A 115,343-nucleotide genomic window follows, 5' to 3' on the forward strand; every position below is an offset into this window, starting at 1 on the left:
AAGACGGTACTCCGGTATCGGGTATTGTTCGCTTCGGTGGTGATGCAGAGCACGGTTCACTGGTTGACTCTTCAGCGTCGGGAGCGGTGACCGCTGAAATGCAGCAGCAAATTGCGTTCTGGTTTGCTGCGGACATGATGCAATTACCAGTAACTAACGAAGAAGTGGTAGAATAACTCTCAGGTTATTGAACACTAAGTATTCAAAGGCCGGCAACTATGCTGGCCTTTTTCGTTTTAGGAGAGTGGTATGGACTTTGTTGCTGATATTGGAAGCTTTTTGCTAAAAGCAGCCATTATTGTGGTAGCGATTGGCTTTATTGTAGGGCTATTGGCGCAGGCGGCGCAGAAGCAGAAGAAGAGCAAAGGTGACCTGCAGGTAACCCATTTGTCTAAAGAGCTGAACGAACTCAGTGAGCAGTTAAAAATTGAACTGATGGACAAAAAAGCGCAGAAAAAAGCATTGAAAGCGTTAAAGAAAAAGAAAGCGACAGAGAATAAAGAAAAGCGGCTTTTTGTTATAGACTTTAAAGGCAGTATGGACGCTAAAGAAGTTGATAGCTTACGCCATGAAGTCAACGCCATTCTGAACCTGGCCACTGAGAAAGATGAAGTACTGGTGAGATTAGAAAGCGGTGGTGGTGTCGTCAATGGTTATGGTTTGGCTGCTGCTCAGTTACAGCGGCTGAGAGAACAAAAGCTAACGGTCAATGTTGCTATTGATAAGGTCGCAGCAAGTGGCGGTTATATGATGGCTTGCGTTGGTCACAAGCTCATGGCTGCGCCTTTTGCCTTTATTGGATCAATTGGTGTGGTGGCGCAGATACCTAATTTTCATCGGTTCCTGAAAAAGCATAATGTTGACTTTGAGCAGTTAACAGCAGGTGAATATAAACGCACCCTGACGCTATTTGGTGAAAACACCGATGAAGGACGTCGTAAGTTTAAGCAGGATTTAGAGGCCATTCATCGTCAGTTTAAGTCTTTTGTGCAGGAAAACCGTGCAGAGCTGGATATAGATAAAGTCGCAACGGGCGAAGTCTGGTCAGGCCAGGAAGCGAAAGAGCTGGGCTTGATTGACGAGGTAACTACCAGCGACGCGTGGTTAATGAAGCAACATAAAGGTTTTGATGTACTTCAGTTACAGTATGTTATTCGTAAACCGCTGAGTGAGCGTTTTGCTAAAGGTATGTCTGTCATCATTCATACACTTAAGACTTCATTAACTCGGTCAGATGTCTCACAATAAAAGGTATTCAGCCCAGCTTTGCAGTTTTATAGCTGTTTATTTAAAGGCTTTCTGCTAGGCTGTTGCAGTTTTTTAAGAATGAATAATAAAGGACGCTTATGAGCGAAAAGAAAAAACTCAGCCTGACTAGCCGCATTGTCATTGGTATGGTCGCTGGGATCATTCTCGGTACTTTTATTCGTTACGTTGCCGGCGATAACGCCTGGGTTTCATTGTATTTAACCAATGGTCTTTTTGACGTTGTAGGCCAAATATTCATTACCTCATTAAAAATGCTGGTTGTTCCGCTGGTGTTTGTATCACTGGTTGTTGGTACATGCTCGCTGAGCGACCCCAGTAAACTGGGCCGTTTAGGCGGTAAAGCTGTTGGTATGTATATGATAACCACAGCAATAGCCATTACCTTTGCAATTACCGCGGCCATTTTGATTCAACCGGGGTCGGGTATTGAACGTGCTTCTGATGCTGATTTTGAACCCAGTGAAGCGCCTTCAGTGAGTGAGGTCATTGTGAATCTGTTCCCGGACAACCCGATTAACGCGATGGCCGAAGGCAACATGCTGCAAATTATTGTGTTTGCGTTGCTGTTTGGTATATCGATGGCATTAATTGGCAAACCCGGAGAGCGTTTAAAAGGCTTTTTTGACGATCTAAACGCCGTCATTATGAAGCTGGTGGTTATTCTGATGAACGTTGCGCCTTACGGTGTTTTTGCACTCATGGCAAAACTGTTTGCAGAAATCGGTGTGGAAATGATTGGCAGTCTGGCGAAGTACTTCTTGCTGGTTCTGTTTGTTTTATTAGCTCACGGCTTGATTGTTTATCCGCTATTTATGCGCGTTCTGGCTCGGGTAAAACCCGGTATCTTCTTGCGTAAACTGCGCGACGCCCAATTATTTGGCTTCAGTACGGCCAGTAGTAATGCCACCATGCCCATTACATTAGAAACAGTTACACGCCGCTTAGGTGTCAGTAACAGCGTTGGTTCCTTCACTGTGCCTTTGGGCGCGACCATCAATATGGATGGTACGGCGATTATGCAGGGTGTGGCAACAGTCTTCATTGCTCAGGTGTATGGTCTGGACTTAGGCGTTGCTGAGTATCTGATGGTTATTATGACCGCTACATTAGCCTCAGTTGGTACGGCAGGGGTTCCAGGTGTGGGGCTTATTATGCTGGCTATGGTATTGCAGAAAGTGGCTTACCGGTTGAAGGCATTGGCCTCATCATTGGTGTTGATCGCCTGCTGGATATGACCCGAACCGCAGTTAATGTCACTGGTGACGCGATGGTCAGCTGTGTTGTTGCGCGTTCAGAAAACGACTTCGATGAAGAAGTTTACTACGACAAAGAAGCTGGTAAAAAGTTAGAAGAGCTTTAACTTTACTGGTAAAGAACCGGTGCACGCTTAAGCGTGCGCCGGCACTCCGGAATGAAAACGCAGTTCTGTGTCTTCAGACGTAATTAATTCCGCTTCCCACTCTCTGAATTGATTCACTCTTTCCGTAATATCCGTATCACTGAGTTTTTGTGCCAATTCCAGATAATCCTGATAGTGTCTTGCTTCCGAGCGTAGGAGCGATACATAGAAGCGGGTAATATCTTCATCCAAATAGGGAGCAAGCTCTGCAAAGCGTTCGCATGAACGCGCTTCTATCAACGCGCCGATAATAAGCTTATCAATTAACGCTTGTGGTTCGTATGTACGAACATGGCTTATCAGGCTGGCGGCATAGCGAGAAGCACTGAGCTTATACAGCGGAATATCACGCGCTTGCATTATCTCAAGAACCTGCTGAAAGTGATGCAGTTCTTCCCGGATAAGGCGTGACATTTTGTCGATAATTTCGTCGGCATAAGGCTGTGACTCTGCGGCTTTTAATGCTTGAGACAGCTGCTTACTTTGTTGTATTTGCTCAATTCCACCAATGCCCCGGTAGACTAGGTTTTCGTAAGGTTGTAAAGCATCAAGCAGGGCTTGTGCATGGTCTTTATTAACTGCATAACGGCGCAGCAATAAAGCTGCACTTTGCGCAGCTTTAAGCTCACAATGTAAGTGATCAAGTAAAATGACTGGCAGGTTTTCTTCTTGGGCTGCCTGCTGAATCCACTCTTGCGGTGTTGGGCAAAGTAAAAAACAACGGATAGGCTCTAACAGCTTTAAATAAGGTTCGACGAGGCTATGATTCACAGCGATCCTTCTTGACTTAAAAATACAAAATAAATTAACAAACTCGGCGTCGTTCTATAACAAAAGGCCTTGACAGAAAAGAGGTGGTGCTGAATATTAGACACATGGGGTGAATTTTTCAGCAGTACCCGCATCAAAATTATAACGTATTTAAGAATTCGGCGGTATGACCGCGTACTATGGGGAAGTGAAGTTATGATACTGAATCATATTTGGGGCCTATACGCTCATCCAGTACAAGAATGGAAGTCTATCGATAGTAAGCGGGAAAGCTTTTTTTACTCTTGTTCTCACGTTTTATTAGTTGCTATTTTACCTTGTCTGGCGGCTTATTATGCCTCGGCTCATCTGGGCTGGAGCATTGGCGCGCGGGACTCTATTTATTTAACGCAAAACAGCGCACTTATGATGGCTGTTGCTATGTACATTGGTATTCTGGGCGCAACGTTCGCGCTGGCCTACTTAATTTACTGGATGGCAAAAACCTTCGGTGCTGATCCGAGCTTTACTAAGTCGTTAGAACTGGCTGCCTACGCGGCGACGCCGGTTATTATGTCGGGTATTGCTTCTTTGTATCCGGAACTGTGGTTTGTGGCTGTCGTTTTCCTTGGCGGTGTGGCTTATTCCGTGTACCTGCTTTACTCAGGTCTTCCGGTTATTATGCACATTCCTGAGGAGCGAGGCTTTCTTTATGCAAGCTCGGTAGTAACAGCAGGCCTTATTGCTATGGTTGTACTTATGGCAACCACCGCTATTTTATGGACCAACGGCTTCGGGCCTTCTTTCGTTTCATAAAACTGGCTTCATAAAAGAAAAAAGCCCGGCTCTGGTAAAACAGAGCCGGGCTTTTTTTGTGCATTATAAGGCTTTATTTCTTTAAGTAATGTCCAGCCAGACAGGTAACCGGCGCCGCTGTCGGTTTACCGTGTTGCCAGTCACCGCCTTCAACACCACTGCCTGCGATATCAATATGAATGTAGCTAAGTGGTTTTTCGCTGTCGATACCATGGTTATCCAGCCCGGAAACACCAACCAGGAACGCCATAGGGAACTGGTGCCCACGAGGTGTTGTAGCTGACGGGCCATTGTTCGAAGAGAGTAAGTCGTCACACAGAGTGCGACCTTTCACGAAATCAAAGTCTTCGCGACGTGACCAGGAAATTTCAGTTGGGTCTCCATAAACTTCGCCGGCATCAAACAGCGCCTGAGAGAGCTTCTGACGACGTGCATGGCCATTAGGCACCAGTGCACTATAAGGACCTTTTGACAGAGCTGCGTGCCCGGTCAGGGTGGCTACGGTGTAAAGTTCGTGCTCGCCGTCACTCTTCGCTGCTTCTTCACGCAAGTGAGACAGTAGGTCGGCCATAATCAGGCGGCCTTCAGCATCGGTATTACCAATACGCACACGCTTACCACTGTGTCCGGTAATGATTTCATCTGCAACAAAGGCATCGGAACCAATACTGTTACGCACAGCACCAATTTCTGCAATTACATTCAGGTGTTCCGGCTGCAGTTCAGCTACTGTTTTCAGGAAGCCGGCAACGCCTGCTGCACCACCTTTGTCACGGCTCATACCAGCCATGTGACCGCCAACTTTCAGGTCAGCGCCACCGGTGTCGTAGACGATACCTTTTCCGGCGAACATAACAGTACGTTCTGGCTTGCTGCCATGATACTCAAGGCGTATAACGCAAGGGCGGTGGCGCTCTACTGCCATTGACGAACGTCCAACCGCGGCCAGCAGCGGATACTCGTGCTGAAGTTGTTGTGAGTCGTCTATAACCGTCACTTTAACAGCGGTGTGGGCAAACGCCTGGCGGCAGTATTCAGCAAAACGAGGCGGCGCCATGCGCTCTGGCTCTGTGCCTGCTAAGTCGCGGGCAACACGTTTACCAGCTTCTACTGCCATAGCCCAGTCTGCGTCCAGCTCACCAACTAAAATAACGCTTTTAGTCGGTTCAATAGCTTCTTCACCATGCGCTTCACGCGCTTCAAGAGGCTGATAAAGTGCCTGACAAAAGCCCAGATAAGCCGCTAAAAAGGCCTGCTTATAACGCTCGTCGTTAATATTTACGTTGTTCAGTGCGATAACAGGGTGGCGGGCACCGGCATCTTGCGCCATTTTTGCGGCGGCGTGTGCGGCATCAAATACCTGGCGAACGTCGTCAAAATCACGATTCAGAGGACCAGTAGGTGCAGCAACCAGACGTTGGCCCGGGACTCCGTCAGCTTTTAGCAGCAACGGCTGTTTGCCAACTCGCTGGTCGGTGATTTTTGCCTGTTGAATAACTTCAGCCAGAGCTGAGTCGTCAACAGAGTCAAAGTTTCCAATTAAGATAAGTGCATCCGCACCATCTTTTGAGTATGCGTCAGCTAGTGAGCTAACAATTTGCAACTGAGCAAATGCCATAGAGTAAACCTCTTAATCAGTTTGTCGGTTAAGCGCGACGCCAGCGGGTGCCTTCTGCACCGTCTTCCAGGACAATACCCATGTTGGTTAATTCGTCACGGGCTTCATCTGCTGCAGCCCAGTCTTTATCTGCACGGGCCTGATTTCGCTTAGCAATCAACGCTTCAATTTTGGCGACATCATCGTCATCGCCCTGTAAAAATTCTTCAGGTGACTGCTGTAGCAGCCCCATAACTTCTGCAAGCTCAATCAAAACATGCGCTAACTGAGCCGCTGTGTCCGGATCGCTGTCACGGTTACGGTTAATCTCACGGGCAACTTCAAACAACACGCTCATGGCTTCCGGCGCGTTTAAGTCGTCGTCCATTGCCTGCTGAAAGCTCTGCCAGTATTGACTACGCAATGCTTCGTTAGCGGCTTGCGGTTTTATGTCACGTAATGCGGTGTATAAGCGCTCCAGAGCGGAATGCGCTTGATCCAAGTTTTCCTGAGTATAGTTCAGTTGCGAGCGATAGTGGCTCGAAAGCAGAAAATAACGAACCGTTTCAGCATCGTATTGTTCCAGTACGCTGCGAATGGTAAAAAAGTTGCCCAGTGATTTTGACATTTTTTCATTGTCGACTTGCACCATACCACTGTGCATCCAGTATTTTACGTACTCAGAGTGGTTAGCACAGCAACTTTGAGCAATTTCATTTTCATGGTGAGGGAAGGCCAGATCTGAACCTCCGCCATGAATATCAAAGGTGGTACCCAAGTGCTTTTTGTTCATTGCTGAACACTCAATGTGCCAGCCGGGTCGTCCTTCGCCCCAGGGAGATGACCAACTGGGCTCTCCGGCTTTTGCGGCTTTCCATAACACAAAGTCGAGCGGGTCTTGTTTTGCTGAGTCGACATCAACTCGCGCTCCGGCCTGCAACTGCTCCAGGTCCTGACGACTGAGTTTGCCATAGTCATTAAAAGTGGATACATCAAACAGAACGTCACCGTTGCCGGCCTCATAGGCGTTGCCGTTTTCGATGAGGCTTTCAATCATCTGGATAATTTCATCCATATGGCTGGTAACGCGTGGCTCAATATCTGGGCGAACTAAATTCAGTGCGTCAAAATCCTTGTGCATCTCACCAATGAAGCGCTCGGTGACCTGATGAAAGTCTTCGCCTTTTTCAGCCGCACGCTTAATGATTTTATCGTCGAGATCAGTAATGTTGCGTACGTACTTAACATCGTAACCAAGCTTACGCAGATAGCGCACGACAATATCAAAAGCGACATAAGTTCTGGCATGGCCTATATGGCAGTAGTCGTAAGTGGTAACACCACACACATAAATACCCACGTGACCGGGTTTGATTGGCTCAAATGACTGCTTCTTGCGGGTCAGGGTATTAAAGACGGTTAATGCCATAATGTTATCTCTTACTTATCTATCGGTTAGCGATGAAAACAAGGGGCTTATGATACCACCGATGGCGAGGCTCTGGTACACTATCAGCTGGTTTAGTCAATGAAACAGGTACATTCAATGCAAGTCGTTTTACATACCAATCATGGTGATATCACTTTAGAAATGCACAACGAAACAGCGCCTAAGACTGTAGAAAACTTTTTACAGTATGCCCGCGACGGTTTTTATGACGGTACAATCTTTCACCGCATTATTAATAACTTCATGGTACAGGGCGGTGGTTTCGAACCTGGCATGAAGCAAAAAGAAACACGCGATAACATCGAAAACGAGGCTCCGACAGCAAAACCGAATGTGGTTGGTTCGGTGGCTATGGCGCGCACGCCTGATCCTCATTCAGCATCGTCTCAGTTTTTCATTAATGTGAACGACAATGCCTTTTTGAACTTTCAAAATGAAACACCTAATGGTTATGGCTATTGTGTCTTCGCTGAAGTTGTTGATGGTATGGATGTAGTGAACGCCATAAAAGACGTGAAAACCGGTTCAGCAGGTTTTCATCAGGACGTACCGGTTGAAGACGTGGTTATCGAGAAAGTCTCAGTTAACGATTAACCGATATGACCACTGGCTTTATTGCAGATTTACATTTAAGCCCCGGGCGGCCAGATATTCTGGCTGCCTTTGGTGACTTTTGTCAGCAACACCAGCACCTCGATGCGCTCTATATTCTTGGTGACTTATTCGATGCCTGGCTGGGTGACGACGATACCAGTGAATTTGCAGCAAAAGTGAAAAAACAACTGAAACAAATGACAGACAAGGGTGTGCGGCTTTACTTTATGGCCGGAAACCGTGACTTCATGGTGGGTGAACGCTTTGCCGGCGAGGTTGGCTTAACCATTCTCCCCGATGAAACGGTTATCGATTTGTACGGTGAACGAGTGTTGCTTATGCATGGCGATACACTCTGCACCTTAGATACCGGCTATTTGCGTTATCGCTCAGTTATTCAGAACCCTTTAGTTAAGAGTGTTATGCGCAACTTACCTTTGTCATGGCGTATGCGTATTGCGAACCGGTTACGGAAAAAATCCAGCAGCCAAAAGCCCGAACTAACTCCCGCACAGCTTTATAAAATGGATGCTCAGCACCCGGAAGTACTTCGTGTGATGGAGAAACACAGTGTTAATCAGTTAATTCATGGGCACACCCACCGCCCTGCGGTTCATTGTTTTACGCTTAGTGACGGCACTTGGGCAAAACGTATTGTATTGGGAGACTGGTATCAGCAAGCCAGTGTTTACCTTGTTTCTAAGTAACGTCTGCGCTTTTTTTCTTTTAACTGAGTAATATCAACCAGAACCAGTCCATCAATTGAATGGTTGAAATCCGGATCGACACCAAACTCCAGAAACTGAACCCCGCCTGGTTCGCACAGTTCCGAATATTGTTTATAGAGCGTTGGGATTGAACAACCCATATTGGCTAAGTAGCTTTTCAGCAGAACAAATTCGTTTGTGTAATTCGTACCAGTAAAGTCAGGAGCAGTGGAGTCAGTGTTTAAACGATAAGGAATGTTGGCTGTAGCCATGTCGGTTTGAGTCGGGAAGTAGGTGCTGTAAAACTTGACCAGAGCAGCCTGAGCTTCCGGAGGCAGCGCATTACTGATACTGACCGAACCAAACAGATAACGATACTTAGAGTGTTTACGTAACAATGCACCGATACCGACCCAAAGATAGTCCAGGCTGCGTTTACCCCAGTATTGCGGTTGTACAAATGAACGACCCAATTCAAGACTTTGTGGCAGAAGTTCTTTCATTGTTGCCGTAAACTCGTAAAAACCCTGGCTGTAGAGCCCGGAATGTCCACGGGTTTCAATAATTTTTCTACTGTCACCTAAACGGTACGAGCCGGCAATTTCAAGATCATCCGGATCCCACAGAATTAAATGCATGTACCAGGTATCGTACTCATCAAGATCGCGCTTGCGCCAGGTGCCTTCACCAACTGTGCGAAAAGCGACTTCCCGCAGACGCCCGATTTCTCGCAAAATAGGTGAACTGCCGTCAAACTCATACAAATAAATCTTCTTACCGCAAGGTGTCTGCCCCAATTGCTCACAGGCTTCTATTGCCGCTTTGAGAGGCTGACGAGGTTCCGGCCGGGCAATGGCTGTTTGAGTAGGAAATATTGCTTTTTTGGACGTTCCTAAACGGTATAGATGCTTTTTAAACAGTTTAACCTGTTGGTTAATGCTGAGCCCCTGTTGAATAAAGGCTTCAGCCGGTATTTTCTGGCCAATGTGACATTTCACTTGTTTTTGCTGTTGGCGGAACATTTCTTTAACCAACAGCATTGTGGCTAACGGCTTATAAAGCATCGAAGCGGTATAGAACCATGCTGAGTTGTGAGCATCGAGCCTTATCGGCAATATATCGCTCTGAGTTGCTTTGGCTATTTTCAAAAAGCCGCTTTGCCAGTGTGTGTCACGCACACCATTAGGGCGTAATCGCGAAACCTCACCTGCGGGAAAAAGAATAACGCAGCCTTCGTTATGGAGGTGACTGTGTATGCTCCGAATGTCTTTACGGTTAGGCTTTCCTGCAAAAACGTTAACCGGCAATAATAACGAATTAAGAGGCTCGAGTGCAGAAAGCCATTCGTTGGCGACTATTTTCACATCGCTACGTACTTCACTGACTAACTTTAGCAAGGCCAATCCATCGAGAGAGCCAATGGGGTGGTTAGCAATAATGACTAAACGTCCATTGACAGGAATGTTGTCAATTGCCTGTGATGAATAAGCGTAAGTGAAATTAAAATAATCCAGAGCATGTTCAACAAAGTCGATGCCTTCCAGCGCAGGAGAACTTCTTCCAAACTCTTGAATGTCCTCTTCGTGTAACAGGTTTCTCAAAAACCAGGCAGTTGGCCTTTCCAGCCAGGGTTTACCTTTAATATTGGGAAGCTTGTCGCTAACAACTTTATCAACAGATAACATAAGTGCTCCGGCTGTGCAGTTATCGATATCAAAAGTTTAAGCAGCATTAATGACAGTTTAATGACGTTAAGACACTAAAAAGGGGCCTTGCGGCCCCTGAGTCTTTAACTAAGGTTTCTCTATAAGCTTAGTCGTTAAATTGCTTACCGAAAAACGACTCTTCCAGCCACTGTGGACGTTGATCAGCGTTCGCAATCTCTTTACCAATAGCAAAGTTAATGTTGGTAAAACGCGCTCCTGCTTCGTAGTTTATATCCAGGTTCAGTCCGTCGCTCGGCTTGTGATAATGCTCGGCGAAAAACTTACCCCAGACCTCACCACCGTCTTCACCTTCAGTACGAGAATTAAAGCCCGTCATCAGGAATACGGCCGGGATGCCTTTTTTAACCAGAGTGTAGTGATCTGAACGGGTAAAAATAGCCTGTTCCGGCATTGGATCCGGGCTTTGTTCAGTATCAAACTGCTTTGCAGCCTTGCTGACCGTTTCACCCAAAGTGGAATGTGAAGCGCCAAAAGCAATGATATCGGCAAAATCATAAAGCAGTACCGGCATATCCAGGTTAACGTTAGCGACAATACTGTTTAACGGAACAGTCGGGTTATTGGCGAAGTAGTCGGCACCCAATAATCCTTTTTCTTCTGCCGTAACAGATAAGAACATAATTGAGCGATCAAATTCCTGCCCTGACTCAACGAATAAACGAGCGGTTTCTAACATAACTGAAACGCCGCTGGCATTATCCATCGCACCATTGTTGATGTTGTCCTCGCGGCTCATATCTTTGATAACACCAATATGATCGGAGTGTGCTGTGTAGACAACGTACTCATCTTTCAGTGTGTCATGAGAGCCGGGTAATACGGCAGCAACGTTAGGGCTGGTAATTTCTTCGTGGCGAGACTCGCGTGCCAGAGTCACTGTACCTTCTAACTCAAACCCTTTTGGCGAGAAGTCGGGGTCCTCTTCGATTTGCTCAAAAATTTTACTCAGTTCAGTTGGTGCATTAGCAAATAACTGCGCTGCAGGTTCATCGTCAAGGTAGGCGGAGCCCATCAGTTGTTGCTCTTCGCCTTTGGGAAGACCGTTTGGACCAAGCCAGGTCATACGAGGTGTTTTTGTGTAATAAACACTGGTTTCATACTTACGCGTTTTTTCTCTTACAGGCGTATGCAGGGTAATGATTCCAACTGCACCTTTATCACGAGCAATATCGGTTTTTATGTTAGCTAAGTGAGCGCCTTCTTCGCTTGGCAGAAAACCGGGGCGACCAGTCAGCATAACCACAATTTTACCGTCAACGTTAAGGCCGTCGTAGTCGTTTAAACCAAATTCAGGCGCTTCCATGCCATATCCAACGAAGACCAGAGGTGCTGAGATCTCATCTTTTTCGCTGTAATGGCTGGGGCCGGTAATAAACTGTTTCGGAAATTCAAATTCAACCACTTCACCATTGCTTTCAAAGCTCATGCTGGCGCTGTTTTCTTTTAGGGTACTTTTGCGAAACGGAATACGCTGGTAGAAGCTGCCATCATCTCCAGCAGGTTCCAGACCGAGTTTTTTAAACTCAGAAACAATGTAGTTCGACGCAATTTCGTGCCCTTCGCTGCCAGTTTGACGGCCTTTTAAGTCATCATCGGCAAGAAATTCTAAATGAGCACGTAGATTTGTTTCGTCGGCACTAACATCAATAGTTTGTGACTTTGTCTCCGGCGCACCGCACGCTGCAACAAGCAAGCTAAGCGCTGCGGGTAAGAGAATATGGGATGGCTTCATGTTGTATCCTTTGGTTTTATTTTTATCATAATAGCTGAGCTAGTGTACCGCAGCAGCTAAAAGACGACCAGAGTAGATAGTTGAAAGAGTGTTGCAAAACGTATCAAGGTTTTGTAATGTTATATTATTACATTAACAGCGCAGCTTTACTGGAGTAGTTTATGAAATTGAATGCGTTGACCTTGGCTCTGTTAGCAACCAGTACTGTTGCTCAAGCGCAGCAGGAAGAAGAACATGAGCACCTTAATGAGTACGAGGTGATCGTTATTAATGCAAGTCCGTTGGATAAAACGGCGCTTGAATCAGCGCAGCCGGTTAACATTATTTCGGGTGATGCGCTGAAACAGCTGCACGCGCACAGTTTGGGTGAAACACTGGCATTAGAGCCCGGCATTAATAACACGCATTTTGCCAATGTCGCAGGCAGCCCTATTATTCGTGGCCTGGGTGGCCCGCGGGTGAAAATCACTCAAAATGGACTGGATACCGGAGATGTGTCGCGGGGAAGTCCTGACCATGCCGTCACAACGGAAACCAGTACGGCTAAACAAATTGAGGTGTTAAGAGGACCGGCAACACTACTGTATGGTAGTGGCGCAATTGGTGGTGTGATTAACGTTGTTGATAACCGCATCCCTTCAGAACCTGTTTATGGCTTACAGGGCAATGCGAATGCTTCGCTGTCCAATAATAATGACAATAAAGAAGGTTCTTACGATTTACAAATAGGCAACGGGAAATGGGCACTTTATACCGATGCCTTTATTCGCCGTGCAGATGATTATGAAACACCTTCTTTTATGAATGATGAAGGCGAAGTCGTTGACCACGTTGAAAACACTTTTGTCGATGCCGAAGGCGGAACCGTTGGCGGCAGTTATCAATTTGATGACGGGTTCTTCGGCGTATCCTATCAGGGGCTCTATCAGGAATATGGCATTCCCGGCCACGCTCATGGTGAAGAAGAACATGAGGATGAGCATGGCGAAGAAGAAAACCACGTTGAGGAGTCTGGCCCGTACGCTCATCTGGAACAAGAACGTATTCAGTTAGCGGGCCAGTGGCGCAATCCATTCAGTGGTTTTAATCGATTAGATTTTCGTGGCGCTTTGACGGATTATCAACATCAGGAAATTGAGGAAAACTTTGTATCCACTCAATTTGAAAACAAGCAAAAAGAAATACGACTGATTGGTCAGCATAAAGAAATCGCTGGCTGGGAAGGTGCTGTAGGTTGGCAGTGGGACATAAGCGATAAAGCGGCTTTTGGCGAAGAAGCTTTCACACCTAACACCTCTCGCCGCACTCAGGGGTTGTTCTGGGTGGTAGAACAGGAGTTTGGGGCGCACCATGTTGATCTAGGTGTTCGCCACGAGCGCACTTCGCTTTCAAGCGATGAGCAGAAGCTTGATACTTTTGATGCGACCTCTGCTTCTGCCGGTTATCTGTATCACTTCAGCGACCACACATCGGTTTCATTTAATTTAAGCCATGCAGAAAGAGCTCCGGCTGCAAATGAAGTGTTTGCCAATGGTAATCACTTTGCAACCCGGACTTATGAGCTGGGACTTGCTTATGAGTTGCATGAGGAAGAGGGGGGTGAGTATCACATTGAAGCAAGTGATACAGCGGTTAGCACCGAGACATCAAATAATATCGATGTTGGTTTCCATTACGAGAATGATAGCTTTCACGCCAACGCTAATGTGTTCTATAACCGCGTTGATGACTTTATTTATGATGATTTTACTGGCTTGAACAGTGAACAAATCCATGGTGATGAAGGTCATGATGAACATGAAGGCGAACATGAACATGAACATGAAGAAGCATTGCAAGTTGTTCAGTTCAGTCAGGTAGATGCAGAGCTTTACGGTTATGAGCTGGAGCTGGACTGGCAATTGAATGATCAATGGTCTGTGCACGGCTTTAGTGATTATACTCGTGCAAAACAGCGTGACGGTGACAATTTGCCGAGGATCCCTGCACAGCGAGTCGGTACCGAGTTGCGCTACCAGGCTGTTAGTTGGGATGGCTCACTTGGTTACACTCGTTATTTAGAGCAGGACAAAACGGCACTGAATGAAACCACGACCGATGCCTATGGTTTACTGAACGCGAGCGTTAACTTGTATCCAGACTGGCTGGCAAATTACGGTGCAACCCTTTATTTAAAAGGGGAGAATCTAACCAACCAGTTAGGCTTTGTTCATAGCTCCTTCTTGAAAGAAGATGCACCGGTAACCGGCCGCCGTTTTCAGGCAGGCGTTTCTATTAGTTTTTAAGTGTCTTAGAAAACGCTGTCGCCTGAGTTCGGCGATAGCGTTTTCGCGTCAGTTCACCGCAGCTCCCCCATTTTTATTCTGAATTTTGTTAGTATGAATAACAGTAGACTAACAACCGGATTGATAACCATGCCTTTTATACTTAATCGCCAAGTTCAGGCGGTTGCTGTTGTCCTTTTTAGTATTTTCAGCCTGTCAGTTTCAGCTAATGACTTAACTATTGAACGTATTTTTAGTGGTTCGCCTTTAGCTGGCGAAACGCCCCGAGCGCTTAAGTTTGCGCCGGGAGGAAAATACCTTTCTTACTTAAAAGGCAGTGAGGAGAACCCTCAGCGTTACGATCTTTGGTTGTACGACATTGAAGCTGAAAAACATCAGCTGTTAGTTTCAGCTGACCAGTTGGCAACAGATGAAGTTGAATTGTCTGATGAAGAAAAAGCAAGGCGTGAACGTCAGCGTGTTAGTGGCAGCGGCATCATTGAGTACAGTTGGTCAGCTGAAGGCGATGCCTTGTTGTTCCCTTATAACGGCGATGTCTTTTATCACCAGCCGGGTAAATCAGAAACCCGGAAAATGACAAAAACTGAGGCTTTTGAAACGGATGTAAAATTCTCTCCAGAGGGGAATTACATTTCTTATATTCGTGAACAGAACCTGTATTTTGTGGATATAGCCAGCGGTGAGGAGCAGGCTGTTACAACCGAGGGCGGCGGTACTATCAAGTTTGGTATGGCTGAGTTTGTTGCTCAGGAAGAAATGAAGCGAATGACAGGGTACTGGTGGTCGCCCGACGAGTCGGCCATTGCACTCACTAAAGTTGATGAAAGTCCGGTACCCTTGGCAACTCGAAGTGAGATTTACGCCGACAGAATCGAGACGATACAGCAACGTTACCCTTTTGCCGGAAGCGATAACGTCGATATTGATTTAGGTATTTATCGAATTAAAGACAGAAAAACCGATTGGTTAGAGTTGAATAGGCTGGGAGATGGCTATTTAGCCAGAGTGAAATGGGTTGGTGATAGTCAGCACTTAAGCTATCAGTGGCAAAGTCGTAATCAGCAAGAGCTGAATTTGCTCATTTATAATCGCCAGGAGAAAAGTGAGAGAGAACTTCTGACAGAAACGTCGGATAGTTGGGTGAATCTTCATAACGACTTGCACTTCTTAGAAGACAATAAGCACTTTATTTGGGCTTCAGAGCGTAGCGGTCACAAGCACCTTTATCTCTATCGTCTGGATGGCTCGCTAATTCGTCAGCTGAGTTCCGGCGATTGGCAGGTGGACGAATTGGAAGCCGTTGATGAGAGTACAGGTGCGCTTTATTATACTGCCCGCAAAGAATCTCCGCTTGAATCTCATTTGTACCGGTCGCAGTTAAATTCGAGCTCAGCGGCAAATCCCACACGTATTACTGAGCGTGAAGGAATGCATGATATTGAATTTTCCTCAGACGCTCGCTCTTACCTGGATACGTATTCATCGCCTCAGCAGCCTAAGCAGGTGAGTTTACACGGCCCAACCGGGAATCATCTGGCATGGCTGTCCGAGAATAAGATTACAGAAGACCATCCACTGTCTCCTTACTTGAGAAATTGGCGTTACCCTGAGTTTGGTGAGCTGGAAGCCTCGGATGGACAAACGCTCTATTACAAAATGACGAAACCCAGCGACTTTGATGCAGAGAAAAAATATCCCGTGCTTGTGTACGTTTATGGAGGTCCGGGCGCACAGAGAGTAACTAAGAGCTGGGGCAGTGAGTTTGTCCAGTATATGGCCCAACAGGGGTTTATTGTATTTACTCTGGACAATAGGGGTTCAGCAAACCGTGGAAAGAGTTTTGAAGCGCCTATTTATAAAAACATGGGTGGTCCGGAGATTGAAGACCAGGTTACCGGAGTGGAGTATTTGACCAACTTACCTTTTGTGGATGCAGAGCGTATTGGTATTTACGGTCATAGTTACGGGGGCTATATGTCGTTGCTTGCTATGTTTAAAGCTCCTGAGCATTTCAAAGCCGGGGTTGCTGGCGCGCCAGTAACCGACTGGCGGTTGTATGACACGCATTACACCGAACGTTTTATGGGCATGCCGGATGAAGGTAACGCTTATGAGAACTCATCGGTTTTTCCTTACAGTAAGGACCTAAAAGGTGACTTGTTGATTTATCATGGCATGGCAGATGACAATGTTCTGTTTACTCACAGCACAAAACTGTATAAGCAGTTGCAGGACAACGCTCAGTCGTTTGAAATGATGAACTACCCGGGTAAAAAGCACTCTATTAACGGGCGTAATACAAAAATCCATTTATATTCAATGATTGCCCAATTTTTTCAACAAACCATTGGCGAACAATAGGTTATAATATGTACATACCTTCCACTAACAAGGAGTGACTATGCGCTTTTTATCCCGCCGACTGGTTATGCCAAATGATTTGAACTTTGCTGGTTCGTTGTTTGGGGGCCGTATTTTAGAATGGATTGATGAGGAAGCTTATATTTTTGCCAGCTGCCAGTTAGAGGCGAAAAGCTTAGTAACGAAACATATTGGCGCTATAACTTTTGAAACCTCTGCGTTTCAGGGCGATGTTGTTGAATTCGGTCTGCAGGTTAAATCGGTAGGGCGTACGTCTTTAGCTATTACCTGTCTGGTTCGAAATAAACACACGAAGCAAAACATTTGTACTGCTGACGATATTGTTTTCGTTCACATTGATCCGGAAACACGTCAACCAACGCCGCATGGAAAAACCAAAGATCAGTTAGATGATATGCCAGAGCCGCTTTAAGCGGCCCTGGTATTTTCGTTAGATTGGCGAGCCCGGAGGTAGTGCTTCGGGTTCGTATTGTTCAGGCCATTCAGCGTCAGTTAAGAACGTCTCTAAATCACCTGCCAGCTGCCGGATTAACAACGAACCGGATTCAGCCAACTGCTTTTGCTGTTCAGCAAGTTGAGCGCGCATCGCTAAACGAGTCTCTGCCGCTAAACCGGAGCTTTTTATCGCCCGCACCTCAGCATTTATTGCTGTCGTTAACAGACGTTGCTGTAGTGGTTGATTTTGAGCATTTTCCCAGTCGTTGAAAACGGTATTAAAAACTTCTGACATAAGCTGTGCAGGTGACGGAACCCGATCGTTTTCTGCGTGTTGCTGAGTCAGCCTGTTCAGACGTTGACTGTTAAGCATTAGTTGTAGGCTATGATCAGCGGCACTTGCTGCCATACTTACGGTATCTGGTATAAGCCCGGTTTTACCATCAAAGTACTCACGCGAAGAACTCTCGCCATAGGCTGCCGGAACCAGCCATTGCTTAACATGTGAGGGCACGCGCAGATTGTCTGCCTGAATCGTTCTGAGCAGTTGCTTCAATACACTTTGTTGTCTGGATGCACTAACCGGCTGGTAGTCATCTGCCGCATCATCTGCCATGTAATAACGGTAGTTAACACCGCCTAGCCATTTTACCGCAGCCTCTACCTGGTAACGGTGTAACAGGTAGATAGGCACAAAAGTGGCTTGTAGCTGACTTAAAGGTTGGTCCGGACGCAGCATATCCTTACTGAAGTTATCCAGCACTTGCGCGCGAACGGACAACAGACGCTCTAGCTCTGTTACCGGGTCGCTGCCGTTGTCCCATAAATGAGCAAGCGGATGTGCGCCTCCCGCCGGGCGCGCGTCTTGATCAGAAATGAAGCTAAGGTTAAGCGCTTTATTCTTTTCCAGAATACGTGTTAGCTGCTCCGTTGATGAAGGCATGCCGCCAAAGTCACTGTAACCGTAGGCCAGTACTTGTTTGTCCCAAATACCTAAACCTTCCGTATAAGCGTCATTCAAACTTAACGTACCATCGGTAGTTAGGTTAACTAATGGGTGCGGGTAGTCCATAACCGATGCTCTGTTTGATGTACTTGCAGCAAAGTTATGAGCGATTCCCAGAGTGTGACCGATTTCGTGCGCGCTTAGTTGGCGAATACGCGCTAAAGCCATTTTTTGCACAGCTTCTTTCAATTCACCGGCGTCGTTAATAAAAGGGGTCAGCAAGCCTTCAGCAATTTTCATGTCCTGACGAACACGCAGAGAACCTAAGGTGACATGACCTTTAATGATCTCGCCGGTGCGTGGGTCAATCACCGACGAACCATAAGACCAGCCGCGGGTCGCTCTGTGAACCCACTGAATAACGTTATAGCGAACGTCCATTGGGTCGGCGTCGTCGGGCAATACTTTTACCTGAAAGGCGTTGTCATAACCGAGTTCTTCAAAGCCTTCAGCCCACCAGCGAGCTCCTTCAAGTAAAGCTGTTTTTACCGGCTCAGGGGCTCCCGGATCCAAGTAATAAATAATTGGCTCGCGTGCCTGGCTTTGTGACGCAATCGGGTCTTCTTTATTGAGTCGGTGACGAGGAATGTACTGCACGGTCATCGACTCACCAAGAGGGGCTGCATAATCTTTAAAACTGTGCGCCCAAAAACCACTGTTTGGGTGAAAGTTTCTGGGTTGATAAGCAGTATCGGGCAGTTTAATAAAGGAATGATGAAGGTGAAGTGAAATGGCGTCGGCGTTAGCTGCTACCTGATTGACCCATTGTCCTTTACCGTCGCCGACAAAAGTCACTTTGGCTTCGAGTTCGGTATTCTCGACAAAGGCTTTACTGCGTTCAGGGTAAACAACTGAGCGACTCACATCGGCTTTAAATTGCCCTTGTTCTGTTTGCTGTAAGCGCTTACTAACACCATGCACATCAGTCAGCAAATAGGGCGTGTAATCAATTAAAACATTTTCGTTATTACTGGCGACAATATCGAAACCATGAAGTACTGAACCGGCAAAAGCCTGCTGGACACTATTGCGTTCTGCCGGGTTACGAGTTTGCGCCCGGAACTGAGTATTGTGCTGAAGCAGTAAAGCAGTACTGCCCTCAATATGAAAAGACGCCAGTCGGGTTTCACCGAGCTGGCCTCTGTCTAAACCAATATCATTAGAGCCCAGCCCCCAGGGAAGACTGGTTTGAAGAATAAATTGTCTATCGCTTTTGGGGACTTCCAGATAAAACTTACCTTTGGCCTCGTCGTGATAGAAAGTAAAAAATCCCTGTTGCTCGTCAAACGACGACGTGAATTTTTCAATGGTTGTTTTCTCAGTGTCAGCCAGAACGCTGGCTGACACGAGCAGCGTTAGCAGTAACAAGGTTTTGGAAAGAAAGCTTTGCATTGTTATTATCCTAGTTGTTCAGCAATTTCTTCTAATATTTGCGTCGTCCATTGTTCGATACGATCATCTGATAGCTCATATTGTGAGTCTTCATCTAGTGATAAACCGACGAACTGGGTGTTATCTGCGGTTAATGCTTTGGAAGCAGCAAATTCGTAGCCCTGATTAGGCCAAAAACCAATTCGTTTACAGCCGTGATCAGCAATAGCATCGTGTAGCATGCCCAGAGCATCCTGAAACCAGTCGGTATAACCTTCCTGATCACCCATACCGTATAGCGCAACAACTTTGCCGCGCAGGTCAACATCGTTAATGTCGTCCCAGTGGCTTTCCCAGTCTTCCTGAAGCTCGCCGAAGTCCCAGGTGGAAATACCAAAAATCAGGATATCAAATTGTTCAGCTTCTTTTAGCGGTGTGTCTTTTATATCAAACAGCTGAACAATGTCTTCGCCTATGGCTTGTTGAATTTTTTCCGCGGCAATTTCGGTATAGCAGGTGGTAGAACCATAAAACAAGCCAATTTCCAGGGACATAATAAACACCTCTGTCATGCGTTGAGTCTTTGATGCGGATGCATTGTAACAAAAAGACCGTTAGAATGAGCGCCTTTGTTTCCGGGGAAAGCTTCAAATGAGGGGCAGTATGAACTTTGATCAATTAGTGGAGCGACTTGAATCGGTCTTTGATGAGGCGGTTGTTTCGGGTACTGATGATGAACTTTTCGCTTGCGGTTATTTACGTGGTCACTTTGATTTAGTGGTTGCCCAGTTAGAGATGTCCGGCGAGACAGAGCCGGATAAGGTCATGCCTGCATTGCGTGAAGCAGTTTACAAAACCCGCCATGAGTTATCCCCGGCGGATCAGGCTCATATCAACAGTGTACTGGATAAACTAGCTCTGAAAGCGACGAGCGGAGATGCGGCGTAAAGCACTTTCGGTAAGCGGCATTAGCTCTTCGGTCAATTGACAGGCAAGCATCTCGCCCAGCACAGGGGCAGAGGTAAATCCTCGAGAGCCAAGCCCCGTCAATATGTATAAGTTATCGCTGAGAGCCCCTGCAACAGGCTGATGATCGGGGCTTGTTGCTCTGACTGAGACTCTTGCCGTTTTAACGTCTAATGATTCTGCCCAAGGCTGCTGAGCATTCTCCGTCAATTGTCTTATATTCTCTTCGTTATCTTCGGCTTTGGTCGCCAGGCTGTCATTATTGCGGCTAAAGGTTGCGCCAACGCAGTGGTGCTCTTTATCAGCAGGCACTAAATAGCCCTTAAAGCATAATACAGCCTTTAATGATGAAAGCTTGCTGGTGGTTTGAACTAGGCTGACTTGTCCTCGGACAGGCTGAATAGGTAATGCCTCAATGCCTTGTGGCAGCAGCGAATTAACGTGGTGCCCGGTGGCAATCACAACTCGCTCCGCTGACAGCGACTCTCCGTTATCGAGCAAAACGTTCCAGTCTTTATTATCTGTTTGTTTTAGTGATACGGCTTTGGCTTTGACTAACTCGACGCCCGCCGCTTTAAAAAGGCTTTTAACCACGGCCTCAGGCCTTAACCAGCCGGCCTTAGGGTAAAGTAGGGCGGGTACGCCCAAGGGCACTCCGGCTTTTTCTCCTGCTTCGGCCGGCTGCAGGTAGTTCACTGACTCTTTTGCGTAGAGATTATCGGCTATACGCTGGTAACGCGTTTTCCTTTGCTCATTAAAAGCAGGCTGCATGACGCCAGTTGGAAACCAGTTTTCGCTACAAAAAGTCTGATAAAAACTTGTCGCTGTAGAAAAAGCCTGCCAGTAAAACCGGCTGAGCGGCGTGTGTTCAGCATGTAAAAGCGGATAAACAGCACCTTGAGGGTTTCCGGAAGCGCCATCAGCTATGTCAGGACTAATCACTTTAACGTCAACTCCCCGACGAGTCAGAGCAAGAGCTGTGCAGGCAGCACTTATTCCGCCCCCGATAATAGTGACGTTACGCCTGTCGCTGCGTTTGAGTTTATTTGACTCGGAGTACTGACCACAAAGCATTTCTCTTTTACGGCCAAAGCCAGGAACTTTTGATACTAAAAAGCCGGCCTGCTGCAACGCTCGTCTGACACTGCCTGCGGCAGTAAAAGTAGCAAAGGTGGTTTTACTGTAAGATGCCTGGCTCATGGCTTCGTAGAGGCTGTGCTGCCACATTTCCGGGTTTTTAGCTGGTGCAAACCCATCCAGGAACCAAGCGTCAACTTTTTGTTGCGCCTGAGGGAGCCACTGGGGCAATAACTCATTAATATCGCCAATCCATAGATCCAGAATGACCCGGCCTTGTGATAGGATAAGGCGATGACAACCAGGATCGGGTGCCGGGTAGTGTTTGAGAAATTCACTACTCACCTCTGCTACAGGCTTCAGTAACTGGTAAGCTTGATTAAGCTGGCTACGCGACAAAGGATACTTTTCAAAGCTGACAAAATGCAGCCGGGTGTCACTGGGAGCGTGCTCCAGAAAACGTTGCCAGGTGAGCAAAAAGTTAAGTCCGGTACCGAAGCCCGTTTCCGCAATGGTAAAGCAGCCATGGGCAGAGAGTGTCTGCCAACGGTCGGGTAATCCGTTTTGAGCAAGGAATACGTATTGACTCTCGTCAACGCCGTTATCGACAGAAAAGTAAATATCATCGAAAGTGGTGGAAACTGGTACACCTTGCTCGTTAAACTGGACCGATGAATTAGAATTCAAGTGGCTATCCCATGATTTATCAGTTAATGGTCGCTATAATAACAACTTTACGAACAACAGTGGACAAAGCAGACCACATTCATACACGACGTTGGTTAATATATCGACGTAGAAATGTCAGACAGGACTAAAGAATGAGAAGAGCTGTTATCACCGGACTTGGTATTGTATCAAGCATCGGTAACAATCAAGAAGAAGTGCTGGAATCATTGCGTATCGGGAAATCCGGTATTACGCGCTCAGAATCTTTTGCAGAAATGGGCTTGCGCTGTCAGGTATGGGGTGAGGTCAAGTTAGACCCTAAAGACCATATTGATCGCAAAGCGTTGCGTTTCATGGGAGATTCAGCTGCTTATGCCTACATTGCAATGGCTCAGGCCATCGAAGATGCAGGCCTGACAGAAGAGCAGGTATCGCATCCTCGTACCGGACTGGTTGTCGGTTCTGGTGGCGCATCAGGTGAACATCAGGTAGCAGCGGCCGATCTTTTACGCGAACGCGGTGTGAAAAAAGTGGGGCCTTACATGGTTCCTCGTTGCATGGCGTCAACCACCTCTGCATGCCTGGCTACACCTTTTAAGATAAAAGGTGTTAACTATTCAATAAGTTCTGCTTGTGCAACCTCTGCTCATTGTATTGGTCATGCGCTGGAACTTATCCAGTTTGGTAAGCAAGATCGTGTTTTCGCCGGTGGCGGTGAAGAACTGCACTGGACGCTGGGCATGGAGTTTGATGCGATGGGCGCGTTAAGTACTAAGTACAACGACACGCCTGAAAAAGCCTCGCGCACATACGACCAGGGACGTGATGGCTTTGTGCCTGCTGGCGGTGGCGGTATTCTGGTTATTGAAGAGCTGGAAGCGGCAAAAGCGCGCGGTGCAAAAATTTATGGCGAGATCGTTGGTTACGGAGCTACCTCAGACGGCTTCGACATGGTTGCTCCATCGGGCGAAGGTGCGGTTCGCTGCATGAAGATGGCAATGGAAACTGTGGATACTCCGGTTGATTACCTGAACACTCACGGTACCAGTACTCCAGTTGGAGATGTCAAAGAGCTGGAAGCCATTCGCGAAGTATTCCCGGAGAAAACGCCTATGATCAGCGCTACTAAAGCAATGACGGGCCATGCTCTTGGGGCTGCAGGTGTTCACGAAGCAATTTACTCATTGCTGATGATGAAACATGGCTTTGTCACGCCTTCCATCAATATTGAAGAGCTGGATGAGAAAGCCGATGGTATGAACATTATTCAGAAACCAACTGAAGCTCCATTGCGCACAGTCATGTCCAATAGCTTTGGTTTTGGTGGTACGAACGCATCGCTAGTGATGCGCCAATACTCTGAATAAGCGATTTAGCCGGTTATTGCGGTGAAAATCGTCGCTGACCAGAATATTCCCGCACTGTCTGACATATTGTCGGGTGCGGGAACCCTTTCTTACTTCTCCGAAAGAAATCCGTCACAAGAGATGCTCGCAGACGCAGATGCACTGTTAGTCCGTTCCGTCACAGCGGTTGATAAAGAGCTTCTGGAGCAGGCCCCTTACTTAAAGTTTGTTGCATCTGCCACTATCGGTACCGAGCACGTGAACCTTCCGCTGTTACAAGAGCGAGGGATTGCTTTTGCGCATGCTCCTGGCGCTAATGCACAGTCAGTTGGTGAATATGTTCTTTGCGTGGTTCTCGACTGGTTAAGTCATAAACCTGTGTATTCCGTCGATGAAATAGACGTTGCTATCGTCGGAGCCGGTCATACAGGAAGAGCGGCGGGGAAAAGACTTCAGGCTTTGGGGTTTAATGTTCATTATTATGATCCGCCGCTTTGTAAAAAGGGTGTTAAGTTTGTACATGACCACTGGCAGAGAGTGCTAACCGCAGATATTATCTCCTGTCATGTTCCCTTAACCAATGATGGCGACTTTCCCACTCGGCATCTATTTGAGAGTACGGCACTGCAGTCGCTGCATTCAGAGCAGTTACTTGTGAATGCCAGTCGGGGTGCGGTAATAGACAATAAAGCCTTATTGGATCGTGTCGTTCAGGGAGAGCGTCCTTCAATTGCATTGGATGTTTGGGAAAATGAACCCGATGTATTGGCGGATTTAGTCCCTTATATTGATATAGCGACTCCCCATATTGCCGGGCATAGCCTGGAAGGAAAAGTGGGAGGAGCGGTTATGATAGCAAACGCTTTGTTAGCGCATTTTGAAATGCCGGCTAATAAAGAGTTAGCAGATGTGTTACCTAAGATTGACTGGCCGGAACTTGATGCGGCGATGTTAACGTCTCCAGAGAGCTTTAACTCCTGGGTAAAAGAGCATTTTAACATCCACGAAGATGATAAAAATTTCCGCCTTCATGGACTAACGCGAGATGGGTTTGACAGTTTGCGACGTAATTATCGCAAAGAAAGCCCGCGCAGAGAGTTCATTAATCAGGTGGTTACATGCCATAATAGCGAGCAATACATACAGTTTTTACAGTTGGGCTTTCGCGCCCGGCAATTGCTTAAGTAAGGAGTCAGCATGTCACATGGGTTTCGCGTTGCGGTATTAGGTGCAACAGGTTTAGTGGGCCAGCAAATGATAGAAATTCTGGCTGAACGAAAATTCCCGGTGGCAGAGCTTTTTCCTTTAGCTAGCGCTCGTTCAGCTGGCGCGACCGTTGACTTTAACGGTGAAGAAATCGAAGTATTAGACGCTACCGAGTTTGACTGGTCTAACGCCGATATCGCATTTTTCTCTGCGGGAGGATCTATTTCCCGTGAGTTTGCACCGAAAGCCGCTGAGGCAGGTTGTGTTGTTATCGATAATACTTCCGAGTTTCGCTACGAACCAGATATTCCTTTAGTGGTACCGGAAGTTAACGCCTGGGCGTTAGCCGACTTCAGGAATCGTAATATTATTGCAAATCCGAACTGCTCGACCATTCAGATGATGGTCGCACTTAAACCGATTCACGACGCGGTGGGTATTGAACGTATTAACGTCAGCACCTATCAGTCAGTATCGGGTGCCGGCAAAGAGGCGATGGAAGAACTTGCAAAGCAAACAGCAGAGCTGTTAAACGGAAAGCAACCGACAGTTGCTAATTTCAGCCGTCAAATTGCTTTTAACTGCATTCCTCAAATTGATGTTTTTCAGGACAATGACTACACCAAAGAAGAAATGAAAATGGTGTGGGAAACGCAAAAGATTTTTAATGACCCCAGCATTAGAGTCAATCCAACGGCGGTCAGAGTTCCAGTATTTTTTGGGCATGCAGAAGCTATCCATATTGAGACACGCCAGCCAATTACTGCCGAACATGCAAAGCAGCTGTTAAGTGAAGCTCCGGGTGTAACTCTGATGGAGCAAAGAGAGGAGTTTCCGACACAGGTCGGTAATGCCGCTGGAAACGACGATGTGTTTGTAGGGCGGGTCAGAGAAGACATTAGCCATCCAAATGGTCTTAATTTGTGGGTTGTGTCTGATAACATCCGCAAGGGTGCAGCAACGAACAGCATACAAATTGCCGAAACTTTAATTCGTGATTACTGGTAATTTAACCGGCTGTATGTCATAAAGTTTTTTAAACTAACGCCGTTAAAGATAAGAGCAAAGCGCGGGCAGAGACGAAGGAATGAGAAAAACGATTAGAGTGCAGGTATTGAGATACTTTTCGCTGGCAGCCATTGCGTTGTCCGGCAGCATGACAGTCGCTGCAGCAGGTTGGCAGGACGGTGTTGTTATAAAAGGAGCCAAAGGGTCTGAAGCAACTGATGTTCGTTTAGGTCAGGAGCGCTATGGACCTATTACCAGATCTGATACCTTATGGGATATTGCCCGTCGCTATAAACCTCATTCCAGTGTCACACAATACCAAACGATGGTTGCTATTGTGCAGGCCAACGATGAGGCCTTTGTCAATGGCAATATGAACCGTATGCTTGACGGTTACTACCTGCGCATTCCTTCCTTGCAAGAAATTGAAATGGTTAACCCTGAAGCCGCACGTCGTCAGGTGGTGGTTGATGGTCAATTGCAAACTAAGTCTCAGGAACTTACTGAGGCAGAGCAAAGCACTCAGAGAACTCGCTCCGAACAACAGCAACTACTTGAAGAAGCTCGACAGAAAGCTGAACAGACGATTCAGGAAGTTGAACAACGTCAGGAACAAAACTTTAAAGAGCTTCAGTCTGACATTCAGCAGTCTATGCAGGCTGTTGAACGCATGTATGGTGAAAACCAGTCGCTGCAGGAACGTATCGATGCGCTAGCGGAACGCCTCGATGAACTGGCTGCCAGCGTAAGTAAAACTGATGAACTAGAAGCTCAGTTTCAACAAGTATTAGCTCAACAGAGACAAATGCTTGAGCAGCAGGCTCGGGAAGAAGCGGAACAAGAGTCTGGTTTTTCTGATTGGCTACAAAGCCCATTGAATATGTTGCTGGTATCGGTGTTGCCTGCGCTGCTTATTATTGGGTTAATTGTATTTTTCTTCTTACGGCGATCGTCAAAATCTAAAGCGACGGAAGAAGAAGAGCAGAGTTCTAACAAGGAGTTGACCGAGGAAGAAGCTGCTGCCGAGCTGGATAAAGAATTATTGGGTGATGTGCCTAAAGACAGTACTGATGGTCTGTTCGATATCGACGGTGAGGACACCTCCGATGATGATGGTGACGATCTTAGTGCTTTAGAAGCAGAATTAACCGGACAGTCTTCGGATGCAGACGAAACCGACTTTAGCGTCCGTCTCGATGATGAAGACAGTGAACCGGAACAGAAAAAGCCTGAGCCGAAAGAAACCGTCGATGAAGATTTAGATGAAGATGATCAAGCGGTATTGCCTGACGATGATGATGATGCCGGAGAGCTCTCTCAGGATGAACTGGATCGTCTGTTTGGCGAGGCCGGTGATGATGACGAACAGGCAATAGACCTCTCTGTTAATGATGAGGAAGAAGAAAAACCGGAAGCGGCTGAGCAGCCAGAAGATGCACAAGCAGACTCAGCGGTCAGTGAAGATGAACCTGATGAGGAAAAGGCTGAGCAGGACGCTACCGATGATATTGACGATATTCTTGCTGATAATGCTCCGCAAGAGACCGATACAGGTGATGAGTCGGTAACAGAGGAAGCGGCGGAGAAAAGCGACGCGGACGACGAAAGTGATGATTTATTGCCGGATGACTTTGATGATAGCGGAGTCGATGACGTTTTAGCCGATTTAGGCTTAGCTGAGAATGAGACAGAAAAAGGTGAAGAACCCACTCAGAATGAGATTGATGAATCTGAACTGGAAGCGGCAGAGCAGTCAGCAGAAGCGCTAGAGCCTGACGAGAGAACCGAGGAAGAACCGCAAGAGCAGGAAGAAGATGACCTGGAGCAATTGCTTCAGGAGTCGGATGAATTAACTCAGTCACTGGACGAGCTGGATGACTTAGAAGAGGAAGTTCCTGAGGACGATGCCGAGCTTGATGAAGCGGAAGATGAAGCCGATAAAGAGTTAGAGTCACTGTTCGGTTCGAGCGAAGAAAGTGATGAGAGTGAAGAGGTCGACTCGTTTAGCGCAAAAGACGACGAGGACTTTGTTGATATAGATTCTTTGATGGCCGAAGCTGACGAAGAGGAAGAAGATACCGATCGTTATCAGTCGTCTGCGGTTAAAGACGTATTACCCGATGATGAATCGGGTGATGCTGAAAATGCTCCTGAGGATGATGATCCCTCAGCTCAGCTGGATTTAGCCAGAGCCTATATCGAAATGGGTGAAGAAGATGAAGCTCGGGAAATTCTTCAGCAATTAGCAGAAGGTGACGATGAAGCGCTGGCGAAAGAGGCCGACGCGTTGAAACAAAAACTCGATTCGTAGGATTAAGCAGTATGCGAATGGCCTTATGCCTGGAATACGATGGCAGCCGCTATTATGGTTGGCAACGTCAACGTGAAGTTATTAGTGTCCAACAATGCGTAGAACACGCTGTCAGTAAAATAGCCGATGCGCCCATTGAAGTAACTTGCGCCGGAAGAACCGACGCGGGTGTTCATGCAACAGGGCAGGTTGTGCATTTTGATATTCCGGTCCCCCGGGCGGAGCCAGCCTGGACACTGGGCGTAAATAGTAATTTACCTGCAGGGATAGCAGTACGCTGGGCTCAAGAGGTCGATAGTGAGTTTAGCGCTCGTTTTAGTGCTACTTCGCGGCGGTATCGATACATTATTGCCAACACGCGTTTTCGTCCCGGAATCCATTCGTTTGGCGTTAGTCATTATCATCAACCACTTGACGAAAAAGCTATGCAGGCCGCTGCACCAGCCATTATTGGTGAGCATGACTTTACCACATTTCGTGCCTCACATTGTCAGTCTCACACGCCCTTTCGAAAGGTGACGGACTTAACGGTAGAGCGCCGCGGCGACTATATAATTATTGATATAAAGGCTAACGCCTTTTTACACCATATGGTCCGAAATATTGTGGGAAGCCTAATTGTAGTTGGGCAGCACGAACAGCCACCTGAGTGGCTTGCAGAGTTACTACGACAAAAAGACAGGACCAAAGCGGCGGCAACGGCGAAGCCCGGAGGGTTATATTTGGTCGAAGTTACCTATCCTGAGAGCTATAATATACCTCAGGTTCCCCCGGGACCTTTATGGTTAGGCGACTAAGGCCACTGTTATGACCTCTTTGCTTGATCCATTTGTGGTACCATGTAAGCTACATCACATTGACTAATAATAGCCTTTGGGCGGAATAGTATGAGCTGGATAGAAAGAATTCTTGCGAAGCCAAAAATTAACAAACGTCGGGGTGTTCCAGAGGGCGTCTGGAGTAAGTGTACTGCCTGCGACAACATTATTTATAAGGCGGATTTAGAGCGTAGCCTTAATGTCTGCCCGAAATGTGATCACCATATGCGGGTTACTGGCCGCAGTCGGTTGGACATTTTTTTAGATAACGACAACCGCGAAGAAATTGGCACTGATTTAGAGCCGAAAGACGTTTTACGTTTTAAAGACTCTAAAAAATACAAAGACCGTATTTCTGCAGCACAAAAAAGCACGGGCGAAAATGACGCACTCATTGCGGAAAAAGGAACCGTAAAAGGTGTTCCTTTAGTTGCTGTCGCCTTTGACTTTAACTTTATGGGCGGTTCTATGGCATCAGTTGTTGGTGCTAAGTTTGTTCAGGCTGCGGAAGTTAGCCTTAAGCACCGCATCCCGTTAGTTTGTTTTTCTGCATCGGGTGGCGCTCGTATGCAGGAAGCTCTGATGTCATTAATGCAAATGGCGAAAACATCGGCAGCGCTGGCACGTATGAGTGAAGAGGGTATTCCCTTTATTTCTGTGCTGACAGACCCGACGATGGGTGGAGTTTCTGCAAGCCTTGCTATGCTAGGCGATATTCACATTGCGGAACCTAAAGCACTTATTGGTTTTGCTGGTCCGAGAGTTATTGAGCAGACCGTCCGCCAGACGTTACCTGAGGGATTCCAGCGTGCTGAATTCCTATTAGAGCATGGAGCCATTGATATGATTGTCGATCGCCGTAACATGCGTGACACAGTCGCTCGATTGTTGGCGAAAATGCAGAACCTGCCATCTACTGAAACGTCGGAAGTCAGTGTAAGCAAATAATGACTGCCGGACCGCTATCTGCCCCTGCAGCGTCAGCGTCGCTGCAGGAATGGCTGACTTATCTTGAAAGCATCCATCCCCAAAGCATCGACATGGGACTTGAGCGTGTGGCCAGGGTTGCAGCGAGTGCCGATGTACTTGAGCCAGCGCCTTTGGTTATTACGGTCAGTGGCACTAACGGAAAAGGCTCGACGGTTTGTTACCTCGAGACTATTCTACAGACAGCTGGCTACACCACTGGCGTCTACACGTCGCCACATATCGTAGAGTATCGCGAACGGGTTCGTATTAATGGTCAGGAACTGACAAACTCTGCACATACCGAAGCTTTTGCGGTCATTGAAAAAGCGCGTAAGAACACCTCTTTAACCTATTTTGAGTTTGGTACGCTGGCTGCGTTATGGCTCATGAAAGCGAATAAACCCGATGTGGTTATTCTTGAAGTCGGCTTAGGCGGACGGCTTGACGCTGTGAATTGTGTCGATGCTGATGTTGCAGTAATTACCAGTATCGGTATCGATCACATTGCATTTCTTGGTAATAATCGAGAGCAAATAGGGCGTGAAAAAGCAGGTATAGCGAGAACGGATAAACCATTAATTTGTGGTGAAGCCAGTCCTACAGCAAGCATTGCTGAAACGGCAGCGAGCGTTGGTGCTAAGTTGTGGCAGGTCGGCAGGGACTTTCATCGTAATGAAAAGGCGGATAGCTGGAGTTACCGTAGTCAGCACACCCAGTTAAACGATTTACCTTTGCCTAAGTTACCTATTATCAATGCCTCAACTGCAATTGCCGCTATCGAGCAGTTACCCTTGCCGGTTACGTTATCGGCAATACGAGAAGGCATAGCTAAGGCCGCGCTTCCGGGAAGAATGCAAACAGACTTCCATAAAAACTGCGAGATATTGTTGGATGTTGCACATAACCCTCAGGCTGCTGCTTATGCCTGCCAGTATCTCGACAAGTTTTATCCAAAGCATAAAGTGTTTGCTGTCGTTGGTATGTTAAGTGATAAAGACCATAGTGGTGTCGCTAAAGCTTTGAATTCCAGAGTTTGCGACTGGTATTTAGGGTCTCTGTCGGAGCCTCGTGGCGAAACATCCGGGCAATTGGCGGTTAAAGCCAAACTACCTAATGAATCTTGTCACTTATTTGACTCGGTTGAGCATGCATTTTGCGAGGCTGTCCAGGCGGCGGAGCAATACCAGGCAAATAATGGTAAAGCTCTGGTTTTCGGCTTCGGCTCGTTTTACACTGTAGCGAGAATTACCGCGCATTTAAAAGGAGCTTGAGCTTTGTCCAGTCCTCTGCAGAATCGTCTTGTTGGCACTCTGATATTGGTGGCGTTAGCCGTCATTATTATTCCCGATATATTGGATGGTGAGAAGGCAGACCCGGTTGAGCCAATGGAAACCATTCCGTTGAAGCCGACCATTGAGGAAGAGCTTCAAAAACCGGAAACCTTATCGGATAAGACCGTGTCAGAGCCGGTAACCGTTAAAGAATCTCTTCCTGAAGCAGAAAAGACTGCGGATTCAGCTGAGCCCATTAACGAGAGCAGTGATGCCCAGGCTCCGCCACGTGAGCCTGCTGAGTATGCGGCTGACGGTAAAGCCTGGGTTATCCAGTTGGGGGCATTTAGTAACGAGGACAGTGTTAAACGTTTGATCTCCCAGTTACTGGAAAAAGGCTTTTCGGCATACTCGCAGAAGGCGTCTGATGGCTCAATTAGCCGTGTTTTAGTTGGTCCGGATACATCAAAGACGGAGCTTGAAAAGCAATTAGGTCCGCTGAAGGAACTCACGGGGCTGCAAGGTAAGGTAATTACTTATCGGCCATGATTTTTGCAATATATGTGAAAAGAAAATCACATTCTCAGGCACATTCTGTTAAAATCCACCGCGTCTTTTGCGCAGCAATTGTGAGTCATTATGCTCTGGATTGACTATGCCATTATAATTGTCATCGGCCTTTCAACGCTGATCAGTCTGGTAAGGGGCTTTGTTAAAGAAGCCGTGTCTCTGGCCATCTGGATTTCAGCCTTTTTTATCGCGAGTCAGTTTTATCTCGATCTGGCAGTATACTTTACCGAAATTGGCGATCCTCTTGTAAGAAATGCCGCTGCAATAGCTGCATTGTTTGTAGCGACTCTTATTCTGGGCGCAATTATTAACTACATTCTTTCTCAATTAGTTCATCACACGGGCCTATCCGGAACTGACCGGGTTCTCGGTCTGGTTTTTGGTGCGTTACGCGGTGTATTAATTGTCAGCGCTTTATTATTTTTTATTGATTCCTTTACCACATTATCTTCCAGTGAATGGTGGAAGGAGTCTCTATTAATTCCTCACTTCGGTGTATTTATTCAGTGGTTTTTCAGTTATCTGGAAAACAGCTCCAGTTTTTTAGTCCCTCAACCTGTATAAAAAGGTGAAAAGACATGTGTGGTATTGTTGGTATTGTTGGTAAGCAGGCTGTTAACCAAGCGCTTTATGACGGGTTAACTATGCTTCAACATCGTGGCCAGGACGCTGCTGGTATTATGACAGTTGATGAGCATTGCACTTTACGCTTAAGAAAGGCCAACGGCTTGGTACGCGATGTGTTCCATACACGCCACATGCACCGCTTGGCAGGTAATGTCGGTATTGGTCATGTACGCTATCCCACCGCCGGTAGCTCAAGCTCTGCCGAAGCGCAGCCATTCTATGTTAACTCGCCTTTCGGTATTGCCATGGCACACAATGGTAACCTGACCAACGCTAACGATGTTCAGGAACATTTGTTCCAAACAGCTCGTCGCCATATTAATACCACGTCTGACTCAGAGATTTTGCTTAACGTATTTGCCAACGAGTTAGATAAGAACGAAAGTTTAACACTGAACGAAGAAGACGTTTTCCGCACTATGACAGCGGTCCATCGTCAGGTTCGTGGAGCCTATGCCGTAGTCGCTATGATTCTCGGCCACGGTATGGTTGCGTTTCGCGACCCATGGGGAATTCGTCCTCTGGCACTGGGTAAACGCGACACGGAAGATGGCGAGGAATATATTGTCGCGTCTGAGAGTGTTGCAATTGACGGTACTGGTTTTAAGTATGTGCGTGATGTCGAGCCGGGCGAGGCTATTTATATTACGAATGACGGTAAACTATACTCGCGCCAGTGTGCCGACAAACCCATGCATTGCCCTTGTATTTTTGAGTACGTTTACTTTGCACGCCCCGATTCATTTATTGATGGGATTTCGGTGTATGCCTCTCGTGTCAATATGGGGCGTAAGCTGGGCGAAAAACTGAAACGGGACTACGCAGATTTAGACATTGATGTGGTTATCCCAATTCCTGAAACCAGCTGTGATATTGCACTGGAGATAGCCAATGTTATGGATTTACCGTACCGTCAGGGGTTTGTGAAGAACCGTTATATTGGTCGTACTTTTATCATGCCGGGGCAGACTCAGCGACGTAAGTCAGTACGCCGTAAATTGAATGCTATTAGCGCTGAATTCCGCGGTAAGAATGTTTTGCTGGTTGATGACTCTATTGTTCGCGGAACAACCTCTGAGCAGATTATCGAAATGGCTCGCGAGGCTGGTGCCAAAAAGGTTTATTTCGCATCAGCAGCTCCGGAAATTCGTTTCCCGAATGTTTATGGTATTGATATGCCAAGTGCCAATGAGCTTATTGGTCATGGACGTGAAGCAATAGAGATTCGCGACATGATCAAAGCAGATGGACTCATTTATCAAGATCTTGATGACTTGATAGATGCAGTTGGTGCAGAGAATCGCTCAATAAAGCGTTTTGAAACATCGGTGTTTAGCGGTGAGTATGTAACCGGAGATGTTAGCCAGGAATATCTAGATCGTCTTCATGCAGCTCGTAACGACGTTGCCAGATCTGAGCGTGACGGCTCAGAAGACGCTAACCTTGAGCTGCATAACGATAACGACTGACTCAGCCTAACAGCAAGGCTGAGTCAGTAATTGCTCAGTCTTGCTGGAAAGGGTAAACCGAGCCTAACTTAAGAATTTGAGTCAGTTCATCCAGAGCTGAACGCGATTCTTCTAATAATGCCGGATCGCGTAAATCATCAACAGCCAACTCATCGCGATAGTGCTTTTCTACCCACTGATTTAAACGACTGAATAATTTATCAGACATTAAACAATTCTGGTTAGCCCCGGCGAGTTCTTCATCGTTCAATGCAACTCGTAAACGCAGACAGGCGGGTCCGCCACCATTTCTCATGCTCTGCTTCACATCAAAAAATTCAACCCGCTTAATGGGGCTGTCACTGTTTTGAGTCAACTGTTCCAGATACGATCTGACACTGTCGTTCTCCTGACACTCTGTTGGCGCGATGATTGTCATTTGGCCATCGGGCGGTGTGATGAGCTGGGTATTGAATAAATACGTACTAACGGCGTCCTGAATACTTACCTGTTCAGTACCCACTTTAATGAAATGTAGTGGGTTATCACCGAACTTACGCTGAATTTCGGCCAATTTCGCTTCTGTATCGGCAAAAGCCTGCTCATGATAGAACAGTACGTTTTGGTTGCCGACGGCAATGACATCGTTATGGAAAACTCCTTGGTCAATTACGTCAGGGTTCTGCTGAATATAAACGGTATTATCTTCGCTCAGACCGTGCAAGCGAGCAATGGCCTGAGAGGCTTCTAAGGTCTGTCTTGCCGGAAAGCGTTTGGGCGCTGGTTTAGAACTGTCAAAGGCATAACGGCCATAGACAAAGAGTTCGACTCCGGCGTGACCATACTCGCGACACAAACGAGTGTGATTGGCCGCACCTTCATCGCCAAAGTGCTCGTTGTCGGGTAAATGTGTATGGTGCTCGAAGTAGCGGCTATTGTTGAACATCGCTTGCAGGATACGACCGCTGGTCTGTGGCTCTAATGAGCGGTGAAACTTATTGGTCAGGTTAGCCGGGGTAAAGTGTACTTTACCGTTAGCGGTGTCTGCACTTGGCGAAACGGTCGCAGCATTGGCGGTCCACATACTGGAAGCAGAGCAAACGGCCTGGAAAATAGCCGGAGCTTCGGTTGCTGCTTTATGTAACACTTCGGCATCAGTCCCGGTAAAGCCCAGGCGCCGCAAAGCAAAAATATCCGGGCGTTCCTGAGGAGCGAGTACTCCCTGCTTCATTCCCATATCGTGCAGTGCTTTCATTTTTTTCAGGCCTTGCAGGGCAGCGCTTTTAGGACTGGATGAGGCTTTAGCGTTGGCCAAAGAGGCAACATTACCGAACGACAATCCAGCGTAATTATGAGTAGGTCCGACCAAACCGTCGTAGTTGACTTCGAAGTGTTGCATGCTCACTTTTCGATACTCCCTGCACGTGTTGTGCACCTGATAATGTAAACTAAGGTGTCATTATACTGTTTTAAAACCGCCTTGAAAGCCTTTATTTTTCTGGCGTTTAAGCCCGTTCGCATAAATCTGACTGTTTATCTAACTTGTGCGAATTTTTATCAAATACTCGAGTTATGGTTGTTTCTGCTGACGATAACCGATATACCTAAAAAAGGTCGCTAATGAGCAATTGCACTTGTAATTGTTACTGTTAGCACGTATATACACGGTCATCTACAACAAGAGAACGATTATTCTATGGCAAAATCGCTCGTCATTGTCGAGTCTCCGGCAAAAGCCAAAACGATTAATAAATATTTAGGTAAGGACTTTGTCGTTAAGTCCAGTGTTGGTCATGTCCGTGATCTACCTACCCGAGCTACTGAGACAATCAAAAGCAAACCGGCAGCTGAAGTCCGGAAGATGTCCCCGGATGCAAAAGCTAAATATCAGAAAGAACGGGACTACAAGCGGTTAATTGCTCGTATGGGAGTTGACCCGGAAAATGATTGGGAAGCTCACTACGAAGTTCTGCAGGGTAAAGAAAAAGTCGTTAAAGAGTTAAAACAGTTAGCGAAAAAGTCTGAGGAAATTATCCTCGCAACGGATTTGGACCGCGAGGGAGAGGCAATTGCCTGGCACCTGCGGGAACTTATCGGTGGTGACGATTCCCGCTATAAACGCGTTGTGTTTAACGAAATTACCAAAAAAGCCATTCAGGAAGCTTTTGAGCACCCCGCAGAGTTGAATACGGACCGGGTCAATGCGCAGCAGACTCGCCGTTTTCTTGACCGTGTGGTCGGCTTTATGGTTTCTCCGTTATTGTGGAAGAAAATTGCCCGTGGGTTGTCGGCAGGCCGTGTGCAGTCAGTTGCTGTGCGTCTGGTGGTTGAACGCGAGCGCGAAATAAAAGCCTTTGTTCCGGAAGAGTATTGGGATGTTCATGCGGATTTAATGACGCCATCGGAAGACTCTCTGCGTATGCAGGTAATGAAGCAGGCGGGAAAAAACTTTCGCCCGGCTAATAAAGAAGAAACCGATGCTGCATTGGCGTTATTGAAGGGTTCAGGTTACGAAATTACCGGCCGTGAAGACAAGCCCACGTCGAGCAAACCCAGCGCACCGTTCATTACTTCAACACTTCAGCAGGCGGCCAGTACCAGGTTAGGCTTTGGTGTGAAGAAGACGATGATGATGGCTCAGCGTCTTTATGAAGCCGGTCACATTACTTATATGCGTACTGACTCAACCAATTTGAGTGCTGAAGCGGTTGATGCCTGCCGTGACTTAATAGCAAAAGACTTTGGTAAGAACTATTTGCCGGAAAGCCCGACTCGCTATGGTGCTAAAAGCAACGCACAAGAAGCCCACGAGGCTATTCGCCCGTCAGATGTGAAGGTGAAGTCAGAATCCTTATCTTCAGTTGAGCGTGATGCTCAACGTTTGTATGAGCTTATTTGGCGTCAATTCGTTGCTTGCCAGATGGTTCCGGCACGCTATGACAGTACGACCTTAACTGCCACTGCGGGTGATTTCGAATTAAAAGCGCGCGGACGGGTTATGCGCTTTGCCGGTTGGACTAAGGTGATGCCTCCGGCTAGCAGCAAGAAAGAAGGCGATGATAATCTGCCGGACGTAAAAAAAGGCGATGCATTGAAACTGGAACAACTGCTTCCAGAGCAACATTTTACCAAGCCACCGGCTCGCTATGGTGAGGCGTCTTTGGTTAAAGAGCTGGAAAAACGCGGTATTGGTCGCCCGTCGACTTACGCGTCGATTATTTCTACTATTCAGGACAGAGGCTATGTTCGGGTAGAGAGCCGTCGATTCTTTGCTGAAAAAATGGGTGAAATTGTCAATGACCGACTTGTTGAGAACTTCACCGAACTAATGAATTACAACTTTACGGCAGAAATGGAACAGGCATTGGATGATATTGCTGCCGGGAAGCGTGACTGGAAAGAAACCCTCGATAAGTTTTATGCGGACTTTAAAGAGCGGCTGGAAAAAGCTGAACTGGAACCTACTGAAGGTGGTATGCGTGAGAACAGTCTTGTTCTGACCGATATTGACTGTCCTGAATGTGGTCGAAAAATGGGGATAAGAACCGCTTCAACCGGAGTTTTTCTGGGCTGTTCAGGTTACAACCTGCCGCCAAAGGAACGCTGTACTAAAACACTGAACCTGACGCCGGGTGAAGAAGCGGTTGAGGTAACTGACGAAGAAGAACGTGAAACCGAAGCGCTTAGAGCGAAAAAGCGCTGCCCTAAATGCGGGACAGCGATGGATAGCTATCTTATTGACGAAAAGCGCAGGCTGCATGTTTGCGGTAACAATCCAACTTGCGACGGCCAATTGGTTGAAGAGGGCACGTTCCGGATTAAAGGATACGACGGTCCAACTATCGAGTGTGATAAATGCGGCTCGGAAATGCAGCTAAAAAATGGACGTTTTGGTAAGTACTTTGGTTGTACCAACAGTGACTGCAAAAATACCCGTAAGTTGTTGCGTAGCGGGGAACCTGCGCCACCTAAAGAAGATCCGGTCCCATTGCCGGAGTTACCCTGTGAAGAGTCCGATGCTTATTTTGTTTTACGGGACGGTGCGTCAGGTATTTTCTTGTCAGCTAATACTTTCCCTAAGTCACGGGAGACCCGTGCTGTTACCGTAAAAGAACTTGCTCAGTTTAAAGACCGGTTACCGGAAAAGTTCAAGTATCTGGCGGAGGCTCCGCAGGAAGACGAGGACGGTAATGATGCTATTGTTCGCTTTTCGCGCAAAAACAAAGAACAATACGTGGTGACCGAAATTAAGAAGAAACAAACTGGCTGGAAAGCATTTTTCCGAGATGGGAAGTGGCAAGTACAGGACAAGTAGTTAATGACTTACGGGCAAAGGGTCACTTTGCCAATGGTGAATCAAAACCTGCTGGACTAACATAGTTGCGTGTCTAATGAAGGACACAGCACACTGGACATGGAGGTCCCATGTTATTGTCTCGCTTGGGCATAACATTTCCCGCTGCCTTTCCGGCAGCGGGTTTTTCTTTATTTAAGCCGGGCAAAACGCTGCGAAAACAATCCGGACAAGCCGGTATCGAGCTGTTAATCGTATGGCCGGTTATTGTGGCCGCTGTTTTTACTTTCGTTCAGGCACTGATTATCTGGTGGGGGCAGCAAACTCTAACGGTTGCTAATCAGTATGCTGTGCGCGCGGGTAGCATTAATAACGGCAGTCACAATGCCATGGTTAACACGTTAGCTGCGGGAATGGCGGGGCTTAAACCGCAACTCAGTACTGACAACAAAATGGTCGCTGTAACTGAAGCTTTGGTTGAGCAGCGACTTCATTACGCACAATTTGGTCAACTAAAAGTCTTGTCGCCTACGGTTGAGGATTTTCGCGAATTTGCCGATTGGCGCTGGGACGATGAGCTAAAGACTGAGGTATTGGAGATTTCAGTTGACCACTACCACGCCCGTGCCAGTAACGAGGGTAGCGAACAATGGCACCAGGCAAGGGTATTGGTTATTGAAACCTATTGGTGCCTGCCCCTTGATATTCCTATTGCCGGCGAGTTTTTATCTGCGACTCAAACCTTACTGTCCGACTCTAAAGCAGCGCGTTACTGCGCAACGCGCAGCCGGGTGTTCAATAAACCTCTATGGGCGTTATCGAATACCGCTCAGCATTCAATGCTAAGCGGCTATCGAAAGTAAACTAGCGAATATCGTGGTAGTCAACGCAGGCTTGTAAGGTATTTTCAATGAGTGAAGCTACGGTCATTGGCCCCACACCTCCCGGAACAGGCGTTATCCAGCCGGCTTTTTCAGAGGCTGTCTGGAACTCAATATCACCGGTTAAACGACCATCAGGTAATCGATTCATACCAACATCAATAACGATAGCTCCGGGCTTAACCCATTCCCCCGGAATGAATTCATGCTTACCTACCGCTACAACTAAAATATCTGCTCTTTTAACGTGTTCAGAGAGGTCACTGGTAAACCTGTGACAAACTGTCGTTGTAGCACCTGCTAAAAGGAGCTCCAGGCTCATTGGTCGGCCAACAATGTTAGATGCACCAACGACAACCGCATTTAACCCATGCAGATCAACTTTTGTGTGCTCCAGTAAGGTCATAATGCCTTTGGGCGTGCAGGGGCGTAGAGCTGGAATGCGTTGCGATAAACGTCCGACATTAAAAGGGTGGAAGCCGTCGACATCTTTGTCAGGACGAATTCGTTCTAATATCGGAGTAGCATCAAGGCCCGCCGGTAGAGGCAGCTGAACTAAGATGCCATCGACAGCAGTGTCGTTGTTTAACTTTTCAATTAGCTCTTCAAGTTCCTGCTGGGTTGTCGTTGCCGGTAAGTCATAGTCAAAGGAGCGAAAACCGACATCTTCACAAGCTCGCCGTTTGTTTCCTACATAAACTTCGGAAGCTGCATCGCTCCCAACTAAGACAACCGCCAGGCCTGGTGCTCGCAGCCCGGAGTTAACACGTTCTTTTACTTGTTGTTTGACGGCCTGACGTACAGTGGCAGCAATGGTTTTACCATCGATAATTTGAGCTGGCATAATGACGTTCCCAAAAGTGAGAGAATTCAAGGTGATATATGGGTTCTATTGTAACTTTTTTCTGCCCTGAATGTCACCGGTTGTTGGTTTAGTCGTCAGGTTGACGTAAAAGTAGCCACTCGGCACCGATAACAGAAAAAAAGTTTGACGGGTCAGTCTTCAACAGGTAATATTCGCCCCCGTTGTCAGCCAGCATTTGCTTTTTAAAAGCTGCGTCTGATACGGCTTTCGGAGAAATTCGGCGATTAGCGCAGTTTGGTAGCGCACTTGGTTTGGGTCCAAGGGGTCGCAGGTTCAAATCCTGCATCGCCGACCATTCTCTAGACGGTAAAATGGTTCGATATGCGCCCGTAGCTCAGCTGGATAGAGCAACGGCCTTCTAAGCCGTCGGTCGCAGGTTCGAATCCTGCCGGGTGCGCCAGAACGCGCCAAAGAAATCACTCAGTGGTGGGTGTAGCTCAGTTGGTAGAGCCCCGGATTGTGATTCCGGTTGTCGTGGGTTCAAGTCCCATCATCCACCCCATTTCTTTATAGTAAAATTTCCTGTTTGTCGGCGATTAGCGCAGTTTGGTAGCGCACTTGGTTTGGGTCCAAGGGGTCGCAGGTTCAAATCCTGCATCGCCGACCATTACACTCTTTGACCTTTTTCTTTTCAGCCAGTACTGCTACATTTAAGTCATATATAAATAAAACTTTCACTGTTAACCCGTGGCTGGAGTTATTGTTATGGACTTTAAGAAAAGTTTAAAGAATCCCGCTGAAGCGTTTGATTCCCCGCAAGCTGTGTTTGATCATCCAGACCTTTCAAACGAGCAAAAGATTGAGCTGTTGCAGCAATGGCGTTACGATGAGCTTGAAACGGAAGTGGCTGACCAAGAAAATATGGGGGGCGATAAGCCGGATAAACTGGGCGAAATCAATAATCTACTTCTTGAGCTGGAAGACAAATCTTAAGTATTTTTCTCATCGAATAAAGTGAAGTTTAAAAATTGCCGCTCGGGACTCGACTCCGGGCGGTCTCCTCGCTATAATGCTGCGTCATTTTTAAAGGTCAACGCCGTTGCCGTATCTCATTTTTTATAATGATAAATTGATGCGAGTGACATTCATTGATTGAAACCGAGGTAATGAAGCAATGCAGGTTTCTGTAGAGACAACTCAAGGTTTAGAGCGTCGTGTGACTATTACAGTCCCGGCAGATGCAATTGATAGCGAAGTAACACGCTTATTAAAAGAAGAATATCGCCATCGTCGCGTGAATGGTTTCCGTAAAGGAAAAATTCCGCCAAATGTACTGCAAAAGCTGTTTGGTCGCGAAGCACGTTCACGTGCAGCTTCAAGTGTTATGCAAAGCAAATACTTTGAAGCGGTTATGCAGGAAAAGTTGAACCCTGCTGGTGCACCTGCAATTGAGCCTAAAGTCAATGAACCAGGTAAAGACCTTGAGTTCACTGCAACGTTCGAAGTGTATCCGGAAGTAGAAGTTCAAAATCTGGAAAAAGTGAAAGTTGAGAAGCCAGCTGTTGAAGTTACCGAAAAAGACGTAGACAACATGTTGGAAACGTTGCAAAAGCAGCACGCTGACTGGAAAGAAGTTAAGCGTAAGTCCAAAAAAGGTGACCGTGTCACTATGGATTTTGTTGGCTCTATCGACGGTGAAGAATTTGAAGGCGGTAAAGCCGACGATTTCGCTCTGGAATTAGGCGAAGGCCGCATGATTCCGGGCTTTGAAGATCAAATTAAAGGTATTAAAGCGGGTGAAGAAAAGACGATTGAAGTCACTTTCCCGGAAGACTACCACGCTGAAAACCTGAAAGGTAAAGAAGCGCAGTTCGTTGTAACAGCTAAAAAAGTTGAAGCACGTGACTTGCCTGAACTCAATGACGAGTTCGTTGCGTTATTTGGTGTAAAAGAAGGCGGCGTTGAAGCGTTGAAGGAAGAAGTTCGTAAGAATATGGAACGCGAACTGAAAAACGCAGTAAAAGCAAAAGTTAAAGAACAGGTGTTAAAAGGCATTGTTGAAAACAACGATGTTGAATTGCCGAAATCAATGATCGACCAGGAAATCGATCAACTGCGTAAGCAAGCTGCTCAACGTTTTGGTGGTAATGCTGATCAAATGCCTGAATTGCCGGCTGAGTTGTTTGAAGAGCAGGCAAAAGAACGCGTTAAAGTTGGCTTGTTATTGGGCGAAGTTATTCGCAGCAATGAGCTTAAAGCTGACGACGAGAAAGTTGATGAGATCATTGCGACAGCTGCTTCTGCATATGAAGACCCGCAGGAAGTTGTCGAGTACTACAAGTCAAACAACGATATGATGCAGCAAGTTCGCAACTTAGCGTTGGAAGAGCAAGCTATCGAATTTGTGTTGGAAAAAGCTTCTGTGAAAGATAAGAAAGCAAGCTTTGACGACATTATGAATCCGAAGCAGCAGTAATCTCTTGTAACGGAGTCCTTGACGGGTCCCGCTACAGCTTGGTTTAATGGCTCGTATGATTTCATACGAGCCATTTTTATTTCAGGAGCTTTATAACACATGTCGAGCGATATTCAGGATCCAATGGCACAGCTAGTCCCTATGGTTGTCGAACAGACGTCAAAAGGGGAGCGCTCTTACGACATTTATTCACGCCTGTTAAAAGAGCGTGTGATTTTCTGCTGTGGTCAGGTTGAAGACCATATGGCCAACCTTATTGTGGCTCAGCTATTATTCTTAGAATCAGATAATCCTGATAAAGACATTTACTTGTATATTAACTCGCCAGGAGGTGTAGTTACGGCAGGTATGGCTATTTACGATACAATGCGCTTTATTAAGCCAGACGTTAGCACAGTTTGTATGGGACAAGCGGCCAGCATGGGGGCTTTCCTTTTAGCCGGTGGTGCTCAGGGTAAGCGGTATTGCTTGCCGAATTCCCGGGTTATGATTCACCAGCCACTTGGCGGTTTCCAGGGGCAGGCTTCAGATTTTGAAATTCATGCGAAGCAAATTTTGGATCTGAAAGAGCGCTTAAACCGTATGTTAGCTGAGAATACAGGTCAGGATTACGAGAAAGTGGCTAGAGACACCGATCGCGATCACTTCTTATCAGCAGAAGAGTCAATCGATTACGGTCTGGTTGACGGCATTTTACGCCAGCGTGGCGAAGAGTCCTGAGCGGGCGCTTAAGTAGTAGGAGAAAAGCATGACGGATCAGTCCAAAGGTGACGGCGATAAGCCGCTGTATTGCACTTTTTGTGGCAAAAGTCAGCACGAAGTTAAGAAGCTCATTGCCGGACCGTCTGTGTTCATTTGCGATGAATGCGTCGAGTTATGTAATGACATTCTAAAAGAAGAAATTCATCAACTGTCGCCGGTGCCGGACCAGGATGAATTACCTGTGCCAAAAGCTATCCGAAAACATCTGGACGACTACGTTATCGGCCAGGATCGCGCTAAAAAAGTTTTATCAGTTGCTGTCTATAACCACTACAAGCGGTTACGTGCATCAGGAAAAGGTAAAGAAGAAGTTGAGCTGGGCAAGAGTAATATCTTGCTGATAGGTCCTACAGGCTCAGGTAAGACTTTCCTTGCTGAGACTATGGCGCGGTATCTGGATGTTCCGTTTACTATGGCGGATGCGACTACCTTGACCGAAGCAGGTTACGTTGGTGAAGATGTTGAGAACATCATTCAGAAGCTTTTACAGAAGTGCGACTATGATGTGGAAAAAGCCCAACGCGGTATTGTCTATATTGATGAAATTGACAAAATTTCACGTAAGTCAGACAACCCATCTATTACTCGCGATGTCAGTGGCGAAGGCGTTCAGCAAGCTTTATTGAAGCTTATTGAAGGTACCGTTGCTTCTGTACCTCCTCAGGGCGGACGAAAGCATCCTCAGCAAGAGTTCTTGCAGGTTGATACGTCGAAGATTCTGTTTATCTGCGGTGGTGCATTTGCTGGCTTAAACAAAGTGATTGAGCAGCGTTTGTCTACCGGAACAGGAATTGGTTTCGGCGCCGAAGTAAAAAGTAAAACGCGAAGTGAAGAAGGCGAAATTATAGCGAAAGTAGAGCCGGAAGATTTGGTTCGCTACGGTCTGATTCCGGAGTTTATTGGACGGCTACCTGTTGTTGCCACACTAGACGAGCTGGATGAAGAAGCATTGGTTGAAATTTTGCGTGAACCGAAAAATGCTTTAACCAAGCAATACTCTGCTTTGTTTGAAATGGAAGATGTTGAACTGGAGTTTCGTGAAGACGCGTTACGGGCTATTGCTAAAAAAGCCATGGCGCGTAAAACAGGAGCTCGCGGTCTGCGTTCAATTGTCGAAGGTGTTTTGCTAGGCACTATGTACGAGTTACCTTCCATTGAGGGCGTGGTGAAAGTTGTGGTTGATGAATCGGTGATAGCCGGGGAATCAGACCCTATTTTAATTTACGCGAATCAACAGAAAAACAAGCAGGCTTCGGGTGAGTAATACGAAACTGTATTAAAAGTGTTCAAAAAAGGGCCAATCTGGCCCTTTTTTTCTGTCAAGGATTGAACTTTCAGGTAAAGACCGCATATAACAAAGTAAACCTAGGTCGGGAGAGAATTTAATGAGCGAAGAACGCACCGAACAATTAACGATGCCTGTTCTGCCGTTGCGAGATGTAGTGGTTTACCCGCATATGGTGATTCCGCTATTTGTCGGTCGGGAAAAATCGATTCGATGCTTACAAGCGGCGATGGATGCGGATAAACAAGTCTTTTTAGCAGCACAGAAAGATGCGTCGGTGGATGAGCCTACCAATGATGACATTTATCCGGTGGGTACTGTCGCTACGGTTTTACAGTTATTGAAGCTGCCTGATGGCACTGTGAAAGTGTTAGTTGAAGGTAAGCAGCGTGCGCAGCTTGATGAACTTCAGGATGATGAAGAGTACTTTAAGGCCAGTATCCATTATTTGGCGGCAGAAGAGTTACCGGAAAAAGAGGAAGAAGTACTTATTCGGTCGGCTCTGAACCAGTTTGAAGGCTATGTGAAGCTGAACAAAAAGATACCGCCAGAAGTACTTACGTCGTTATCGGGTATTGAAGACGGTGACCGTCTGGCCGACACAATGGCGGCACATATGCCTTTAAAACTTGCAGAAAAGCAGGCCATTCTTGAAATTACCGATGTGCGTGAGCGCATAGAGCACCTGATGGCATTGATGGAAGGCGAAATTGATATCCTTCAGGTTGAGAAACGTATTCGCAGTCGCGTCAAAAAACAAATGGAAAAAAGCCAGCGTGAGTATTACTTGAATGAGCAAATGAAAGCCATTCAAAAAGAGCTGGGTGAAACCGAAGACGGCGTCGATGAGTTTGAGCAGTTGCAGAAAAAGATCGACGACGCCCGTATGCCCGCAGAGGCTAAGAAGAAAACAGAAGCTGAACTTCAAAAGCTGAAAATGATGTCGCCCATGTCGGCGGAGGCTACTGTTGTTCGGGGTTATATCGACTGGATGGTGTCGGTTCCGTGGAAAAAGCGTTCGCGTATCAAGAAAGATTTAGCTCATGCTGAAAAAGTGCTAGATGCTGATCATTATGGGTTAGAGAAAGTCAAAGAACGCATTATTGAATACTTAGCGGTGCAACAACGAACCACAAAAGTGAAAGGTGCAATTCTTTGCCTGGTAGGGCCTCCTGGTGTGGGTAAAACATCGCTTGGCCAGTCCATAGCGAAAGCTACGGGAAGAGAGTACGTGCGCATGGCGTTGGGTGGCGTTCGTGATGAAGCAGAGATACGCGGACACCGTCGAACCTATATTGGCTCTATGCCAGGCAAGCTGATTCAAAAAATGTCGAAAGTTGGTGTACGTAATCCACTGTTTCTTTTAGATGAAATTGACAAAATGTCGGCGGATATGCGTGGAGACCCGGCTTCAGCGTTATTAGAGGTGTTAGATCCGGAACAGAACGTTAACTTTAACGATCATTATCTTGAAGTAGATTACGATCTGTCAGATGTCATGTTTGTTGCGACCTCTAACAGTATGAATATTCCGGCGCCTCTGCTTGACCGGATGGAAGTGATTCGTCTGTCCGGTTATACCGAAGATGAAAAGCTGAACATCGCTAAACGTCACTTATTGACTAAGCAGATTGGCCGTAACGGTTTAAAAGAAAAAGAAATTACGGTTCAGGACAGTGCCATTATCGGTATTATTCGTTATTACACCCGCGAAGCAGGTGTGCGTAACCTTGAACGTGAGTTGTCACGATTGTGTCGCAAAGCGGTGAAAGAAATTCTACTGGACAGTTCAATTAAGCACGTTGAAATTACCGGCGATAATTTAAGTGACTACCTGGGCGTGCAGCGCTTTGATTATGGTAAAGCGGAAGAAGCCAACCAAGTCGGTCAGGTTACTGGCTTAGCATGGACTGAAGTGGGTGGTGACTTGCTCACTATTGAAGCCACGAATGTAGCGGGTAAAGGAAAGACAACCACGACTGGTTCGTTAGGCGATGTTATGCAGGAGTCTATTCAAACCGCACTGACCGTAGTTCGCAGTCGGGCTGATAAGCTGGGTATTGCCGATGACTTTCATGAGAAGCGCGATATTCACGTTCATGTTCCTGAAGGCGCCACGCCAAAAGATGGACCAAGTGCCGGTATCGCAATGGTTACGGCTATGGTTTCATCGTTAACCGGTAAACCGGTACGCTCTGATGTGGCAATGACCGGGGAAATTACGTTGCGGGGTGAAGTGTTGGCTATCGGTGGCTTAAAAGAAAAGCTATTGGCAGCTCATCGCGGTGGAATTAAGCATGTATTAATTCCCAAAGAAAATGAACGCGATTTAAAAGAAATAGCCGATAACGTTAAAGAAGACCTGGTAATTCAACCGGTGAAATGGATTGATGAAGTATTAGATGTCGCTTTGGTTAAAGATTAACCAGTGACTTAATACTAAAGTCATATTCCAACGCTAGAATGCGGTCTGCGGATGAGAAATCATGCCTCAGACCGCATTTTTTCGTTAAAAAGTGAGTAAAAAGGGTTTTCAATCGAAACGACTGTGGTAGCCTAGAGTTTAAAGCTGATTCAAATGTATGACATAAGAACAGCTGGATAGGAAAGCCATTTGGACATAATGGTGCTTGAACAATTAAATCAAGCTTGATATAACCGTTTTGGCCCATTTAAATCCGAATGGAACCACGGAAACTTGATAATAACAATCTAAGGGGATGATACTGTGAACAAGTCTCAGCTTATTGACAAAATCGCGGCAGGTGCAGATATTTCTAAGGCTGCTGCTGGTCGTGCTCTGGACTCAATGATCGATGCAGTAACTGATGCTCTAAAAAAAGATGACCAAGTCGCATTAGTTGGCTTCGGTACGTTTAGCGTACGTGAGCGTTCTGCTCGTACTGGTCGTAACCCTCAAACGGGTGAGACTATCCAGATCGCTGCTGCTAAAGTACCTTCTTTTAAAGCAGGTAAAGCACTGAAAGACGCAGTAAATTAATTAAAGCGCATTAGCGCTTTTTTTAAAGAATAATAATAGTAGCCCGAGGTTTATAAAACCTCGGGTTATTTTTTTGTATGAATGGTGAGTTTTAAGACGAATCACCTTATAATGTGACGTCGTTTATTCAGGTTAAATAAGGAAAGCCTTATTATGTTAGAGCGGATTCGGGAAGGCTCGCAGAGTTTTACTGCTAAGGCCATTCTTGTGTTAATCATTCTAACTTTTGCATTGGCAGGTGTTGGCGGTTATATCACCGGCGACACAGAAGATGCTGTTGCAAAAGTTAATGGAGAAGAAATTCCTCGTAGTGACTACGATCGTGCTTATGAAAACGAACGTAGCCGCTTACAAGAGCAGTTCGGCGATATGTTTTCTGCCATTACTTCCGATCCGGAATACATGCGTAGTTTGCGTAGCAGAGTTCTGGAACAGCTTATAGAACAGGAATTACTCGTACAGTACGCAGAAGACAGCGGAATGCGTGTGGGATCAGAGCAGGTTAAAGCAGCAATTCGTGATATTCCTCAGTTTCGCACCGCCGGACAGTTTGATAACGACGTCTATTTAATGGCGTTACGAAATGCGGGCTATAGTCCGGAAGCTTTTGCTAAAGTTATGCAGCAGGACATGACCCGGAATCAACTTTTGCGGGGCTTGTCTCAGTCTGAATTCGTTTTGGAACCTGAGGCTTTAGCATTTTTGCGCTTACAGAACCAAACGCGTTCTGGTGGGTTTCTGGTAGCAAATAACGAGTCTTTTGAGGGCCAGGTGGAAGTTGCTGAGTCGGATATCGAGACCTTTTATCAGCAAAACCAGGACATGTTCCGTACGGAAGAGAAGTTGAGCGTTGCTTATGTTGAGCTTTCTTTAGCGGCTATTGAGTCTGATATTGAAATAGCCGATGAAGAAGTACGTGAGTATTACGAACAACGTCAGCAGCAATACGCAACCGAAGAAGAGCGTCGCGTGTCGCATATTCTTATTGAATTCGACACAGAGAACGCTAAAGAGAAAGCTGAAGAGGCGTTGGCCGAACTGGAGCAGGGCGCCGACTTCGCTGAGGTAGCGCAAACCTACTCTGATGATACTTTCTCTGCGGAACAGGGCGGTGACCTTGATTGGGTCGAAGCTGGCATGATGGACGAAGATTTTGATGCCGCTGTTTTTGCGCTGGAAAACATTGGTGATTTATCTGAGATTGTTGAAACCAGCTTCGGTTATCACATTATTAAGCTGACTGATTTACGTGAAGGTACGGTAACACCATTCAGTGAAGTCGAAGACGAAGTTCGCCAACAGCTGTTAGCAGAAAAAGCGGAAGACCGTTATTTTGAAAAGCAGCAGAAATTGGCTGAAATTAGCTTTGAACAGCCAGATACTCTGGAGCCTGCTGCTGACGAAATTGGTGCTACAGTTCGTCGGACTGACTTATTCACTCGTGAAAGAGCGCCAACACCTTTGAGTGATGACGTCATTCTCAATAACCTGTTTTCAGAACAGTTAATTGAAGAGAAGTTAAACAGCGACGTAATTGAAACCTCTGATGATCGTTCTTTGGTTGTGCGAGTGACTGAACATCAACCGGTGCGGGTAAAAGATCTGGACGAGGTTCGCGAGCAGATTGTTGCAGAACTTCGTGTAGAGAAAGCTCAGGAATTAGCACTGCAACAGGCGGAAGAGTGGATGCAGGCCTGGCAGTCGGGCGAAGAAACCAGTGGCGAGATTGTCTGGGTAGATAGCATTACCCGGAACAATAACGAGCATCCAAGAGCTATTGTGCAAGAGCTGTTCTCGATGTCTCCGTCTGCTACTGCCGATGAAAACACCTTTACCACGGTCGCGCTTCCTAATGGCGATGCTGCAGTGGTTGCATTGACAGAATTTAACCCGGGTAATGCAAACGAAGAGCAGCTTGATGAGCTGCAAAGTCAACTGCAGAACCGCCAGGCACAAGTGATGTTACAAGCTTTCATTAATAATCTGAAAAGTGATGCAGATATTCAGCGTTTATCGACTCGATAAAGTGTAACGCTCATCGAAAATAAAAAAGCTCAGACTTGAGAAAGTCTGAGCTTTTTTTGTTTTTCGTTAGTATTATTTGCGTCCGTAAAGCTCCGGTAAGACATTATCTTCTGTCGTATCAGATAACCTCTCTAAAGAGGACTTAACGTCTTTATACAGCTTCTTGCCTTCCCGCCAGCTGCTGCTTCCTGGCTGATACAAACTCTTTTGGAGAGCAGCACAGGAGCTTTGTATTGAAAGGTACTGAGATAATTCCGTTAAACTATTAAAGGTTCGGTTAAAATACCGGTTTGCCCATTCAAGCAATGCAATTTGGGCTGCATGGGCATCGTTTTTACTGCAGGCCTGTTGAAACTCTCTCCATAGCTTATCTTTGTTGAGCTGGTGGGCCGTTTTAGACGTCTCTTCTACCGCACCTTCTGATAATGATTGGCGACGCATCAGCAGGAAAAGATTGGTAGCTAACGATGCCAGTATAATAAGTCCTAAAAGGGCAACGAACCAACTTTGCTGCCACCAAACCAGGGCGACTGAAGGCTTCGCAGGTTCAACCGGTTTTTCTTCCGCACTTTGCTTTTGCGGCGCTGCTGCGCCACTGGGTTGATTTCCCTCAGGGATTGCTTGCATACCTTCAGCCATAGCGACTGAAAACTTCAGGTCATCAGTTTCAGCTGAGGCTGCCAGCCCCGTTTTGGTATTGAACCATGGAACTTCAAGCGCCGGGATGCTCAGCGGACCCGGTTGATTCGGTACAATTGCGAAGCTGACGGTCTTTTGTGAAATAACAACACCGTTGCGCGTAAACTGGTCGGTTTCGTCGCCATCAGGGTACACTCTTACCGTATCTGGAAACTCAGGTTTTATTTCCGGCAGTTGCTCTGGCTTTACGCCAATAGCGGTTAACATGTATGAAATAGTCAGAGGTTCACCAACGGTGTAGGTTTCCTGCTCTGGTGAAACCGACTGAGAGATACTGACTAATTCACTCGGTAACCAATGCCCCTGCCAGTTAGCCGGAACAGGTTTGACGTTAACATCTATTGTTTCTGCTATTGTGCTAACGGGCTGAGTGTTGGAAAACGAAGAGAATATTGAGCGTTGTCCCTGGGTAAAGACTTCTCCATCAAAGCGTGCCCCAGTGATACTTAAGGGACCTGATTTGCTGGGCGTTATTTGATAAACCCGCTGATAAACCTTGTAGCGGCGGCCATTAACCATCTGTGTACTTTCTTCATCTCTGCCTATTTGCTGAACATCTGCATTTTCAGCTTCCGGAGGCACTAAGTTACCTTTGTTTAAGTCTGCAGCGAGAAACAGCCGGGCGACATAGGTAATAGGCTGTTGCAGATAAACTTGCTCGCTATCCACCTGAGCTTCTAAAAAAGCCGTTTCTTGTTCTTTTTCCTGACTGCTTCCGGCTTCCAGTACCTCTATGGTTATCGGCTGAGACGATACACCGCCAATGGTAATTTCCGGAATTTTGTATTCGCCCGCAGCTTGCGGAATTAATACGGTAGTAAACCGTGTTTGCTTGCTGAGTCTGCCGTTTATCATTGATGTTTGACGGCTTACAGAGGTTCTTCCGACGACAAAGTCTTTTAGTAACTTAGATGGGGAGAAGCTGTCATTTCCAACGTCACCGTCGACGGTCACTGTCAGCACAAACGACTGGTTAGCGGTGACGGGATTCCGGTCGACCGTTGCAGTAACTTCGGAAACATCGGCGCGAGCAAGCTGACTCACAAGCAATAGACTGATCAAGAAAAAAGTGTGTAGCCATACTCTTACCATTTTTTATCTTCTCCCTGCGGTTCTGAAGCTCTACGCTGACGACGACGCTGACTTTCCAACAGCATTTTGTTACGCAATAGAATACTCGGGTCATCCGGAACTCGGTTCATCCATTGCTCCAGCTGCTGTGCCTTTTCAGGATCAATTTCACCTTCTCTCACCTTTTCCTGAAGTTGTTGTGTGGACTCTTCATCATTTTCTGCCCCCTCATTTTCAGAGCTATCCTGTTGTTCTTTTTCTTCAGTCGGTTCTTCTTTTTGGTCTTTTTTCTGTTCAGGTTGGCCATCTTCCTTACCATCTTTACCAGGATCTGGCGGACCATCGTTATTATTGGACTCGTTGTTTTGCTGGTCTTGCTCGTTACCATTTTGTTCCGAGTCATTTTTTGACTCGTCGTCTTGAGAGTCGGACTTTTCTGATGATTCTCCCGAACCATCAGATGAATCAGAGTCTTGTTCTTTTAGCTGCTCGACCAGCTGCTTGTTTTCCACTGCCTCTGACCAGTCAGGTCTTTTCTCCAGAGCCTTTTCGTATGCTGCGATGGCCGCATCATATTGCTGTTGCTGAGCTAAAGCATTACCCAAGTTGTACTGGGCTTCGGGAGAAGAATGTTGAGCAAACACATCAGCAGCGGCCTCATAGTCACCATTGCGGTATAAGGCTGACCCTTGCCGTAAAGGATCTTTGCTTAGGTTGGCGGCTTGTTCATATTGCTCTTGTTGATAAAACCTTTGAGCACGTTGTTCTTGATTAAGGAAGTACTTCTCAAGGGTTGGCTCCTGCGCTGCATGAAGCTCAGGACTAAAACTCACTAGTGGTAAAAGCATAGTGAGCATAATGGGGCTGAACAGACCGCTACGACGCCAGTTTAATAACATAATAGGAAGAATAAAGAGCGCGACATAAGGCCCCATATCTCGCCATGCATCGCCTTGTTGCTGATCGTCGCTGTCTTTCCCTTCACGTGTAAGCGGAGGCTGATTGATCAGTTTCTCAATATCACGATTGTCAGCGGTGACTGACGAGAATGCACCACCAGTAATCGAGGCTAAATCCTCCAGTCGTGATGGATAAGTCTTAGCTATGATAACTTGATTATTCTCTTTTAAGAGTCTTCCGGAGCTGTCTCGTATTGCGGCGCCTTCTTCTGTGCCAACGGCCAATATTGAAACGCGGTGCTCTATTGAACGTAGGTAACTGCTTAACGGATTGAGATCACGGCTGGTGATACCGTCTGTCAGCCAATAAATATCGCCTTGTGGGTAACCGGCGTTTCTTAATAGCTCATCAGCCAACTGCAGTGCAAGCAAAGGCTCACTGCCTGCTGCCGGCATGATTTCCGGCGACAACGACGGAATCAAATTCATTAAATTCCGATTGTCGGCCGTAAGAGGACTGATGATAAAAGCATCATCGGCGTAAGCAATAAGCCCGGTATCTCCGTCAAGACCTGCTCGTACTAAGTCAATGGCTTTATACTTCATTCGGGTCAGGCGGTCAGGGGATATGTCATCGGCAAGTAGTGAAGGAGACATATCCATAATAACGACCTGGCCTGACTCAAGCTGATAGACTGGCTGTGGTAGCCTTTCCCAGGTTGGGCCAGAGAGTGCGAGTGTGGCTAAAATACCAATAATCAGAAACCGGTGAACCGGCCATAGCGATGGCTTCGATCCCGACTTTACCAATACCTTTGATAAATGCCCGGGTAACCATTGATGCCAGCCAGCTTGATGTACCTGACTATAAATAAAGCGCCAATATAATAGCCCTACAGGGATTAATGCCAGTAACCACCAGGGGCGTAATAAATGAAACTCGCTCATGAACTTTTCCCCCAGGGGCGGTAATGCATCAAAGCAATGAGCATAAATAAAAGAAAGCTTGCACCCAATGGCCAATAAAAAAGGCTGACTCTGGGTCTAAGTTGTTGTGGGTCGCCAGCAATAGGCTCCAGTTGGTCAAGTCGTTGATAGATATCCTCAAGCTCGTCAGTGCTGCGGGCCCGGAAGTATTTACCACCGGTTTGCTTAGCAATACTTTGCATCAGCGGAACGTCCAGATCTCGGCTGGGATTGACCCGTCGTTGTCCGAAAAAGCTGTCCACTACCACCTCTTCGGCTCCAACGGCAATTGGATAAATCGTAACATCGTAAGCTTGAGCAAGTTCAAGCGCCTGCTCCGGAGTCAGGTTACCGGCCGTATTCTGACCATCCGTTAGTAAAACTAATACTCTATTTGACTCGTCGTCGTCCCGAAAACGCTTAACAGACAGAGCAATAGCGTCACCGATTGCTGTGCGCTCTCCGACTAAACCCAGTACAGATTCATTCAACATTTGCTTTACGGTATTACGGTCGTAAGTCATTGGAGTCTGTAAATAGGCTGTATCGGCAAAAAGAATCAAGCCTAGTCGGTCGCCTTCACGACGCGCAATAAAGTCACTGAGTACGTGCTTAACCATGGTTAAGCGGTCGACGGAACGTCCGTCAAGCTGCATATCGGCAATTTCCATACTGCCGGATAAATCGACAGCCAGCATTATTTCGCGGCCTTCTGCACGAACCGCGAGTGGTTCGCCTAACCATTGTGGTTTAGCAACAGCTGCTATTAGCATCAGCCAACATAAACTCATAAGGGAAAGCCATAACCAGCGTCTGCCAGAACCCGGGCTGCTTTCTGCAAGACCATAAGTGCTGGGGAGTCTTATGGCTGAACGGTTCTTACGAACAGGCGGTAACCACTTCCAAACAATAAAAGGTAAGGGTAATAAAAGAAACATCCATGGCCAGTCAAATTCAAACATCACTGACTCCCGGTTGTTTGCTCAAGTCCTTACTCAGCCAAAGGCGAGCAAGTTGGTAGTAATTTTGATTGAAATCATTGTCTTCAGTACCGTAAAAGTTTTTATCGGCTTGTTGAAGCAAAGGTTCAAAAGATGCCCTTTCATTATTGGATAAGGGCGCCAGTAGAAAAACGAGCCAAGTGCGGCTGTGTTTCGTAGCGACAAGTTCGCGAGGATAATACGCCAGTGCCGCTCGTTTAAGCAGCACCGTTATTTGTTCGATATTTGCATCTTTTTGCTGTAATAACTGTTTCATTGCTGCTTTACGTACTTTGGACTTTTGCCAGCGGCGAAACAGAACGGTCGCTAGCACCAACACACCTGCCAGTAGGGTTGCTACTACAGCGATAGTTAGCCAGGAGGGGGGCCACCAGCCAGCCTGACCTGGTTCAATGATGTCATTAAGCTGCTTTAAAGACGGCTGCTGCATCAGGTCACCTCCGTCCATTGTTGCTCTAGTGGCAGGGCACTTGATACTGAGGTTAATGACAGTTTGCGCTTACGGAACGCTTCTTGAATACTTTGCCAGCGCTTGAGTGCTGCCTGGTGATAAGTTGCTCTTTGCTGGGTGTTAGCCAGGTTCACATTAATTTGCTGCTGGCCATCTGTGATAGCCAATGGATGAGATGAATAACCTTCAGGTAACTCATGCTCCATGGGGTCATAAACTGAAAAACAGCGAACCGAATTGTGTTGAGAGAGAACGCGTAAGCCATCCAGAAAGTTTTCGCTGGCACCATAAAAGTCACTAATGACATAAATGGTACTGCCGGGCTTAACTAACTGTCGTAAACGCTTTAAATTTTCTTCAAGCGCATTCGGTTTCTGTTTTTCTTTGTTTTTCCAACGCGTAAAGCTGTCGCCGTGAACTTCAAGCAGTGCATGACATAAGCGTAAAACGCCTTTTTGGCGGGCAACGGGCTTGAGCTCCTGATGCAACCAACCATTACCCACTAAGCCGCCAATGCGGTCGCCTTTATGCTGGGCTTGCCAGGCAAGAGCGGCAGCCAGGTGACAAGCTTGCACTGATTTAAAAATAAACTGACTACCGAAAAATTGAGTCAAAGGTAGGTCGACCCAAATAAATACAGGGCGCTCTTTCTCTTCCCGGTAAAGCTTAGTGTGTGCTTTACCGGTTCGGGCGGTAACTCGCCAGTCAATAGAGCGGATGTCATCACCGGGCTGGTAATGCCGTACTTCATCAAACTCCATACCTCTGCCGCGACTTTTACTGAGCAGTGGCCCAGTCTGGCTTGAGCGCGGAAGGCTTTTATGATGACGGGCGAACGCATTTATTTTACTGCGATAATACAGCAGCTCATGAATGCCGGGGCTGATTCCGTCACAATGCAATTGTTTTAGCCATTGTTCTACTTCGGCTTTTAACATTATGGTGCCGGTACAAGTTTTAAAATCGTGTCCAGAACCTGATCGTGCGACACACCGTCTGCTTCAGCTTGATAGCTTAGAATGATTCGGTGGCGCAAGGCGTTATGAAAAACGCTAATAACATCGTCAGGCGTTACGAAGTCGCGACCATCGAGCCAGGCTTTGGCTCTGGCACAACGCTCAAGAGCAATGGTGGCACGAGGGCTGGCACCATAGCCTATCCATTGAGCCAGGTTTTGGTCGTATCGCTGCGGTTGTCGTGTTGCAATAATCAGCTGGACCAGATAGTTCTCGACGGCCTCATCTAAATACAGTTGCAAAACTTCCTGGCGTGCATTGAATAAGTCTTGTTGAGTTAAAGGCACTGGCTTGTCGACATCTCCGGATAACGCTTCCCCGCGAGTTAACCGCAGTATTTGTTGTTCTGTTTCAGCATCGGGATAGTCCAGTTTCAAATGCAGCAAAAATCTGTCCAGTTGTGCTTCTGGAAGAGGGTATGTGCCTTCTTGCTCCAACGGGTTTTGCGTGGCTAAAACCATGAAGAGGTCAGACAGTGGATAACTGCGCTGGCCGACAGTAATCTGCCGTTCAGCCATCGCCTCTAATAAAGCCGATTGAACTTTGGCGGGGGCGCGGTTAATTTCATCAGCCAGAATCAGGTTATGGAACAAAGGGCCTTGTTGGAACTCAAACTGTCCAGTTTCGGGACGAAAGATATCGGTACCGGTTAAGTCGGCCGGTAAGAGGTCAGGGGTGAATTGTACACGGTGAAAGTCGCCCTCTATGCCTCTTGCTAAAGCCTGAACCGCTCTTGTTTTGGCAAGGCCGGGTGGTCCTTCAACCAGTAAGTGACCGTCGGCCAGAACGGCAATTAACAGATTTTGAGTAAAATCTGGCTGTCCAAGAACTTGTCGGTTGAGATAGTTTTGTAGCTGTTGAAACGCTGTCGCGGTCATGTTTACTCCAGGCTGTCGTTATCGGCGAAAACTGACTATGCTGTCAGTACCGCATAGCAATGACAGTAACAATGCTGCCTTTGTTCCGAATTTTCAATCTATACAGCATACTTTACCGAAAACGGTGGTTTTAATCTGCTCTATTACGGGCTAGAATTTGTAACATAATTTGTGGTCAGACCAGTATTGGTTTACGAAGTGAGGAATTATTATGACAGCAGCGCAACGCTTGCTAACCGTTAATGGTGAACGAATTGCCTTTGTAGCAGGCTTAAGAACGCCATTTGCTAAGCAGGCAACAGATTTTCATGGGGTTCCGGCCGTCGATCTTGGAAAGATGGTGGTTCAGGAACTTGTCAATAAAACCGGCATTGAAGCTGAATGGGTTGAGCAACTGGTATTTGGACAAGTGGTCCAGATGCCTGAAGCTCCGAACATTGCGCGTGAAATTGTGCTTGGTACAAGTTTACCGGTGAAGACAGACGCTTATAGTATCTCCCGAGCTTGCGCTACGAGTTTTCAATCTGCGGTAAATATTGCTGAAGCAATGGTCGTTGGACATATCCGTGGTGGTATAGCTGGTGGTGCGGACTCGTCGTCTGTATTACCTATTGGCGTGAGCAAACGTCTGGCCAGAGCTTTGGTTGATTTGAACAAAGCGAAAACTCTGGGGCAGCGGTTGTCTATCCTGAAGCGTCTGGGCTTTAAAGATTTGTTACCCGTACCACCTGCTATTGCTGAATACAGTACCGGCCTTAGTATGGGTGATACTGCGGAGCAAATGGCAAAAACGCATAATATTAGCCGCGCAGACCAAGATGAGCTAACGGTAAGGTCTCACCAAAAAGCTCATGCTGCCTGGGAGGCTGGCTGGTTAAGTGACGAAGTGATGACTGCTTACCCTGAGCCTTATAAAAAGCATTTAAGTCGCGATAATAATATTCGTGGCGAAAGTCAGGTCGATAAACTGGCTAAATTGAAACCGGTGTTTGATCGCAAGCATGGGTCAGTAACTGCCGCAAACAGCACACCTTTAACGGATGGTGCTTCAGCAGTCCTGATGATGACTGAAAGCCGGGCTAAAGAGCTTGGTTTACCAGTGTTGGGCTATTTACGCAGCTACGCTTTTGCCGCTTTGCAGGTTGAAGAAGATATGCTGATGGGACCGTCCTATTCAACACCGGTTGCGCTTGACCGTGCAGGCATGACGCTTAACGACTTGGATCTTATCGATATGCATGAAGCGTTCGCAGCGCAAACCTTGGCGAACATGAAAATGTTTGCGAGCGACAAGTTTGCGAAAGATAAGCTGGGTCGTGATAAAGCCATTGGTGAAATCGATATGGATAAATTTAACGTGCTGGGCGGCTCCATTGCTTATGGTCATCCATTTGCCGCCACCGGTACCAGAATGATCACGCAAACTTTGAATGAATTGCGCCGTCGCGGTGGAGGTGTTGGTTTAACGACAGCATGTGCCGCTGGTGGTTTAGGTGCAGCAATGATTGTGGAGACAGAATAATGAGTCAGGATAAAGCATTCACTATGGAAGTGAGGGACGACGGAGTTGCAGTAGTTACAATAGACGTCCCTGGTGAGTCAATGAATACCTTAAAAGACTCATTTGCAGAAGAAGTTGGTAGTTTGATGAATCGCTTAGAGAGCGATGATTCAGTGAAAGGCGTTGTGTTTATTAGTGGCAAGCCCGGCTCTTTTATTGCTGGCGCTGATATTAACATGATAGATGGCTGCGAAAACGCGGTCGATGCAGAGAGTCTGGCAAGAAAAGGGCAGGCTATGTTCGATCGTATTGAGCAGTTGAATGTACCTGTGGTTGCAGCAATCAACGGAGCTTGCTTAGGCGGCGGCCTCGAGTTAGCCATGGCATGTCATGTGCGAATTTGTACTGATAACAGCAAAACGGCGTTAGGTCTGCCTGAAGTCAAATTAGGCTTGCTGCCGGGCAGCGGTGGTACCCAGCGACTACCGGAACTGGTTGGTGTTCAGCAAGGACTGACCATGATACTGACCGGTAAGGAGCTGCGTGCTAAGCAGGCTAAAAAAGCTGGTCTGGTGGCGGAAGTTGTCCCACAAAGTATTCTTTTAGATGTGGCCGTAGAGCACGCGCTGAAGCGCAAGCCTAAGTCGACGAAGCCGCCGCTTAAAGGCATGAGTAAGGTATTAGAGGCCACTCGGTTTGGTCGTGACATTATCTTTAAAAAGGCTGGTGAGCAGGCTCAGAAGAAAGCTCACGGCAACTACCCGGCAATTGATAAGATCATTCAGACAGTTCGCGAAGGTGTTGAGCGCGGTCGTGAAGCCGGTTTAGACAAAGAAGCCCGTAGCTTTGGTGAGTTGGCAATGACACCGGAGTCTTATCAACTGCGTCAGATTTTCTTTGCTACAACAGAAATGAAGAAGGAAACCGGCGCAGACGGGGTTGAGCCTGATCCGGTAAAACGGGTTGGTGTCTTAGGCGGTGGTTTAATGGGTGGAGGTATTGCTTATGTCACCGCGGCTAAAGCGGGTATTCCGGCGCGCATAAAAGACATTAGCGAAGACGGAATTAGCAACGCTTTACACTACAGCTATGAGCGCCTGAACAAGAAGGTTAAGCGCCGTCATATGCGCCGTGCAGAGCTTGAAAAGACTATGTTGATGTTGAGTGGTTCACTTGACTATAGCGGGTTTGAGCGCACCGACGTGGTTATTGAAGCGGTTTTTGAAGATCTTAATCTGAAGCAAAAGATGGTTGCTGACGTGGAAGAGCACGCCGCTGAGTCGACTATTTTTGCAACCAACACCAGCTCGCTGCCTATTACCCAAATAGCCGCTACGGCGAAGCGCCCAGAGCAGGTAATTGGTCTTCACTATTTTTCTCCGGTGGATAAAATGCCATTGGCAGAAATTATTACGCACTCAGGTACATCGGATAAAACCATTGCCACTACAGTATCCCTGGCTAAAAAGCAGGGGAAAACACCTATTGTGGTAAAAGACGGTGCCGGGTTCTATGTTAACCGTATTCTGGCGCCATACATGAACGAAGCGGCGCGCCTGCTGTTAGCTGGCGAACCTATTGAGCACCTGGATAAAACCCTTGTGAAATTTGGTTTTCCGGTAGGCCCTATAACTTTACTTGATGAAGTAGGTATCGACGTTGCGGCAAAAGTGGCGCCGGTTTTGGTGAAAGAACTGGGTGATCGCTTTGAAGCGCCTGATGCTTTTGAAAAGCTGATTGATGATGACCGCAAGGGCAAGAAGAATCAAAAAGGCTTTTATCAATACGGTAAGGGTGTGAAAGGCAAACCGGTGGATACGTCAGTTTATTCTTTGTTAGATATCGACCCTAAACAAAGTAAGTCAGCTGATGAAATTATTGATATTTGCTTGCTACCGATGCTGAATGAGGCGGCTTACTGCCTGCAGGAAGAGATCATCCGCAGTCCGCGTGACGGTGATATTGGTGCAATTTTTGGCATTGGGTTCCCACCTTTCCTGGGCGGTCCTTTCCGTTATATGGACAGTCAGGGCCTTGAAACAATAGTGAACAAGCTTGAGAAGCTAGCCTCGGAAAGAGGTGAGCGATATACCCCGGCACCGTTACTTAAACAGATGGTGGAGAACGGCTGGAGTTTTTATCAGTAACGGATAGAACCAAGCTGAGATTTATACCTGAGCAGCAACGTTGTTGTGCTGCTCAATAAATTCAATTAATGCGTCAGCCGGCATAGGCTTCGCATAATAAAAGCCTTGAATGTATTCGCATTTGAGGCTTTTTAATGTCTGCAACTGAGCTTTTGTTTCAACCCCTTCTGCAACCACTTTTAACCCCAGGTTATGAGCCATAGCGATGATAGAAGCAACCATATTACGGTCTTTGTCGTTAACAGTAATGTCATCGACAAAGGCCTTGTCGACCTTAAGACTGTTCATTGGAAAACGCTTTAGGTAAGACAGTGACGAATAACCTGTTCCGAAGTCATCCAGTGCCAGTTTGACGCCCATATCGGATAAGTTTTCCATCATCGTAATTGCGCGTTCAGGGTCACTCATTACCATGCCTTCCGTGACTTCGAATTCAACATGGCGAGGGTGTAAGTCTTCTTCTCGCAAAATTTGCTCAATTTGAAGCGCCAGACTGGATTGCATGAACTGACGAGCTGACAAATTGATTGCAATACTTTTTGGTGAGCCCGGGTAAGTCATGAACTTTTTCATATCACGGCAGGACTGACGTAAAACATCCTCACCCAAAGGAATTATAAGCCCGGTTTCCTCAGCTAACGGAATAAACTCCGCTGGGTTAATCATAGAGCCGTCACTACTTTCAATGCGGGTCAGGGCCTCAAGGCCGGCAATGTGACCGGAACTGATTTCAATTTTAGGTTGGTAATACACTCGAATATTATTGGCTTTTAATGCCGCTCTCAGTTCATTCTCCAATTTCAGTCGTTTAACTGCGTTTTCGTTCATCGACTGACTGAAGAATTGGTAGCAGTTTCCGCCACGCTGCTTGGCGTGATACATGGCCATATCGGCTTTCTGTAAAAGCTCTTGTGACGTCTGGCCGTCGTGAGGGTAAAGAACAATACCAATTGAACTGCCGATGACAATTTCCTGATCCTGAATTAAATAAGGCTCTGCTACTTTAAGGTTTATTTGATTACCCAAATCGCCGATTAAATTAATATCGATACTGTCTTCAATAAGGAGGCCAAACTCATCACCGCCCAGACGGTAAAGGGTATCCTGTCTGCGGCCTATATCCATTAACCGTTCAGCAACCTGGCAGAGAAGCTCATCACCTATTTCGTGACCTAGAGAATCATTAATCTTTTTGAAATCATCCAGGTCAAAGAGTAATAAGGTATGAGAGACCTTCTTCCGAACCAGATTAGAGTGGCTGACCTGGAAATACGAGCGGTTCGGTAACCCGGTCAAAGTGTCCGTATTAGAAAGACGACGCAGTTCATTTTCTGTATGTCGCCTTTCAGAGATATCAGAGAAGCTAGCAACAATAAGGGATACCTCGCCGTTATCATCGCGAACGGCGTCCATAGTAAGCTCCATCAGGAACTCACCACCATTCGCTTTTAAGTCGGTAACTTCACCACGCCATGTTCCATCTTTTATGACGGCACGCTTTATTTGATTCACAAAACTTTCAGGGTAGCAGGGTAAAGTTAATGCTTGCCCCAAGACTTGCTCGCGCTGAAAACCACTAATACGTTCGAACGCGTTGTTGACCTCGCGCTTACGGAAGAAGCGGTCAAAAATACAAATGCCGTCAGAAATATTGGTAATTGATGACGCCAGCATATTAATGCGCTCTTCGGAGCTAACCAGATTGCTGATATCGCTTAAGGTGCCATACATGATTTTATTTTGACCGTCGCTCTGCAATCGTCCCCGGTCCATTACCCAAAGCCAACTTCCCTGGTTGTCCAGCCTGTATGTGCATTCAAATACCTCGGACTTTCCTTGCAGGTGATCATCGAGACTGTTCTGTAAGCGCTGTAGGTCCTCAGGGTGAATATTTGACTGACCGCCGGAAAAGCCAATTCGCTTCCCATCAATAGGGAAAGCAGGGCAACTTTGCCAAATATTCTGACGAACGAGTTCACCAGAATTTAAATTCCACTCCCAGCATTGATAGTTGCTGGACTGTAGCCCCTGTGCTTGCCTTTTGTATTGAGTAAGCGTTTGTTCTAATACTAACTGACGTTGACGACGGACTAACCAATAAATGACTAAGCCCATCAGAATAGCCGTTATATACGCTCCCCAGGCAATAGGGCTCTGCCAAAGCGGAGTCATTACGTTGAGTTGTTTAAAAGTGGAAGGAGACCAGTTGCTTCCGTCATAAGACGTCTGCACTTCAAACCTATGGCTACCCGAGGGAAGAGACGAAAGCTGTACAAAATCCTGACCTTGTTCGAGATACTGCCACGCAGTTTCGTCGCTGTTTAATTTGTACCGATAAGAAAGATACTCATTTGCTCTGGAAAATGGCAGGCTGAACTTATTTAAGTAGCTATTTTCATTTACTTTTTTGACATCAATATGTATCGGGTGTGGGAAAAGTGGACGGCTTTCGAGAATAAGTTGTTTACCAGAAACCTGACCAAATTCACCTATCTCTATTGCTTCTGTTTGCGTATGCAGCCACAGAGACTTGCCAAACTGAGTTAAGCTGGCGGGTTGAGAAGACAGCTTAGCAACATTCAGTTGCTCCCAATTTTTCTCCAGGATGTCATACCGGTAAACCGCTTCAGTTTCAGTGGTCAGAACATACAAGTAGTTCGCAAAAAGCTCTATCTCTGCGACTTGAATGTTTGCGTTTGGGTAATGGTGAAGCTCAGAAATTTCCTTCTCGCGTGTGTCATAAAATAAGACACCTAAATTAGTCGCCAGCCACCAGTTACCATTTTTGTCTTCGGTTGACGCCGTAACTTGCTGCATCAGTTTAGGTGAACCAATGTTCTTCGTTTTCTCTGTATGCCGGAAGGTATGTGCTAACGCAGAAGGAGCAAAGGGACTTTCTATCTGAAAAAGTCCTGAATGTCTGGATATAGAGAAGATATCTCCCCGGGCAATCTGGCTGGTCTTTGTAGTGGGAATATCATGCAACTTAGTGAGTTTCTCATTAGACAGTTTGTAAAGACCTTGCTTTGAACTGAACAATATCTCATCACTGGCTGATAAACGCATACTAATGATATCGCTTAACTCGCTGAGATAATTGGGGATTGGCTCTAAACGAAAATCGTCATTCAATATGACCAGACCAACGTTGGTTACCAACCAGAGTTGCTGCTGATAGCGCAACGCGGAGTATAGCTCGTTTCCGGGAATTTGTTCCGTTATAGGATTTTGCTTATTGAGGGAAAAGACTTCTCTGGAGAAGCCATCCCAAACGAATACACCGTCTTTTTCAGTACTTAACCAATACCAATGCTTGCCGGAATAGATGTAGTTAACCTGCTCAATGGGCTCAGCGTTATAAGTTAAGTTAAGCTGTTCAAACTTATTAGCCTGCGCATTATAGCGGTAAATAAAACGTTCTGTCGCAACGAGTAAACGACCATTTTTATCTTCCGATATCGAGCTGATATCTGACTGAGTCGCTGATTTATACCCGGGGAGTTTAAATATCTCTGGTGTAAAGGACTTTAATGACAGTCGAGCCAGTCCTTTCTCTGAGTTCAGCCAAAGAGACTCTGATTTATCAAAGAAAAGCTGTTTTATGCTAACCGAGAGCACATTCGTTGCAGGTTCATTGGTTGCTGAGTAATTATAAAATTGAGTGCCGTCAAAGCGGCTCAGCCCTTCCTCAGTTGCAATCCATAAGAACCCATTGGGGCCTTCAGCACTATCATAGATATGATTATCAGGTAAGCCGTCTGAAAAAGACCATTGTTTAACAGTAAAATCATCAGGAGTTTCTTGTGCAGAAACATTAGGGCTATAGCTTTGTAATAACAAAAAGCATAGCAAAAGCGCAGAGCGTAATGTTCTGATAAAAAAAGTAAAGATCACGAGAAACCTAATGAGTGGCTACTTAAGCAGCTCTTTATTGTTAATATATCGTTAAGATAACGAGAGAGCAGCTTACTGTCAAAGGCTATTCTACTCGCTCTGAGCTTAGGTTTGAAGTCTCAGTAGTTGCGTTTTGTCACTTAGACGCTCTCTTATTCTTTCAAGCCATTCGACTAACTGACAGTGCTCCAACGCTGATAATAACTCTTGTTGACGGTTAAACTCAGTATCTGCAAGTTGAATTGCCCCCCAGAGTCTTTGGCTGCGCACGCGTAAATTTCGATCGATAGTTCGTATTTGTTGTCTCAGTACTGATTTCGCGTGATGCCATTCTTTTAAGGTTAAATTATGAAGGTCTTCCAGTTGTTGAGCGATAACCTCTTGCATTGCCTGGTAAATTTCATCGGCACTGTATTCATGCGACTGTAAGAAGAAGAGAATACCGGGCAACCGCTGTACCGGGAAATACTGACTGCCTGCAACATAACCAAGTTGACGCTCTGTTCTTAGTTCCTGAAATACAGACTGGTGAATCAGTTGCTGTAAAAGCATGAAACTGATTTGTTCCATTGATGTGTCATCTCTTCCCTGGTAGTAAAGAAGCAGGGCAGTATCTGAATGCTCAGAAGGGACTAAGAGTTGCTGCGAAACAAAATCCCGTATGCGCTTTATGGGAGCCCGCTTAATCGAAGCACTTCTCGAACTAGGTAAATTAGACTTAATAAGCTGCCCAAGCTGTAAAGCGTTTTCTTTTTTCCAGTCGCCGTGTGCAAACGCGGTAACATGAACAGGGGAAAATAACTTAGCGATTTCAACCGTAAATTGACGAAAAGAGACCGGCTCTAGCTCACAGGCTAAATCGTGCAGCCTGAACAAACCGAATTGCAGTTGCTGGTTGAGCTCAGCAAAGAGTTTATTCAAAGGTTGGTTCTGATGGGCGGAGTGCCAGTTACTTAAAAGGCTCTGCTTAAGATCGTGCCATCTGCGTCTTGCAAAACGCGTTTTTAAAGCGCGCTCAATAAGGTGCTGCATCAAAGGAATTTGCCCTGCCGACAAGCCCGTTGTATGAATGGTAATGCCGCTTTGGGTTGGGTATATATTAAAATGTAACCCTGCGACTTCTGCATCGTAAAGGTCATCATTTAAGGCGTCTATCATTAACTCGGACCATAAGCGGGCAATGGCAAAATTAAAGGCCGAGTTGGTGACGGCCGGTAATTTTAATGAAAGATAAATATGCCCTTTAGGAACTCTGAAGTCACGATCCTGTAAGTGCCATAACTGGAGTTGAGGGCTATCTTCAATCAAGTTTGGCAGGGAACCACCGGCTTCCAGCTCTAATGGAGCAAATCGTGAGTTGAGGAAACGGTTAGGTTTGGGTAAGCCGCAGCAAAAGTTTTCGGGCGTTGATGAAAACAGCTGGTGCTGAAGCTGACTAATTGCTTCTATGGCGTACTCTGTATTATAAATAGGTGCGACTCGATCAGTCTCAACATCAGGAGCAACTAAGGTAATACGGGCATTTTGTGCCGTCATTTCTTGCAATAACCGCTTTGCGTAGACGTGATTCAATCCGTCCATACGGTAATCACCGTAGAGCGCATCTTCCTGTTTATAATGAAAAGCGTTAACGGAGAGCTGATTAGCTAATTCGCCAACCGGGGTGGGCTCCTGATAAAGAAAGCTCATTTCCGTTGTTATACGGCGCTCTTCATAGCGCCAGTCAATAACACCTTCCGCTTCTATTTTTCGAATATACGCAAAAATCCATTGCACGATATGACTGGCATTACGGCGGCCAGAGCTTGTCAGCTGTAAGTTAATATTAAAATCTTTAAAGTTACTGCCACTGATTCCGCCACCAGCAGAGAGAGAGTTAACCCAGCCTTTTGAACGTAACGCATTAAACAGGCTTCCAGGGCCTTCGTAACCTAATAAGTGAGCGATAAAACTGGTGGTCTTATGAGGGTAATCTTCGTCAATACTGGGTAAAGGCAAGGTCAGAATAAGCCGGTAGGCTACCTTGATAGGCTTTACTTTAATCCATACACCTTTCTGCTCATTAAGATAAAGAGGAGCTGTAATTGGCTCTTTGGGGCCGCTTTCCTGCTTAATATCAGAAAAGTATTGTTGCGCTAGCCGAGTTAGCTCATCAAGCGACTGCGGTCCGGCAATGACCAGACGCATTCTTTGAGCAACATAATGTTCGTTAAAAAAGGCTTTCAGTTTACTTTTTAAACTGCCGTGCTTGTCATTTTTGAGTGTATTAAGGTTACCTACGGAAAACTGGCTAAACGGATGTTCAGGGTTAGCCGTAACTTTATGAACCTGATAAAGACGACGGAGTTCATCATTTTGCTTTAAACGGAATTCAGACTCAATTGACTGAATTTCTTTATCTATCCAGTTATCGGACAGTAACGGCTCTTTCAACATTGAGGCAAAAAACTCTAACGAACGTGATAAGGCGTTAGCATTGCAATCAAAATGAAAGTTAGAAAACTCAGTACCTGTCCAGGCGTTGTGCTGCCCACCATGCAAGTTGAGAAAGTGGCCAAAAGCAGAGGGCTCAGGGAAGGCTCGGCTGCCTAAAAATAGCATGTGTTCCAGAAAGTGGGCTAACCCTTGAGTATGGTCTGGATCATCGAAGTGACCGGCGTTGACGGCGATAGAAGCCGCAGCTTTGGGGCTATCAGGACAATGAACCAACAACACCTTAAGTTGGTTGGACAGTGTCAGGTGTTGATAGTCTCGTTTGTCTCCAGAACTGCGGACAACACGGACGACCTCATCAGTGAGTGAAGAGTTCGCCATAATTCTCCCTGATATGAATTCTAAATCGAGTTATTGATCCAGTGGCTGCTCAAAGTTTTCTGGTTTATCAAAATCACCTTTAAAATCCTGCAGCTGCTTGTTGTTAAAGGTTAATACCAATTTTTTGCGGAAATCTTTGCCAGAATTTGGATCCATATTGTAGAGATATACCCAACGGTCAGAATCAAAACTGTTCTCAGCAACCGGGTTTCCTAATACGAAAATAACTTGTTCTTCGGTCATTCCTACGCGTAATTTATCGACATCTTCTTGCTCCAGATAATTTCCCTGGGGAATATCAATACGATATACCATTTTATCGAGCAACGAACAGCCACTTAAGCCAATAATGGCAACCAGCAAAACTACAAATCTTGACATGAAATACCTATTAAAATTAATCATAATTGATTGTATTGGCGTTGATGATAAACAATGACTTCATCGAACGCCAGCATAGAACGAATTTAACTGGCGAGTAACTCTTTAGCATTCGCTTTTGCCATGTCAGTCACTTTGTCGCCACCGAGTAGCCGTGCCAATTCAATAACTCGCTGCTCATTTGATAATGCTGTAACCGCCGTCTCTGTCTCCGCACCATCTGTTGTCTTACTCACCTGTAGCTGGTGGTGAGCTTTTGCAGCAACCTGAGGTAAATGAGTGACACAAATAACTTGTGACGTTTTCCCCAGCTTTTGAAGCATAGAGCCGACGATAGCTGCTGTAGGCCCGCTGACACCAACATCAACTTCATCAAACATCATGGTGGGTACCGTCTTCTGAGTCGCCGTCATGACCTGTATGGCAAGGCTTATTCTTGAAAGTTCACCACCAGAGGCGACTTTATTCAATGATTGTATTGGTTGCCCAGGGTTCGTTGTTACGAGAAAGTCGACTTGATCTGTACCTAAGCGAGTCGCCCGTGCGCTGGCATCATGCTCTACCTGAATGACGAAACGCCCGTGTGGCATATTAAGTTCATGCATAGACTGGCTGATTTTCTGGCTTAATTCTTTTGCCGCCTGTTCGCGACTATTGGAGAGCTTTTGCGCGCTATCCCGATAGGTTTTACGGGCCTGCTGTCTTTCTTCATCAAGTTGCTCTGCGTGCTCGCCGGCTTGCTCCAGACTATTTAATTCAGCGATAAGTTTTTTGTGCTGCTGACTTAACTCTGCACCGGGTATTTGATGTTTTTTAGCAAGGTTAATAGCGGTACTTAAACGTTCTTCAACTACTTGGAGCTCACCGGGGTCCAGCTCCAGGTCATCCTGATATTGCCTTAACTCCAGAGCCGCTTCTTCAATATGTACTTTGGCCTGTTGCAGTAACTGATTAATGGGGGTGAGAGCTGTATCCATTTCTGCAGCTTCCTCAAGCCTTTGGCTTGCTGACTGAACTAAGCCGGCTGCATTATTATGTTCGCCTTCATAAAGTGCGTTTAAAGCAAATACGCCAACCTCAAGCAAAACCTTACTGTTGCTCAAACGCTTGTGTTTTTGATCCAGTTCCTCAAACTCACCATCAGTTAGGGCAAACTCATTTAATTCATTGACTTGATACTCAAGAAGCTGACGCTGAGCTTCCAGTTCTTCTTTTTGTTGCTGATAATGTTGATACTGTTTTTCGACAGAAGCCCAATTTCGATAATCTTCCTGGACTTTATCCAGAAAATGCTGATGACGAGCATAACTGTCCAACAGACTTAACTGGTGATCTTCTTTTAGTAGCAGCTGGTGTTCGTGCTGCCCGTGAATGTTTACCAACAAGGGAGCCAGAGATTTTTGTTGACTCAAAGGAACAGGAGTTCCGTTTATCCAGGCTTTAGAGCGGCCATCGCGCTGAATAACCCGGCGTAATACGCAGTCTTCGTCGGCTTCAAATTCGTTGCTTATTAACCATTGGTATGCGGGGCTGTCGGCTTCAAGTGTAAAAACGGCAGAGATTTCCGCTTTCTCTTGCCCCGGGCGGACCCAGTTTGCGTCGGCTCTACTGCCCAGACATAGGCTTAGCGCATCTAAAGCTATTGATTTACCGGCACCCGTTTCGCCGGTGATGGCAGTCATGCCGTTATGAAATTCAATGTCTAAAGACTTAACGACGGCAAAGTTGCGAACAGTTAATTGCGATAACATAGCCTTCGCTCCAATACTGTTGATATGTACAGGTTATACAGTATTTATACAGTAGTCTTTGAAAAATGCAAGTTTGCGAATTAAAAAAGCCGGCTACCCCAGCCCAGCTTGTTACGCAATACATGGTAATAATTGTGGTCTATCGGATGAATCATTCTTAAAGTTTTAGCGTATTTTTTAATAATGACATCATCACCGGGATGCACCGTCATTCGGGCGTGACCATCGCAACTGATCTGAAGTAAGTCGTTATCATAAGCGGCTTTAAGACGGACTTCACTGTTGCCGTCAACAACGATTGGTCGACTACTTAAGGTGTGCGGGAACATTGGTACCAGCGTCATGGCGTCAAGGCCGGGGTGTAAAATGGGGCCACCACCGGAGAGTGAATAAGCGGTAGAACCTGTTGGTGTTGCGCAAATTAATCCATCTGAGCGTTGGCTGAAGACAAAGTGATCATCGACATAAAGTTCGAACTCTATCATGTGAGCGACTTTGTCTGAGTGCAGTACTATTTCATTAATTGCACGACCGGTGCCGGATGACTCTCCATTACTAATGACTTCCGCTGAGAGCAGAAAGCGCTCTTCAACGTGGTAGTCCCCGTTTAAAACGGCAAGTAGGGGAGTCATAACTTCATCTGGATCCAAATCGGTCAGAAAACCTAAATTGCCCCGGTTAACACCGATGACACCAACGTTATGTTCGCACAAGGCTCTGGCAGCCCCCAGCATATTGCCGTCGCCGCCAACGACAATGGCAATTTCCGCCCATTCCCCTAAGTCCTGAAGACTGAGTGTTTCAACTTGCTCTGGTAAGGCCAGCTGTTCGGCCGTGCGGGTTTCCAGGCATAGACTGAATCCGCGATGGATTAAAGCGGTAGTAATTGTTTCTAAGGTTAACTGGGTACCACGATCATTGGCTTTTCCAAGCAATCCAATTTTTTTAAAAGCACTCATTCACAGGATCCTTATGCGGTCTTGTGGTTACGCTACGATGAGCAAGAAAATTTATCAAGTGAGAGAAATCCCCTTGAAAGAAAAAAACTTGCCCCCATTAACTTGGCAACCTTAATTTAAAACTGGTTAAAGAGAGTCACTTATGACCGACAAAAACGATTCTAAACAAAAAGCTGAAGCGGCTAACGAACCGACAGTAGAGCAGCAGAAAGCTGAGCAGGAAGCCGCGCAAGCGGCGGAAGATGCGTTGCAGCAGGATGTAACTGCTGATGAGGCTGAAACAGCAGGTCAGTCGTCTGAGCAAACCGATCGCATTGCTGAGCTAGAGCTTGCGCTGAGTAAAGCTGAAGCAAAAGTGAATGATCAGCGTGACTCGGTGCTTCGCACACAGGCTGAAATGGAAAATGTTCGTCGCCGAGCTAGTCAGGATGTTGAAAAGGCACATAAGTTCGCGCTGGAAAAGTTCGCTAACGAGATACTGACTTCGGTAGATAACTTAGAGCGTGCTTTACAGCTGGCTGATAAAGAAGACGAAGCGAACAAAAATTTTGTGGAAGGTATAGAGCTGACCTACAAAAGCTTAACTTCAACGCTTGAAAAATTCGGCGTTAAAGCCATAGGTGAAGAAGGCGAAGCCTTTAATCCCGATCAGCATCAGGCTATGTCGATGCAGGAGTCGGAGGAACACCCTAACAACACGATTATGGCAGTTATGCAAAAAGGCTACGAGCTGAATGGACGCTTGTTGCGCCCAGCGATGGTGATGGTTGCGCGTAACTCGAGCTCTGGTGTCGACACTAAAGCGTAACAAAATTGAAAATTATCCCCTTGTTGGGTATTGAAATTCAGACATGGGCACCCCAGATAAAGGGTATCGAAACAAATTACATGAATTAGAAGTTGGAGACGAATCATGGGTAAAACGATTGGTATTGATTTAGGTACAACAAACTCTTGTGTTGCTGTACTGGATGGTGGCAAAGCTCGCGTAATTGAAAACGGCGAAGGCGACCGTACAACCCCGTCAGTAGTTGCATTCACTGACGATGGCGAAATTTTGGTAGGTTCACCGGCGAAACGTCAGGCAGTAACCAACCCAAACAAAACCTTGTTTGCGATTAAGCGCTTAATAGGCCGTCGCTTTCAAGACGAAGAAGTACAACGCGACATCGGTATCATGCCTTACAAAATTGTTAAGGCAGACAATGGCGATGCATGGGTAGAAATTGATGGTGATAAGAAAGCACCACCACAGATTTCTGCTGAAGTTTTGAAGAAAATGAAGAAGACCGCCGAAGAGTTTTTGGGTGAGTCGGTAACTGATGCGGTAATTACTGTACCTGCGTACTTCAACGATGCTCAGCGTCAGGCAACCAAAGACGCGGGTAAAATCGCAGGACTTAACGTAAAACGCATTATTAACGAGCCAACAGCGGCTGCATTGGCGTACGGTATGGACAAGAAGTCCGGCGACAATGTAATTGCTGTGTATGACTTAGGCGGTGGTACGTTCGATATCTCAATCATCGAAATTGATGAAGTAGAAGGCGAACACACGTTTGAAGTACTGGCGACTAATGGTGACACGCATTTAGGTGGTGAAGATTTCGATAACCGCTTAATCAACTACTTAGTTGAGCAGTTCGAAAAAGACCAGGGCATTGACCTGCGTAAAGATCCGCTGGCTATGCAGCGCTTAAAAGAAGCGGCAGAGAAAGCGAAGATTGAATTGTCATCTGCGCAGCAGACCGAAGTTAACCTGCCTTATATTACGGCAGACAACACCGGTCCTAAGCACATGGCTATTAAAGTGACTCGTGCAAAACTGGAGTCACTGGTTGAAGACTTAATTAAGAAGTCGCTTGAGCCATTGAAGCAGGCACTAGCGGATGCGGACCTTTCAGTGAGTGATATTGAAGATATCATCATGGTCGGTGGTCAGACTCGTATGCCGAAAGTACAGGCTGCAGTAACGGACTTCTTTGGTAAAGAGCCCCGCCGCGACGTGAACCCTGATGAAGCGGTTGCCGTTGGTGCTGCGGTTCAGGCGGGTGTACTGCAGGGCGACGTTAAAGACGTGCTGCTGTTAGACGTATGTCCTCTGTCGCTGGGTATTGAAACCATGGGCGGCGTAATGACGAAACTGATTGAGAAGAACACCACGATTCCAACCAAAGAATCGCAAACCTTCTCAACGGCTGAAGACAATCAGTCTGCAGTAACCATCCATGTTATACAGGGTGAACGTAAACGCGCAGGGGATAACAAATCTCTGGGTCAGTTTAACCTGGAAGGCATTCGTGCAGCAGCTCGTGGTGTACCACAAATCGAAGTCACTTTTGACATTGATGCGGACGGTATTCTGCACGTATCAGCCAAAGATAAAGACACAGGTAAAGAGCAGAAGATTACGATCAAAGCATCTTCTGGTCTGGATGAGTCTGAAGTCGATAAAATGGTTAAAGATGCCGAGGCTCACGCTGAGGAAGATAAGAAATTTGAAGAAATGGTTCAGGCACGTAACCAGGCCGATGGTTTGGTTCACGCAACCCGTAACCAGCTGAAAGAAGTTGGCGATGCCTTGTCTCAGGAAGACAAAGATGCGATTGAGAAAGCTTGTGAAGAACTTGAGCAAGCCTCTAAAGATGGTGATAAAGAAGCCATTGATGCAAAATCTCAAGCGCTGATGGAAGCGTCGCAGAAGCTGATGGAAGCGGCTCAACAGCAGCAAGCTCAGCAAGGAGCTGAAAGTGCGGCTGGCGGCGAACAGCAATCTTCCAAAGCCGATGACGATGTCGTTGATGCTGAATTTGAAGAAGTTAAAGACGACGATAAGAAGTAAGCATTAAGGCAACTTCGCAAAAGCACACGGGTGTTGCCGCAAGGTAATACCCGTGTATTTGTATCAGGCTGACATACCAGCATAGATAGAAGACGAAGAATTATGGCGACGCAAGATTTTTATCAGGTTCTGGGCGTATCAAAAGACGCTAACGAACGTGACATTAAAAAAGCCTACAAACGTATGGCGATGAAGTATCACCCCGACAGAACTAAGGGTGATAAAGAGATGGAAATAAAGTTTAAGGAAATTAAACAGGCGTACGAAGTCCTTTCCGATCCTCAAAAACGTCAGATGTATGATCAATATGGGCACGAAGCCTTCGAACAAGCACGTCAGGGCGGCGGTGGCCATGGTGCAGGTGGATTCGGCGGTGGTGCTGATTTTGCTGATATCTTTGGCGATGTATTTGGTGATATTTTTGGTGGTGGCAGACGCCAGCAGGCACGCGCTCAGCGTGGAGCAGACTTACGTTACAACCTGGATATGTCGCTGGAAGAAGCGGTTCGCGGTAAGACTGTCGAGCTGGAGATTCCAACGCTGGTTGAATGTGGTGACTGTGGCGGCAGCGGTGCTAAAAAAGGCAGTAAACCGCAGACTTGTGGACATTGTCATGGTGCCGGTCAAATTCAAATGCGCCAAGGCTTTTTCGCTGTACAGCAAACCTGTCCGCAGTGTCGGGGTAAAGGCACGATTATCAGTGATCCTTGCCGTACTTGTCATGGTCAGGGCCGTAAGGAAGAAACCAAAACCTTATCGGTTAAGATCCCATCGGGTGTCGATACCGGTGACCGCATTCGTTTAGCCAATGAAGGTGAAGCGGGTGAACATGGAGCGCCTGCCGGTGATTTATATGTTCAGGTTCATGTTCGTGAACATCCTATCTTCGCTCGTGATGGCAATAACTTATTCTGTGAGGTGCCGGTCAGTTTCACTAAAGCTGCTCTTGGCGGTGATATCGAAGTGCCGACGCTTGATGGCAAAGTGAAGCTTAAGGTTCCGAAAGAAACGCAGACAGGCAAGCATTTCAGATTGCGCGGTAAAGGCGTTAAGTCTGTGCGCACAGGTGCAGTAGGCGATTTAATCTGCAAAGTTGTGATTGAAACGCCTGTTAATTTGTCGTCCAAGCAGCGTGATATGCTTCAAGAGCTTGAAGATTCAATGGGAACGGGTGATGAAGCCGCAAAATTCCGACCCAAAGAAAAAGGCTTTTTTGACGGCGTAAAACAATTTTTTGATGACTTACGCAGTTAGATTGTCTATCACTATATAAGTGCATGACATAAAAAGACCGGAGGCAGTCAATGAATTGGAAAACCACAACGTTAAGTGCTTGTACGTTAGTTTTACTGGCGAGTTGTGCAGAATCTCCAACGGGACGTTCTCAGTTACAGCTTTATTCTAACAGTGAACTGAACAAAATGGGGGCTGCCTCTTATAAGGAAATGCGGGAAGAGGAAAAGATTAACGAGGATGCTGAAGTCAACGCTTATGTTCGTTGCATCAGTGATGCGTTAATTGAAAACTTGCCCGGTGATTACAGCCAAATGGATTGGCAGGTCACTGTGTTTGCGGAACCAACGGTGAATGCCTTTGCTCTGCCGGGTGGCTATATTGGTGTTTATGACGGTTTGATCGAAGTTGCCGAAAATCAGCATCAACTAGCCGCCGTTATTGGTCATGAAATTGGTCACGTTATTGCTGAACACAGTAATGAGCGGATTTCCAGCAACATGATGGTTGGGCTTGGGCTGCAACTGGGGGGCATACTTGCCAGTACGCAGCTTGATAGCAATGAAGCGGGTTTATTGATGGCTGCTTTAGGTGTTGGTGCTCAGGTCGGTATCCTGTTGCCTTATTCGCGTACTCATGAATCTGAGTCAGACGAATTAGGTATGGAATATATGGCAGACGCCGGCTTTAAACTGGATCAGGCTCCTGAGTTGTGGCGCAATATGCAAGCAGCATCAGGTGGTGAGTCTCCCCCTGAGTTGTTATCGACGCACCCGAACCCGCAAACCCGAATTAAAGATCTGGAAGCTTTAATTCCTTCTTTACAGGAAAGGTATGAAGCGGCTCGTGCTGCAGGAAACAAACCCGCTTGTGTACGTCCGGCTTCTGTAGACAGCGAAGACTGAAATCATTAAGGGGATTCGCAGGTTTCCCCTTAACCTCCCGAAAAGTTATAACCTAGTCCAATTTGTTCTTTTTGTTACTTCTATGAACGATTTACCCTAGCAGACATTTTTTAAAGCTGCTGGGGTTTTATGTTTAAAGCTTGGTTTGCAATTCCATTTTGGCAACGCGTTTTAGGCGCTTTTGTCTTAGGCATGTTGATAGGCGGGTTGGCACCTGAGGTGGGTGTAGCACTAAAACCACTTGGCGACCTGTTTATAAAAGCTATTAAGATGCTCGTTGCGCCACTTATTTTCTGTGCAATCGTTAGTGCAATAACTGATCTTAATGACGGCAAAAAGCTTGGACGACTGGGAGCCAAAACCGTTGGCTTGTTTATGGTTACCGCGGTTATAGCCAGCGCTATCGGTTTAACCCTGGCAAGTTTAATTGATATGAGCCCGGCAACGACGCTGACTGCCACTGAGCAGGCAGAAAAACAAATTCCGAGTGTTGCTCAGGTATTCCTCAATTTTGTGCCCAGTAATCCTTTTGCCGCTCTGACTGAAGGCAACGTTCTGCAAATTGTAGTATTTGCTGCATTGGTCGGTATTGCTATTCAGCGTTTAAAAGAACGGGGCGAGCCTTTGCGCAAGACCATTAAGTCTGGCGCAGAGGTGATGTATGAAATTACTCGCATGGTCTTACAATTGACTCCAATAGGCGTACTTGGATTAATGTCCTGGGTTATCGGTGAGTATGGTTTTAGTACTTTACTGCCGCTGGCTAAGTTTGTCGGGGTTATTTATTTGGCCTGTCTTATTCATATTATTGTTGTTTATGGTGGTCTGATCCGCACCGCTGGGGGAATGAGCCCCTGGCAGTTTTTCAAAGCGATATTCGATGCACAGATTGTCGCCTTTACTACCTGCAGTTCGTTTGGCTCATTACCTGCCGCGCACCGGGCCGTTACCGAAAGGTTGGGCGTTTCTAAAGACTATGCCAGCTTTGTGTTACCGCTGGGTGCAACGATTAATATGGATGGTTGCGGTGGTATTTATCCGGCCGTTGCGTCTATTTTTATTGCGCAGCTGTACGGAATACCATTAGAGTGGATGGACTATGGCTTGATCATGTTGACGGCAACTTTAGCGTCAGTAGGAACTGCGGGCGTACCAGGCACCGCTTTAGTGATGCTGACCGTAACGCTGAATGTTATTGGCTTACCTTTAGAAGGTATTGCTTTTATCGCAGCTATTGACCGAATAATCGATATGGCCAGGACACTGACGAATGTGACCGGCGATATGATGGTTTCCAGAGTTGTTGCACGCAGTGAGAACCTGTTGCAGGATCAGGCCCCTTTAGCAACGGAGTCAAAATAATGATCAATGTGGGCGTGCTCGGAGCTTCCGGCCGAATGGGGACTGCTGTCATTCAGGCATTAACAACTGACAGTGATGCCAAGTTAGCCGCGGCGATAGTCCGGAAAAACAGCTCAAGTTACGGAAAAAGTGCGACGGAAAATGAACCCATTCACTTTATCAGTGCTGAGGAGTTGCAACCTGACCGAATCGACGTCCTGATTGATTTTTCATTACCTGAAGCATTAATTGAGAACCTGAAGCTTGCTGAACAGTATCAACTGCCTATAGTCGTTTGCACCACAGGTTTGAACGACGAACAGAAAGAACGCCTGGCGCAAACGGCGAAAGCAGTGCCTGTATTATATGCCAGTAATACCAGCATAGGCATAGCGTTACTTGAGCAGCTGGTGGGGCTCAGCAGCGCCGCGTTACCCGATGCAGACATCGAAATTTTTGAAGCACACCATCGTCATAAAAAAGATGGCCCGTCGGGGACGGCGATTACTTTGGGACAAGCCGCAGCAAAAGGCCGGGAGCAAAGTTGGCAGGAAGTAAATGATGGTGTCCGGGCTGATGGTGTGCGTAGTGAAAAGGGGATAGGCTTTTCAGTAATGCGGGCGGCGGATATTGTGGGCGAACATCAGGTGACTCTGGCTGTTGACGGCGAACGCGTAGAAATTGGTCACAGAGTCAGTAATCGTAAGATTTTTGCGGAGGGCGCTATAAGGGCTGCTAAATGGCTTAAAGAGCAAGCTCCTGGGTTATTCAGTCTGCAAGACACACTTAACTTGCAGGATATCCTGCAACGCTTACTTCAGCGATAAATACTGCTGGACGATTTTCGTAAAATTTCGTAGAATAAGTGCAATTTGCCTGAATCAGTCCGAAGGCTGGCGTGATTTGGCAAAATGCGCGGTTCAGGACGCAAAACGGGGAAGTCAAATTATTGATTCACCCGTTTTTTTATGTACGGAGGTTGCCCTTGAGTATTCTAGCGAGTCAATCCGCTAAACGAGCGATTCTGGTGCTTGCTGATGGGACCGTGTTTCGCGGGACCGCTATTGGAGCCGAAGGCTCCGCAGTCGGCGAAGTGGTCTTTAACACGGCCATGACAGGCTACCAGGAAATTCTTACCGACCCATCTTATACCGAACAAATCGTTACTCTAACTTATCCCCATATTGGCAATACCGGCACCAACTCAGAAGATGAAGAGTCTGACAAGGTTTGGGCCAAAGGTCTTATCATTAGAGACTTGGCAATGAAAGCCAGTAACTTCCGTAGTGAGGAAACCTTGAGTGCCTATTTGCAACGTCATAATGTGGTAGGCATTGCGGACATTGATACGCGCCGTTTAACTCGCATATTGCGCGAGAAAGGTGCTCAAAATGGCTGCATCATGGTTGGTGAACTGGATGAAAACAAAGCGCAGGAATTAGCGCAGAAGTTTCCCGGATTAAAAGGCATGGACCTTGCCAAAGAAGTTTGCTGTGACAAAGCTTATGACTGGTCTGGTGGTAGTTGGCAGTTGGGCGAAGGGCACACCAAGCCTGAACAGAGTCAGTACCATGTGGTTGCATACGATTATGGGTGTAAGCACAACATTTTACGCTTGCTGGCAGACAGAAACTGTAAAATTACCGTTGTACCGGCACAGACCTCGGCTGAAGAAGTTTTAAAGCTAAACCCGGACGGTATTTTCTTGTCGAACGGGCCTGGCGACCCAGAGCCTTGTGACTACGCTATTACAGCAATCAAGACCTTACTGGATAAGGACATTCCAATATTTGGTATTTGTCTTGGACATCAATTGCTGGCCATCGCCAGTGGTGCGAGTTCAATGAAAATGAAGTTCGGCCACCATGGTGCGAACCATCCCGTACAAGATTTGAAAACGAAGCGGGTTATGATCACCAGTCAGAACCATGGCTTTGCGGTGGATGAAAAACAGTTACCAAACAACCTGGAAGTGACTCACGTGTCGTTGTTTGACGGAACACTGCAGGGGATTCATCGTAAAGATAAACCTGCGTTTAGTTTCCAGGGGCACCCGGAAGCAAGCCCTGGTCCACATGATGCCAGTGAACTGTTTGACCACTTTATTGAATTGATGCAGGCCAACGCCTGATTCGTCGAATGATATTCGATACCGTCATCCGTAGCGAAAGGACAGATAGAGCGACTTTATGCCAAAACGTACCGACATTAAAAGTATTCTGATTCTGGGCGCAGGCCCGATTGTTATTGGCCAGGCGTGTGAGTTTGATTACTCTGGAGCTCAAGCGTGTAAAGCGCTGCGCGAAGAAGGTTACCGGGTAATTCTGGTTAACTCTAACCCCGCTACCATTATGACCGATCCGGAAATGGCCGATGCCACTTATATTGAGCCCATTCACTGGGAAGTGGTCGAGAAGATTATAGAGCGTGAACGTCCTGATGCTGTTTTACCGACCATGGGTGGGCAAACGGCTTTGAATTGCGCTTTGGATCTTGACCGACACGGTGTACTTGAACGTTATAAAGTGGAAATGATTGGCGCCAATGCAGACGCTATTGATAAAGCCGAGAACCGTGACCGCTTTGACAAAGCGATGAAAGCAATTGGACTTGAGACACCTAACGCTGAAATGGCACACAGCTTAGATGAAGCCTTCGATGTACTTAGCCGATTGGGTTTCCCTTGTATTATTCGTCCGTCTTTCACTATGGGTGGTAGCGGCGGCGGTATTGCTTATAACCGCGAAGAATTTGAAGAAATATGTCGTCGTGGTCTGGACTTATCGCCAACTAATGAGTTGTTAATTGACGAATCGTTACTGGGCTGGAAAGAGTACGAAATGGAAGTTGTGCGCGACAAAAGCGACAACTGCATCATTGTTTGTACTATTGAAAACTTTGACCCTATGGGCATTCACACCGGTGACTCAATTACGGTTGCGCCTGCCCAGACGTTGACAGACAAAGAGTTCCAAATTATGCGTGACGCTGCCATGGCGGTATTGCGCGAAATTGGTGTGGAAACTGGTGGTTCAAACGTACAGTTTGGTGTTAACCCTGATACCGGTCGTATGGTTATCATTGAAATGAACCCCAGGGTATCGCGTTCTTCTGCACTGGCTTCAAAAGCTACAGGCTTCCCAATTGCTAAAGTTGCTGCCAAACTCGCCGTTGGTTACACCCTGGATGAGCTTGAAAATGAAATAACAGGCGGCAGAACGCCCGCTTCATTTGAGCCTGCACTTGACTACGTTGTGACAAAAATCCCACGTTTCAACTTTGAAAAATTTGCTAACTGTAATGACCGCCTGACCACGCAAATGAAGTCGGTTGGTGAAGTTATGGCTATTGGGCGTAACTTCCAGGAGTCAATGCAAAAGGCTCTAAGAGGTTTAGAACTTGGTGCTTCGGGTTTTGATCCCATTGTTGAGATTGATTCAAAAGACGCTCGTTCTAAAGTTATCCGTGAGCTTAAAGAGCCAGGCGCTGAAAGAATTTGGTATATCGCCGATGCATTCCGCTTGGGCATGACCGTTCGAGAAGTGTTTGAGCTGACACGAATTGATGAGTGGTACCTGATTCAAATTGAAGAGCTGGTTAACCTTGAAAAAGAAGTTGATGAGCTTGGCTTGGCCGGACTGACCTCTGAGGTTATGACGGTACTGAAGCGGCGCGGCTTCGCCGACTCACGAATTGCTGATGTTTTACACGTCAGCGAAGCAGAAGTTCGTAAAAAGCGTCACAAGTTTAAAATTCATCCCGTTTATAAACGAGTTGATACCTGTGCGGCGGAGTTTGCTTCGGGTACTGCTTATATGTACTCAAGTTACGATGAAGAGTGCGAATCGGCACCGTCGGATAAAGACAAGATAATGGTTATTGGCGGTGGGCCTAACCGCATAGGGCAGGGTATAGAGTTCGATTATTGCTGTGTGCATGCCTCACTGGCTTTACGCGAAGATGGTTATGAAACCATTATGGTGAACTGTAACCCGGAAACCGTTTCAACGGATTATGACACCTCTGATCGCCTTTACTTTGAGCCGATTACTCTTGAAGACGTACTGGAAATTGTACGCATTGAGAAGCCTAAAGGGGTTATTGTTCAGTACGGTGGCCAGACACCATTGAAATTAGCTCGTGAACTTGAGGCAAATGGCGTTCCGATTATTGGTACATCACCCGATGCTATCGACCGAGCAGAAGATCGCTCTAGATTCCAGACCGCAGTACGTCGCCTTGGCTTAAAACAACCGGAAAACTCAACGGTAACCGGGTTTAACGAGGCATTAACGGAAGCTAAGCGTATTGGTTATCCGTTGGTTGTGCGCCCATCCTACGTATTGGGTGGCCGGGCTATGGAAATTGTTTATGATGAAGCCGACTTGCAACGTTATTTGACCGATGCGGTCAAAGTATCTAACGATGCACCGGTACTGCTGGACCGTTTCCTTGATAATGCGGTTGAAGTGGATGTCGATGCTATTTGTGACGGTAAGGATGTGCTCATTGGCGGTATCATGCAGCATATTGAAGAGGCAGGGGTTCACTCAGGCGACTCGGCTTGCTCATTACCACCTTATTCTTTAAGCGATATCATTCAGGCACAACTGCGCGAACAAATGCGCAAGTTAGCTTTTGAGCTGAACGTAAATGGTTTGATGAATGCTCAGTTTGCTGTAAAAGATGAAGAAATTTACCTTATTGAAGTAAACCCAAGAGCGGCACGTACCGTACCTTTTGTTTCTAAGGCAACAGGCGTTCCATTAGCGAAAGTCGCCGCGCGGGTTATGGTGGGTCAGTCACTGCAGCAGCAGGGCTATGTGAAAGAAATTATTCCGCCATATTATTCGGTGAAAGAAGTGGTTATTCCTTTTGCTAAGTTTCAGGGTGTGGATCCAATCCGTGGCCCGGAGATGCGTTCAACCGGTGAGGTTATGGGTGTAGGTGAAAGCTTTGAAGAAGCCTATGCCAAAGCGAACCTTGGCGCGGGTGAAGCATTAGCGAAAAAAGGGAAAGCTCTGATTTCAGTAAAAGACAGTGATAAGCAACGTTTAATGGACCTGGCTCGTGGTTTATTAGCTTTAGGCTTTAGCCTGGAAGCGACGCGAGGTACGGCGAAAATGCTTGGTGAAGAAGGTATAGACTGCAGTATCGTTAATAAACTGCAGGAAGGGCGACCAAATATCGTTGATGCCATAAAAAATGGTGAATATAGTTATATTATCAATACGGTAGAAGGGCGTCGTGCGATAGAAGACTCTGTTTATATTCGTCGTGAAGCACTGTTGAATAAAGTGATTTATACTACAACGTTGAATGCTGCATTTGCGACAGTTAAAGCAAATACAGCGGATGATCGAGCTCGAGTCAGTTCGGTACAAGAATTACATAAAAGGGTGTCGTTAATATGAACCAGATTCCAATGACGGAACATGGCGCGCAATTGTTACGTGATGAGCTCAAGCGTTTAAAAACGGTAGAGCGCCCACGTATTGTTGAAGCTATAGCTGATGCACGCGAGCACGGAGATTTAAAAGAGAACGCTGAATATCACGCGGCGCGTGAGCAGCAAGGTTTTTGTGAAGGCCGTATTCAGGAAATTGAATCAAAACTTTCCAATGCACAAATTATTGATGTCACTAAAGTACCCAATAACGGAAAAGTTATTTTTGGTTCAACGGTCACCGTTTACAATACAAAAACGGACGAAGAAGTGACCTATAAGATCGTGGGTGACGATGAAGCTGATATTAAATCAAATTTAATTTCTGTGAACTCGCCAATAGCTCGCGCATTAATTGGTAAAGAAATTGACGAAATTGCAACAGTAACTACACCCAATGGTGAAGTTGAGTACGAAGTGGTTGCTGTAGAATATAAGTAATACTAAAACTCGTAATAAAAAGGCTGGAAACGAAAGTTTACCAGCCTTTTTGTTTTTATACGTCGAGTCGTTTGTTTTTTGTACTTGTTATTGTATAGTTCGCAGTTCAACTGGATTTTTAACATTAAATCAACAAAAGAAGAACTGCAATGGACAAGGAAACGTCACCAACATCTCAAACACCTCAATACACACCACTTGATGAATTAACGGTTACGGAATGCTTTGAACGTTTAAAGCTGGTTTCGCAGAAAGGAACCTATAAAGACGTTTCTCTGTGGCTAGGAAAAAAGCCTAACGACTATGCCAATAGGAAGCGCAGCAACAGAATACCCTTTGCTGAGATTATTCGAAAGTTACTGCAGGAACGAATCTCTTTAAATTGGTTTTTCGCACCGGGCTATACTTTGCACGAACCAACCTATTCCTATACTCAGCCAGATTATGTGAAAAGCAGTGTTGCAGAAGAAGAGCGTAAACGTCGACTTGAATTTCTAAAAGCCCATCGAAAAATAGAGCCTTTCCTAAAAGCCTACAACCTGGAAAGCGACGAACAATGCCTGGAAGTGATGCTGGATGTCTACTTTTCGACTAAAGACAAGTGGATGGAAAAGTCGCAGGCGTTGGAGCTGGTCGCTAAAGCATTGTCGCTAACGCCTGCGAGCAAAAGAGATTAGCCGCGGGGAAGGCGAATTTTAGGCTCTTCGGCTGGTCGGTATATCACCTGCGTTTTACCGATAATTTGCACTTCAGAAGCACCGGTTTCGTGTACAATAGTGGCCATAATTTGTTTTCTGAGCTCACGGTCTTCTTCCGGAACTTTTACTTTAATCAGTTCGTGGTGATCAAGTGCCTGCTCAATTTCTGCAAGAACACCTTCAGTCAGGCCGTTAGCCCCAAGCAGTACGACTGGCTTTAACGGGTGTGCCAGACCTTTTAAATGTTGTTTTTGCTTATTACTTAATGACATTCGATAATATCCGTTTTAGAGCTTGATTTTTTAACATTGTAACGCCAGATCAGGTATTCAGGCCAGACAATTAAGGAAACTTCGTTAAATTATGGGAAAAAAACGCAGTGTGAGCAGTCAACGCTGGCTGAAAGAACATTTTGACGATCAGTTTGTCCAAAAAGCACAGAAGAAAGGACTCCGTTCTCGTGCTGTTTTTAAGTTAGAGGAAATGCAGCAAAAAGATAAGTTGATCAAAAAGGGTCAAACTGTCGTTGATTTAGGTGCTGCTCCCGGAGGATGGTCTGAGTACGTAGCTGACTACTTTAACGGAGATGGTCAGGTTATTGCCTGCGATATTTTGGCGATGGATCCAATCGTCGGAGTCGATTTCCTCCAGGGCGACTTTAGGGAAGAAGCGGTATTAAATGCATTGCTTGATCGTATTGGTGGTAAAAATGTTGATGTTGTGCTGTCGGATATGGCACCAAATATGAGTGGTAATGGTACGGTAGATCAGGCTCGCTCTATGTATTTAGTAGAGCTGGCGCTGGATATGTGTCACCAGGTTTTAAAGCCTGGCGGGAGTTTTGTCGTAAAGGTGTTTCAGGGACAGGGTTTTGAACCTTTCCTAAAAGACATGCGTGCGGCATTTAACAATGTGAAAACCAGAAAACCAGAGTCCTCCCGGGCACGTTCCAGAGAGGTCTACTTGGTAGCGACAGATTATAAACTGTAGTACCCTGTTGGGTAGTTGATTTTTAATAGAGGTAATAGGCTTTGAGCGATATGGCAAAGAATCTCATCTTGTGGCTTGTGATAGCCGTCGTACTGATGAGCGTTTTTCAGAGCTTCAGTCCGAGCGGAACGACATCGGCGACCATGACATACAATGAATTTGTGTCTCAGGTTAACAATGGCAATATCCGTCGTGCTGAATTTGGTGATGATGGACGCACTATTTCAGGTATGACTCGCAATGGTCAATCTTATAAAACAGTTGTGCCAACTCAGTATGACCCGAAAATTTTGGATGATTTGTTGGCAAACGATGTAGAAACTCAGGGTACCCCACCTGAAGAGCAGAGTATTCTTGCGTCAATCTTTATCTCGTGGTTCCCAATGCTGTTGCTTATTGGTGTATGGATATTCTTCATGCGTCAAATGCAAGGCGGCGGTGGTCGTGGCGCCATGTCGTTCGGTAAGAGTAAAGCGAAGCTCATGAACGAAGAGCAATCAAAAACAACATTTAAAGATGTTGCTGGTTGCGATGAAGCTAAAGAAGAAGTGTCAGAATTAGTTGATTACCTGAAAGACCCTTCTAAGTTCCAGCGTTTGGGCGGAAAAATTCCTAAAGGCGTGCTTATGGTTGGTCCTCCGGGAACGGGTAAGACTTTATTAGCTAAAGCCATTTCCGGTGAAGCAAAAGTGCCGTTCTTTAGTATCTCTGGTTCTGACTTCGTTGAGATGTTTGTTGGTGTTGGTGCTTCTCGTGTTCGTGATATGTTTGAACAAGCTAAAAAGTCGGCTCCTTGTATCATCTTTATTGATGAACTTGACGCCGTAGGTCGCCAACGTGGTGCCGGGCTTGGTGGTGGACACGATGAACGTGAACAAACACTGAACCAAATGCTGGTTGAAATGGATGGCTTTGAAGGCAACGAAGGCATTATTGTTATCGCTGCAACTAACCGTCCAGATGTATTAGACCCTGCACTGTTGCGTCCGGGACGTTTTGACCGTCAGGTTGTTGTTGGTTTGCCAGACGTACGCGGTCGTGAACAAATTCTGAAAGTGCACATGCGCAAAGTTCCTCTTGGTGACGACGTTAAGCCAGAGTTGATTGCTCGTGGGACGCCAGGATTTTCCGGGGCCGATTTAGCGAACTTAGTCAACGAAGCCGCATTGTTTGCCGCGCGTGGCGACAGACGTGTTGTTTCAATGGAAGAGTTTGACAAAGCTAAAGACAAAATCATGATGGGTGCTGAGCGCCGCTCAATGGTTATGACGGACGATGAGAAAGCCATGACGGCTTATCATGAAGCTGGTCACGCTATTGTGGGTCGTCTGGTACCAGAGCATGACCCTGTCTATAAGGTATCGATTATTCCGCGCGGTCGTGCATTGGGTGTCACTATGTACTTACCTGAGCAGGATAGAGTGAGCCACAGCAAGCAACATCTTGAAAGCATGATTTCTAGCTTGTTTGGTGGTCGTTTAGCCGAAGCAATTATCTTTGGTGATGAGAAAGTCACTACCGGCGCGTCAAATGACATTGAACGTGCAACAGAAATTGCTCGAAAAATGGTCACTCAGTGGGGCTTGTCTGAAAAGATGGGACCATTACTTTACGCTGAAGATGAAAATGAAGTCTTCCTTGGGCGTTCAGTAACTCAGCATAAGCATATGTCTGATGACACTGCACGGGCTATTGACGAAGAAGTGAAGTCGGTTATTGATCGTAACTATCAACGGGCGAAAAAACTGTTGGAAGAGAACGTCGATATCCTTCATTCAATGAAAGATGCGTTGGTTCGGTATGAAACTATCGATGCCGACCAAATTGATGACTTGATGAATCGCCGAGATGTTCGTCAGCCGAAAGACTGGGATGACAGAGACAGTGGTGGTAATGGTTCGGATGGCGGTGCTGCCAAGGCAGATGAGACCGAAGAGCGTCCTGAACGACCCATCAATGTCGACAAGCCCGGGGATGCAACTTCTTAAAGTTGACTCTTTTTAAAAGCCACCGAGAGGTGGCTTTTTTGTAAGAATAAGAAACAGCAATTAGCGGAGCCGAGTTATGCCTAAAAACCCCAACCCTTTGCAAGTTATGGGTATTGTTAATGTTACGCCGGACTCATTTTCAGACGGAGGTGAATACAATCGCTTAAATGATGCGATTGATCACGTGGCGCAGCTGATAAGTGATGGTGCTGATATGATAGACATTGGTGGGGAGTCAACTCGGCCCGGCTCACTAGCTGTCCTGGAACAAGAAGAGCTCGATAGAGTCATTCCTCTGGTCGAAGCGGTACGACAACGTTTTGATGTATCAATTTCTGTCGATACCACTAAACCGGTTGTTATGACTGAGTCTATAAAGGTCGGTGCAAATATCATTAATGACGTAAACGCATTACGAGAAGAGGGCGCCCTGAAAGCTTTGGCATCAACCTCTGCAAAAGTTTGCTTAATGCATATGCAGGGAGAGCCTAGAAGCATGCAGCACAACCCAGACTACGACGATGTTGTCTGTGACGTTAAGGCTTTTTTACAAGAGCGTATTATTGCCTGTGAGCAAGCAGGTATTGGCAGAGAGCGAATTTGGTTGGATCCTGGTTTTGGGTTCGGCAAGTCTCAACGACATAATTACCAGTTGCTACAAAGGCTACAGGCGTTTCACGAACTACAGTTACCCTTGTTAGTCGGAATGTCGCGAAAAAGCATGATTGGCCACGTTACGGGACGTGAAGTTAAAGACAGATTAGCAGGCAGTTTAGCGGCTGCAACCATTGCAGCTATGAAAGGAGCACGTATAATTCGCGTTCATGATGTTAAGGAGACAGTTGATGCAATGAGAGTGGTTGCAGCAACTTTAGAAGGAGAGCACCTTTGAGTGAGCGTAAATATTTTGGCACCGATGGCGTGCGCGGACGAGTCGGGCAGTTCCCGATAACCCCTGAGTTTGCCGTAAAGCTTGGCTGGGCGGCTGGCCGAGTGCTGGCTGCAAAAGGTACCAGCCGCGTATTGGTTGGTAAAGATACCCGGGTTTCCGGTTATATGCTGGAGTCAGCTTTGGAGGCCGGACTGGCTGCAGCCGGTGTCGGTGTGGATTTCTTAGGCCCTATGCCCACTCCCGGCATTGCGTATCTGACACGGACATTCAGAGCCGCGGCCGGTATTGTTATTAGCGCATCGCATAATCCGTATTACGATAACGGCATAAAGTTTTTTGCTGACAACGGACACAAACTTCCAGATGCCGTAGAGCTGGAAATTGAACGTCTGTTAGATGAGCCAATGGATTGTGTGATTTCAGAAGAGCTGGGTCGTGCTAAGCGGATAAATGATGCCGCTGGTCGCTATATCGAGTTCTGTAAAAGTGTTTTCCCTAACGAAATGACTCTGGAAGGGTTACACATTGTCGTCGATTGCGCGCATGGTGCGACCTATCACATAGCGCCTAATGTGCTTCGTGAACTTGGTGCTGAAGTGACTGAAATTGGTACTCAGCCTAATGGCCTTAACATCAATAAAGAATGCGGCGCAACTCACCTGGAGGCATTACAGAAAAAGGTACTGGAGACTAAAGCGGATTTAGGCATAGCTCTGGACGGTGATGGTGACAGGATCATGATGGTGACGGAGAATGGTCGCCCAATTGACGGTGATGAAATCCTTTATATGCTGGCTGTGACTGCACAGAATCAGGGGCAGTTACAAGGAGGTGTTGTCGGCACACTAATGACAAACTTTGCCCTGGAAAAAGAACTCGATAAAAGACGTATTCCCTTTGTCCGGGCAAAAGTCGGTGATCGCTATGTTATCGAAGAACTGGTTAAGCGAGACTGGTACCTTGGCGGTGAAAATTCGGGCCATGTGATTAACCGTCAGCACCACACTACCGGTGATGGTATTGTCGCCGGACTGCAGGTACTGGCAGCTATGTATCAGGAACAAAAGTCACTGGAAAAATTAAGCTGCGATTTTCATAAGTTGCCGCAAATTCTTATCAATGTCCGCTTCGATAGCGATAAGCAGCCTTTAGAATCGGCGAATGTTAAAAGTGCGGTACGAGAAGTTGAAAAAGCGCTGTCGGGCAGTGGTCGGGTACTTTTACGGAAGTCGGGCACTGAGCCTTTAATTCGGGTAATGGTTGAAGGCGAAAACGAAGCCAAGGTAAAAGCCTTTGCTCAGCAAATAGCGAACGAAGTTGAAGCGGCTACAAATTAAACAGTTAGCGGGCAGCGATGAAAATCTCGCTTGTAAGTTGGCGAGTGTTTCGCTACTATTCCCGCGCTCTGAAGTAGAGGACAAACTATGCCTAATGCATCACTAGTGATTGCAAATTGGAAAATGAACGGAAATCGCGAGCTAACGAAAACCATGTCGATGGCGTTGCGAGAGAAACTTAGCCAGCTTCAGAAGGTTAAGATAGTAGTCTGTCCTCCGTTTACCCTTATCAGTGAGTTGGCAAGTCAATGTTATTATGATGACATTGCCATAGGTGCTCAGAATGTTTCTGAACATACTAGTGGAGCCTATACAGGCGAAACCTCGACAACTCAACTGCAGGAGTTTGGCGTTAGCTACGTGCTCGTCGGGCATTCAGAACGTCGTCAATTGTTTGCAGAAACAGACGACAAGGTAAACGAGAAAGCACTGGCGACCGTCAATGCAGGTATGACAGCAGTTATTTGTGTTGGTGAAAATAAAGCTCAGCGCGATGAGGGGAATACCTGGAAGGTTGTAGCAGAACAAGCGAAAGCTGCGTTGGCAAACCTTCCTAAAGAGAAAGCCGGGAAAGTTGTTTTGGCCTATGAGCCAGTATGGGCAATCGGTACCGGAGAAACAGCATCACCGGAGCAAGCACAGGACGTTCATGCAAAACTAAGAACGTTACTGGTAGAGCAATTTGGCGCGATTGGTGAGAAAATGCCGTTATTGTACGGTGGCTCAGTTAAAGCTGATAACGCTGCCGAATTATTTGCGCAAAAAGACATTGATGGTGGTTTGATAGGTGGGGCGAGTTTGAAAGAATCAGACTTTGTTGCTATCTGCCAGGCTGCTCAAGGGTAAAATTATGTACGAAATTTTAATGATTGCATTTCTCGTTGTTGCTTTAGTCTTAATTGGCTTCATTATGCTACAGCAAGGCAAAGGCGCGGGTATGGGCGCATCTTTCGGTGCAGGCGCATCGAACACTGTTTTCGGCTCTTCAGGTTCAGGAAACTTTCTGACACGCGCTACGGCAGGGTTAGCGGTAGTCTTTTTTATCCTGAGTTTGGTGTTGGGTAACTTATCGACCTCTACGGACGAAAGCTCAACAGACTTCTCGGATTTGTCAGTACCTGAAGAAGAACAACAGTTGCCTCCAGCGGAAGACGAATCAGATCCTGAATCTGACGTACCGCCAATCGACTAAAAATTTTGCAGAAGTGGTGGAATTGGTAGACACGCTACCTTGAGGGGGTAGTGCTCTTACGGGCGTGCGGGTTCAAGTCCCGCCTTCTGCACCAAAATTAGCGCTCTGATTGTTGCGTCAGAGGTTGAAAATAAACGAAAAATACGTATAATGTGCAACAAGTTTCGGACGCGGGGTGGAGCAGTCTGGTAGCTCGTCGGGCTCATAACCCGAAGGTCGTAGGTTCAAATCCTGCCCCCGCAACCAATTTTAGTAGCAGCGTTTCGCATTAGTCGGCGCTTTTGCTAAAATAACTGACAAAGGGTCCAGTGTTCAGAAAGCCCCGCAGCAGCTCGGGGCTTTTTGCTATGCGGCCTTAGCTATCTTAGGATAGCCAGAACACTGGGCGCTTGCGCCCTTTTTTTGTTTCAGGAGGCAGTAATTGGCAAATTTGCAAGAACGGTTAACCGATATGATTCGGCCAGCAGTAGAAGCTCTGGATTTCGAATTATGGGGTGTGGAGTTTGTCCGCGCCGGTAAGTTTTCGACGTTACGAGTGTACATTGATCATCCGGAAGGAATTAGTGTGGATAACTGTGCGGATGTCAGTTATCAGGTCAGTTCCCTATTAGATGTAGAAGACCCGATTAACGTTGAATATAACCTGGAAGTGTCCTCTCCGGGAATGGAAAGACCGTTTTTTAATGCCGAACAAATGCAGCCTTACGTGAATGAAACCGTTGCTTTTGAGTTAGTAGCGGCACAGAAGAACAAAAGGAAGTTCAAAGCGAAATTGATAGCGGTTGAGGGGGAAGAACTGACCCTTTCCGTAGATAACGATACTCTTCAGGTGAATATGCGTGATGTGAAAAACGCTCACCTGGTTCCAACATTTGATTAAAAGATTGCGTTGGCGAGGCAGCACTCATGAGTAAAGAAATACTGTTAGTCGCAGAAGCGGTTTCAAACGAAAAAGCGGTACCACGCGAAAAAATATTTGAAGCTTTAGAGTCAGCATTGGCTCATGCGACCAAGAAAAAATACGACGGTGATATTGAAGTTCGTATCGATATCGATCGCAATACTGGCGAATTCGATACCTTTCGCCGTTGGTTAGTTGTTGAAGACACGGACACAGGGTTAGAACACCCTTACCGTGAAATTAGCTTGTCAGCAGCGCAATATGAAGATCCATCGGTTCAAGCCGGGGATTACGTAGAAGAGCAAATTGACTCAATTCAGTTTGACCGTATTACGACACAAACCGCTAAACAGGTTATTGTACAGAAAGTACGCGAAGCAGAGCGCGCACAAGTCGTGGATGAATATCGCGATCAAGTGGGCGAAATGGTTAGCGGTATCGTTAAGCGAGCAAACCGTGAGCACGTTATCCTAGACTTAGGTAATAACGCTGAAGCTATTATTTACCGGGATGAAATGTTACCGCGTGAGTCGGTACGTCCTGGTGACCGAATTCGTGGCTTGCTTTATGACGTGCGTCCCGAGGCTCGTGGTGCACAGTTATTCGTGAGCAGAACCAACCCTAATTTCTTGTTGGAACTTTTCCGTATCGAAGTACCGGAAATTGGCGAAGAAATGATTGAGTTGCGTGGCGCTGCCCGCGATCCGGGTTCTCGTGCTAAAATTGCAGTGAAGAGCAATGATAAACGCATCGATCCGGTTGGCGCTTGTGTCGGTATGCGCGGTGCGCGTGTGCAGGCTGTTTCCGGCGAGTTGGGCGGTGAGCGTGTGGATATCGTGCTTTGGGACGATAACGCAGCACAGTTTGTAATTAACGCAATGGCTCCTGCAGAAGTTGCTTCTATTGTCGTTGACGAAGACGCGCACACAATGGATATCGCCGTAGCGGCTGATAACCTGGCGCAGGCAATCGGTAAAGGTGGACAGAACGTTCGCCTGGCAAGTCAGTTAACTGGCTGGACATTGAATGTCATGACAGAAGACGAGTTCAATGAGAAAAACGAAGCAGAAGCTCAGCGTTTATTGAATTTGTTTGTTTCAACCTTAGATATTGACGAAGACTTTGCAACCGTGCTTGTTGACGAAGGTTTTTCTTCGTTAGAAGAAGTGGCTTATGTTCCAGTTGCTGAGTTCCTTGATATTGAAGGAATGGACGAAGATATCGTAGAAGAATTACGTAGCAGAGCGCGTGCTTATTTAACGACCAAAGCTTTAGCTACAGAAGAATCTCTGGAATCGGCTGAACCAGATGAAACGCTGTTGAATCTTGAAGGAATGGATCGCCACTTGGCCTATGTGTTAGCCAGCAAGGGTGTGACCAGTCTGGAAGAGTTAGCGGAACAGGGCGTTGACGACTTAGCCGATATTGAAGAATTAAATGAACAGCAGGCTGGCGATTTAATTATGAAAGCCCGCAATATTTGCTGGTTCAATGAAGAACAGTAGAACGATCAGCGGAGGTACAACAGACTATGGAAGAAGTAACGCTCGATAAGCTGGCCAAAGATGTCGGTACAACAGTTGATCGTCTGGTTCAGCAGTTCGCTGAAGCGGGCATGACCAAGAAAGCGGGTGATTCTGTTAATGAAGATGAAAAACAGAAATTACTGGCTCACTTGAACCGTCAGCATGGCGGTGGCGGCAGCTCTGAACCCAGCAAAATGACTTTAAAACGTAAAACGAAAAGTACGTTAAGCGTTGGCGGCGGAAGAGATTCTAAATCCGTTCAGGTAGAAGTGCGCAAAAAACGCACTTATGTCAAACGTTCGGCGAGTGAAGAGCAGGAACGTGAAGAGCAAGAACGCTTAGCCAAAGAAAAAGAAGCAGAAGAAGCTAAACTTCGCGAAGAAGAGCAAAAACGCGAAGAAGAGAAGCAGCGCAAAGAAGCTGAAGCGAAAGCTAAAGTAGAGCGCGAAAAAGCTGAGAAAGAAAAAGCAGAGAAAGAGAAACTGCGTAAAGAAAAAGAGAAAGCACGTCAAAAAGCGGAAGCTGAGAAACGTGCAGCGATGACACCTGAAGAACGTGAAGCGGCAGACAAAGCGAAAGCAGAAGCCGAAAAACTGAAGCGTCAACAGGAAGAAGAAGCCCGTAAAAAAGCGGAAAAAGAAGCGGAAGCGCAAGCGGAAGAAGCTCGCAAACTAGCTGAAGAAAATGCAAAACGCTGGGAAGAAGAAGAGCAGAAACGTAAGCAGCAAGAGCAGGAAGACGTGCACTTTACAACGTCTTCTACAGCTCAGGAAGCTGAAGACGCGCAGGACTTCGACGAAGAACGTAAAAGTCGCAAGCGCGGCAAAAAACGTCGTCGCAAAGATGAAGAAAGTGATGAAACGCCGCGTCGCGAGAAGCGTCGTAAAGGTGCTCGTCGTGGCTCATCACTGCAACAGGGCTTTAATAAGCCAGCGCAGCCGGTCGAGCGTGATGTAAAAATTGGCGAAACCATTACTGTTGGCGAACTGGCTAACCGTATGGCAATTAAAGCCAGTGAGCTCATCAAGACCATGATGAAAATGGGCGAAATGGTTACGATTAACCAAATTCTTGACCAAGACACAGCTGCCTTAGTTGTTGAAGAGCTTGGACACAAGCCCGCGCTTGTCAAAGACAATGCGTTGGAAGAGGAAGTGCTTTCTGACCGCCATGAAGGTGGTGAAGAAGCACCTCGTGCTCCGGTCGTAACGGTTATGGGTCACGTTGACCACGGTAAAACGTCGTTACTGGATTACATTCGTAAAGCGAAAGTCGCATCCGGCGAAGCGGGTGGTATTACCCAGCATATTGGTGCATACCACGTTGAAACCGGTCACGGAATGGTAACCTTCCTTGATACTCCGGGACACGCGGCCTTTACCTCGATGCGTGCACGTGGTGCCGGCGCAACCGATGTTGTTATTTTGGTTGTTGCAGCGGACGACGGCGTTATGCCACAGACCAAAGAAGCGGTTCAGCACGCGAAAGCAGCTGGCGTACCTCTGGTGGTCGCTGTCAACAAAATGGATAAAGAAGGCGCAGATCCGGATCGTGTGAAAAACGAACTGTCTCAGCTGGAAGTCATTCCGGAAGACTGGGGTGGTGACGTGCAGTTTATTCCGCTGTCAGCTCACACCGGTGAAGGCATTGACGAGCTGTTAGAAGCAATTCTGTTGCAATCTGAAGTACTGGATTTACGCGCAGAAAAAACCGGCATGGCCTCAGGTATCGTGGTTGAATCACGTCTGGATCGTGGTCGTGGACCAGTAGCGACGGTTCTTGTTCAGCGCGGTTTGTTGAAGCAAGGTGATGTTGTACTGTGTGGCCTTGAGTACGGACGTATTCGTGCCATGCGCGACGAAACCGGTAAAGAAATTAAAGAGGCCGGTCCTTCAATTCCTGTAGAAATACTTGGCTTGTCTGGTGTTCCTCAGGCAGGTGACGAAGCAACGGTTGTTAAGGACGAGCGTAAAGCACGTGAAGTAGCTAACTACCGTCAGGGTAAATACCGTGATGTGAAATTAGCGAAACAGCAAAAAGCGAAACTGGAAAACATGTTTGCGGACATGGCTGAAGGTGACGTTGCTGAACTGAACATTGTCCTGAAGTCAGACGTACAAGGCTCATTGGAAGCGATTTCTGATGCTCTGACTAAGCTGTCGACTGATGAAGTGAAAGTGAACATCATTGGTAGCGGTGTTGGTGGTATCACTGAAACCGATATTTCTCTGGCCAGTGCATCGAATGCGATTGTTGTTGGTTTTAACGTTCGTGCCGAAGCGGCCGCTAGAAAACTGGTTGAGCAAGAAAGTGTCGACTTGCGCTATTACAGCGTCATTTACGACTTGATTGACGAAGTTAAAGCAGCGATGAGCGGTATGCTGCAGCCTGAGTTCAAACAACAGATCATTGGTCTGGCAGAAGTTCGCGATGTCTTCAAATCACCTAAGATCGGTGCAATTGCCGGTTGTATGGTAACTGAAGGTATAGTCAAACGTTCAGCACCAATTCGCGTACTACGTGACAACGTTGTTATTTACGAAGGTGAGCTTGAATCACTGCGTCGCTTTAAAGATGACGTTCAGGAAGTTCGTAACGGCATGGAATGTGGTATCGGTGTTAAGAACTACAACGATGTCAAAGAAGGCGACCAAATTGAAGTCTTCGAAACAGTCCAGATAGAACGTACGCTTTAATCAAGGACACAGTAATTTATGGCACAAGAGTTTAGCCGTACCGAAAGGGTACGGCACCAGCTACAACGAGAAATCGCTATGATCCTGCAGCGCGAGATAAAAGATCCTCGCGTTAGCATGGTCACAGTATCCGATGTGGAAGTTTCTCGCGATTTAGCTTATGCCAAGGTGTTCGTTACCTTTTTTCAAGATGACCCTGAACAAGTTAAGCAGGCGTTAAAAGTGCTGAATGAAGCATCTGGCTTTATTCGTTCTTTGTTAGGTAAACGCATTAAGGCACGCATAGTTCCGCAACTTAAATTCCAGCACGATGCCTCGTTAAATGAAGGTATTCGCATGGGTAAGCTGGTTGCAGAAGCACGCGAGCGAGATAAAAAAAGCAGTGAAAACAGCGGAGACGATTAATGTCTAAAGCTCGTCTACGCAAAGGCCGTGCAGTCACGGGCGTAGTTTTATTGAATAAACCGCAGGGCATGAGTTCAAACCATGCCCTGCAGCATGTTAAGCGCCTGTATAATGCACAAAAAGCCGGTCATACCGGAGCCCTCGATCCTTTAGCCACTGGAATTCTGCCCATCTGCCTGGGAGAAGCGACAAAGTTCTCACAGTACTTACTTGATGCCGATAAAGCGTATCGGGTTGAAGCTTTGCTAGGCGTCCGAACGACTACGAGCGACGCCGAAGGCGAAGTTGTTGAAGAAAAACCGGTTTCGGTTGATGCTAAACATATTGCCGAGGTAATTCAGGACTTTATTGGTAAGCAAGCGCAATCACCCTCTATTTATTCAGCGTTAAAGCATGAAGGCCGGCCTCTGTATTATTACGCTCGGCGCGGTATTGAGGTTCCCAAAAAGACACGCGAAATTACAATACACTCTATAGAGTTGTTGGCTGTCGAGGGAAATAAGGTCGTTCTTCAAGTCAGTTGCAGCAAAGGTACGTACATTCGGACGCTGGTGGATGATTTGGGTCAGGCTTTGGGGTGTGGCGCACACGTTTCCAGTTTGCATCGTAATGCGGTGGCCGATATTAACGAATCGACCATGGTAACGCCTGAGCAGTTGGAAAAAGCGGCGGAGCAGGGCCAGTCTAAGCTGGATGATTTGTTGCAACCAGCTGACCTGCTGTTAGGCGAACTGCCAAAGATTACAGTAACTCAGACACAGACCAGAGACTTTCTTCATGGGCAGCCTATTCCTTTACCGGTAAGCGATGCAAATGAAGCCGAAGAGTGGCGAGTCCTTAATGAGCAGTCTCAGTTTTTAGGCGTTGGCCGGGTGAAAAACATGGAATTATGGCCGCGTCGCGTTATTGCTCTTGAGTATGCTGATTTATAGTTGTTTTTGTGTTGTTAGGTGGGTATAATCGCCGCCTTCATATCGACGCTGAATTAGTGATTGGCGTTGATCATTTTGACAAACTTAGGAGTTATCATGTCACTAACTGTTGAACAGAAAGCTGAAATTGTAAAAGAATTTGGTCAAGGCGAGAACGATACGGGTTCTCCTGAAGTGCAGGTTGCGCTTTTGACAAAAAACCTGGCTGAATTACAAGACCACTTTAAATCACATAAGAAAGATCACCATTCACGTCGTGGTCTGTTACGTATGGTTAGCCGTCGTCGTAAGCTTCTTGATTACCTGAAGCGTAAAGACGAAAAACGCTATGTAGCACTTGTTGAGCGTTTAGGTATCCGTCGCTAAGACACACCAACGCATAAAGAATTTTTAAAAAGGGCCTTTTGGCCCTTTTTTTGTATTCTTTTTAGGCTTATGGGTCTTAATTTTGTCACAATTCCCTTATACTATGCGACGAGATAAATAAAGAGAGAAGACGAGTATCAATCCGGATACTCTATATTTTGAAGGTAAAGGAAAGAAACGTGAATCCAATAACTAAACAATTTCAGTACGGTCAGCATACAGTCACATTAGAAACTGGCGTAATAGCACGTCAGGCGACTGGTTCTGTACTTGCCAGCATCGATGATACAACAGTCTTAGTCACTGTTGTTGCCAAAAAAGAAGCACGTGAAGGGCAAAACTTTTTCCCGTTAACAGTCAATTACCAAGAAAAGACTTACGCAGCCGGTAAAATTCCTGGCGGTTTCTTTAAGCGTGAAGGGCGTCCTAGCGAAAACGAAACGTTAACCAGTCGCTTAATTGACCGACCAATTCGTCCATTATTTCCAGATGGCTTCATGAACGAAGTACAGGTTGTTGCTACTGTTGTTTCAGTAAACCCTCAGATTAACCCTGATATCGTCGCTTTAATTGGCGCGTCAGCAGCTTTATCCATTTCTGGTGCTCCTTTTGCAGGCCCAATTGGCGCAGCACGTGTTGGTGTGGTTAATGATGAATACGTACTAAACCCAACCGCCGACGAGTTAGAAAACTCCAAGCTGGATCTTGTGGTTGCGGGTACGGATAAAGCCGTATTAATGGTTGAATCAGAAGCTGAGTTGCTGTCTGAAGACCAAATGCTTGGTGCCGTTATGTACGGTCACGAAGCAATGCAGGACGTTATTAAAGCCATTACTGAATTTACTGCAGAAGCAGGCAAAGAGAAGTGGGACTGGCAGGCTCCTGCAAAAGATGAAAGCTTGCAGACCAAAGTTCGTGAATTGGCAGAGCAAGGTATTGGCGAAGCCTACCGCACTACCGACAAAGCAGAACGTAAAGGTAAGCTTGACCAAGTTAAAGAGCAGATGGTCGAGAAGCTAACTGCTGAAGATGAAAACGTCGATTTAGAAGAAGCCGGCAAAATCTTCCACGACCTGGAAAGTGACATTGTACGTAGCCGTATTATTGCTGGTGAAAAGCGTATCGATGGCCGCGACCCTGACATGGTTCGTGCTATTAGTGTCGCTACTGGTGTATTACCGCGTACTCACGGTTCATCATTGTTTACCCGTGGTGAGACTCAGGCGTTGGTAACTGCTACCTTAGGTACCGATCGTGATGCTCAGATGATTGACGAGCTGACTGGTATGAACACAAATCGCTTCATGCTGCATTATAACTTCCCTCCATACTGTGTTGGTGAAACGGGTATGGTTGGATCGCCAAAACGTCGTGAAATTGGTCATGGTCGTTTGGCTAAACGTGGTATTCAGGCAGTTATGCCTAGCCACGATGAATTCCCTTACACTATTCGTGTGGTTTCAGAAATTACCGAATCAAACGGTTCAAGTTCAATGGCCTCAGTTTGTGGTTCTTCATTGGCGTTAATGGACGCTGGTGTGCCAATTAAGTCTTCTGTAGCGGGTATCGCTATGGGCTTGGTTAAAGAAGGCGACAAGCACGTTGTTCTTTCCGATATCCTTGGTGATGAAGATCACTTAGGTGATATGGACTTTAAAGTAGCCGGTAACACCGATGGTATTACTGCGTTGCAAATGGACATTAAAATTGATGGTATCACTCGCGACATCATGGAAAGTGCATTAGCGCAGGCTAAATCAGCTCGCTTGCACATTCTGAAAGTGATGGACGAAGCCATTGGCGGTCACCGTGAAGAGCTTTCTACTTATGCGCCTCGCTTTACCACTATCAAAATTGATCAGGACAAGATCAAAGACGTTATCGGTAAAGGTGGAGCGGTCATTCGAGAGCTGACCGAATCAACCAATACCAACATTGAGATTGGTGATGACGGTACCATTAAAGTTGCAGCAAGCGATCAGGCAGATGCCGACGCCGCTATTGAGAAAATCAAGCAGTTAACGGCTAATGTTGAAGTAGGTAAAATTTACCAGGGTAAAGTAGCGCGTATCGTAGACTTCGGTGCGTTTGTTACTGTGTTACCAGGGAAAGACGGCTTAGTTCATATTTCTCAAATTGCAGAAGAACGTGTTAATGACGTAAACGAATACCTGAAAGTTGGTGATGTCGTTCCGGTTAAAGTACTGGAAATTGACCGTCAGGGCCGCGTTCGTTTAAGCATGAAAGAAGCTGCTGAGAAAAAAGAAGAGCCAGCAACTGAAGCTCCTGCAGAACCAGCTAATGAAGAAGAAAACAAAAGCGAAGAATAATCGTAAAGATTCTCTAAGCTTTGTTAAAAACCCCGTTTAAACGGGGTTTTTTATGTCTGTCTTTTGCCTGTTTGGCTTCGAGTGTGCTGTAATAGAGCTATAGGTTTATTCAAAGGAAATATTATGCAGGTGCGAACAAGTAGTGCATTCATCGGAGCTCTTTTGTTGTTAGGGGCGTTGACCGGGTGTGCGTCGCAAAATTCAGTTAATCAATTGCCGGACAATGTTGTGCTTGCAGAGCCTGAGCGCGCAGAATTTCGTTATGAAATAGAGCTTGCGCGTATTGCTCAGATGTTGGGAGAGGATTTAACCCAGGAGCAACGAGCAGAGCTATATTATCGCCGTGGTGCCCTATATGATGCTGTCGGACTAAGAACTCTGGCCAGGATGGATTTCACTCGTGCGTTGGAATATAACCCGAGACTAGCGGATGCCTATAATTTTTTAGGTATTCAATACACACAGTTAGAAGAATTCGATTACGCGTATGAAGCTTTTGACTCTGCAATTGAGTTGGATCCCGAGCATCGTTACGCTTACTTGAATAGAGGAATAGCCGAGTACTACGATGCAAGAACCGAACTTTCTCAGGAAGACTTAGAGTATCATTTGGAGAAAGAACCGGAAGACCCTTACCGGGTTATTTGGTTATTTTTAGCGGAATATGAAAATGATCCGGAACAGGCACAGATTAGTCTGGAAGAAAATGCTGAAGAGCTTGATAAAAGCGAATGGGGTTATCAGATCACGCAGCTGTATGCGGATAAGCTTTCTAAAGAGGCTTTTTTAGAACGTATGACCCGTAATTTGGGTGATTCTGAAAAACTGACAGAGCGTTTATGTGAAGCTTACTTTTATTTGGGGAAGTATATGCAGATAAAAGGTGATCAGCTGGAAGCTATGAATTATTTTAAACTGGCTTTAATGACGAATGTCTATGAGTTTGTTGAACACCGTTATGCGTCGGTTGAGTTAACGCGTATTCGTCACGCATTATTAAACCGGTAAAGAGCCAGTTAATGAAAGGACGGCTGTTAGTACTTTCTGCTTTTTTGGTTATAAGTAGCTGGTCTCATCAAGTCTTTAATTCAAAGCAAACATTGAACTGGTCAGCGCATAAAGGCCATGCGAAAGCGCAATATCAATTAGCTAACCGTTATTGGCAAGACAAAAATCGCACTGCCGCTCATTACTGGTGGCAGCGCTCTGCCAAACAAAAGTATTCTCCTGCCATCGAAAGCTTAATTCGTGCTTTCCCTAAAGCTAACGACGACTGGTTAAAGTTGGCTGTCGCTGCTGGTAACCCTACCGCTAAGCGGCAAGTTGCAATGGCTGAATTGGCAAACGACAACATTTCGATTGAGCAATGGCACCGGCGTTGGAAAAGTGCTGACGAACCTTGGTTAAAGCAAAAATTTGCCTTACTTGAGCGTTATCAGAAAAATAGTAACTGCGATATCAGTATTAAAGTGATAGCGGCTAATCAAAGCGCAAAAAAGCGCTATCTTGATTTTTTATCGGCGGTAGAAAACTCCCCTTTTACGACCAGTAACTGGTGTGTCGGTTGGGCTCTGGACGAGGAATTATCATGCTCTATTGGTGATGAGCGAGGTAGGGCAAGTTGTCGTTCAGATAAAGGACATGACAGAACAGTGATATTGGCGGATAAGGGCATTGCGAGTGCGGACAGTCGAACATTGACATTGACCCCCGATAGCTCAGAAAAAGTTATTCAACATGAGCTGGGGCATTGGCTGGGCTTTGCCGATGAGTATGCCATGTCGGAGTCTCTGGCCCGGAAATTTTGCAACGGCCATTATGAGCATGAAAGCTTAAATATTATTGTTTCCGGCCACGCTCAGTACTATTCCAGCACGCAAGTTCAGGATATCTATAACAACTTACCATGGAAAAGTGAAATACCTTCATGGAAAGAAATAGCCCAGCAAGACGGGGATAAGTGGCGCCTGGGAAGCTCAGAAAGCCGCGATATAGGACTTTTTAAAGCTGACACCTGCAATGCTATTAGTGATAAACAAGCGTGGCGCCCGGTAAATGTCAGAACGGCGATGGAGCAGCACAATACCGGGCTATGGCCAGAGCTTTATTTGAAGTTATTGCGGAAATATCAATAACTGCCGTGTAAGACTATACAGAGAGTGCCACTTGAGCCAGGATAAGCACCGGGCAAAGTGTTGCCAGAAACCAGATGAGTGAACGTAATTTGTCGTAGTTGCTCAAGTACGCAATGTGGTAAAGCACTCTTAGCACAATGAAGGAAACGCTCAGAAACTCAATTCTTTCGGTTACCTGAGAAGTGGCTATAGCCGCTAGAATTGCAGCGGCAAATAACGGGAAAGCTTCATAGGCATTGTAATGACCTGCAACAGCGCGGGCACCTCGTCCAAGTAAACGCTGTTGCTGAGCCCTGGGATGTTTATTATCGTAACCATTGTCGCGATTCTGGAAATAAACCACTGGAGCCTTGGCTAGAATAGGCAAGACTCCGGCAATGAGTAAACACCACAGTAAAAGGCTCATGGTCAAGTTTCCTGGTTAACGTACAGTTTCACCCGCTGCCTGCAAGTCGGCATGATAAGAAGAACGCACGAGCGGACCGCTGGCAATATGGCTGAAGCCCATTTCAACACCGGCAACGCGCAGCTCTTCAAACTCATCCGGGTGAACATAGCGGGCAACTGGAATATGGTGGCGGCTAGGCTGTAAATACTGGCCGATAGTCAACATGTCAACATCATGCGCACGGAGGTCTTTCATAACCTCCAGTATTTCTTCTTTGGTTTCGCCAAGGCCAACCATAAGCCCTGATTTAGTGCGTATATCAGGGCGAGCCTCTTTGTATTTTTGCAGCAAATCTAAAGACCACTGATAGTTTGCGCCCGGACGAGCCGCTTTGTAAAGGCGTGGCACAGTCTCAAGGTTGTGGTTGAACACATCAGGTGCCTCGTCTTTCAAAATATCAAGCGCGACTTGCATACGGCCACGAAAGTCCGGTACAAGTACTTCAACCTGAATGTTGTTTTCGCTGTGCTTACGTATTTCACGAATACAATCGGCAAAATGCTGAGCCCCGCCATCGCGTAAATCATCACGATCAACTGAGGTAATAACGACATACTTCACTTTCATGTCGCGAATCGTTTTGCCCAGTTTTTCAGCTTCTTCAGGGTCCGGCGGAAGAGGGCGACCATGAGCAACATCGCAGAATGGGCAACGACGCGTGCAAATATCACCCAGAATCATAAAGCTGGCCGTACCGTGGTTAAAACATTCCGGTAAATTTGGACAGGAAGCTTCCTCACAAACAGAGTGCAGGCCATGGCTGCGCATAGCCTGCTTAATTTCATCAATACGCTCAGTTGAAGAAGGGAGCTTCACCTTCAACCACGACGGCTTACGCAACATTTGGTCGCGTTCTGTGGGAATAATTTGTACTGGTATCAGTGCCATTTTATCGGCGTCACGCATTTTGACACCAGGTTCAACTCTAACTGGCTTTGACATAATCTTGAGCGAGTCCCGTTTGTTGAAGAATGTTGCTGTAGGAAACTGAACTAGTGAAGTGTTTTATCACTGCATTAGCGGCTTCACTAAAGCTTTCAGGACCATTGAGATCCTTGGTTTGAATCATTTTTATGCCCGACAGCCCACAAGGGTTGATCCGGGCAAAGGGTTCCATATCCATATTGACGTTTAACGCCAACCCATGGAATGAACAGCCTTTACGAATACGCAGCCCTAACGAGCAAATTTTATCATTACCAACGTAGACACCCGGAGCATCGCGTCGAGCTTGAGCATCAATACGGTAATCGGCAAGAGTCCCGATAACCGTGTTTTCAATTTGATTGACTAACTGGCGGACACCGTAATTTAGGCGACGAATATTCAGAAGAAAATAAATAACGACCTGACCCGGGCCGTGGTAGGTTACCTGCCCACCTCTGTCGACTTGAATAACGGGAATATCGCCAGGAGCCAGAATATGCTCGGCCTTTCCGGCCTGCCCTTGGGTAAACACAGGGTCATGTTCAACCACCCACAGCTCGTCTGCAGTGTGTTCGTCGCGCTGGTCGGTGAATTGTTGCATAGCATGCCATACGGGTTCGTATGGCTGCCTGCCTAATTCACGAATAATTAAGGTATCGTTCATGCCGTCATTATAACGTTTGTCTAGAACAACGGCTAGTCTTGCAACTACAGAACGTAGCGAACGTCGTCAATATCTGACAACGATCGATAAAGAATTTCAATATGTTCCTGACTTTCTACACGCACAGCGACAGAAACCGAATGATAATTGCCTTTACTGCTAGGTTTTACCGAAGGAGAATAATCACCGGGAGCATGCTCCTGTAAAACTTCGACAACTTGATCAGGAAGGCTGGCACTGGCAACCCCCATCACTTTAAAAGTAAAGTGACAAGGGAAGTCTACCAGTTCATCAAAGCGTGTCTTTTGCATCTATCTTAACCCTTATTCTTCACTAAACTGCTGTTTAATATAATCCATAATTTTCTTGAAGAAACCGCCTTCCTCAACTGCCTGCAGAGTCACTAGCGGGAAAGATGCGACATCTTCATCGTTCAACTGAAGGTAGACTGTTCCGACATGCTGGCCTTTTGATAATGGCGCTTGCAACTGCTGCTCAAGTTCAAAGTTAGCTTTCAATTTGTCGCGCTGGCCTTTCGGTAAAGTAATGACGACATCTTCACTGATTCCAAGTTCAACTTCGTCAAGGTCTCCCCCCCAAATGCGATGAGAAATAAAGCTTTCGCCAGCGCTATAGGCTTTGACGGTTTCGTAGTAGCGGAAACCGTAGTTAAGCAGCTTTTTACTTTCTACTTTACGAGCCTGTTCGCTGTTAGTCCCCATTACCACAGCAATTAAACGTGTGCCGTCTTCAACTGCAGATGAGACAAGGCTATAACCTGCTTCGTTGGTATGTCCTGTTTTTATGCCGTCTACGTTTAAGCTGCGGTCCCAAAGTAATGAATTACGGTTGTACTGCTTAATGTTGTTGAAAGTGAACGATTTTTCCGCATAAAGTGCGTACTCTTCCGGCGTTTCTTCAATTAAAGCACTGGCTAAGGTCGCCATGTCACGAGCAGAAACGTACTGATCGGGGTCTGGTAAACCGTGACTGTTTGAGAAGTGGCTGTCGTTCATGCCAATTTGTTCAGCGTAGTTATTCATTAAGTCGGCGAATGCGTCTTCGCTGCCGGCAATATGCTCAGCCATAGCCACGCAGGCATCGTTACCTGACGAAATAATAATGCCGCGATTCAGGTCTTCCACGCTGATTTCTTTGCCAACCTCAATGAACATTTTTGAGGACTCAGGGAAGTTCTTTGCCCAGGCATTTTCGCTAATGGTAACCATGTCGTTTGAGCTAATACGGCCGGCAAGTATTTCTTTACCAATGATATAACTTGTCATCATTTTGGTCAGGCTTGCAGGAGGAAGGCTCTCAGCAGAGTTACCTTCGGCCAGAACCTTACCCGTGGTGTGATCGATAAGTATGTAAGCTTTGGCGTTAATTGACGGCGCATTGGGAACCAATGACTGGGCCGCAAAACTTGCTGAGCTGAATAATAGGGTTACAACTGTAAAAAGGTGACAAATTTTTTTCATTGGAATTATCTTTATCTTATCGGTCAAAAGGTGAATCGAGTGCGTAATGGGGCCGGATTATATCAGTTATGATGCTTAGCGTCAGGAGTATCGGACTGACTTTGCGCTGCCTTTACGCGAAAAGCTTCCGGGTATCCTGAAGACCGTATTTGCTCCAGCAAATCGTAGCTGTCATCTTCTGAAACCGGACCCAGCATTAATTTATGTAGACCATGACTTTGTTCAGTAGTTGCAATCTCCTGAAACTTCGGCGGTAAGTCGTGTTTTAATTGCGATAAACGGTCAGGGTTTGACGATGCCACTAGTTGAATGAGGTAGTCAGGCCGGTTTTCTGCGGCTGTTTTTTGTGCAGCAGGCATGGGAGTATTCAAGCTTATAGCCTCAATTCTGACCGGAGCTGTGCCACTGTCTAACATGTCTAGCTTATAGGCTGCAGCGAAGGATAAGTCGATAATACGTTCCGGATGAAACGGACCTCGGTCATTCACTCTGACCACAACGCTACGGTCATTTCTCAGGTTAGTGACTTTAACGTAGGTTGGCAGAGGCAGGCGTGTATGCGCAGCGGACATGCTGTACATGTCATAATACTCGCCATTAGAAGTCAGGTGCCCGTGAAACTTATTGCCGTACCAGGAAGCGTAACCTTCCTCGACATAGCCTGCTGCACTTTCCATGACTTCATAGTCATTACCCAGTACCCGGTAGTCACGGTTGCCTTGAGGACTAATAGGTTCGTGAACAGGAACGGCATTACGCAGTTCCGACTCGTTAGGTAGCCGGGTGGGGGCGCTGTCTTTGTGTTGACTGTAGCGACCCGTTGGCGAATTTGAACAACTGCTGAGCAGAAAGGTACTCAGCAGTAATATCAATAAGCTATTCCACTTCATTCTTCAGTTGCTCACTAAACTGATAGACGGCCATCGCATATAAAGGGCTATGGTTATATCGCGTAATAACATAGAAGTTATCGTACGCTAACCAGTATTCATGGGCTTGTTCGGTTTCAAACTCGAAAACTCGCACTTTAGTCTCTTCATTGACTGCGCTGTGAGATGGAAGTTCATAGCCTTTACTTTCTATATCAGAGCGCTTTAGGTTTGGCTTCATACCGTCACTGACCAGGTCTTTCCAGTTTTGCGATTCATCAAGTGGCTGAGCAACAGGCTGCCCTTGTTGCCATTTATGCTTCGCAAAGTAATTCGCGACACTGCCTATGGCATCGACCGGATTGGTTAAAATGTCTCGCTGACCGTCGCCATCAAAATCGACGGCATAGTGGCGGTAACTGGACGAAATAAACTGTCCGAATCCCATAGCACCTGCATATGAACCCTTGGCTTCACTGACGTTCCAGCCTTCTTCGGAGGCTAACTGGAAAAATTCACCAAGTTCAGAGCGAAAGAATTTTGAACGGGGAGGGTAGTGAAAACCTAAAGTGTAAAGTGAATCAAGGACAGAGTATTTGCCCATATAACTACCATAAAAGGTTTCAACGCCAATTATAGCAACGATGATTTGTGCCGGAACGCCATATTCTTGCTCAGCGCGCTCAAGCGTATCTTTATGTTCGCGCCAAAATTTAACACCCGACTCAAGACGCTTTTCCGTGAGGAAAATAGGGTAATATTGATACCAGGGTTTGGCTTCCCATGGGCGCTGGATTGCTTCAAGCACTTCTTCATTTTTGTTGGCTTTTGAAAGCCATTGACGAACTTTGTCTTCATCAAGCTGATGTTCTTGAACCTGATCTTGAATAAAATCTTCAACTTCACTCGACTGCTGTTGAGCCGTTGCATAAAAACTGGTTGTCGCGGTAAGCAAAGCTAACCCAAATAAAGCGCGCATAGGAATCCCCTGTTTAGCCATTTTTCATTACCAGGCGATGGTGGGTCGCAATGGACATCAAAATGCCAAACCCGGCCATCAGCGTCACCATTGAGGTGCCCCCGTAACTGATTAAAGGTAATGGTACCCCAACCACAGGTAAGAGTCCTGAAACCATACCAATATTTACAAAAACATAAACGAAGAAAGTCAGTGTCAAAGAGCCCGCCAAGAGTTTGCTAAAAATATCCTGTGTCTGCAGAGCAATAATTAAGCCTCGTAAAATGACAAAGCCATAGAGGGCAAGCAGAAGGATAACCCCGGTAAGCCCAAACTCTTCGCTAAACACTGAGAAGATAAAGTCTGTATGGCGTTCAGGTAAAAACTCTAGCTGAGACTGCGTGCCTTGCAACCAGCCTTTGCCATCTATGCCACCAGAGCCGATGGCTATTTTTGACTGGATAATGTGGTAACCGGAACCCAGAGGATCCCGCTCAGGGTTCAAAAAAGTTAATACGCGTTGGCGCTGGTAATCGTGCATAAGATAAAACCAGAGAACCGGCGTAAATGCGGCAGCTGTAATTCCAGCAATGGTGACAAGCTTCCAACTGAGCCCGGCAAGGAAAATAACGAAAAGCCCTGCGCAGGCTACGAGTAATGAGGTCCCTAAATCCGGTTGTCGAGCAATGAGTAAAGTGGGAATAATAACCAGAACTAAAGCACCAAACAGCCGGTAAATTGAAGGCGGAATAGGACGCTGGTTCATATACCAGGCCAACATTAGTGGCATGGCTAACTTCATAATCTCTGATGGTTGTATGGTTAACGGGCCAATATCCAACCAGCGTTGTGCGCCTTTTCCCATTTCGCCAAAAGCAAGTACGGCGATTAGTAACAGTACTCCCACAATAAAAGCAGGCACTGCAAAACGTGACAGAGCGCGGGGAGGAATTTGCGCAACGATGAAAAGGACGACAAATGACAGACCAATGCGAACGGATTGTCTTTTTACAACATCAATGTCCTGACCTGCAGCGCTGTAGATAACAAAGAGGCTGACAATCGACAGGATGATCAAAGGGAGAAGAAGCGGTCCATCAATGTGGAGCTTCTTTAGTAACGGATTGCGTTGGCGCTCTTCAGTCGTCAGCATTAGTGTTTTCCTGCTGTTTATTGCCGTTATTAAAGCGAGTATGCCAAAGATCAAGCATTTTTCTTGCGACCGGAGCTGCCACGCTTCCGCCGCCACCCAGAGAGTTTTCAATGGTTACCACAACAATAACTTTGGGGTCATCAGCTGGTGCATAACCGACATACATAGCGTTGTCCCGGTAGCGTTCTGCGATATCTTCGGCATTGTATTCTTCTTCTTGTCCCAGGCTTCTTACCTGAGCAGTCCCTGTTTTTCCCGCGGATGAATAGGGGGCGTCTTTAAAGGCAGACTGCGCTGTTCCTTTTTGCTCCATGTTAACGTTACGCATTGCTTTAGTAATGATTTCCCAGTTATTACTGTCCTTTAACTTTAAAGGTTCGCGATGAGTAATTAACGCCTCTTCAAATTCGCCGTCCTGTATTTTGCCTTTCAGTAGACGAGGAACCAGGTGTTCGCCTTTATTTGCAACCATTGCGGTAGCTACCGCCAATTGCATTGGCGTTGCCGTCCAGTAGCTTTGACCTATACCGACCGATAGTGTTTCGCCAGCGTACCAGGGCTGGCCAAAGCGGGCTCGTTTCCAGCCGCGAGATGGCATCAGAGCGGATACTTCTTCATGGAGATCAATACCGGTTTTCTGACCAAACCCAAACTGTTCCATAAAGCTGGATATTTTATCGACCCCCAGTTTTAAAGCTAAGTCGTAGTAGAAGGTGTCGCAACTTTCAGTAATTGCTGCTTCTACATCAACCCAACCGTGCCCCCAGGCTAGCCAGTCCCGGTAACGCCTGTCGACACCTTTAATTTCAAACCAGCCGGGGTCCCAGATGCGGGTTTTTTCTGTAATGGTTCCGTCTTCTAATCCAAGCAGACCAATTTGCGGTTTTACTGTCGATGCAGGGGGGTAAGCGCCCTGAGTAACCCGGTTAAGCAGAGGACTTTGGGTTGAGTTTAATAAAGATTGATACTGCTTGACGGAAATACCGTTAACGAACCAGTTAGGATCATAACTCGGCGTACTGGTCATGGAGAGAATTCCGCCGGTTGTTGCATCCATTAAAATAATAGAGCCTCGTTGTTCGCCCAATAATTCAGCCGCTTTGCGTTGCAACTCAAGGTCCAGTTCTAAGACAATATCCTGACCGGGTGTTGGCGCTTCTATACTGAGTGTGCGCACAGCTCGACCACGGTTATTAACTTCAACACTCTGGTAACCAACTTCACCGTGTAATTCTTTTTCGTAGTACTTCTCAATGCCGAGTTTTCCAATGGTTCTGCTGGCTGCGTAGTTGGGTAACTCTCCACTTTCACGGAGTTTCTCGACATCGTTACGATTAATTTTCGCAACGTAACCCACGGCGTGCGTTAACAGTTCCTTGTGAGGGTAGTTACGTATTAGCCGTGCTTCAATACTAACGCCCGGATATTTATGTTGCTGCGCTGCAAAGATAGCAAGCTGCTGCTCATTCAGGTCGTCCAGTAGGGGGACATTGTTAAAGCGCCGCTGGTTTTTCAGGTTCCGATAAAAACGATCAATAGTGGTATCCGGAAAGCTCAGCAATTTCTGAAGTTGACTCAGGGTGGTGTCCAAATCATCGATTTCTTCAGGAGTGACATCTAAACTATAAATAGGAGTGTTTTCAGCAAGCAAAACGCCGTTACGGTCATAGATTAAGCCCCTGTTAGGTGCCAGCGGCAGCAGCTTTATCCGGTTATCGTTGGAACGGGTCTGAAGTTCATTATGTTCACTAACCTGCAAGTGATACATGTTGGACGCTAACGCAACAAAAGCGGCCACGACAATCACCATCGCGACTAAAACGCGACGCCCAAAAACGGCTGCTTCGGTATCATGATCACGTATGTGGGTGCGCTGACGCATTGTTATTATTATTCTCTATGGTACGGATGATTGTTATTTAGGCTCCAGGCCCTATATAAACTCTCTGCGACAATTAACCTTACCACTGGATGGGGCAGAGTGAGTTTAGACAATGACCAGCGTTGTTCAGCTGCAGCCAGGCACTCATCAGAGAGGCCTTCGGGTCCGCCTATCAACAGAGTGACATCTCTGCCATCCATTTGCCACTTTTCTAACTGTTGAGCAAGTTTAGGTGTGTCCCAGGCCTGACCTGTGACCTCTAAAGTGACAATTCGGTTCCCTTTAGGTATTGCTTGCAGAAGTAATTTACCTTCTTGCTGCATAACGCGCTTTAAATCCGCTTTGCGGGTACGTTTTTGAGCAGCAATTTCATGTAAAACCAGTTTGCAATCTGCCGGGAACCGCTTTTTGTATTCGTTAAAGCCTTCAGTAACCCACGTGGGCATTTTGGTGCCAACGGCGAGTAATTGAATTTGCACTTACTGGCCCCAGAGTTTTTCTAATTGATAGAAATCGCGAATGCTATCCTGCATTACATGCAACACGACATCACCAAGGTCAACCAAAACCCACTCAGATTGTTCACCACCTTCAACGCCAATTGGAGGTGTACCAGCATGTTTCGCCTCTGTAGCGACATGTTCAGCAATACTTCGTACATGCGTTTTCGAGCTGCCAGAGCAGATGATCATGTAGTCAACAACGTCAGTTTTATCATGAACATCTAAAATTTGAACGTCACGACCTTTAAGATCATCGATTTTATCAATGACAAATTCACGCAATTCTTCTGCCTGCAAAAGATTTTCTCCGATTTGAGGATTAAAACCCGAAGTTTAACAGAAATTAAGAAAAGTGTTCAGTCACAAATACAGCTGATGTTGTCTTATGTAGTCATAAACACTGGAGGGTAGAGGCAGGTTAGGCTTGCGTTGCTGCAATTGTTTGCGTAGTTCAGTCGCTGAAACATCAACCATCGGGGTTTCTGCAATATAAACATAACCTGAAGACTGTTCGGTTAAATCTTTTTTGTGTTTCGTCAGATGCGTTGCAATAAAGGACTTTAGCTCGTCATCCTGAGGGCTGAAGTCTACGCCGGCTCGCGGCATAACAATCAGGTGTGCGTTATCGGTAAGCTGTGTCCAGTTATGCCATTTATGGAGACTCATTAAGGAATCCATACCCATAACAAAGAGCAGAATGTCATTGGGAAAGCGCTCTTTAAACTCGCTTAATGTATGAGCGGTGTAGGAAAGGCGGTCTTGTTTTAATTCCCAGTTTTCAGCCGTAAAGGCAGGGTGTTGCTGACAGGCAAGCTTCACCATTTCCAGTCTTTGCCGGGCACTGGCGCAGGGTTGAGACCGGTGCGGAGGCACGGCGCTTGGCATGAGCGACAAAGTAGCAATGTCCAGTTCATCGACCAGAGCTGAGGCTGTTTCTAAATGTCCGTTGTGAATGGGATCAAAAGTTCCGCCAAAGAATGCTCGTATCATAAATGAATAAACTGCTCATTAGGCTCAATGCCGTGACTAAATACAGAAAGAGTCTGATTAATGGCATCAGCGTTGTTGCAGCAAAGTAAACTGAGAAGGTGCGTTGTTAGAATCAGAGGTGACTCGCCGCTGTCGAGCTTTAATGCAGCCTCGATTCTTTCAATAAGTCTTTGTGCGCCAAGCACCGTTTTTTGGCTCAGCTGAGAGGCTCGTTTATGATAGCCGGGTTGCTGATTCGGCCAAATCATAAACTGCCGGAACAGGGCGTTTGTATCAGCCTGTGTTTGTTGCGCCTTTTGCAGAGCCGATAACAGTTGCACCTCGCGTTGGAGGATCCAGATGAGCCGATGGAAATCGTTTTCTTCATCTAACAAGCGATTTAACCGATGCAAAGCGCCTTCGTAGTCCTGTTGCTGAATACTCTCCTGAAGCGCAAATACGCTGAAGCGGCTAACATCATCAATAGATGTTTGCAGAAATTCTTCGGTAATGATTCCGTCATTGCTCAGAAGTTGCCACTTACTGAGCTCCTGATCCAGAGCTAATAAGTTGCCTTCAAACCAGTCTGATAACTTTTCAGGAACGCCTGTAGCTAAGGTTAATTGATAACGTTGAGCTCGTTGATGAATAAATGCCGGCAGTTGGGATTTATCCGGGCTTTGTGTCCGGACTAAAGGGCCGCGTTCCGCCAGCGCTTTGAACCAGCGGCTGTTTTGAGTTTCTTTTTTAAGGCGATCACCAATAACAACGAATATGTCGTTTTCAGACTGATTTTGTGCATATTCTGTTAAAGCCGCAGAGCCGTCACGACCCGGCTTATTATCCGGAAGCTCAAGTTCCAGCAAACGTTTATTCCCGAACAGGCTCATTGACTGTTCACCGGAAGAAAGCTGCTGCCAGTCAAAGTCCTTACTTTGCAGCCAGTGTATGCGTTCGAGATCATCCGAGGATAAGTACTTGCGAATGCTACTTAGTGCGTCATTCCTGAGTAAAAGGTCATCACCAAATACCAACAAAACGGATGGAGCGCCATTTTGCTGCAAGTAGTGTTCAAGCTTTTCAGGATAAATGGTTTGCATTGCTTTAAGGTTTTACTCCGACATTTCGGAAATGATTTGCTGCAAAATAAGACGAGAAGCTTCCGCTCTCATTTCATCGACCAGCATTTCGCGTTCACGGGTTTTTGCCAGAGCAAAGTTTGGATCGTCCTGGTAATCCCGGGCCACTTCAACCGTGCGTTCAAGTAATAAACGCTGGTTTTGTATTAATTGATAGTTAACCTGGTACAGCAATTCATATTCGGCAACCTGGCCGCTTTCAAACAAAGACAATGTTCTTCGCTCTAATTTGTCGGAAGTTAAGTGAACCGTTATTGGTTGTGCTTCCTCTGAAAGTTTAATGCCAGAATGCGCAAAGCGTTGTTGCATATGCTCATTGAGCTCTTTTGATACCTGACTTTTCAGAGAAACCGACTGCAGTGTTTCGGGCAATTGATAGTTCCCGCGCAGCTGAAAGCCACACCCGGTTAGGGTGGCTATCAGCACTAGGATGAGAACAAGGTTTAACGTTGCGCGCATAGCTTATCCAACAACAATGTTGAGGATTTTCCCGGGAACATAGATCTTCTTACGAATCTCTTTTCCTTCGGTGTGTTTCTGTACAGAGTCTTCCTCAAACGCAATTTGTTCAACTTGCTCTGCTGAAGCATCGGCAGGTACTGTCAGTTTAGCGCGGACCTTGCCATTAATTTGCACCACAATAAGCTTTTCGTCTTCAACCAAGGCACTTTCATCGACGCTTGGCCATTGAGCGAACGCCAGAGGTTCCTCATGGCCAAGTTCTTGCCACAATTGCTCGCAAATGTGCGGTGTAATAGGAGCCAGCATGCGCACCATGGCGTCTATCGATTCAGCCAGTATTTGTCTGTCGGCCTCGGTTTCAAGTGGTGCTTTCTGCAGGTGGTTTAACAGCTCCATAATTGCTGCTATCGCGGTGTTGAAGTGTTGGCGACGACCCATGTCGTCACTGACTTTAGCGATGGTCTTATGCAGTTCGCGACGCAGTTGCTTTTGATCTGAGTTTAAACTGTGGCCGTTGCATGCACCACCCGCATTAACTAAGTCGTAAGTCAGCTTCCATAAGCGGCGCAAAAAGCGTTGCGCTCCTTCAACACCCGAGTCTGACCATTCCAGGGTCATTTCAGGTGGCGCGGCAAACATCATAAATAAGCGGACGGTGTCGGCACCGTAGCGCTCAACCATGGTTTGCGGGTCGATACCGTTGTTCTTCGACTTTGACATTTTGCTCATGCCGCCTATAGCAACCGGCTGGCCGTCTTGCTTATGTTTAGCTCCGGCAATAGCGCCTTTGTCATCGCGTTCAATATCAACGTCAAGAGGGGATACCCACTGCTTGCCGCCTTTCTCGTCTTCGCGGTAATAGCTGTCGGCTAAAACCATGCCCTGACAGAGCAGGCGTTTGAATGGCTCGTCAGAGTCAACCAGCCCTGTGTCGCGCAACAGCTTATGGAAGAAGCGAGCGTACAATAAATGCAGAATTGCGTGTTCAATACCACCAATGTATTGATCAACCGGCAACCAGTAATTGGCTTTTTCTGGATCCAGCATGGCGTCATCGGTTTGTGCGCTACAGTAACGAGCGTAGTACCACGACGATTCCATGAAAGTATCGAAGGTATCGGTTTCATGCTCTGCCGGTTGACCGTTGTATTCCGTTTTGCGCCATTCCGGGTCGGATTTAATTGGCGAGTTAACACCATCCATGACCACATCTTCCGGCAGTTTAACCGGCAGTTGGTCTTCTGGAACCGGCACAGATTCACCATTTTCCAGGTTCAACATAGGAATAGGAGTGCCCCAGTAACGCTGACGTGATACACCCCAGTCGCGCAGGCGGTAATTGACTTTACGCTCGCCAATACCTTTTTCTTTTAATTCAGTGGCAATGGCGTCAAAGGCTTGTGCAGAACTCATGCCGTCGTAAGGCCCGGAGTTAATGACGGTGCCTTTTTCGGTAATAGCCGCTTTTTGAATATCACTGTCGCCGCTAATAGGCTCAATAACCGGGCGAATCTCCAGCTTGTATTTAGTTGCAAATTCCCAGTCACGCTGGTCGTGTGCCGGCACTGCCATAACGGCGCCAGAGCCATAGTCCATTAAAACAAAGTTAGCGACCCAAATAGGGATCTCCTCACCTGTCATTGGGTGAGTGGCTTTAATGCCGGTGTCCATGCCCAGCTTTTCCATTGTTGCAATGTCGGCTTCTGCGACTTTGCTGTTCTTACAATCTTCAATGAAGCTAGCCAGTTCAGGGTTATTTTTTGCGGCTTCAATAGCTAACGGATGTTGTGCGGCAACACCCATATAGGTAACACCGTATAAAGTGTCGGGACGCGTGGTATAAACACGTAAACTTTCACCAGTGGCTGCAACTTTAAAGTCAATTTCGACGCCTTCAGAGCGGCCAATCCAGTTACGTTGCATGGCCTTAACTTGCTCTGGCCAGCCATCCAGTTGCTCAAGGTCATTCAATAACTCTTCAGCGTAATCGGTAATTTTAATAAACCACTGAGGAATTTCTTTTTGTTCTACTTTGGCACCTGAACGCCAGCCGCGCCCATCAATAACCTGTTCATTAGCCAGAACCGTTTGATCAACCGGGTCCCAGTTGACGGTTGCGTTCTTTTTATAGACCAGCCCTTTTTCATACAGCTTAGTGAAGAACCATTGCTCCCAGCGGTAGTAATCAGGGGAACAAGTTGCAAGCTCACGCTTCCAGTCATAGCCAAAGCCAAGACTTTTAAGCTGTTCGCGCATATAGTCGATATTTTGGTAAGTCCATTTAGCCGGCGCCGTTTTATTTTGTATTGCGGCGTTTTCAGCAGGTAGTCCGAAGGCGTCCCAGCCCATGGGTTGCATGACATTTTTTCCGAGCATGCGCTGATGGCGACTAATAACATCACCTAAGGTGTAGTTACGAACGTGTCCCATGTGCAATTTACCACTGGGGTAGGGGAACATGGACAGGCAATAGAACTTATCCTTGCCCGGTTGTTCTTTCGCCGTAAATACGTCTTGCTCCTGCCAGCGTTTTTGCATGGCAGATTCGATTTTGCTCGGGTTGTATTGTTCTTGCATAATTCCTGCTGATTCCGGTTGAATTTAAGTGTCGGCTTAGCTAATTGCGTACCACATAAGAAGCATAATGATAATGCCGGCCAGACCAAAGAAACCGTTTTCAAAAACAGCGCGCTGTTTGACTTCGGCTGGCTCTGACTTATCAATGCCGAAAAGCATAAGCCAGGAGCTTAATCCAAGACCACCTGCAGCAATAAGCACAGCAAAAAGAATGGCATCAAAAATATTTTCCATAATGATATCCCTGTAGAAAAATGGAAAAGAACAGCAACAGAACCGTTCTGTTAAGCTTTTATAGTGTACTGATTTTCGTACCGGATGACTATGCTTGAGCGCGCTTCTTAGTGCGTTTTGTAGCGATTATCGGCAACAACCCAAGTAAGGCGAGAATTATCGCGCCCCAGTTGCCTATGGTGTTAAAGATAGTGGAGCCCTGAACACCATAAACATTGGTAGATAGCGTCGTTGCTTTAAACTGCGGTGCTAACGCAAGGTAGTTGCCGTGCTCGTCAACCGCGGCTGTAACTCCGTTGTTGGTCGCTCTTAGTAAAGGTTTCCCCAGCTCCATAGCGCGCATACGGGCTATTTGCATATGTTGCCAGGGGCCGTGAGAGTCACCAAACCAGGTGTCATTGCTAATAGTGACCAGATAATCTGTATCATCGTAGGTATTGCTTCGCACTTGTCCTGCAAAAGCAATTTCATAGCAAATAGCCATGGCAAGGTTGCTGCCGTTAGCCTCGAGGTTGGGTTGCTGGTATCCGCCACGACTGAACGACGACATAGGTAAATTGAATAGCGGGGCTAACGGACGCAGAAGGTTCTCAAAAGGAACGAATTCACCAATGGGAAGCAGCTGATGTTTCTGATAACGGTTGGTGTTGCCATAACTGTAGCTCTCATTGTCCAGAACAATAACGGAGTTGTAAAAATCGTCGTTGAGTCTGTCGTA

General features: G+C 46.5%; 94 protein-coding genes, 6 tRNA genes and 1 pseudogene (2 of these 101 only partly in view). 62 read left to right on the top strand and 39 right to left on the bottom strand.

What is annotated here, in order from left to right:
- The 3 genes and pseudogenes from BM359_RS00575 to BM359_RS00585 form a co-directional block, all read left to right on the top strand.
- Nucleotides 1–176, top strand: partial view of a VolA/Pla-1 family phospholipase gene (locus BM359_RS00575; RefSeq protein WP_054486929.1) — the 3' end only. 2,194 nt of this gene lie to the left of the window's left edge; 176 of the gene's 2,370 nt are visible here — the last part of the coding sequence; its start codon lies beyond the left edge, outside the window; the stop codon is at nucleotides 174–176.
- A 73-nt stretch (nucleotides 177–249) separates the two neighbouring features.
- Nucleotides 250–1,248: a protease SohB gene (gene sohB / locus BM359_RS00580; RefSeq protein WP_054486931.1), complete on the top strand. Its 999-nt coding sequence runs from the start codon at nucleotides 250–252 to the stop codon at nucleotides 1,246–1,248.
- Nucleotides 1,249–1,346: 98 nt separating this feature from the next.
- Nucleotides 1,347–2,629, top strand: a pseudogene (locus BM359_RS00585) (dicarboxylate/amino acid:cation symporter).
- Between the two features lie 27 nt (nucleotides 2,630–2,656).
- Here BM359_RS00585 and miaE read toward each other — a convergent pair.
- On the bottom strand, nucleotides 2,657–3,439 hold the full coding sequence (gene miaE, locus BM359_RS00590; protein WP_054486933.1) for a tRNA isopentenyl-2-thiomethyl-A-37 hydroxylase MiaE: 783 nt from the start codon (nucleotides 3,437–3,439) through the stop codon (nucleotides 2,657–2,659).
- Between the two features lie 195 nt (nucleotides 3,440–3,634).
- On the opposite strand from miaE, the gene BM359_RS00595 reads away from it, so the two are divergent.
- Nucleotides 3,635–4,234, top strand: a complete 600-nt coding sequence (locus BM359_RS00595; protein WP_054486935.1) for a Yip1 family protein — start codon at nucleotides 3,635–3,637, stop codon at nucleotides 4,232–4,234.
- Between the two features lie 73 nt (nucleotides 4,235–4,307).
- On the opposite strand, the gene BM359_RS00600 is transcribed toward BM359_RS00595, so the two are convergent.
- Both BM359_RS00600 and cysS read right to left on the bottom strand, forming a co-directional pair.
- Nucleotides 4,308–5,852 carry a M17 family metallopeptidase gene (locus tag BM359_RS00600; protein ID WP_054486937.1) on the bottom strand — a complete coding sequence of 515 codons (1,545 nt, stop codon included), beginning with the start codon at nucleotides 5,850–5,852 and terminating at the stop codon, nucleotides 4,308–4,310.
- Between the two features lie 28 nt (nucleotides 5,853–5,880).
- Nucleotides 5,881–7,260, bottom strand: coding sequence for a cysteine--tRNA ligase (cysS, locus tag BM359_RS00605; protein ID WP_054486939.1), 1,380 nt, complete (start codon nucleotides 7,258–7,260; stop codon nucleotides 5,881–5,883).
- A 117-nt stretch (nucleotides 7,261–7,377) separates the two neighbouring features.
- On the opposite strand from cysS, the gene BM359_RS00610 reads away from it, so the two are divergent.
- Together BM359_RS00610 and BM359_RS00615 are read left to right on the top strand one after the other, a co-directional pair.
- Nucleotides 7,378–7,875 (top strand): peptidylprolyl isomerase, encoded by a 498-nt coding sequence (locus BM359_RS00610; protein ID WP_054486941.1) that lies wholly within the window; start codon nucleotides 7,378–7,380, stop codon nucleotides 7,873–7,875.
- Between the two features lie 5 nt (nucleotides 7,876–7,880).
- Nucleotides 7,881–8,582 carry a UDP-2,3-diacylglucosamine diphosphatase gene (locus tag BM359_RS00615; RefSeq protein WP_054486942.1) on the top strand — a complete coding sequence of 234 codons (702 nt, stop codon included), beginning with the start codon at nucleotides 7,881–7,883 and terminating at the stop codon, nucleotides 8,580–8,582.
- Here the strand turns inward: BM359_RS00615 and olsF are convergent.
- Both olsF and BM359_RS00625 read right to left on the bottom strand, forming a co-directional pair.
- Nucleotides 8,564–10,267: a bifunctional ornithine lipid synthase OlsF gene (gene olsF, locus BM359_RS00620; protein WP_054486944.1), complete on the bottom strand. Its 1,704-nt coding sequence runs from the start codon at nucleotides 10,265–10,267 to the stop codon at nucleotides 8,564–8,566. The two genes, BM359_RS00615 and olsF, sit on opposite strands and share 19 nt — an antisense overlap.
- 127 nt (nucleotides 10,268–10,394) lie before the next feature.
- Nucleotides 10,395–12,041 carry a M28 family metallopeptidase gene (locus tag BM359_RS00625; protein WP_054486947.1) on the bottom strand — a complete coding sequence of 549 codons (1,647 nt, stop codon included), beginning with the start codon at nucleotides 12,039–12,041 and terminating at the stop codon, nucleotides 10,395–10,397.
- Nucleotides 12,042–12,202: 161 nt separating this feature from the next.
- Here BM359_RS00625 and BM359_RS00630 point away from each other — a divergent pair, with 161 nt between their 5' ends.
- The 3 genes from BM359_RS00630 to BM359_RS00640 all read left to right on the top strand — a co-directional run bounded on the left by BM359_RS00630 (nucleotide 12,203) and on the right by BM359_RS00640 (nucleotide 17,120).
- Nucleotides 12,203–14,326 (top strand): TonB-dependent receptor domain-containing protein, encoded by a 2,124-nt coding sequence (locus BM359_RS00630; RefSeq protein WP_054486949.1) that lies wholly within the window; start codon nucleotides 12,203–12,205, stop codon nucleotides 14,324–14,326.
- Nucleotides 14,327–14,455: 129 nt separating this feature from the next.
- Nucleotides 14,456–16,687: a S9 family peptidase gene (locus tag BM359_RS00635; protein WP_054486951.1), complete on the top strand. Its 2,232-nt coding sequence runs from the start codon at nucleotides 14,456–14,458 to the stop codon at nucleotides 16,685–16,687.
- Nucleotides 16,688–16,727: 40 nt separating this feature from the next.
- Nucleotides 16,728–17,120 carry an acyl-CoA thioesterase gene (locus BM359_RS00640; RefSeq protein ID WP_054486953.1) on the top strand — a complete coding sequence of 131 codons (393 nt, stop codon included), beginning with the start codon at nucleotides 16,728–16,730 and terminating at the stop codon, nucleotides 17,118–17,120.
- Nucleotides 17,121–17,138: 18 nt separating this feature from the next.
- On the opposite strand, the gene BM359_RS00645 is transcribed toward BM359_RS00640, so the two are convergent.
- Entirely contained in the window at nucleotides 17,139–19,541 is a 2,403-nt protein-coding gene (locus BM359_RS00645; protein WP_054486955.1) for a zinc-dependent metalloprotease, read from the bottom strand.
- 5 nt (nucleotides 19,542–19,546) lie between these two features.
- Nucleotides 19,547–20,068 carry a flavodoxin FldB gene (gene fldB, locus BM359_RS00650; RefSeq protein ID WP_054488477.1) on the bottom strand — a complete coding sequence of 174 codons (522 nt, stop codon included), beginning with the start codon at nucleotides 20,066–20,068 and terminating at the stop codon, nucleotides 19,547–19,549.
- A 115-nt stretch (nucleotides 20,069–20,183) separates the two neighbouring features.
- Between fldB and BM359_RS00655 the strand changes: the two genes are divergently transcribed.
- The gene (locus tag BM359_RS00655) at nucleotides 20,184–20,468 is read left to right on the top strand and encodes a YfcL family protein (protein WP_167336994.1); all 285 of its coding nucleotides are present in this window, start codon (nucleotides 20,184–20,186) and stop codon (nucleotides 20,466–20,468) included.
- On the opposite strand, the gene mnmC is transcribed toward BM359_RS00655, so the two are convergent.
- On the bottom strand, nucleotides 20,433–22,250 hold the full coding sequence (gene mnmC, locus BM359_RS00660) for a bifunctional tRNA (5-methylaminomethyl-2-thiouridine)(34)-methyltransferase MnmC2/FAD-dependent 5-carboxymethylaminomethyl-2-thiouridine(34) oxidoreductase MnmC1 (RefSeq protein WP_054486958.1): 1,818 nt from the start codon (nucleotides 22,248–22,250) through the stop codon (nucleotides 20,433–20,435). The genes BM359_RS00655 and mnmC overlap by 36 nt on opposite strands.
- Nucleotides 22,251–22,384: 134 nt before the next feature.
- On the opposite strand from mnmC, the gene fabB reads away from it, so the two are divergent.
- The 10 genes from fabB to purF all read left to right on the top strand — a co-directional run bounded on the left by fabB (nucleotide 22,385) and on the right by purF (nucleotide 33,827).
- Nucleotides 22,385–23,599: a beta-ketoacyl-ACP synthase I gene (gene fabB / locus BM359_RS00665; protein WP_054486960.1), complete on the top strand. Its 1,215-nt coding sequence runs from the start codon at nucleotides 22,385–22,387 to the stop codon at nucleotides 23,597–23,599.
- 21 nt (nucleotides 23,600–23,620) lie between these two features.
- Nucleotides 23,621–24,766 carry a 4-phosphoerythronate dehydrogenase gene (locus tag BM359_RS00670; RefSeq protein WP_054486962.1) on the top strand — a complete coding sequence of 382 codons (1,146 nt, stop codon included), beginning with the start codon at nucleotides 23,621–23,623 and terminating at the stop codon, nucleotides 24,764–24,766.
- A 9-nt stretch (nucleotides 24,767–24,775) separates the two neighbouring features.
- Entirely contained in the window at nucleotides 24,776–25,792 is a 1,017-nt protein-coding gene (locus tag BM359_RS00675; protein ID WP_054486965.1) for an aspartate-semialdehyde dehydrogenase, read from the top strand.
- Between the two features lie 79 nt (nucleotides 25,793–25,871).
- Entirely contained in the window at nucleotides 25,872–28,103 is a 2,232-nt protein-coding gene (locus tag BM359_RS00680; protein WP_054486967.1) for a FimV/HubP family polar landmark protein, read from the top strand.
- A gap of 11 nt (nucleotides 28,104–28,114) precedes the next feature.
- A complete protein-coding gene (gene truA, locus BM359_RS00685) occupies nucleotides 28,115–28,900 on the top strand; it encodes a tRNA pseudouridine(38-40) synthase TruA (RefSeq protein WP_054486969.1) in 786 nt (261 codons plus the stop codon).
- A 90-nt stretch (nucleotides 28,901–28,990) separates the two neighbouring features.
- A complete protein-coding gene (gene accD / locus BM359_RS00690; RefSeq protein ID WP_054486972.1) occupies nucleotides 28,991–29,869 on the top strand; it encodes an acetyl-CoA carboxylase, carboxyltransferase subunit beta in 879 nt (292 codons plus the stop codon).
- Nucleotides 29,869–31,161 carry a bifunctional tetrahydrofolate synthase/dihydrofolate synthase gene (gene folC / locus BM359_RS00695; RefSeq protein WP_054486974.1) on the top strand — a complete coding sequence of 431 codons (1,293 nt, stop codon included), beginning with the start codon at nucleotides 29,869–29,871 and terminating at the stop codon, nucleotides 31,159–31,161. The genes accD and folC overlap by 1 nt, the downstream gene beginning before the upstream one ends.
- Nucleotides 31,162–31,164: 3 nt before the next feature.
- Nucleotides 31,165–31,710, top strand: coding sequence for an SPOR domain-containing protein (locus BM359_RS00700; RefSeq protein ID WP_054486976.1), 546 nt, complete (start codon nucleotides 31,165–31,167; stop codon nucleotides 31,708–31,710).
- A 90-nt stretch (nucleotides 31,711–31,800) separates the two neighbouring features.
- Nucleotides 31,801–32,295: a CvpA family protein gene (locus tag BM359_RS00705; RefSeq protein WP_054486977.1), complete on the top strand. Its 495-nt coding sequence runs from the start codon at nucleotides 31,801–31,803 to the stop codon at nucleotides 32,293–32,295.
- Between the two features lie 14 nt (nucleotides 32,296–32,309).
- Entirely contained in the window at nucleotides 32,310–33,827 is a 1,518-nt protein-coding gene (gene purF / locus BM359_RS00710) for an amidophosphoribosyltransferase (protein WP_054486979.1), read from the top strand.
- A 34-nt stretch (nucleotides 33,828–33,861) separates the two neighbouring features.
- Here the strand turns inward: purF and astB are convergent, their stop codons facing one another.
- Nucleotides 33,862–35,205 (bottom strand): N-succinylarginine dihydrolase, encoded by a 1,344-nt coding sequence (astB, locus tag BM359_RS00715; RefSeq protein ID WP_054486981.1) that lies wholly within the window; start codon nucleotides 35,203–35,205, stop codon nucleotides 33,862–33,864.
- Between the two features lie 297 nt (nucleotides 35,206–35,502).
- Here astB and topA point away from each other — a divergent pair, with 297 nt between their 5' ends.
- Both topA and BM359_RS00725 read left to right on the top strand, forming a co-directional pair.
- Nucleotides 35,503–38,121 (top strand): type I DNA topoisomerase, encoded by a 2,619-nt coding sequence (gene topA, locus BM359_RS00720; RefSeq protein WP_054486984.1) that lies wholly within the window; start codon nucleotides 35,503–35,505, stop codon nucleotides 38,119–38,121.
- A gap of 110 nt (nucleotides 38,122–38,231) precedes the next feature.
- Nucleotides 38,232–38,963: a TadE/TadG family type IV pilus assembly protein gene (locus tag BM359_RS00725; RefSeq protein ID WP_054486986.1), complete on the top strand. Its 732-nt coding sequence runs from the start codon at nucleotides 38,232–38,234 to the stop codon at nucleotides 38,961–38,963.
- Nucleotide 38,964: 1 nt separating this feature from the next.
- On the opposite strand, the gene folD is transcribed toward BM359_RS00725, so the two are convergent.
- On the bottom strand, nucleotides 38,965–39,825 hold the full coding sequence (gene folD, locus BM359_RS00730; protein ID WP_054486988.1) for a bifunctional methylenetetrahydrofolate dehydrogenase/methenyltetrahydrofolate cyclohydrolase FolD: 861 nt from the start codon (nucleotides 39,823–39,825) through the stop codon (nucleotides 38,965–38,967).
- Between the two features lie 239 nt (nucleotides 39,826–40,064).
- On the opposite strand from folD, the gene BM359_RS00735 reads away from it, so the two are divergent.
- The 11 genes from BM359_RS00735 to BM359_RS00785 all read left to right on the top strand — a co-directional run bounded on the left by BM359_RS00735 (nucleotide 40,065) and on the right by BM359_RS00785 (nucleotide 49,335).
- Nucleotides 40,065–40,141 (top strand) — tRNA-Pro (locus BM359_RS00735).
- Between the two features lie 28 nt (nucleotides 40,142–40,169).
- Nucleotides 40,170–40,246, top strand: a tRNA-Arg gene (locus BM359_RS00740).
- A 26-nt stretch (nucleotides 40,247–40,272) separates the two neighbouring features.
- Nucleotides 40,273–40,348 (top strand) — tRNA-His (locus BM359_RS00745).
- Between the two features lie 28 nt (nucleotides 40,349–40,376).
- Nucleotides 40,377–40,453 (top strand) — tRNA-Pro (locus BM359_RS00750).
- A gap of 98 nt (nucleotides 40,454–40,551) precedes the next feature.
- On the top strand, nucleotides 40,552–40,779 hold the full coding sequence (locus tag BM359_RS00755) for a hypothetical protein (RefSeq protein ID WP_054486990.1): 228 nt from the start codon (nucleotides 40,552–40,554) through the stop codon (nucleotides 40,777–40,779).
- 181 nt (nucleotides 40,780–40,960) lie between these two features.
- Entirely contained in the window at nucleotides 40,961–42,262 is a 1,302-nt protein-coding gene (tig, locus tag BM359_RS00760; RefSeq protein WP_054486992.1) for a trigger factor, read from the top strand.
- Between the two features lie 99 nt (nucleotides 42,263–42,361).
- Nucleotides 42,362–42,982, top strand: coding sequence for an ATP-dependent Clp endopeptidase proteolytic subunit ClpP (clpP, locus tag BM359_RS00765; RefSeq protein ID WP_011234256.1), 621 nt, complete (start codon nucleotides 42,362–42,364; stop codon nucleotides 42,980–42,982).
- A 28-nt stretch (nucleotides 42,983–43,010) separates the two neighbouring features.
- A complete protein-coding gene (gene clpX, locus BM359_RS00770; protein WP_054486994.1) occupies nucleotides 43,011–44,288 on the top strand; it encodes an ATP-dependent protease ATP-binding subunit ClpX in 1,278 nt (425 codons plus the stop codon).
- A 121-nt stretch (nucleotides 44,289–44,409) separates the two neighbouring features.
- Nucleotides 44,410–46,734, top strand: a complete 2,325-nt coding sequence (gene lon, locus BM359_RS00775; RefSeq protein ID WP_054486996.1) for an endopeptidase La — start codon at nucleotides 44,410–44,412, stop codon at nucleotides 46,732–46,734.
- Nucleotides 46,735–47,037: 303 nt separating this feature from the next.
- Nucleotides 47,038–47,310, top strand: a complete 273-nt coding sequence (hupB, locus tag BM359_RS00780; RefSeq protein WP_011234253.1) for a nucleoid-associated protein HU-beta — start codon at nucleotides 47,038–47,040, stop codon at nucleotides 47,308–47,310.
- 153 nt (nucleotides 47,311–47,463) lie between these two features.
- Nucleotides 47,464–49,335: a SurA N-terminal domain-containing protein gene (locus BM359_RS00785; protein WP_054486998.1), complete on the top strand. Its 1,872-nt coding sequence runs from the start codon at nucleotides 47,464–47,466 to the stop codon at nucleotides 49,333–49,335.
- Between the two features lie 72 nt (nucleotides 49,336–49,407).
- Here BM359_RS00785 and BM359_RS00790 read toward each other — a convergent pair whose 3' ends face one another.
- The 6 genes from BM359_RS00790 to BM359_RS00815 are packed head-to-tail and all read right to left on the bottom strand — an operon-like array spanning nucleotide 49,408 to nucleotide 56,316.
- Nucleotides 49,408–51,126, bottom strand: coding sequence for a BatD family protein (locus BM359_RS00790; protein ID WP_054487000.1), 1,719 nt, complete (start codon nucleotides 51,124–51,126; stop codon nucleotides 49,408–49,410).
- The gene (locus tag BM359_RS00795) at nucleotides 51,120–52,952 is read right to left on the bottom strand and encodes a vWA domain-containing protein (protein ID WP_054487002.1); all 1,833 of its coding nucleotides are present in this window, start codon (nucleotides 52,950–52,952) and stop codon (nucleotides 51,120–51,122) included. Before BM359_RS00795 ends, BM359_RS00790 begins: the two co-directional genes overlap by 7 nt.
- A complete protein-coding gene (locus BM359_RS00800; RefSeq protein WP_054487004.1) occupies nucleotides 52,949–53,932 on the bottom strand; it encodes a vWA domain-containing protein in 984 nt (327 codons plus the stop codon). Before BM359_RS00800 ends, BM359_RS00795 begins: the two co-directional genes overlap by 4 nt.
- Complete coding sequence (locus tag BM359_RS00805; RefSeq protein ID WP_054487006.1) at nucleotides 53,925–54,401, bottom strand: DUF4381 domain-containing protein; 477 nt, start codon at nucleotides 54,399–54,401, stop codon at nucleotides 53,925–53,927. Before BM359_RS00805 ends, BM359_RS00800 begins: the two co-directional genes overlap by 8 nt.
- Nucleotides 54,401–55,360, bottom strand: coding sequence for a DUF58 domain-containing protein (locus BM359_RS00810; protein WP_054487007.1), 960 nt, complete (start codon nucleotides 55,358–55,360; stop codon nucleotides 54,401–54,403). The genes BM359_RS00805 and BM359_RS00810 overlap by 1 nt, the downstream gene beginning before the upstream one ends.
- Nucleotides 55,360–56,316: an AAA family ATPase gene (locus BM359_RS00815; protein WP_054487009.1), complete on the bottom strand. Its 957-nt coding sequence runs from the start codon at nucleotides 56,314–56,316 to the stop codon at nucleotides 55,360–55,362. The genes BM359_RS00810 and BM359_RS00815 overlap by 1 nt, the downstream gene beginning before the upstream one ends.
- A 211-nt stretch (nucleotides 56,317–56,527) precedes the next feature.
- On the opposite strand from BM359_RS00815, the gene fadI reads away from it, so the two are divergent.
- Together fadI and fadJ are read left to right on the top strand one after the other, a co-directional pair.
- Nucleotides 56,528–57,838, top strand: a complete 1,311-nt coding sequence (gene fadI / locus BM359_RS00820) for an acetyl-CoA C-acyltransferase FadI (RefSeq protein ID WP_054487011.1) — start codon at nucleotides 56,528–56,530, stop codon at nucleotides 57,836–57,838.
- A complete protein-coding gene (fadJ, locus tag BM359_RS00825; protein ID WP_054487014.1) occupies nucleotides 57,838–59,964 on the top strand; it encodes a fatty acid oxidation complex subunit alpha FadJ in 2,127 nt (708 codons plus the stop codon). Before fadI ends, fadJ begins: the two co-directional genes overlap by 1 nt.
- A gap of 21 nt (nucleotides 59,965–59,985) precedes the next feature.
- On the opposite strand, the gene BM359_RS00830 is transcribed toward fadJ, so the two are convergent.
- The 5 genes from BM359_RS00830 to nadK all read right to left on the bottom strand — a co-directional run bounded on the left by BM359_RS00830 (nucleotide 59,986) and on the right by nadK (nucleotide 69,763).
- Nucleotides 59,986–63,858, bottom strand: coding sequence for an EAL domain-containing protein (locus BM359_RS00830; RefSeq protein ID WP_234972445.1), 3,873 nt, complete (start codon nucleotides 63,856–63,858; stop codon nucleotides 59,986–59,988).
- Nucleotides 63,859–63,963: 105 nt separating this feature from the next.
- Nucleotides 63,964–66,672 (bottom strand): insulinase family protein, encoded by a 2,709-nt coding sequence (locus BM359_RS00835; RefSeq protein ID WP_054487016.1) that lies wholly within the window; start codon nucleotides 66,670–66,672, stop codon nucleotides 63,964–63,966.
- 30 nt (nucleotides 66,673–66,702) lie between these two features.
- Nucleotides 66,703–67,053, bottom strand: a complete 351-nt coding sequence (locus tag BM359_RS00840) for an outer membrane protein assembly factor BamE (protein WP_054487018.1) — start codon at nucleotides 67,051–67,053, stop codon at nucleotides 66,703–66,705.
- Between the two features lie 86 nt (nucleotides 67,054–67,139).
- Nucleotides 67,140–68,804 (bottom strand): DNA repair protein RecN, encoded by a 1,665-nt coding sequence (gene recN / locus BM359_RS00845; protein WP_054487020.1) that lies wholly within the window; start codon nucleotides 68,802–68,804, stop codon nucleotides 67,140–67,142.
- Between the two features lie 80 nt (nucleotides 68,805–68,884).
- Nucleotides 68,885–69,763 carry an NAD(+) kinase gene (gene nadK, locus BM359_RS00850; RefSeq protein WP_054487022.1) on the bottom strand — a complete coding sequence of 293 codons (879 nt, stop codon included), beginning with the start codon at nucleotides 69,761–69,763 and terminating at the stop codon, nucleotides 68,885–68,887.
- 142 nt (nucleotides 69,764–69,905) lie between these two features.
- Between nadK and grpE the strand changes: the two genes are divergently transcribed.
- The 10 genes from grpE to BM359_RS00900 all read left to right on the top strand — a co-directional run bounded on the left by grpE (nucleotide 69,906) and on the right by BM359_RS00900 (nucleotide 82,648).
- Nucleotides 69,906–70,571 carry a nucleotide exchange factor GrpE gene (gene grpE, locus BM359_RS00855; protein WP_054487024.1) on the top strand — a complete coding sequence of 222 codons (666 nt, stop codon included), beginning with the start codon at nucleotides 69,906–69,908 and terminating at the stop codon, nucleotides 70,569–70,571.
- A 105-nt stretch (nucleotides 70,572–70,676) separates the two neighbouring features.
- Entirely contained in the window at nucleotides 70,677–72,605 is a 1,929-nt protein-coding gene (gene dnaK, locus BM359_RS00860) for a molecular chaperone DnaK (protein ID WP_054487026.1), read from the top strand.
- Between the two features lie 102 nt (nucleotides 72,606–72,707).
- On the top strand, nucleotides 72,708–73,859 hold the full coding sequence (gene dnaJ / locus BM359_RS00865) for a molecular chaperone DnaJ (RefSeq protein ID WP_054487028.1): 1,152 nt from the start codon (nucleotides 72,708–72,710) through the stop codon (nucleotides 73,857–73,859).
- A 50-nt stretch (nucleotides 73,860–73,909) separates the two neighbouring features.
- Nucleotides 73,910–74,743, top strand: coding sequence for a M48 family metallopeptidase (locus BM359_RS00870; protein ID WP_054487030.1), 834 nt, complete (start codon nucleotides 73,910–73,912; stop codon nucleotides 74,741–74,743).
- A 129-nt stretch (nucleotides 74,744–74,872) separates the two neighbouring features.
- Nucleotides 74,873–76,105, top strand: coding sequence for a dicarboxylate/amino acid:cation symporter (locus BM359_RS00875; RefSeq protein ID WP_054487032.1), 1,233 nt, complete (start codon nucleotides 74,873–74,875; stop codon nucleotides 76,103–76,105).
- On the top strand, nucleotides 76,105–76,911 hold the full coding sequence (gene dapB, locus BM359_RS00880) for a 4-hydroxy-tetrahydrodipicolinate reductase (RefSeq protein ID WP_054487034.1): 807 nt from the start codon (nucleotides 76,105–76,107) through the stop codon (nucleotides 76,909–76,911). The genes BM359_RS00875 and dapB overlap by 1 nt, the downstream gene beginning before the upstream one ends.
- A gap of 158 nt (nucleotides 76,912–77,069) precedes the next feature.
- Nucleotides 77,070–78,215 (top strand): glutamine-hydrolyzing carbamoyl-phosphate synthase small subunit, encoded by a 1,146-nt coding sequence (gene carA / locus BM359_RS00885; protein WP_054487036.1) that lies wholly within the window; start codon nucleotides 77,070–77,072, stop codon nucleotides 78,213–78,215.
- A 58-nt stretch (nucleotides 78,216–78,273) separates the two neighbouring features.
- A complete protein-coding gene (carB, locus tag BM359_RS00890) occupies nucleotides 78,274–81,498 on the top strand; it encodes a carbamoyl-phosphate synthase large subunit (RefSeq protein ID WP_054487038.1) in 3,225 nt (1,074 codons plus the stop codon).
- Nucleotides 81,495–81,971: a transcription elongation factor GreA gene (greA, locus tag BM359_RS00895; protein WP_054487040.1), complete on the top strand. Its 477-nt coding sequence runs from the start codon at nucleotides 81,495–81,497 to the stop codon at nucleotides 81,969–81,971. Before carB ends, greA begins: the two co-directional genes overlap by 4 nt.
- A gap of 149 nt (nucleotides 81,972–82,120) precedes the next feature.
- A complete protein-coding gene (locus BM359_RS00900; protein WP_054487042.1) occupies nucleotides 82,121–82,648 on the top strand; it encodes a hypothetical protein in 528 nt (175 codons plus the stop codon).
- Here BM359_RS00900 and yhbY read toward each other — a convergent pair.
- Nucleotides 82,645–82,941: a ribosome assembly RNA-binding protein YhbY gene (yhbY, locus tag BM359_RS00905; RefSeq protein ID WP_054487044.1), complete on the bottom strand. Its 297-nt coding sequence runs from the start codon at nucleotides 82,939–82,941 to the stop codon at nucleotides 82,645–82,647. The genes BM359_RS00900 and yhbY overlap by 4 nt on opposite strands.
- A gap of 91 nt (nucleotides 82,942–83,032) precedes the next feature.
- Between yhbY and rlmE the strand changes: the two genes are divergently transcribed.
- The 17 genes from rlmE (at nucleotide 83,033) to BM359_RS00990 (ending at nucleotide 100,359) form a co-directional block, all read left to right on the top strand.
- Nucleotides 83,033–83,659: a 23S rRNA (uridine(2552)-2'-O)-methyltransferase RlmE gene (gene rlmE / locus BM359_RS00910; protein WP_054487046.1), complete on the top strand. Its 627-nt coding sequence runs from the start codon at nucleotides 83,033–83,035 to the stop codon at nucleotides 83,657–83,659.
- 41 nt (nucleotides 83,660–83,700) lie between these two features.
- Nucleotides 83,701–85,647: an ATP-dependent zinc metalloprotease FtsH gene (gene ftsH, locus BM359_RS00915; protein WP_054487048.1), complete on the top strand. Its 1,947-nt coding sequence runs from the start codon at nucleotides 83,701–83,703 to the stop codon at nucleotides 85,645–85,647.
- 76 nt (nucleotides 85,648–85,723) lie between these two features.
- On the top strand, nucleotides 85,724–86,539 hold the full coding sequence (gene folP / locus BM359_RS00920) for a dihydropteroate synthase (RefSeq protein WP_054487049.1): 816 nt from the start codon (nucleotides 85,724–85,726) through the stop codon (nucleotides 86,537–86,539).
- Nucleotides 86,536–87,876 (top strand): phosphoglucosamine mutase, encoded by a 1,341-nt coding sequence (glmM, locus tag BM359_RS00925; RefSeq protein WP_054487051.1) that lies wholly within the window; start codon nucleotides 86,536–86,538, stop codon nucleotides 87,874–87,876. The genes folP and glmM overlap by 4 nt, the downstream gene beginning before the upstream one ends.
- 87 nt (nucleotides 87,877–87,963) lie before the next feature.
- Nucleotides 87,964–88,722: a triose-phosphate isomerase gene (tpiA, locus tag BM359_RS00930; RefSeq protein ID WP_054487054.1), complete on the top strand. Its 759-nt coding sequence runs from the start codon at nucleotides 87,964–87,966 to the stop codon at nucleotides 88,720–88,722.
- A 4-nt stretch (nucleotides 88,723–88,726) separates the two neighbouring features.
- Nucleotides 88,727–89,068 (top strand): preprotein translocase subunit SecG, encoded by a 342-nt coding sequence (gene secG, locus BM359_RS00935; protein ID WP_054487056.1) that lies wholly within the window; start codon nucleotides 88,727–88,729, stop codon nucleotides 89,066–89,068.
- A 7-nt stretch (nucleotides 89,069–89,075) separates the two neighbouring features.
- Nucleotides 89,076–89,162 (top strand) — tRNA-Leu (locus BM359_RS00940).
- 75 nt (nucleotides 89,163–89,237) lie between these two features.
- Nucleotides 89,238–89,314: transfer RNA gene (locus BM359_RS00945), tRNA-Met, on the top strand.
- A gap of 175 nt (nucleotides 89,315–89,489) precedes the next feature.
- Nucleotides 89,490–89,948, top strand: a complete 459-nt coding sequence (gene rimP / locus BM359_RS00950) for a ribosome maturation factor RimP (protein ID WP_054487058.1) — start codon at nucleotides 89,490–89,492, stop codon at nucleotides 89,946–89,948.
- Nucleotides 89,949–89,974: 26 nt separating this feature from the next.
- Nucleotides 89,975–91,474, top strand: coding sequence for a transcription termination factor NusA (gene nusA, locus BM359_RS00955; RefSeq protein ID WP_054487060.1), 1,500 nt, complete (start codon nucleotides 89,975–89,977; stop codon nucleotides 91,472–91,474).
- Between the two features lie 26 nt (nucleotides 91,475–91,500).
- Nucleotides 91,501–94,191, top strand: coding sequence for a translation initiation factor IF-2 (gene infB / locus BM359_RS00960; protein ID WP_054487063.1), 2,691 nt, complete (start codon nucleotides 91,501–91,503; stop codon nucleotides 94,189–94,191).
- Between the two features lie 18 nt (nucleotides 94,192–94,209).
- Nucleotides 94,210–94,596 (top strand): 30S ribosome-binding factor RbfA, encoded by a 387-nt coding sequence (gene rbfA, locus BM359_RS00965; protein WP_054487065.1) that lies wholly within the window; start codon nucleotides 94,210–94,212, stop codon nucleotides 94,594–94,596.
- The gene (truB, locus tag BM359_RS00970) at nucleotides 94,596–95,528 is read left to right on the top strand and encodes a tRNA pseudouridine(55) synthase TruB (RefSeq protein ID WP_054487067.1); all 933 of its coding nucleotides are present in this window, start codon (nucleotides 94,596–94,598) and stop codon (nucleotides 95,526–95,528) included. Before rbfA ends, truB begins: the two co-directional genes overlap by 1 nt.
- A gap of 96 nt (nucleotides 95,529–95,624) precedes the next feature.
- The gene (gene rpsO / locus BM359_RS00975) at nucleotides 95,625–95,894 is read left to right on the top strand and encodes a 30S ribosomal protein S15 (RefSeq protein WP_054487070.1); all 270 of its coding nucleotides are present in this window, start codon (nucleotides 95,625–95,627) and stop codon (nucleotides 95,892–95,894) included.
- Between the two features lie 179 nt (nucleotides 95,895–96,073).
- Nucleotides 96,074–98,224, top strand: coding sequence for a polyribonucleotide nucleotidyltransferase (pnp, locus tag BM359_RS00980; RefSeq protein ID WP_054487072.1), 2,151 nt, complete (start codon nucleotides 96,074–96,076; stop codon nucleotides 98,222–98,224).
- 123 nt (nucleotides 98,225–98,347) lie between these two features.
- Complete coding sequence (gene nlpI, locus BM359_RS00985) at nucleotides 98,348–99,232, top strand: lipoprotein NlpI (RefSeq protein WP_054487075.1); 885 nt, start codon at nucleotides 98,348–98,350, stop codon at nucleotides 99,230–99,232.
- Between the two features lie 11 nt (nucleotides 99,233–99,243).
- A complete protein-coding gene (locus BM359_RS00990; RefSeq protein ID WP_054487077.1) occupies nucleotides 99,244–100,359 on the top strand; it encodes an SEL1-like repeat protein in 1,116 nt (371 codons plus the stop codon).
- A gap of 13 nt (nucleotides 100,360–100,372) precedes the next feature.
- Here the strand turns inward: BM359_RS00990 and BM359_RS00995 are convergent, their stop codons facing one another.
- The 17 genes from BM359_RS00995 to lnt form a co-directional block, all read right to left on the bottom strand.
- The gene (locus tag BM359_RS00995; RefSeq protein WP_054487079.1) at nucleotides 100,373–100,765 is read right to left on the bottom strand and encodes an MAPEG family protein; all 393 of its coding nucleotides are present in this window, start codon (nucleotides 100,763–100,765) and stop codon (nucleotides 100,373–100,375) included.
- A gap of 15 nt (nucleotides 100,766–100,780) precedes the next feature.
- Nucleotides 100,781–101,749, bottom strand: a complete 969-nt coding sequence (gene lipA / locus BM359_RS01000) for a lipoyl synthase (protein WP_054487081.1) — start codon at nucleotides 101,747–101,749, stop codon at nucleotides 100,781–100,783.
- Nucleotides 101,733–102,398 carry a lipoyl(octanoyl) transferase LipB gene (gene lipB, locus BM359_RS01005; RefSeq protein WP_054487083.1) on the bottom strand — a complete coding sequence of 222 codons (666 nt, stop codon included), beginning with the start codon at nucleotides 102,396–102,398 and terminating at the stop codon, nucleotides 101,733–101,735. Before lipB ends, lipA begins: the two co-directional genes overlap by 17 nt.
- Before the next feature lie 44 nt (nucleotides 102,399–102,442).
- Nucleotides 102,443–102,709, bottom strand: a complete 267-nt coding sequence (gene ybeD / locus BM359_RS01010) for a DUF493 family protein YbeD (RefSeq protein ID WP_054487085.1) — start codon at nucleotides 102,707–102,709, stop codon at nucleotides 102,443–102,445.
- Between the two features lie 12 nt (nucleotides 102,710–102,721).
- A complete protein-coding gene (locus BM359_RS01015) occupies nucleotides 102,722–103,879 on the bottom strand; it encodes a D-alanyl-D-alanine carboxypeptidase family protein (RefSeq protein ID WP_054487087.1) in 1,158 nt (385 codons plus the stop codon).
- Nucleotides 103,880–103,941: 62 nt separating this feature from the next.
- On the bottom strand, nucleotides 103,942–104,769 hold the full coding sequence (locus tag BM359_RS01020) for a septal ring lytic transglycosylase RlpA family protein (RefSeq protein ID WP_054487089.1): 828 nt from the start codon (nucleotides 104,767–104,769) through the stop codon (nucleotides 103,942–103,944).
- Nucleotides 104,756–105,748, bottom strand: a complete 993-nt coding sequence (mltB, locus tag BM359_RS01025) for a lytic murein transglycosylase B (protein WP_327077517.1) — start codon at nucleotides 105,746–105,748, stop codon at nucleotides 104,756–104,758. Before mltB ends, BM359_RS01020 begins: the two co-directional genes overlap by 14 nt.
- Nucleotides 105,741–106,859, bottom strand: coding sequence for a rod shape-determining protein RodA (gene rodA / locus BM359_RS01030; protein ID WP_054487093.1), 1,119 nt, complete (start codon nucleotides 106,857–106,859; stop codon nucleotides 105,741–105,743). Before rodA ends, mltB begins: the two co-directional genes overlap by 8 nt.
- The gene (gene mrdA, locus BM359_RS01035) at nucleotides 106,846–108,741 is read right to left on the bottom strand and encodes a penicillin-binding protein 2 (RefSeq protein ID WP_054487096.1); all 1,896 of its coding nucleotides are present in this window, start codon (nucleotides 108,739–108,741) and stop codon (nucleotides 106,846–106,848) included. Before mrdA ends, rodA begins: the two co-directional genes overlap by 14 nt.
- A gap of 8 nt (nucleotides 108,742–108,749) precedes the next feature.
- Nucleotides 108,750–109,220 carry a 23S rRNA (pseudouridine(1915)-N(3))-methyltransferase RlmH gene (gene rlmH / locus BM359_RS01040; RefSeq protein ID WP_054487098.1) on the bottom strand — a complete coding sequence of 157 codons (471 nt, stop codon included), beginning with the start codon at nucleotides 109,218–109,220 and terminating at the stop codon, nucleotides 108,750–108,752.
- Nucleotides 109,221–109,541 (bottom strand): ribosome silencing factor, encoded by a 321-nt coding sequence (rsfS, locus tag BM359_RS01045; protein ID WP_054487100.1) that lies wholly within the window; start codon nucleotides 109,539–109,541, stop codon nucleotides 109,221–109,223.
- 63 nt (nucleotides 109,542–109,604) lie between these two features.
- Nucleotides 109,605–110,234, bottom strand: a complete 630-nt coding sequence (nadD, locus tag BM359_RS01050; protein WP_054487102.1) for a nicotinate-nucleotide adenylyltransferase — start codon at nucleotides 110,232–110,234, stop codon at nucleotides 109,605–109,607.
- Entirely contained in the window at nucleotides 110,231–111,313 is a 1,083-nt protein-coding gene (gene holA / locus BM359_RS01055; RefSeq protein WP_054487105.1) for a DNA polymerase III subunit delta, read from the bottom strand. Before holA ends, nadD begins: the two co-directional genes overlap by 4 nt.
- A 12-nt stretch (nucleotides 111,314–111,325) precedes the next feature.
- The gene (locus tag BM359_RS01060) at nucleotides 111,326–111,811 is read right to left on the bottom strand and encodes an LPS-assembly lipoprotein LptE (protein ID WP_054487107.1); all 486 of its coding nucleotides are present in this window, start codon (nucleotides 111,809–111,811) and stop codon (nucleotides 111,326–111,328) included.
- A gap of 3 nt (nucleotides 111,812–111,814) precedes the next feature.
- Nucleotides 111,815–114,391 (bottom strand): leucine--tRNA ligase, encoded by a 2,577-nt coding sequence (gene leuS / locus BM359_RS01065; RefSeq protein ID WP_054487109.1) that lies wholly within the window; start codon nucleotides 114,389–114,391, stop codon nucleotides 111,815–111,817.
- 36 nt (nucleotides 114,392–114,427) lie between these two features.
- Complete coding sequence (locus tag BM359_RS01070; RefSeq protein ID WP_054487112.1) at nucleotides 114,428–114,625, bottom strand: hypothetical protein; 198 nt, start codon at nucleotides 114,623–114,625, stop codon at nucleotides 114,428–114,430.
- 88 nt (nucleotides 114,626–114,713) lie between these two features.
- Nucleotides 114,714–115,343, bottom strand: the final stretch of a protein-coding gene (gene lnt / locus BM359_RS01075) for an apolipoprotein N-acyltransferase (RefSeq protein WP_054487115.1). Its footprint extends 882 nt past the window's final position; the window shows 630 of its 1,512 coding nt (coding positions 883–1,512); its start codon lies beyond the right edge, outside the window; it ends in the stop codon at nucleotides 114,714–114,716.

It is taken from the genome of Idiomarina abyssalis, from assembly GCF_900116625.1.
Classification (GTDB): Bacteria; Pseudomonadota; Gammaproteobacteria; order Enterobacterales; family Alteromonadaceae; genus Idiomarina; species Idiomarina abyssalis.

What these genes read in the sequence shown, in the direction of transcription:
- BM359_RS00795 (WP_054487002.1), bottom strand. Translation starts at nt 52,952, where the DNA reads ATGAGCGAGTTTCATTTATTACGCCCCTGGTGGTTACTGGCATTAATC.
- nusA (WP_054487060.1), top strand. Translation starts at nt 89,975, where the DNA reads ATGAGTAAAGAAATACTGTTAGTCGCAGAAGCGGTTTCAAACGAAAAA.
- BM359_RS00810 (WP_054487007.1), bottom strand. Translation starts at nt 55,360, where the DNA reads ATGTTAAAAGCCGAAGTAGAACAATGGCTAAAACAATTGCATTGTGAC.
- BM359_RS00600 (WP_054486937.1), bottom strand. Translation starts at nt 5,852, where the DNA reads ATGGCATTTGCTCAGTTGCAAATTGTTAGCTCACTAGCTGACGCATAC.
- BM359_RS00635 (WP_054486951.1), top strand. Translation starts at nt 14,456, where the DNA reads ATGCCTTTTATACTTAATCGCCAAGTTCAGGCGGTTGCTGTTGTCCTT.
- olsF (WP_054486944.1), bottom strand. Translation starts at nt 10,267, where the DNA reads ATGTTATCTGTTGATAAAGTTGTTAGCGACAAGCTTCCCAATATTAAA.
- accD (WP_054486972.1), top strand. Translation starts at nt 28,991, where the DNA reads ATGAGCTGGATAGAAAGAATTCTTGCGAAGCCAAAAATTAACAAACGT.
- rpsO (WP_054487070.1), top strand. Translation starts at nt 95,625, where the DNA reads ATGTCACTAACTGTTGAACAGAAAGCTGAAATTGTAAAAGAATTTGGT.
- nlpI (WP_054487075.1), top strand. Translation starts at nt 98,348, where the DNA reads ATGCAGGTGCGAACAAGTAGTGCATTCATCGGAGCTCTTTTGTTGTTA.
- nadK (WP_054487022.1), bottom strand. Translation starts at nt 69,763, where the DNA reads ATGAGTGCTTTTAAAAAAATTGGATTGCTTGGAAAAGCCAATGATCGT.
- folP (WP_054487049.1), top strand. Translation starts at nt 85,724, where the DNA reads ATGCCTAAAAACCCCAACCCTTTGCAAGTTATGGGTATTGTTAATGTT.
- BM359_RS00610 (WP_054486941.1), top strand. Translation starts at nt 7,378, where the DNA reads ATGCAAGTCGTTTTACATACCAATCATGGTGATATCACTTTAGAAATG.
- BM359_RS00680 (WP_054486967.1), top strand. Translation starts at nt 25,872, where the DNA reads ATGAGAAAAACGATTAGAGTGCAGGTATTGAGATACTTTTCGCTGGCA.
- BM359_RS00995 (WP_054487079.1), bottom strand. Translation starts at nt 100,765, where the DNA reads ATGAGCCTTTTACTGTGGTGTTTACTCATTGCCGGAGTCTTGCCTATT.
- topA (WP_054486984.1), top strand. Translation starts at nt 35,503, where the DNA reads ATGGCAAAATCGCTCGTCATTGTCGAGTCTCCGGCAAAAGCCAAAACG.
- BM359_RS00805 (WP_054487006.1), bottom strand. Translation starts at nt 54,401, where the DNA reads ATGCAGCAGCCGTCTTTAAAGCAGCTTAATGACATCATTGAACCAGGT.
- clpX (WP_054486994.1), top strand. Translation starts at nt 43,011, where the DNA reads ATGACGGATCAGTCCAAAGGTGACGGCGATAAGCCGCTGTATTGCACT.
- BM359_RS00630 (WP_054486949.1), top strand. Translation starts at nt 12,203, where the DNA reads ATGAAATTGAATGCGTTGACCTTGGCTCTGTTAGCAACCAGTACTGTT.
- dnaJ (WP_054487028.1), top strand. Translation starts at nt 72,708, where the DNA reads ATGGCGACGCAAGATTTTTATCAGGTTCTGGGCGTATCAAAAGACGCT.
- carB (WP_054487038.1), top strand. Translation starts at nt 78,274, where the DNA reads ATGCCAAAACGTACCGACATTAAAAGTATTCTGATTCTGGGCGCAGGC.
- grpE (WP_054487024.1), top strand. Translation starts at nt 69,906, where the DNA reads ATGACCGACAAAAACGATTCTAAACAAAAAGCTGAAGCGGCTAACGAA.
- recN (WP_054487020.1), bottom strand. Translation starts at nt 68,804, where the DNA reads ATGTTATCGCAATTAACTGTTCGCAACTTTGCCGTCGTTAAGTCTTTA.
- BM359_RS00990 (WP_054487077.1), top strand. Translation starts at nt 99,244, where the DNA reads ATGAAAGGACGGCTGTTAGTACTTTCTGCTTTTTTGGTTATAAGTAGC.
- fadJ (WP_054487014.1), top strand. Translation starts at nt 57,838, where the DNA reads ATGAGTCAGGATAAAGCATTCACTATGGAAGTGAGGGACGACGGAGTT.
- BM359_RS00835 (WP_054487016.1), bottom strand. Translation starts at nt 66,672, where the DNA reads ATGGCGAACTCTTCACTCACTGATGAGGTCGTCCGTGTTGTCCGCAGT.
- BM359_RS00595 (WP_054486935.1), top strand. Translation starts at nt 3,635, where the DNA reads ATGATACTGAATCATATTTGGGGCCTATACGCTCATCCAGTACAAGAA.
- folC (WP_054486974.1), top strand. Translation starts at nt 29,869, where the DNA reads ATGACTGCCGGACCGCTATCTGCCCCTGCAGCGTCAGCGTCGCTGCAG.
- BM359_RS00840 (WP_054487018.1), bottom strand. Translation starts at nt 67,053, where the DNA reads ATGTCAAGATTTGTAGTTTTGCTGGTTGCCATTATTGGCTTAAGTGGC.
- truA (WP_054486969.1), top strand. Translation starts at nt 28,115, where the DNA reads ATGCGAATGGCCTTATGCCTGGAATACGATGGCAGCCGCTATTATGGT.
- folD (WP_054486988.1), bottom strand. Translation starts at nt 39,825, where the DNA reads ATGCCAGCTCAAATTATCGATGGTAAAACCATTGCTGCCACTGTACGT.
- ybeD (WP_054487085.1), bottom strand. Translation starts at nt 102,709, where the DNA reads ATGCAAAAGACACGCTTTGATGAACTGGTAGACTTCCCTTGTCACTTT.
- BM359_RS00790 (WP_054487000.1), bottom strand. Translation starts at nt 51,126, where the DNA reads ATGGTAAGAGTATGGCTACACACTTTTTTCTTGATCAGTCTATTGCTT.
- rbfA (WP_054487065.1), top strand. Translation starts at nt 94,210, where the DNA reads ATGGCACAAGAGTTTAGCCGTACCGAAAGGGTACGGCACCAGCTACAA.
- BM359_RS00655 (WP_167336994.1), top strand. Translation starts at nt 20,184, where the DNA reads ATGAACTTTGATCAATTAGTGGAGCGACTTGAATCGGTCTTTGATGAG.
- secG (WP_054487056.1), top strand. Translation starts at nt 88,727, where the DNA reads ATGTACGAAATTTTAATGATTGCATTTCTCGTTGTTGCTTTAGTCTTA.
- cysS (WP_054486939.1), bottom strand. Translation starts at nt 7,260, where the DNA reads ATGGCATTAACCGTCTTTAATACCCTGACCCGCAAGAAGCAGTCATTT.
- BM359_RS00625 (WP_054486947.1), bottom strand. Translation starts at nt 12,041, where the DNA reads ATGAAGCCATCCCATATTCTCTTACCCGCAGCGCTTAGCTTGCTTGTT.
- BM359_RS00785 (WP_054486998.1), top strand. Translation starts at nt 47,464, where the DNA reads ATGTTAGAGCGGATTCGGGAAGGCTCGCAGAGTTTTACTGCTAAGGCC.
- dnaK (WP_054487026.1), top strand. Translation starts at nt 70,677, where the DNA reads ATGGGTAAAACGATTGGTATTGATTTAGGTACAACAAACTCTTGTGTT.
- BM359_RS00725 (WP_054486986.1), top strand. Translation starts at nt 38,232, where the DNA reads ATGTTATTGTCTCGCTTGGGCATAACATTTCCCGCTGCCTTTCCGGCA.
- lipA (WP_054487081.1), bottom strand. Translation starts at nt 101,749, where the DNA reads ATGTCAAAGCCAGTTAGAGTTGAACCTGGTGTCAAAATGCGTGACGCC.
- astB (WP_054486981.1), bottom strand. Translation starts at nt 35,205, where the DNA reads ATGCAACACTTCGAAGTCAACTACGACGGTTTGGTCGGACCTACTCAT.
- rodA (WP_054487093.1), bottom strand. Translation starts at nt 106,859, where the DNA reads ATGCTGACGACTGAAGAGCGCCAACGCAATCCGTTACTAAAGAAGCTC.
- purF (WP_054486979.1), top strand. Translation starts at nt 32,310, where the DNA reads ATGTGTGGTATTGTTGGTATTGTTGGTAAGCAGGCTGTTAACCAAGCG.
- mltB (WP_327077517.1), bottom strand. Translation starts at nt 105,748, where the DNA reads ATGGCTAAACAGGGGATTCCTATGCGCGCTTTATTTGGGTTAGCTTTG.
- leuS (WP_054487109.1), bottom strand. Translation starts at nt 114,391, where the DNA reads ATGCAAGAACAATACAACCCGAGCAAAATCGAATCTGCCATGCAAAAA.
- BM359_RS00875 (WP_054487032.1), top strand. Translation starts at nt 74,873, where the DNA reads ATGTTTAAAGCTTGGTTTGCAATTCCATTTTGGCAACGCGTTTTAGGC.
- BM359_RS01015 (WP_054487087.1), bottom strand. Translation starts at nt 103,879, where the DNA reads ATGAAAAAAATTTGTCACCTTTTTACAGTTGTAACCCTATTATTCAGC.
- fabB (WP_054486960.1), top strand. Translation starts at nt 22,385, where the DNA reads ATGAGAAGAGCTGTTATCACCGGACTTGGTATTGTATCAAGCATCGGT.
- BM359_RS00815 (WP_054487009.1), bottom strand. Translation starts at nt 56,316, where the DNA reads ATGACCGCGACAGCGTTTCAACAGCTACAAAACTATCTCAACCGACAA.
- BM359_RS00675 (WP_054486965.1), top strand. Translation starts at nt 24,776, where the DNA reads ATGTCACATGGGTTTCGCGTTGCGGTATTAGGTGCAACAGGTTTAGTG.
- fadI (WP_054487011.1), top strand. Translation starts at nt 56,528, where the DNA reads ATGACAGCAGCGCAACGCTTGCTAACCGTTAATGGTGAACGAATTGCC.
- clpP (WP_011234256.1), top strand. Translation starts at nt 42,362, where the DNA reads ATGTCGAGCGATATTCAGGATCCAATGGCACAGCTAGTCCCTATGGTT.
- rlmE (WP_054487046.1), top strand. Translation starts at nt 83,033, where the DNA reads ATGGGAAAAAAACGCAGTGTGAGCAGTCAACGCTGGCTGAAAGAACAT.
- BM359_RS00640 (WP_054486953.1), top strand. Translation starts at nt 16,728, where the DNA reads ATGCGCTTTTTATCCCGCCGACTGGTTATGCCAAATGATTTGAACTTT.
- dapB (WP_054487034.1), top strand. Translation starts at nt 76,105, where the DNA reads ATGATCAATGTGGGCGTGCTCGGAGCTTCCGGCCGAATGGGGACTGCT.
- infB (WP_054487063.1), top strand. Translation starts at nt 91,501, where the DNA reads ATGGAAGAAGTAACGCTCGATAAGCTGGCCAAAGATGTCGGTACAACA.
- BM359_RS00755 (WP_054486990.1), top strand. Translation starts at nt 40,552, where the DNA reads ATGGACTTTAAGAAAAGTTTAAAGAATCCCGCTGAAGCGTTTGATTCC.
- BM359_RS00615 (WP_054486942.1), top strand. Translation starts at nt 7,881, where the DNA reads ATGACCACTGGCTTTATTGCAGATTTACATTTAAGCCCCGGGCGGCCA.
- nadD (WP_054487102.1), bottom strand. Translation starts at nt 110,234, where the DNA reads ATGATACGAGCATTCTTTGGCGGAACTTTTGATCCCATTCACAACGGA.
- BM359_RS00800 (WP_054487004.1), bottom strand. Translation starts at nt 53,932, where the DNA reads ATGTTTGAATTTGACTGGCCATGGATGTTTCTTTTATTACCCTTACCT.
- tig (WP_054486992.1), top strand. Translation starts at nt 40,961, where the DNA reads ATGCAGGTTTCTGTAGAGACAACTCAAGGTTTAGAGCGTCGTGTGACT.
- lipB (WP_054487083.1), bottom strand. Translation starts at nt 102,398, where the DNA reads ATGAACGATACCTTAATTATTCGTGAATTAGGCAGGCAGCCATACGAA.
- BM359_RS00900 (WP_054487042.1), top strand. Translation starts at nt 82,121, where the DNA reads ATGGACAAGGAAACGTCACCAACATCTCAAACACCTCAATACACACCA.
- lon (WP_054486996.1), top strand. Translation starts at nt 44,410, where the DNA reads ATGAGCGAAGAACGCACCGAACAATTAACGATGCCTGTTCTGCCGTTG.
- BM359_RS00645 (WP_054486955.1), bottom strand. Translation starts at nt 19,541, where the DNA reads ATGCAAAGCTTTCTTTCCAAAACCTTGTTACTGCTAACGCTGCTCGTG.
- greA (WP_054487040.1), top strand. Translation starts at nt 81,495, where the DNA reads ATGAACCAGATTCCAATGACGGAACATGGCGCGCAATTGTTACGTGAT.
- BM359_RS00870 (WP_054487030.1), top strand. Translation starts at nt 73,910, where the DNA reads ATGAATTGGAAAACCACAACGTTAAGTGCTTGTACGTTAGTTTTACTG.
- BM359_RS01070 (WP_054487112.1), bottom strand. Translation starts at nt 114,625, where the DNA reads ATGGAAAATATTTTTGATGCCATTCTTTTTGCTGTGCTTATTGCTGCA.
- BM359_RS00705 (WP_054486977.1), top strand. Translation starts at nt 31,801, where the DNA reads ATGCTCTGGATTGACTATGCCATTATAATTGTCATCGGCCTTTCAACG.
- BM359_RS01020 (WP_054487089.1), bottom strand. Translation starts at nt 104,769, where the DNA reads ATGAAGTGGAATAGCTTATTGATATTACTGCTGAGTACCTTTCTGCTC.
- sohB (WP_054486931.1), top strand. Translation starts at nt 250, where the DNA reads ATGGACTTTGTTGCTGATATTGGAAGCTTTTTGCTAAAAGCAGCCATT.
- BM359_RS01060 (WP_054487107.1), bottom strand. Translation starts at nt 111,811, where the DNA reads ATGCGCGCAACGTTAAACCTTGTTCTCATCCTAGTGCTGATAGCCACC.
- holA (WP_054487105.1), bottom strand. Translation starts at nt 111,313, where the DNA reads ATGCAAACCATTTATCCTGAAAAGCTTGAACACTACTTGCAGCAAAAT.
- mrdA (WP_054487096.1), bottom strand. Translation starts at nt 108,741, where the DNA reads ATGCGTCAGCGCACCCACATACGTGATCATGATACCGAAGCAGCCGTT.
- truB (WP_054487067.1), top strand. Translation starts at nt 94,596, where the DNA reads ATGTCTAAAGCTCGTCTACGCAAAGGCCGTGCAGTCACGGGCGTAGTT.
- yhbY (WP_054487044.1), bottom strand. Translation starts at nt 82,941, where the DNA reads ATGTCATTAAGTAATAAGCAAAAACAACATTTAAAAGGTCTGGCACAC.
- tpiA (WP_054487054.1), top strand. Translation starts at nt 87,964, where the DNA reads ATGCCTAATGCATCACTAGTGATTGCAAATTGGAAAATGAACGGAAAT.